General features: G+C 52.1%; 62 protein-coding genes and 3 tRNA genes. 17 read left to right on the top strand and 48 right to left on the bottom strand.

The window, feature by feature from the left end; all coding sequences use genetic code 11:
* Window positions 1-145: 145 nt before the first annotated feature.
* The 7 genes from HY774_17785 to HY774_17755 form a co-directional block, all read right to left on the bottom strand.
* Window positions 146-679 (bottom strand): DUF3299 domain-containing protein, encoded by a 534-nt coding sequence (locus HY774_17785; GenBank protein ID MBI4750335.1) that lies wholly within the window; start codon window positions 677-679, stop codon window positions 146-148.
* Window positions 680-697: 18 nt separating this feature from the next.
* Window positions 698-1,198 carry a DUF3299 domain-containing protein gene (locus tag HY774_17780; GenBank protein ID MBI4750334.1) on the bottom strand — a complete coding sequence of 167 codons (501 nt, stop codon included), beginning with the start codon at window positions 1,196-1,198 and terminating at the stop codon, window positions 698-700.
* Between the two features lie 179 nt (window positions 1,199-1,377).
* Window positions 1,378-2,787: an ABC transporter permease gene (locus tag HY774_17775; GenBank protein ID MBI4750333.1), complete on the bottom strand. Its 1,410-nt coding sequence runs from the start codon at window positions 2,785-2,787 to the stop codon at window positions 1,378-1,380.
* On the bottom strand, window positions 2,787-3,191 hold the full coding sequence (locus HY774_17770; GenBank protein ID MBI4750332.1) for a MerC domain-containing protein: 405 nt from the start codon (window positions 3,189-3,191) through the stop codon (window positions 2,787-2,789). Before HY774_17770 ends, HY774_17775 begins: the two co-directional genes overlap by 1 nt.
* Window positions 3,192-3,258: 67 nt before the next feature.
* Entirely contained in the window at window positions 3,259-3,948 is a 690-nt protein-coding gene (locus HY774_17765; protein ID MBI4750331.1) for an ABC transporter ATP-binding protein, read from the bottom strand.
* Window positions 3,949-4,101: 153 nt separating this feature from the next.
* On the bottom strand, window positions 4,102-6,576 hold the full coding sequence (locus HY774_17760; protein ID MBI4750330.1) for a TonB-dependent receptor: 2,475 nt from the start codon (window positions 6,574-6,576) through the stop codon (window positions 4,102-4,104).
* A gap of 215 nt (window positions 6,577-6,791) precedes the next feature.
* Entirely contained in the window at window positions 6,792-7,268 is a 477-nt protein-coding gene (locus HY774_17755) for a hypothetical protein (GenBank protein MBI4750329.1), read from the bottom strand.
* Between the two features lie 188 nt (window positions 7,269-7,456).
* Here HY774_17755 and purL point away from each other — a divergent pair, with 188 nt between their 5' ends.
* From purL to bioF, 3 genes are read left to right on the top strand one after another with little or no spacing between them, the layout of a single operon-like run.
* On the top strand, window positions 7,457-9,700 hold the full coding sequence (gene purL, locus HY774_17750; GenBank protein MBI4750328.1) for a phosphoribosylformylglycinamidine synthase subunit PurL: 2,244 nt from the start codon (window positions 7,457-7,459) through the stop codon (window positions 9,698-9,700).
* Window positions 9,701-9,752: 52 nt separating this feature from the next.
* The gene (locus tag HY774_17745; GenBank protein ID MBI4750327.1) at window positions 9,753-9,935 is read left to right on the top strand and encodes a type II toxin-antitoxin system HicB family antitoxin; all 183 of its coding nucleotides are present in this window, start codon (window positions 9,753-9,755) and stop codon (window positions 9,933-9,935) included.
* 31 nt (window positions 9,936-9,966) lie between these two features.
* On the top strand, window positions 9,967-11,145 hold the full coding sequence (gene bioF, locus HY774_17740) for an 8-amino-7-oxononanoate synthase (GenBank protein MBI4750326.1): 1,179 nt from the start codon (window positions 9,967-9,969) through the stop codon (window positions 11,143-11,145).
* Window positions 11,146-11,223: 78 nt separating this feature from the next.
* Here the strand turns inward: bioF and HY774_17735 are convergent, their stop codons facing one another.
* The 4 genes from HY774_17735 to HY774_17720 form a co-directional block, all read right to left on the bottom strand.
* A complete protein-coding gene (locus HY774_17735; GenBank protein ID MBI4750325.1) occupies window positions 11,224-12,171 on the bottom strand; it encodes a sterol desaturase family protein in 948 nt (315 codons plus the stop codon).
* A gap of 169 nt (window positions 12,172-12,340) precedes the next feature.
* Window positions 12,341-12,817: a hypothetical protein gene (locus tag HY774_17730; protein MBI4750324.1), complete on the bottom strand. Its 477-nt coding sequence runs from the start codon at window positions 12,815-12,817 to the stop codon at window positions 12,341-12,343.
* 14 nt (window positions 12,818-12,831) lie between these two features.
* Window positions 12,832-16,971, bottom strand: a complete 4,140-nt coding sequence (locus HY774_17725) for a tetratricopeptide repeat protein (GenBank protein MBI4750323.1) — start codon at window positions 16,969-16,971, stop codon at window positions 12,832-12,834.
* A gap of 43 nt (window positions 16,972-17,014) precedes the next feature.
* Entirely contained in the window at window positions 17,015-17,461 is a 447-nt protein-coding gene (locus tag HY774_17720) for a PaaI family thioesterase (GenBank protein MBI4750322.1), read from the bottom strand.
* Between the two features lie 100 nt (window positions 17,462-17,561).
* Between HY774_17720 and HY774_17715 the strand changes: the two genes are divergently transcribed.
* The gene (locus tag HY774_17715; GenBank protein ID MBI4750321.1) at window positions 17,562-18,068 is read left to right on the top strand and encodes a GNAT family N-acetyltransferase; all 507 of its coding nucleotides are present in this window, start codon (window positions 17,562-17,564) and stop codon (window positions 18,066-18,068) included.
* Between the two features lie 90 nt (window positions 18,069-18,158).
* On the top strand, window positions 18,159-18,305 hold the full coding sequence (locus tag HY774_17710) for a hypothetical protein (GenBank protein MBI4750320.1): 147 nt from the start codon (window positions 18,159-18,161) through the stop codon (window positions 18,303-18,305).
* Between the two features lie 134 nt (window positions 18,306-18,439).
* Here HY774_17710 and HY774_17705 read toward each other — a convergent pair whose 3' ends face one another.
* From HY774_17705 to HY774_17605, 21 genes are all read right to left on the bottom strand, one after another.
* Window positions 18,440-19,810, bottom strand: a complete 1,371-nt coding sequence (locus HY774_17705; protein ID MBI4750319.1) for a VWA domain-containing protein — start codon at window positions 19,808-19,810, stop codon at window positions 18,440-18,442.
* A 169-nt stretch (window positions 19,811-19,979) separates the two neighbouring features.
* Window positions 19,980-20,774 (bottom strand): glycosyltransferase family 2 protein, encoded by a 795-nt coding sequence (locus HY774_17700; GenBank protein ID MBI4750318.1) that lies wholly within the window; start codon window positions 20,772-20,774, stop codon window positions 19,980-19,982.
* A gap of 99 nt (window positions 20,775-20,873) precedes the next feature.
* A complete protein-coding gene (locus tag HY774_17695; protein ID MBI4750317.1) occupies window positions 20,874-23,687 on the bottom strand; it encodes a pyruvate, phosphate dikinase in 2,814 nt (937 codons plus the stop codon).
* Window positions 23,688-23,896: 209 nt separating this feature from the next.
* Window positions 23,897-24,655 (bottom strand): DNA repair protein RecO, encoded by a 759-nt coding sequence (gene recO, locus HY774_17690; protein MBI4750316.1) that lies wholly within the window; start codon window positions 24,653-24,655, stop codon window positions 23,897-23,899.
* Window positions 24,656-24,672: 17 nt separating this feature from the next.
* The gene (locus HY774_17685) at window positions 24,673-26,658 is read right to left on the bottom strand and encodes a tetratricopeptide repeat protein (GenBank protein MBI4750315.1); all 1,986 of its coding nucleotides are present in this window, start codon (window positions 26,656-26,658) and stop codon (window positions 24,673-24,675) included.
* Between the two features lie 277 nt (window positions 26,659-26,935).
* A complete protein-coding gene (locus HY774_17680; GenBank protein ID MBI4750314.1) occupies window positions 26,936-28,921 on the bottom strand; it encodes a tetratricopeptide repeat protein in 1,986 nt (661 codons plus the stop codon).
* 47 nt (window positions 28,922-28,968) lie between these two features.
* Complete coding sequence (gene waaF, locus HY774_17675; protein ID MBI4750313.1) at window positions 28,969-30,057, bottom strand: lipopolysaccharide heptosyltransferase II; 1,089 nt, start codon at window positions 30,055-30,057, stop codon at window positions 28,969-28,971.
* Window positions 30,058-30,336: 279 nt separating this feature from the next.
* Window positions 30,337-30,810, bottom strand: a complete 474-nt coding sequence (locus tag HY774_17670) for a DinB family protein (protein MBI4750312.1) — start codon at window positions 30,808-30,810, stop codon at window positions 30,337-30,339.
* Between the two features lie 56 nt (window positions 30,811-30,866).
* Window positions 30,867-32,093 (bottom strand): flavodoxin-dependent (E)-4-hydroxy-3-methylbut-2-enyl-diphosphate synthase, encoded by a 1,227-nt coding sequence (gene ispG / locus HY774_17665; protein MBI4750311.1) that lies wholly within the window; start codon window positions 32,091-32,093, stop codon window positions 30,867-30,869.
* A 367-nt stretch (window positions 32,094-32,460) separates the two neighbouring features.
* Window positions 32,461-33,729 (bottom strand): tetratricopeptide repeat protein, encoded by a 1,269-nt coding sequence (locus HY774_17660; protein MBI4750310.1) that lies wholly within the window; start codon window positions 33,727-33,729, stop codon window positions 32,461-32,463.
* Window positions 33,730-34,195: 466 nt separating this feature from the next.
* Window positions 34,196-35,674 carry an AarF/ABC1/UbiB kinase family protein gene (locus HY774_17655; GenBank protein MBI4750309.1) on the bottom strand — a complete coding sequence of 493 codons (1,479 nt, stop codon included), beginning with the start codon at window positions 35,672-35,674 and terminating at the stop codon, window positions 34,196-34,198.
* 547 nt (window positions 35,675-36,221) lie between these two features.
* On the bottom strand, window positions 36,222-37,058 hold the full coding sequence (locus HY774_17650) for a methyltransferase domain-containing protein (protein ID MBI4750308.1): 837 nt from the start codon (window positions 37,056-37,058) through the stop codon (window positions 36,222-36,224).
* Window positions 37,059-37,221: 163 nt separating this feature from the next.
* Window positions 37,222-37,962 carry a response regulator transcription factor gene (locus tag HY774_17645; protein MBI4750307.1) on the bottom strand — a complete coding sequence of 247 codons (741 nt, stop codon included), beginning with the start codon at window positions 37,960-37,962 and terminating at the stop codon, window positions 37,222-37,224.
* The gene (locus HY774_17640) at window positions 37,904-39,157 is read right to left on the bottom strand and encodes a DUF4118 domain-containing protein (GenBank protein MBI4750306.1); all 1,254 of its coding nucleotides are present in this window, start codon (window positions 39,155-39,157) and stop codon (window positions 37,904-37,906) included. Before HY774_17640 ends, HY774_17645 begins: the two co-directional genes overlap by 59 nt.
* Before the next feature lie 60 nt (window positions 39,158-39,217).
* The gene (locus HY774_17635) at window positions 39,218-40,360 is read right to left on the bottom strand and encodes a universal stress protein (GenBank protein ID MBI4750305.1); all 1,143 of its coding nucleotides are present in this window, start codon (window positions 40,358-40,360) and stop codon (window positions 39,218-39,220) included.
* Between the two features lie 119 nt (window positions 40,361-40,479).
* Entirely contained in the window at window positions 40,480-41,052 is a 573-nt protein-coding gene (gene kdpC, locus HY774_17630) for a potassium-transporting ATPase subunit KdpC (protein ID MBI4750304.1), read from the bottom strand.
* A 98-nt stretch (window positions 41,053-41,150) separates the two neighbouring features.
* Window positions 41,151-43,184: a potassium-transporting ATPase subunit KdpB gene (gene kdpB / locus HY774_17625; GenBank protein ID MBI4750303.1), complete on the bottom strand. Its 2,034-nt coding sequence runs from the start codon at window positions 43,182-43,184 to the stop codon at window positions 41,151-41,153.
* 156 nt (window positions 43,185-43,340) lie between these two features.
* Complete coding sequence (kdpA, locus tag HY774_17620; protein MBI4750302.1) at window positions 43,341-45,113, bottom strand: potassium-transporting ATPase subunit KdpA; 1,773 nt, start codon at window positions 45,111-45,113, stop codon at window positions 43,341-43,343.
* A gap of 3 nt (window positions 45,114-45,116) precedes the next feature.
* Window positions 45,117-45,206 (bottom strand): K(+)-transporting ATPase subunit F, encoded by a 90-nt coding sequence (kdpF, locus tag HY774_17615; protein MBI4750301.1) that lies wholly within the window; start codon window positions 45,204-45,206, stop codon window positions 45,117-45,119.
* Between the two features lie 110 nt (window positions 45,207-45,316).
* Entirely contained in the window at window positions 45,317-45,499 is a 183-nt protein-coding gene (locus tag HY774_17610; protein ID MBI4750300.1) for a hypothetical protein, read from the bottom strand.
* A 197-nt stretch (window positions 45,500-45,696) separates the two neighbouring features.
* Entirely contained in the window at window positions 45,697-47,202 is a 1,506-nt protein-coding gene (locus tag HY774_17605) for a porin (GenBank protein ID MBI4750299.1), read from the bottom strand.
* A 407-nt stretch (window positions 47,203-47,609) separates the two neighbouring features.
* Between HY774_17605 and HY774_17600 the strand changes: the two genes are divergently transcribed.
* Complete coding sequence (locus tag HY774_17600) at window positions 47,610-49,676, top strand: SurA N-terminal domain-containing protein (GenBank protein MBI4750298.1); 2,067 nt, start codon at window positions 47,610-47,612, stop codon at window positions 49,674-49,676.
* A gap of 353 nt (window positions 49,677-50,029) precedes the next feature.
* Window positions 50,030-51,451, top strand: a complete 1,422-nt coding sequence (locus tag HY774_17595; GenBank protein ID MBI4750297.1) for an aldehyde dehydrogenase family protein — start codon at window positions 50,030-50,032, stop codon at window positions 51,449-51,451.
* Between the two features lie 156 nt (window positions 51,452-51,607).
* Here the strand turns inward: HY774_17595 and HY774_17590 are convergent, their stop codons facing one another.
* The 4 genes from HY774_17590 to HY774_17575 form a co-directional block, all read right to left on the bottom strand.
* Window positions 51,608-52,123: an LOG family protein gene (locus tag HY774_17590; GenBank protein ID MBI4750296.1), complete on the bottom strand. Its 516-nt coding sequence runs from the start codon at window positions 52,121-52,123 to the stop codon at window positions 51,608-51,610.
* Window positions 52,124-52,130: 7 nt separating this feature from the next.
* Window positions 52,131-54,086, bottom strand: coding sequence for a hypothetical protein (locus tag HY774_17585; protein MBI4750295.1), 1,956 nt, complete (start codon window positions 54,084-54,086; stop codon window positions 52,131-52,133).
* Between the two features lie 184 nt (window positions 54,087-54,270).
* The gene (locus tag HY774_17580; GenBank protein MBI4750294.1) at window positions 54,271-54,948 is read right to left on the bottom strand and encodes a Holliday junction resolvase RecU; all 678 of its coding nucleotides are present in this window, start codon (window positions 54,946-54,948) and stop codon (window positions 54,271-54,273) included.
* 251 nt (window positions 54,949-55,199) lie between these two features.
* A complete protein-coding gene (locus tag HY774_17575) occupies window positions 55,200-56,558 on the bottom strand; it encodes a serine/threonine protein kinase (GenBank protein ID MBI4750293.1) in 1,359 nt (452 codons plus the stop codon).
* A 423-nt stretch (window positions 56,559-56,981) separates the two neighbouring features.
* Between HY774_17575 and HY774_17570 the strand changes: the two genes are divergently transcribed.
* The 3 genes from HY774_17570 to HY774_17560 all read left to right on the top strand — a co-directional run bounded on the left by HY774_17570 (window position 56,982) and on the right by HY774_17560 (window position 62,907).
* On the top strand, window positions 56,982-60,431 hold the full coding sequence (locus tag HY774_17570; GenBank protein ID MBI4750292.1) for a TonB-dependent receptor: 3,450 nt from the start codon (window positions 56,982-56,984) through the stop codon (window positions 60,429-60,431).
* A gap of 335 nt (window positions 60,432-60,766) precedes the next feature.
* Window positions 60,767-62,152 (top strand): AAA family ATPase, encoded by a 1,386-nt coding sequence (locus HY774_17565; protein MBI4750291.1) that lies wholly within the window; start codon window positions 60,767-60,769, stop codon window positions 62,150-62,152.
* Window positions 62,153-62,187: 35 nt separating this feature from the next.
* On the top strand, window positions 62,188-62,907 hold the full coding sequence (locus HY774_17560; GenBank protein MBI4750290.1) for a TIGR02646 family protein: 720 nt from the start codon (window positions 62,188-62,190) through the stop codon (window positions 62,905-62,907).
* Window positions 62,908-63,004: 97 nt separating this feature from the next.
* On the opposite strand, the gene HY774_17555 is transcribed toward HY774_17560, so the two are convergent.
* From HY774_17555 to carA, 4 genes are all read right to left on the bottom strand, one after another.
* The gene (locus HY774_17555; GenBank protein ID MBI4750289.1) at window positions 63,005-63,433 is read right to left on the bottom strand and encodes a hypothetical protein; all 429 of its coding nucleotides are present in this window, start codon (window positions 63,431-63,433) and stop codon (window positions 63,005-63,007) included.
* Between the two features lie 276 nt (window positions 63,434-63,709).
* On the bottom strand, window positions 63,710-66,934 hold the full coding sequence (locus tag HY774_17550; GenBank protein ID MBI4750288.1) for an AAA-like domain-containing protein: 3,225 nt from the start codon (window positions 66,932-66,934) through the stop codon (window positions 63,710-63,712).
* Between the two features lie 139 nt (window positions 66,935-67,073).
* The gene (locus tag HY774_17545; GenBank protein MBI4750287.1) at window positions 67,074-68,540 is read right to left on the bottom strand and encodes an AAA-like domain-containing protein; all 1,467 of its coding nucleotides are present in this window, start codon (window positions 68,538-68,540) and stop codon (window positions 67,074-67,076) included.
* Window positions 68,541-68,819: 279 nt separating this feature from the next.
* Window positions 68,820-69,971, bottom strand: coding sequence for a glutamine-hydrolyzing carbamoyl-phosphate synthase small subunit (carA, locus tag HY774_17540; protein ID MBI4750286.1), 1,152 nt, complete (start codon window positions 69,969-69,971; stop codon window positions 68,820-68,822).
* Between the two features lie 201 nt (window positions 69,972-70,172).
* On the opposite strand from carA, the gene HY774_17535 reads away from it, so the two are divergent.
* The 3 genes from HY774_17535 to HY774_17525 all read left to right on the top strand — a co-directional run bounded on the left by HY774_17535 (window position 70,173) and on the right by HY774_17525 (window position 74,470).
* Window positions 70,173-70,246 (top strand) — tRNA-Met (locus HY774_17535).
* A gap of 66 nt (window positions 70,247-70,312) precedes the next feature.
* Window positions 70,313-73,309, top strand: a complete 2,997-nt coding sequence (locus HY774_17530) for a diguanylate cyclase (protein MBI4750285.1) — start codon at window positions 70,313-70,315, stop codon at window positions 73,307-73,309.
* A 30-nt stretch (window positions 73,310-73,339) separates the two neighbouring features.
* On the top strand, window positions 73,340-74,470 hold the full coding sequence (locus HY774_17525) for a plasmid pRiA4b ORF-3 family protein (GenBank protein ID MBI4750284.1): 1,131 nt from the start codon (window positions 73,340-73,342) through the stop codon (window positions 74,468-74,470).
* Between the two features lie 541 nt (window positions 74,471-75,011).
* Here HY774_17525 and moaC read toward each other — a convergent pair.
* From moaC to HY774_17500, 5 genes are all read right to left on the bottom strand, one after another.
* A complete protein-coding gene (moaC, locus tag HY774_17520) occupies window positions 75,012-75,518 on the bottom strand; it encodes a cyclic pyranopterin monophosphate synthase MoaC (protein ID MBI4750283.1) in 507 nt (168 codons plus the stop codon).
* The gene (locus HY774_17515; GenBank protein MBI4750282.1) at window positions 75,505-76,179 is read right to left on the bottom strand and encodes a phosphoribosylanthranilate isomerase; all 675 of its coding nucleotides are present in this window, start codon (window positions 76,177-76,179) and stop codon (window positions 75,505-75,507) included. The genes moaC and HY774_17515 overlap by 14 nt, the downstream gene beginning before the upstream one ends.
* 199 nt (window positions 76,180-76,378) lie before the next feature.
* Complete coding sequence (locus tag HY774_17510; GenBank protein MBI4750281.1) at window positions 76,379-76,924, bottom strand: manganese efflux pump; 546 nt, start codon at window positions 76,922-76,924, stop codon at window positions 76,379-76,381.
* Between the two features lie 127 nt (window positions 76,925-77,051).
* A tRNA-Asp gene (locus HY774_17505) sits at window positions 77,052-77,128 on the bottom strand.
* Between the two features lie 37 nt (window positions 77,129-77,165).
* A tRNA-Val gene (locus HY774_17500) sits at window positions 77,166-77,240 on the bottom strand.
* Between the two features lie 358 nt (window positions 77,241-77,598).
* On the opposite strand from HY774_17500, the gene HY774_17495 reads away from it, so the two are divergent.
* Window positions 77,599-80,298 carry a glucosidase gene (locus HY774_17495; protein ID MBI4750280.1) on the top strand — a complete coding sequence of 900 codons (2,700 nt, stop codon included), beginning with the start codon at window positions 77,599-77,601 and terminating at the stop codon, window positions 80,296-80,298.
* Between the two features lie 498 nt (window positions 80,299-80,796).
* Window positions 80,797-83,574 carry a cation-transporting P-type ATPase gene (locus tag HY774_17490; protein MBI4750279.1) on the top strand — a complete coding sequence of 926 codons (2,778 nt, stop codon included), beginning with the start codon at window positions 80,797-80,799 and terminating at the stop codon, window positions 83,572-83,574.
* 221 nt (window positions 83,575-83,795) lie between these two features.
* On the opposite strand, the gene HY774_17485 is transcribed toward HY774_17490, so the two are convergent.
* The 3 genes from HY774_17485 to HY774_17475 form a co-directional block, all read right to left on the bottom strand.
* Window positions 83,796-85,775, bottom strand: coding sequence for a tetratricopeptide repeat protein (locus HY774_17485; GenBank protein ID MBI4750278.1), 1,980 nt, complete (start codon window positions 85,773-85,775; stop codon window positions 83,796-83,798).
* A gap of 190 nt (window positions 85,776-85,965) precedes the next feature.
* Window positions 85,966-86,493 carry a shikimate kinase gene (locus tag HY774_17480; GenBank protein MBI4750277.1) on the bottom strand — a complete coding sequence of 176 codons (528 nt, stop codon included), beginning with the start codon at window positions 86,491-86,493 and terminating at the stop codon, window positions 85,966-85,968.
* 137 nt (window positions 86,494-86,630) lie between these two features.
* The gene (locus tag HY774_17475) at window positions 86,631-87,617 is read right to left on the bottom strand and encodes a 1-acyl-sn-glycerol-3-phosphate acyltransferase (GenBank protein MBI4750276.1); all 987 of its coding nucleotides are present in this window, start codon (window positions 87,615-87,617) and stop codon (window positions 86,631-86,633) included.
* Between the two features lie 240 nt (window positions 87,618-87,857).
* On the opposite strand from HY774_17475, the gene HY774_17470 reads away from it, so the two are divergent.
* Window positions 87,858-88,235, top strand: coding sequence for a (2Fe-2S) ferredoxin domain-containing protein (locus tag HY774_17470; GenBank protein ID MBI4750275.1), 378 nt, complete (start codon window positions 87,858-87,860; stop codon window positions 88,233-88,235).
* Window positions 88,236-88,282: 47 nt separating this feature from the next.
* Window positions 88,283-89,431 carry a M20/M25/M40 family metallo-hydrolase gene (locus HY774_17465; protein MBI4750274.1) on the top strand — a complete coding sequence of 383 codons (1,149 nt, stop codon included), beginning with the start codon at window positions 88,283-88,285 and terminating at the stop codon, window positions 89,429-89,431.
* Window positions 89,432-89,605 lie beyond the last annotated feature (174 nt).

The following is an 89,605-nucleotide window of genomic DNA, read 5'->3' as shown; positions in this document are numbered from 1 at the left end:
GTTTGAGAGATCTTGTCAAGTGTATTTGGTTCTTTTTGAGTTATTTGTAAAGAGTTCTTCTCAAGGTTTTTGCAGACTGAAATACCTGGGTTTGGTCTACTGACTACTGACTACTGACTTATCAACTACTGACTACTGACTGGTATTATTCCCGACTCCCTTCAATTGAATCCGCGGTAATTCGGATCAAACTGGTCACGTAGCCGTAGGAATCCTTCTCTTCGCCAACTGAAAAAGTTCCCCGGACCTTCACCGGATGGGAAATATCCTCCAGCTTCAGTTTTGGGTCAGCCGCCCGGACCAGCACCATATGCTGCAATTGTGGGGGCGCTCCGAAACAACAACCATTCGCGGCTTGTGTCAGGAAAAATTCGGCTTTCCCATCCGGGTTGTAGAGCGGCATGGCATAACCAGTGATTTCGACCTGCTTCCCTTCCAAATTCTTCAACACGACAGGCACAGGTGGTGCGGGTTTTTTGGGATCAAAGTCATAATTGGCATCTTTAATATAGGCAAACCCGATCCGGGTGACATTGCCAAGCACTTGAATATCACCAGCGGCTGAAGCTCTGGGCGTCGTCGGGGATCGGTACATCACACTTGCCACGACAATGGTGGTAAAGATAAGGACAAACCCCAGTGCCAGCCACTTCTTCGAAACGTGTTTCAGTGCACTCATCTGACGTCACAACTCCTTTTACTGAACTAACTTCCGGGCACTGGCGCCAGTAATTCGATACACGCTTTCAACCTGACCATACTGGTTGCGGACCACACCCGCTTCAAATTTCCCAACCACCGAAATCGGAAAGTCGCTGGCGGTATCGAGTTCTTTCCCTGGCGCCAGCGTGACATAGAGCATCCCATCAATTCCCGGACCATCGGCAAAACAACACGAGAGCGGAACTTCAATCAGCACAAATCGCTTGAGCTTGTTGCCGCCCAGCCCAAGCGGCACCATAAAGCCATTGACTTCAACAAGTTTGCCATTGAGTTCATTGGCTTTGGCTGGAAACTGCACCGCCTGTTGCACGACTTTTACCCCAGCCAGATCACGAATGCGCAACGGTGTCGCGCCAGCCACCACAGGTGCCGCGTTCACCATGGCTGGTGAAATTGTCGTCATCGGTGCGAGATTGAACCCAAGCGCCATTCCGAGCGCCATTCCGAAAATCATCCATCGCGAGCGAGTTGCCATAGTCACCTGCTTTGTAGTCAGTAGTCAGTAGTCAGTAGTTCGCTAAGTTTATTTGGTTGAATCGCTTGACTGTTTTCTCATTTGGCATTTATGAAGTATGAAACCGATAACCTGTTGTCGTCTAACAAGATACCATTCCCAGCCCAACTTCTTCAGCCCCAAGCCCTGAGCCCTGGTTTTCACGCCCCCAAGTTGGTTGAGACGTTCGTTCGATACGCCAGGATGGCCGGAAGCAATCCCATTACAGCACCCAGCACCGTCGCAACCAGAATGACCACAACTTCGCCGGGTAATTGCTGCACGATGGCAGACTCAATAAATTCAATGCGAATGACTTTCCAGGGCTCAATTGGGAATCCACTCACGCCGTAAGCATACCCTTTTAATCCCATCAAAACCAGATGTCCAATCACCGCACCAGTTACGGCACCAAGAGCGGAAATCGTGGCAGCTTCAAGCAAAAGCCAGCCGAAAATCGTCCGCCGATGCGCCCCAAGCGCTCGCATAATTGCAATGTCACGCCGCCGTTCGTTGAGTGAGTTGTAAATCGCCACCAGGATTGACACAGCAGCCACCACCACCACCAGCCCTGAAATCAGCAACAGCACCCGGTCAATTGTCCCGACGATATTGAACAGCTTTTGGACTTCAATCGCTGGAAATGCCGCCTGTGCCACCTGTCCGCGATTGATTTCACGATGGAGCTGAAACATGAAGGCTGGCGATTTGAGCTTGATAATGATTGAGGTGACTTCGTTGATTGGGGAAGTATCGGGTTCCGGGTTTTGGGTTCCGGGTTCAACCTGGGATTTGGGGCTGGGGGCTGAAGGCTGAGGGCTGGATTCAGCGTGATGATCGTGACCAGTTTCTTTGGTCGTGGCAGGTTGATCGGTTGGCAGTTTTTGAAGGGCTTCGAGTAAATCCTGCCCGGTGAGCGGTTTATCAGGATCAGGGACGTGCAATTCGTGGACACTGCCAATCGTGATAAAGATCACGCGGTCCTGTGGGGTACCGGTTTCATTCAAAATGCCCGTCACCGTACAGGGGTGTTCGGTGTGTTCTTCAGTGATGGTGGTGTCTTCGATTCCGTGACGAGCAACAAATTTGTCACCAAGTTTCAGACCCGTCTGGCGGGCTGTTTGACTCCCCAAAACAGCTTCATAATCAGCCGCAAACGACTTTCCGGCGGCAAAAGTGAGCTTCTTTCCCCCCTGCAACTCCATGTGGGTGAAGTATTCTGGCTCCGTGCCAACCAGTCGGAAGCCGTGATAGTTGTCTCCCAATGCCAATGGAATCGCCGATTGAACGCGCCAGTCATTTTTCAATGTCTGGTAATAGCCATAAGGGATATTCCCAACCGGCACATCCAGATGATAGACCGTATTTAAAACAAGCTGGAGCGGAGACCCTTTGGCACCGATGACCAGTTCATAGGATCCCGCGACGGAATTAAAGTTTTCCTGGGCTTGTTGGCGCAATGAAGTAATCGCCACGACGAGCGCGACACCAAGCGCAATTGAGCAGGCAGTCAGAATTGTGGAAAGAGCACGTTGACGGAGATTCTTATAAATGATTGTGGGCGTTCGCATTAGTGATTCTCGCAGGTGTGGCAGGTCTTGCAGAAGTACTGATTCAGTACATGCGACCCTGCCACAATAAACCCTCCTGACGCCATCACCCAGGGATGAACCGACTCAAAATCCTCAAGCAAAACTTCTCCAATCACCAACGCTGAAAATCCGACCACTGACAACACAATCGGCCACCACTGGTTATGGATGCCAAGCCCTCGCCGCAATGCCAGCCAGGCCATAAAGGCTGAAAACGCCACCATGCCATATCCAAAATAGTGCGACCCAATCCAGGCCAGTCCCAGGGATGGCAGAATGGAAAGCAACAATGGAAGCGCCGCACAGTGAATGGCGCACAGAAACGAAGCGGAAAAGCCAACCAAATCTAAACGAATGACTTCGGGGCGAGCCGGGCGATGCATGAACAAATGACCTCTTGGTGGTTTCGAATGAGCAAAGATGGAAAATGCCTTGAGTGTACCAGAGTTGTCAATTCTGAACCGCACCTCTTCCGGGGAGTTCAAGTTGATTTAACTCGGCCAGTTGCCAAATCCGTGAAAATCGAGCGGCAACCTGCTGGTCATGGGTCACGACCAGCAAGGCTGTGTTTTGTTCACGACACAGATTCTGCATTAAATCCAGGGCAGTCTCGCGGTTGTTGGCATCGAGCGCACTGGTCGGTTCATCCGCCAGAACCAGCACCGGCTGATTGGCTAGTGCGCGCGCAATGCCTACCCGCTGCTGTTGTCCGGCGGACAGTTCACCTGGGTAAAAATTCAGACGTTCGGCCAGTCCAACCTTCGTCAGTAACTCTTTTGCTCGCGCGGCTGAATGTTTGCGATGGGCAAAGAGCATTCCGAGTTCAAGGTTTTCCTGAGCAGTAAAAGCTGGCAGAAGGTGAATGTTTTGAAAGATATAGCCGATTTTCTCAGCCCGGAACCGATCTCGCGCGGCTTCGGAAAGCCGGGTTAGATCGGTTCCGCCAAGCACAACCTGGCCTTCCGTCGGGGTTAAAATACCGGCCAGCAAGTGCAGCAAGGTCGTTTTCCCCTGCCCGCTTTCGCCAAGCAAAGCAACCTGCTCGCCAGCGGCCAGTGAAAAAGAAGGAATCCAGAGCACTTCGACGGGCTCGCCGTTGCGTCCAGGATAGGTCATGCGGAGGTTAGTGACGTGGAGCATAGAGTTTGGGGTTCAGGGTTCAGGGTTCAGGGTTCAGGGAAAAAACCAAAATGACCAAAAGGACATAAAGGACATAAAGGACCAAAAGGACATAAATGTAAGGGTGCTGTTGCTTTGAACCGCACCCATTTTGAAAACCCTGAACCCTGAACCCTAAAAGTTGAGTTTCACCCGCACGGCATAGGTGCGCGGGGGAATGACGTGGGTGCCGCCAAAGACGGACAGGAAATTATACAAACCGCGTTCGTTGGTCAGGTTGAGCAGATGGGCCTGAAGTTCAACTTTATAGGTTTCTTTGCGGAAAAGCTCGTAGCCAGCCGAAATATTCCAGACTGAGCGGCCTTTGATCCGCAGTGGCTCGCCATCAAAATTGACAAAATCCAGGCCGAAAGCCAGGTCAGGATCAGCCGCAAGTTCTTCAACACTTTCAATTTCGGTAACCAGGCCGCTGTCATAACGCTGCATCAAACCAAGCCACCAGCCTTGTTTCGGGTGTGTGTACTGCACAGCAAACTGGGAAGAAACTTTCTGATCGTGGTCAATCCGAAAAGGACCGGAGTTCACCAGTTCGGCAACTTCGGGATCCAAAAACAGCCCGCCTGTAAATGGCGGCGTGTAGACGGCTCGGGCCGTACCAATGCTCCAATAGGCGTTAAACCCTCGATAATTTGGCATATCAACCCGGAAGTCAGCGCCACGAAGTTTACTGGAGGCAAAGGCAACCGGAAAAACAACGCCAGTGTTTAAAAACTGGAGATTGTCCGACGCCTGTTTCCCATCCTTGGTCCAGTAGGAAAAATCAAACCGCAGCAGGTTTTTGATACGCTGCTGAATGCCAACTTCATACGAGTGTTGTCGTTCCGAGCGAACGACTGACCGGGCAGTGCCCTGGGCTTCGACCACAAACGGCGGCGCCAGCGCCGCGGCCTGATCGGAACTCGCCAGCAACAGGTTTTCATTAAACGGCGTCATAAAAATCCGGTTGTACGCCGCCCGCAACACCGTTCCAGTCTGGTTGATGTGATAGGCAATTCCCACACGCGGCTGCCAGCTATCTTCAATCGCTTTAAAGCGGTAATTGTCATACCGAACACCGCCGTTGACCGTTAATCCTTTATACGTCACTGAATCCTGAACAAAAAACGAGTATTGTTTCCCTTTGTCACGGTCGGTAAATTGAAACCGGGTGCCGCCACGAGTCAGGTCAAATGGCAGCAAATTGGGATTAAATTCCTCTTCCTCTTCTTCTTCAGGCGGCGCATTGAAGTTTGGATCCGTAATCGCAAAGTTGAAATTTTCACTCACGGGGAAGGCAAAGAAATTGAGCCCGGCTTTGAAGTGATTGTGAAACTCACCTGTCGCTTCATCATAACTCACACTGGCATTGAGACCATAGTTGCTCAAATGACGGTCCTGTTGGGCACTCAATGGAGTACTCAATGGTGTTAATTCAAGGAGTTGGGCCGAACTGGTGCGAAAATAGGGGGTGATGTCGGCTGAGACTTTATTATTAAACGTGTGCTGCCAGGTGAAATTGATCGAGAAATCTTTGTTCAGCGTGTTCTGGTTTTGCCCGGCGGCGTGTTGTGACAACAAATTCGGAATGGCTCGTTCGGTCCGACCGGCACCCAGTGACAACCGCAAGAAATCGTTTGGAGTGGCCGCGTAGTCAAACCTGACCGATGAACGCTGGGTGTTGCCGGTGTTGTTGAGGTTCTCAAAGTTCACCGGATCAGAAAACCGGTTGCTGCGCGTGGCGCCCAGACTCACAAAATAGCCGAATCTGTCGCTGATTGAACCTCCAAACTGGGCGTTGATTTCGCCAGTACTAAATCGGGCACCGCCAAGCGTCAGATTCCCAAAGAATTTTCGCGCTGACCCAAGTGCTGATCGGCTGGTGACGTTGATCACGGCGGCATTTCGCCCGCCAAACTCAGGCAGCATGTTGCCGGTGATCACTTCCATTGATTCGACGTTGTTTGGATCCAGGCTGTTTGAAAACGTCAGGTTGAGTTGATCGCTGACCGGCACGCCATCCACGACATAGGTCACCTGACCGTGCGAACCCCGAAAGTGAAAGCGCCCGTTTTCATCCGCCATAAACCCTGGCGTAGACAAAATGATGCTTTCCATGCCACGGGTGGCGGTTGAAGCCGGAAACCGCTGAATCAGCGACTTATCAATGTCAACATGCGTGGTTGCGGATTCAGTTTCCAGAATTGATTGCGTGTCGGCGCTCACCGTTACCACATCGGAGGTGGCACCAACAGCCAACGACAGATTAAATTCCATCGCCATTGGTGACCGAACTTCAATGCTTTCCGCCGTGGGGGAAAAACTCGCCGCTTCAACCTTGATCGTGTAAGGGTTAAACGGCACGTTGAAAAACGTGTAACTGCCATTGCTATCGGTTTGGGTTTGTTTGGTATACCCGCTTACCGGGTTGCTGAGCGTGACGGTGGCGCCGGCAATCGGGGCGCCGGTGGCATCCAGGATTTTTCCACGAATGACACCCGATGTTGATGATCCAGAATTGGCGCTTATGACACCCGAACCGAGCGTCAGAATCATAAGCATACTCAGCGCACAACCAGCCAGTGATCGAAAAAATGATTCCATCGAAACCATGGGTATGACTCCTCAAGCTACAGAAAAAAGGAAAGTTCTTGTTTGTATCAATAAAAGTAACTGGCGAGGAGGAAAGAAGGGTCACCAATTGAAGCCCTGAAAATTCATCATTCTTCAGAACAGGTTGGCCCAACCGTCAGATAGACAGCACGCGAAGGCTCGAATCCTGTACTTTCAAGCAGGTCAATTTTTCAGGTTGAATCAAAAGAGAGCCCTTATCCCAGGGGAAACACTGGCGGGGCACGAGAGCTTTGGAGTGAACTGAGAAGGTAGGAATAAACTGAGAGGGGAACCAGCCTGGGCAAAACATCCGGCAGAATCTCCGCCGAAAAGGTTGAACTTGCTGGTGGGCCAAGGTTGTGCAATTCCAGAGCCAGCATGCACAGCGGACACTGACTCGTCAGCGATGAAGCTGGTTGATCTGATTCTGGTTCTGCCACCCACGATTCAGAGCCAATCTGGGGTGGCAAGGCGTCATACTGCCCGTGCGGTGAGGCATTGGCCTCCGATGAAAACTCAACCACCGAGCATGATGCAGGGCTCCCCGTAGGGTGCGGCCCGGTTGAGTGGGTAAAGATATGCAGTTGCAGCCCGCCCCACTGAATCACAAACAAAAGCAACAGACAGGCCACCGGCTTGCTCCTCAGGGAGGAAACCAGGTCAAACCAGTTGTTTGGACGTGATGTGTGCATTGATTCGAAACGAGAACAGCAAAAATGAGGGTTGATCTCACAGACACGATGCAGTCATCGGAAGAGACCTGACAATCTAAATTTCAATCGAAAAAATGTCAATGCGCCTGAGTGCATTGTCAACCAGACGATCTTCCCCTACACTGGCAGGTTTTTCGGACCCTCACTTTGCGGAGCACTCAAAACCTATGTCAGTCTCGCCTCCCCTTACCGCCGAAGTCATCGCGGCTCACGGTATCACCCCATCTGAATTTGATCACATCGTTGCCCTGCTTGGCCGCACCCCGAATCTGGTTGAGCTGGGCATTTTTTCGGTTATGTGGTCAGAGCATTGTTCTTACAAGTCATCACGCATTTACTTGAAGAACCTGCCGACCACCGGTGAACGTGTCGTCCAGGGGCCAGGCGAAAATGCTGGGGTCATTAATATTGGCGAAGGCTGGTGTATTGCGTTCAAAATTGAATCCCACAATCACCCTTCGTTTATCGAGCCGTTTCAAGGCGCGGCCACCGGCGTGGGAGGCATCCTGCGTGATATCTTCACCATGGGTGCTCGCCCGGTGGCACTCTTGAACTCCCTCCGGTTTGGTCGGCTGGATGACCCGCAATACGGCCCACGGAATCGAGCCATTTTAAATGGCGTCGTGCACGGCATCGGCCACTATGGCAATGCCTTTGGCTGCCCGACGATTGGCGGCGAAGTGTATTTCGCCGACTGTTATTCGCCCAATCCACTTGTCAATGCCTTTGCCCTGGGTCTGGTTCGCGAAGATCAAATCTTTTTCGGTCGCGCCAAAGGCATCAGTAATTCGGTGCTCTATGTCGGTGCGAAAACTGGTCGGGATGGCATCCACGGCGCCACCATGGCTTCGGCTGAATTTGATGACGAAGCCCTTTCCAAACGCCCGACCGTTCAGGTAGGCGATCCATTTTGTGAAAAATTGTTGCTCGAAGCCTGTCTTGAAGCCATGCGGGCGGGCTGTGTGGTGGGCATCCAGGATATGGGTGCGGCTGGGCTCACTTCGTCAAGCTGCGAAATGGGCGCCCGCGCCGGCAATGGGATTGATATTGACGTGGCGTTGGTGCCGCAACGTGAAACCGGCATGACGCCGTATGAAATCCTGCTCTCGGAATCACAAGAACGCATGTTGCTGGTGGCGGCGCCAGGTCGGGAACGGGAAGTCCAGGAAATTTTTGCCCGCTGGGAACTCTCCGCCGTCATCATCGGCCACGTGATTCAGGAACCAGTCATGCGCGTTCGCCACTTTGGCGAAATTGTGGCTGACATTCCAAATACCTACCTCACAGACGAAGCCCCGCGCTATCAACGCCCCTGCACGGCGCCAGCCGGAATGGAACTCCCGTTGGCCGAACGACTGCACAATGAACAGAAGATGCTCGATGAAGTGTTGCCGCCAGCAACCCGCAACCTGTCACCCGATGCCGTGGCCAGCACTCTGCAGACGCTGCTCGGTTCGTTGAATCTGTCATCGCGTGAATGGGTTTATCAGCAGTATGACCATATGGTCCGTACCAACACGGTGGTGCTCCCTGGCGCAGATGCGTCGGTGGTGCGAGTCAAAGAAACCCGGAAAGCTATTGCGATTTCGCTTGACGGCAATGGCCGGTATTGTGCGATTGATCCGCACCGTGGGGCTGAACTCCTGGTGGCGGAAAGCTGCCGGAACCTCGTCACGGCTGGGGCCAAACCAATTGGACTCACCAACTGTCTGAATTTTGCCTCCCCCGAACGCCCCGAAGTCATGTGGGCCTTTCGTGAAGCCGTCGCCGGGATGGGCGTTGCAGCCCGTGCGTTTGACACTCCCGTGGTCAGCGGCAATGTGAGCCTTTATAACGAAACTGAAGGCCGTGGAATCTACCCAACTCCTGTGATTGGAAGTGTTGGCTTGATTGAAGATATTCGCTATCTCATCTCAAACACAGCGGTGCAGTTTGGAGACGTCGTTGTGCTGCTCGGAGCTTCATTTGAAGAACTGGGCGCCACCGAATTTCTGGAACGCCAAACCGGTCAGGTGATTGGGCCATTGCCTCAACTTGAGTATGAACGTGAACAAAAACTGCATTCCGTGGTACTCGAATCTGCAGTCAAAGGTCTGCACTCCGGTGCCCATGACCTGTCCGACGGCGGATTGCTGCTGGCACTGGCCGAACTGAGTTTTTCACTGCATGGCCGTTCAGCCCTTGGGATGGCAATTGATATGAAACGTGAAGGTGCGCTGGCCGATCTTTCGATTGCCGGGCTGTTGTTTGGCGAAACGCCATCGCGCATGCTGGTCACGGTTTCGGCGGCACATCTGGACAAATTCCTGACCCTGGCTGCTGAGCATTCTTCGGGGTTCGGGGTTCGGGGTTCGGGGTTCGGGGTTCGGGGTTCGGGGTTCGGGGTTCGGGGTTCGGGGTTTTCGAATTGATTGGGTTACATTCAGATCACTGACAACTGATAGTAAGAGCATGACCATGTTGATCAATTATACAATTGAAACTGAACTAGAAACTGATGGACGCTGGATTGCGGAAGTGATTGAATTACCAGGAGTCCTTGCCTATGGTGAAACACAAGACCAGGCACGGATCAAAGTTCAGGCACTTGCATTTCGGGTCATTGCCGAACAACTTGAGAATGGAGAAAGCACACCTGATTTGTAAGCGTGTATTTTAAGGAACCCTGAACCCCTAAATGCGCAATATCCAGTCCCTCCACGACGAACTCTCCAGTATCCGCCAGCAAGGGCGGTATCGGTCATTGCGCACGGTCAGCAGTCCCCCCGAAGCCGAAGTCATCATTGACGGCGAACGCCTGCTGAATTTTTCAAGCAATAATTACCTCGGACTCGCCACTCATCCCCGCCTGAAAATTGCTGCTGAAGCCGCCACCCGGCTTTGGGGTACGGGCAGCACCGCCAGCCGATCAATTTGCGGCAATCTTGAACTCCATCAACAACTTGAAGCCGTCCTGGCCAGCTTTAAAGGAAGTCAATCATCACTGGTTCGCGCCCTGCTCTTTAACAGCGGATACCACGCCAACACCGGGATCATTCCAGCCTTGATGCAGGACGGCGATGTTATCTTTTCCGATGCGCTCAACCACGCCAGCATTATTGATGGCAGCCGGTTAAGCCGTGCTCGAACAATCGTGTATGCGCATCGAGATATGGTTGATCTGGCAGCTAAACTAGAGGCTTATCCCTCAGCTCGACGAAAATTGATTGTGACGGATTCAGTTTTCTCAATGGATGGTGATACAGCCCCGCTCACTGAAATTGTGGAACTGGCTTCGCTCCATAACGCCTGGGTGATGGTTGATGAAGCGCACGGAACTGGGGTTTTGGGCGAACAAGGACGAGGGTTGGTCAACCAGCTTGGGTTAACGGATCGGGTTGAACTTCAGATGGGGACACTTGGAAAGGCGCTGGGGGGGTTTGGTGCCTATGTGGTTGCGCCAGAACCATTTATCGAACTGCTGATCAACCGGGCGCGGTCGTTTATTTTCACCACTGGCCTGCCGCCCGCACCAGTAGCCGCCGCCATCGAAGCCCTCCGTTTGATTCAAACCGAACCTGATCACCTGCACCGGCTGCACCAGGCAATGCACGACTTTGGAACCGGTCTGTGTGAATTGGGACTGCTGCACACCGTACCGGAAGCCCCGATTTATCCAATTGTGCTTGGGGACGAGACCCGAACAATGCAGGCCATGGAATTTCTCAAAACCCGAGGAATTTTTGCCCAGGGCATCCGCCCACCAACTGTCCCAGCCGGCACCTGTCGGCTGCGAATGACCGTGATGGCCACCCACACCAAAGAACATCTGGATCAAGCCCTCGAAGCACTCACACTGATGAGGCAAAAATTCTAAAGAGTCCTCTCTGCCCTTGAAAGAATTGTCTGTTCCTGAATCCTGGCCTGAAACGATATGAACCCGCAGAATCTGGCCTTACGGCTCTGTCGGTGTCGGTTCAATTCCATTATTGTTTTCAGAATCACTTGCGGGGAACCCATCCAATGGTATGCCTTCAACCGGTTCCGGTTTTTGTTTCCACCAGAATGGCCAAAACGGATAAGCCAGGTGCTTCAAATAGTTCAATGGTACATCATCGGAAATTCCATACTGGGCTGGAAATGGATTTTCGCCTGTTTTCGGAAGGTAGAAGGTGCCAAACACCAGATCCAGGATCGGAAATCGAACCGAGAAATTTTTATTGTGTTGTTTAGGATCAGATGAGTGGTGCCAGTGGTGAAATTCAGGCGTGGCAATGAAAAAAGAAAGCAGTCGTGAATGGAATCTCACATTTGAGTGCAACACCCAGTCAAGATAATTCACCGCGACATACCAGTACCCTAAATAAGCGTTTACACCACTTAATCGAGTCGCTACGGTTGCAACCGTCATGATAATGACGGTCTCGATTGGGTGAAACCGGCCATGCGCCAGCCAATCCATCTCCTCAATACTGTGATGGACAGCATGGAATTTCCATAAAAATGGCACCCGGTGGAAAAGCCGATGAATCCAGTAAAAAGCAAAATCACCGACAAAAACCATAACAAATAACTGCCCCAAAAACGGTAAGCTCTGAACCGTTTTCTGAATATGAAAGAGGGCTTTTCCAAAATGATTCACCCCAATGCTGGCAAGCCAAAGCAATGTCTCCTGGATCACCAATTGACATCCTGAAATGCCCATGGCCAGTAAAAATCCGACCATAAACCGATCAAGCAGAAAGTGAGCCAGATCAGTCCCCCAACCGGTACGAATAATCCGCTGTTTGGGCCATAGTGGGAACAGCCGTTCAAGTGGGACAAAAATTAGAATCCCAACCAGCGTTGCCACCAGATACTGAACTTTGATGAACTCGACAATTTCTTCGACAAATGAAGCCATATTGAAAACCTGAATGTGTTGAGAGAATTGCTTTCGAAATTGGTTTTCCGAGCTTCCTCGAAAAGCTCCAGCATTGAGCCTCATCTAAAAAAGAGGGGGAAAATGATATGAATCAATCAAAGGGGCAATCCTTGTCAGTGCGGTGGTGGGTTGAACGCGACGGAACCAATCAAGAAATATAGCTTGAATCTGAATCATCCACAGAATCAGTCTCCAGGGCGAGTAATTCCTGGGCAAAAGCCAGAACTTCCTGGGCCACAGGACCATCCATCACGGATTGAAACTGGTCTTCGCTGACAGTTCGGCGGCACGCCTGACAAAAGATCACGGTTTTTAAATCAAGTTGTTTGACACCACAATTTGAACAGTGTTCGACCAGAAATTCAAACGTTGTGTTGGCGGCGGCCTCCCATCCGGGATGGGCTTCAAAGTCATTTGGGTGAAAGGCTTCCTGCTCCCAAATCGCAATCGCCAGCAGGCCGATTTTGTGCCACCCCTGGCTATAGGTTTCCAATTCGCGAAAGGCCGCTTCATCCGGCACGGTTTTGCCGGTAATGGATTCGAGCGTTCGGCTCAGCGCGAGATGATATTTTCGCAACTGGGCCTTTTGCTTGAGTGGATCCGGTTTGGGTTCTTCATTCTTCATTCTTGATTCTCAACTCAGATATCTTCGCCAAGCTCAACGGCGAGTTCAGCCAAATCATTGTATACCCGATGCAAATCCTTCAGGAACCGGTTGCGGTCGGTATAAGAAGTCAACCCGGCGGCCAATGCCTCAATTGAGGAGACTGCTTCGCGTAGCAATCGCAAAGCGGTGGGCGCATTTCCCAGATTTCGTTCACAATGGGCCAACCCATAGAGCGCCTTCCACTGATGCCGTTTCGCCCCGGTGGCCTCGCAGTTTTGAAGTGCGGTCTCATAGGCTTGCCGGGCCTGCGCATAATTTCGAATCGCCAGATGACTATCACCAATACAAATGTAGGCTTCGTATTCGAGTGACCACAGCCCAACATAAGTAATTTCCCGCAGGCTCTGGTCAAACATTTCCAGCGCCTGCCGGTGCTGGCCGCGTCCCTGTTGGACGAGCCCAATATTGAGTGTCACCAGAGCCTGCAGCCCCCGGTCATTGGTTTCGCGCGCCAGTTCCAGGCTTTGTTGATAATAAACCAGCGCCTCGGTAAACCGCCGCTGGCGGCGCATTGCTTCGCCAATGTTGTTGAGCATGGCGCCTTCACTGACGCGATACCCAACACCACGCACGACCCGCAGGGCGGATTCAAAATATTTGAGCGCCTCGTCATAATTGCCCAGGTCTAAATGCACCCCGCCAATCAGGCTCAGACTGCGTCGTTCCCCAAGTCGGTCCCCGATGTCACGGGTAATCACCAGCGATTGCTCGCCATATTTCAGGGCTGATTCATAATGGCCTTGTTGATACAGGCTCTGTCCAATCCCCCAGAGGGCCCCAGCTTCACTCAATTGATCTTTCGCGGCTTTGGCTAACTCAAGCACCTTTTCGTAGACGTTGCGGGACTGGACATACTGACCTTGATAGTTGTGCGAAGCGGCAATCGCAATCAGCGATTTGATTTCACCGGCACTGTCCCCAGCCTGGCGCAGCAAATCCAGGGCGTCCGCCGCATGTTCCATTCCGGTGGCATAGTCCCCAAGCACGTGACACAGTTCAGCCATGGCGGTCAGCGCCCGTCCCATCAGCGAATTCGAGTCAAGTTGCTTGCCAAACCCAAACGCCTGATCCAGTTCCAGGCGGGCTTTTTCAACTTTTCCCTGCTGGATACACATACAACCGAAATTGAGGTGATATTCAGCCAGTTTCATGCCTTCGACTTGCAGGCCCAGGGCAGCCATTTGCAACACCGGGGTATCCCCTTCAAGCGGAGCACTGCCCAGCCGCTCGATAATTTCCTCGGCTTGCTGGTAATACCGACCAGCGTCGCGAATCGCCAGGCTCGACCACGACTGGTTGCCGGCTTCGATGGTGTACCACAGGGCATGTTCCAGATCGTCAGCCGCCAGGTAATGTCGGGCCAGCTCAGCGGCGATAAAGGAGGATCGTTCGGCATACACCTCAGCCATGACGTTACCGATATGGAGGTGCAGCCGTTTGCGGCGGCGCTTGCTCAGACGTTCATAAAGCACTTTTCGAAACGTCGCATGGGCAAACACATAGCGGTCTTCGCGGCGGCTGGGATGTTCTTGTAAGATGGCATTTTTTAAGGCTTTTTCCAGAATCGGCAACAGCGCCGACTCTTTCATTTCGGTGACCGCTTCAAGGACTTCGTAGGTAAATTCATCCCCAATCGCCGCTGCCTGGGTTAACACTTCGAGCGTTTGTCCATCCAGCCCACTCAAATAGGCATCAACCAGATCCACAATCGTTTCCGGCAAACGGATTTCCGGAATATTGTCGCAGACCCAGTGATCGCGCTCTAATTTGATCGCCCCGTCACTGACCAGGAGTCGCAGCATCTCCCGGAGGTAAAAAGGATTTCCTTTGGCTTCGTGCAAAAGGGTTGAAACCACCTTGGGGGGAATCCCATCTTTGCCAAAGGTCTGGTCAATCACAAATTGCATTGAGGCATCATCAAGTGGCCGCAAGGTCAGCAACACATAATTTCCGCCTCGACTCATCTGGCGCAGCCATCCGGTAATTGGAAAATCCAATGACGTGGCTTCGCGTTCGCGCATGGTGGCAACCAGAAAGAGCCGGTGACCGACACTGTTGCGCATCAGGTAGGCAAGAAATTCCAGGCTCAACCCATCAGCCCAATGGATATCGTCAATGATCAGCACCACCGGGCGCAGTCGCGTTACCCCCAGGTACAGCCGGGTTAAGTAATCAAAAATTCGATATTTTTCCTGATCGGCACTCAGTTGGACCGAGGAGTTGGAAAACGTAAGCCATTCACCTTCGGAAAAATCCTGAATCACCTGAGGCGTCATCGGACCAAACAATGCTGGCAACCGATTTTCAGCCACTTCGAGAAAATATCCGATCACACCGCGAAGCGATTCATAAAAGGCTCGATATGGCAGAGATCCACCGGCTTCATAAAACCGGGCGTTTAAAAAAAGCACGTCCTGCCCGGCCAGGCTCCATTCAAATTCCTGAACCAATCGGGTTTTCCCAATCCCCGCCGCCCCACTGACAAACACCGGATGTCCGCGTCCAACTTTGACCAGATTAAATTCATGCACCAGTTGTTCTGACTCAAGCGCCCGCCCGACAAACTGCTCAAACCGAAGGTGGCGGGAAGCCGGATCTTCGGGCCGATGACTGGCCACCTGCACGGCTTTTCGGCCTTTCGCCAGTAATCCAAAAGCGTGATTGCTGTCGGTGGGAAAAAGCGTGATGCTGGTTTTTAAGGAGATCTCCGTTTCCGATTCTTCAACCGCAAAGACCTGGGCGATACAGACACCAGAAAACTGGGCGGCGGCTTGAGCCGCGCTTTTTGAGGTGCTCGCTAGAAACAAAACGCCAAATTCACTGCCTCCAATCCGTCCGATGACCGTGGCTGGGCGCAGGAGTGATCGCATCCATTCGGCAACTTTCCGAAGCATCCGGTCTCCGGCAACAAACCCAAACAGTTCATTGACCTGTTGCAGTCGTTGCAGTCTGACAGCCACCAGTGCCACTTCTCCACCGGTTTGGGCGGCATGCGCCAGTGTTTCCTCCACGTGATACTGAAAAAATCCAGCGGTGTACACACCGGTTAAATCGTCGGAATTGATTGGTTTGGAGGTATTGGATTCGGGTGGCGTGGGAAAAGTCGAAAAGAAATGAATGGCCTCTTCAAACTCCTGCTCGTCATCGAGTTCAGGCAGGAGAATCCGTCCGGAGATGGACTGGGCCAGTTCTTCGGCCAGTTCATTGGCGGTTTGCTGGCGGTTTTCACACTCTTTGGCCAGCGCTTTGAGAACCACGCGTTCCAGCGCCGGGGAAATTTCAGGCCGATGATCACGCAAGGGACGCGGAGGCTCAGTCACCTGCTGAATGATCACGGCTGAAAGTGTTCGGGAGGCAAACGGCACCGTCCCGGTCAGCATTTCATACAAAATAATGCCCAACGAATAGATATCCGAACGGGCATCCAGGTATTGTGAACGGCATTGTTCAGGGGACATGTAATAGGGCGTTCCCACCATCATCCCAGCTTCGGTGAGTTTGGTCAGTGCCGTTCCCACCGCCTGTTCACGGAGTTCAGCCACCCCAAAATCCACGACTTTAAAAGTTTCGGTTCCATCTGAATTGAGCTGGGCCATGATATTTTCCGGCTTCAGATCACGATGGATAATTCCAGCTTCGTGGGCTGACTGCATGGCCGCACAGACCTGCTCCATCACTGCTAGAACCCGCTCCGGGGCGATTCGGCCACAGGTGGTGAGTTCATCCCGGAGCGACTGCCCTTTGAGAAACTCCATCACCATAAAGGTGCGGCCATCGGGTAGCGTGCTAAAGTCATAGACCGAAACCACGCCGGGGTGCTTGATACGCGCCGCCGCCTGCGATTCGCGTCTGAACCGAAGCACCGCCATTGGATTGCGAAGGGCGTCCGGAGTCAAAATCTTTACCGCCACCGTGTCGCCAATTTCCAACCGAGTTGCGGCGTAAATACTGGCCATGCCACCCGAGGCAATGTGGCGTTCCAAACGGTATTTGCCATTGAGTACCAGCCCAACCAGACTCTCAGCCGAACTGTCATCCAACCGAATACCGTCCTTCGGGCAGATGAGAAATTCCTGGGGATATGATTCCTGGCAAACCTGGCAATACTTCATGAGCAACCTTGTTGTCAGTACCACCTGCGTCAGCGGGTGGGCCTTAATTCCTGGTGAGCGATGCAAGCTTGACAACCGCCAGTGTGACTGTTGCTTTAGCGGTCAGTTTTTCCTGATGTTCGGTTCCGGCATACACTTCTGATTCAACAATAATCAGCGTTTTTCCCGGCTTGAGCACCGTGGCTTTGCATCGCAGGTGGGTGCCCCTGGCAGGTCGCAGCAAGTGAATCAAAAAATCAACCGTCAGCACGGTTTCGTCTGGCCCCACCAGTGTTCCAGCCGCACCACCAGCCGTATGATCAGCCATTGTGGCCTGAACACCCGCATGAACAAACGCATCCTGTTGATAGTGTTTGGGATGAACCTGCAAATTGGTTTCGCACCAACCGGCACCACAATCCTTGAGGTGAATGCCGATTTCGGAAATAAAGGCCGCGCTTCCGAAAATGTAGTCAAGCTTGTCTCGAAAATCGGGGTTCCTGGTGTGCATCATTGTTCAGGGAAGTGGGTCAAGGTCAGAAACGATAGATGTCGCAGTTTCCCTTAAAAAGGCGGAAGGCCGCAAGATATTTCCTTCCTGATGAGGTTCAATGTTGAAAGCACTACTGCCAATCACCATTTCCCGGCAAGACCCGGAAAGTAAGATCGCGCGGGAACTACTGGAAGAACTCTCCGCGCAACTGGCCGCCATCACCGGCGCCAGTGGTAAATCATCTTTTGATGTAACCGATGTTCGGTCACCAAACGCCTGTTTTGTTGTGGCGTGGGATGCGGCTGGCCAGCCGCTTGGGTGCGGTGGGTTTCGACCAGTTGAAGCCGGGATTGCGGAAATTAAACGGATGTATGCCCGTGCCGGCTCACAGGGTGTGGGGGCAGCTATTCTGGCATTTCTTGAAGTAGAAGCGGTTCGCCTGGGCTACCACACAATCTGGCTCGAAACCCGGCGTGTGAATGAACGGGCCGTTCGCTTCTATGAAAAGCACGGATACCACCAGCGTCCAAATTATGGGAAATATGTGGGAAACCAGGAGGCCGTTTGCTTTGAAAAGCGACTTAAACCAGTTTGTAGTCAGTCGTCAGGCGTCAGGCGTCAGTAGTTCGCTAAACTATGTTGACTGAATGACTTGATAACAAGGTGACAGGATGATTTTTTTCATCCTCATCCTTATCGTTCGCTCAAATTTGGGATGCTTCCGAAACCTTTAACCTGGCCGCGCATCCCGGCACGGGATATCTCCAAAAGCCGTGGGTCAGCGTCAGCGCCACCCACGGGAACATCCCATACGCGCCAGGATAAGAAAACCCATGTCCTTTCCGTTGGCATTGAACGATGATCTTGTAGGGGTTGGATCTCGTCCTGGCCGTGACCGTGGGCTTCGCACCACGGCTATTACACGACGACCCTCCGGGCCTGAAACCCTTATCCTGGCGCTTATGCCCCGAACCCCGAACCCCGAACCCCGAACCCCTACCTCAACAACCCTTTCGCCCGTGCTTCGCGAAGCCAGTTGGGATATTCGGTCATCAGGAGTTTGTACAAATCGTCGTCGGTGATTTTCTCCGGGTCTGAGACACAAAAGAAATCCGCATTGTCAATATGGCGCCCGCTCAGGTTGTCGAGGTTTTCCAGGAATTCAAACATCGAATCGCCCGTTCCACCACGGCTGAACATTTCCTTCATATCTTCATCAATCGCCATAAACTGCCAGAAGATCGGTTCATAGGAAGCCGCTCGAATCTGGTCTTCCGTGTCCCGTTCATCTTCGGTGTCGCCGTCGGTCAAAAACATCACATACACCGGCAGATCAGCCGACACCGGCTTGTTTCGGGGTCGCGTGAGGGCGTCGGGAAAGTAAAAAGTGCGCAAGACGCGGATGACTTTGCCGTAGGACGTTCCGCCTTCAAGCGGATAGGTTTGCCGAAAACGTGGGACAAAACCTTCATAATTGGCGAGTGTCATGTTTCCCGCTTGATGGGCCTTTTCACCAAACAGAAAAATATCAATGGCGCCGTCATCATCAAAATGGCAGCCTAGCGCCAGAATTCGCTCGGCAAATTTCTGGACTTTGCCAGATGAATATTGCTTATACATCGAGCCTGAAATATCGAGACAGAGCGCCACGCGTGCCTGATGGTCCTGTAACCCTGCTTTTTCAAGCGATACGGCTGCCTTTTTGACCAGCGAGACCAGCTTGGGGGCTTCTTTTTCAACCCGTTTTTCGAGATTGACCTTGCGGAGGTTGACGGCTGGTGGGGCTGACACTGGTGGGGCTGCAGGCGCAGTCACGGCAGTCGGCGTGGCAGCCACGTCAGAGGCTTCTTCGCCACCAAAATGTTTCAGCAACGCACTGAGGCCGCCATTAAATCCTTGTCCCACGGCACCAAATCGCCAGATATCTTTCAAATACAATTCACCCAAAATCACCGCCTTTTCCTGGGCAAAATCGGCCCCGGAAAAGCTAAAACGTGCCACTTCAGCCCCACTGGCTGAGATGCGCAGGTAGCCACTCGTCAGGTGCGACATCACACCGGCGCTATCAATCGTTGCGGTAAACACCAGCTTTTGAACCGATTGCGGAAGCCGGCTCAGGTCAACCGCGAAGCGTTCGGCATCACTTCCCTGAGCGCCAAGCAGGTGAAGCCCACCACAGGGTGAGGTTTTCTGATTATAGAAAATCATGTAGCGCTCATCTGACAGCTTATCCTGACCATCAACACCAAAACACGTGACATCTATCACTTGCGGTGTTCCAAATGTGAGCGCCACTCCGACTTCGATTGATTGAAGCGGAGTCAAATCTGACAGCTTGAGTTTTTGACCTCTGGAAATGGATTTCATAAAAATACCCAAATACGTCGCCCAACAAAAATTCCAAGATATCTTTAACCACGAAATACACGAAAAACACGAAAAAAATCAAACACTTACCAAAATCAATTCTGGTAATCAAATGGTTAAAAATATGAGTTTGATAAAAGCAGGCTCCAAACCTACGGCGAAACGAGTTCTATTTTTTCGAAAGTGATATTGAGGAAGAGGTACTGGATGTCGCAGACGTCCGCTCCTCCAGATTTGATTGGGGGGCATGGTATGGCTCAAGCGGCACCGTCAGACCATATTTTAATAAACACCAGAGCGCCTGAAACCCGTCCTTCCATCCAATCTTCTTTCCTTCTTCATACGTTCGACCATGATAGCTAATGCCCACTTCATACACTCGCAGGCGGCGGCGGGCGACTTTGATGGTAATTTCCGGTTCAAAGCCAAATCGTTTTTGCTCAAGCTGAAACGACTGGATGACTTCGCGGCGAAAGGCTTTATAGCAGGTTTCCATATCTGTCAAATTCAGATCGGAAATCATGTTTGAGAGTAAAGTCAGAAATTTGTTTCCGACTGAATGCCAGAAGAACAACACCCGGCGCACATCACCACCTAAGAAGCGAGAGCCGTAGACAACATCAGCTTCGCCTTCGATAAGCGGCGCCAGCACTTTATGGTAATCCTCAGGGTTATATTCCAGGTCCGCATCCTGAACAATCACAAAGTCGCCGGTTGCCTGTCGAAATCCTTCATGAAGCGCCGCGCCCTTTCCGCAATTTTTTGGTTGAAGAAATACCCGGACATTGGGGTACTCGCGCGTCAATTGCGCCAGCAGATCGCGTGTGCCATCCGTTGAACCATCATCCACACACACCAGCTCTTTTTCGAGTGGAATGTCTACAGCCTGCACCCGCTCGATAATCAACCGCAACGTTTTGATTTCGTTGTAGATAGGAATGACGACAGAGAGGCGTTTTTGCATAAGGAAAACCAAAGGGGGAAAAAGGAAGGGGGTGGAGTCCGGCTCACTTGACGGCGCTGGGTTAAAACGGCGTCAAGTGAGCCGCACTCCAAAGTTTTATCAGGCGGTGCGTGAAATCGCCTGCTGCGATTCACCGGATTTTTCCGCTAATGCAGCCTGAGCGGCTGCCAGACGGGCAATCGGCACCCGGTAGGGTGAACAACTGACGTAATTCATCCCAACCCGGTGGCAGAAATTGACGCTTGACGGTTCGCCGCCATGTTCGCCGCAAATCCCAATCTTGATTCCAGGACGGGCACTGCGGCCTTTCTTGACACCAATTTCAACCAGTTGGCCAACCCCTTCCTGGTCAAGAACCTGGAACGGATCGTCTTTGAGAATCTTGTTTTCGACATAGAACGGCAGAAACGTTCCGGAATCGTCGCGCGATAATCCAAAGGTCGTCTGCGTCAGGTCGTTAGTTCCAAAGCTAAAGAATTCGGCAGCCACGGCAATCTTGTCAGCCGTGAGTGCCGCCCGTGGCAGTTCGATCATGGTGCCGACCAGATACTCAAATTTTTCACCGGTGGCATCCATCACTTCGTTGGCCACCCGCCGGACAATATGTTCCTGACGGACAAATTCTTGCACGTCGCCAACCAGTGGAATCATGACTTCCGGCAAGACCTTGACGTCGTGTTGTTGCACGTGCGCTGCCGCTTCAAAAATGGCCCGGGCCTGCATTTCGGTGATTTCCGGATAGACCAGTCCGAGTCGGCATCCACGGTGACCAAGCATTGGGTTGGCTTCGCGCAGGGCTTCGATCTTGGCTTCAACTACTTTCGGAGTGAGGCCGACTTTTTTGGCCAGCAGTTTCATGTCTTCAACCGAATGAGGCAGAAATTCATGCAACGGCGGATCCAGCAAGCGGATGGTGACCGGTAACCCGTTCATGGCGGTGAAAATACCAATAAAATCTTCACGCTGCATCGGCAGTAACGCGGCCAGTGCGCCCATAAAAAGCTGTTTGGGTTTGACAATTTTCTTGTCGAGTTTGGCTTGTTGTTTCTTGAGTTCAGCCAGTTTGTCTTTGCCACCGCCCGCTTTGGCTGTCTCCTTGGCAATTTCCTGATGGACCAGTGACCGTTCAGAGTCAAGCCGCTTGTACTCCGAAGCCACCATAATCATCTGCCGGACCATATCAATGCGGTTGCCTTCAAAGAACATATGTTCGGTGCGGCACAGTCCGATTCCTTCAGCCCCGAATCCACGCGCCACGTGTGAATCGTGCGGCGTGTCGGCATTGGTTCGGACATTGAGCGTTCGGAATTCATCGGCCCAGCTCATAAACTCGCGGAAATCACCGGTGATTTCAGGTTCAATCAATGGGACCTGGCCTTCGATCACGCGCCCGGTTGAACCATCGAGCGTGATGTAATCGCCTTCTTTGATGATGCGGTCACCAACTTTGAAATGTTTGGCATCATAATCTATCTGCAAGCTTCCACAGCCAGCAACACAGCATTTACCCATACCACGGGCAACTACGGCGGCGTGACTTGTGAGCCCCCCACGAGCTGTCAAAATCGCCTGGGCGGCCACCATTCCATGATAATCTTCCGGTGACGTTTCAACCCGGACCAAAATGACTTTTTCACCGGCATTGCCACGGGTTTCAGCCGTGTCGGGGTCAAACACCACCGTTCCGCCGGCAGCACCAGGACTGGCCGGCAACCCGGTCGCCAGCAAGTTCACTTCGGCTTCCGGATCAACGCGCGGATGTAAGAGCTGGTCAAGCTGAGCGGGTTCAACCCGCAAGACGGCATCGGCTTTGGATAAAATTCCTTCGTGAACCATATCCACGGCGATTTTCACGGCTGCGGGGCCCGTGCGCTTGGCATTGCGGGTTTGGAGCATCCACAATTTGCCGCGCTCGATGGTGAATTCCAGATCCTGAACATCCTTATAATGCCGCTCCAGAGTTTCGGCCACCCGGGCAAATTCGTTGTACACTTCCGGCATTTCATCATGCAGGTGGGAAATCTTGGCTGGGGTCCGGATACCCGCGACCACATCTTCACCCTGGGCATTGGTCAGATATTCGCCAAACAGCAACCGCTCACCAGTCGAAGGATTGCGGGTAAAGGCCACCCCCGTTCCTGAATCCTGCCCCATGTTGCCAAAGACCATCGCCACAATATTGACGGCGGTGCCCAGGTCGTCCGGAATTTTGTTGACGCGGCGATAGTCCACCGCCCGTTTGCCAAACCAGGACGAGAAAACGGCCTGGATCGAGAGTTCAAGTTGTTTATAGGGATCGCTGGGGAAAGATTGACCGGTTTCTTTAAACACCACCGACTGGAATTTGACGACAATTTCCTTCAAGTCATCGGCGGTCAGATCCGTGTCAAGATGAACGCCTTTATGGTGCTTGGCATGCTCGAAAATGTGATCGAATTTTTCACCCGGAATCCCAAGCACGATGCGCCCAAACATCTGGATAAAACGACGATAGGCATCCTGGGCAAACCGTTCGTTGGAGGTTAACTTCGCCAATCCCTGAACCGTCACGTCGTTGAGACCCAGGTTCAACACGGTATCCATCATTCCCGGCATCGAAAACTTTGCGCCCGACCGAACTGAAACCAGCAACGGATTTTCAGGATTGCCAAAACCCTTTCCGGTCGCTTGCTCAACTGTTTTCATGGCGGCCAGGACTTCGTCCCACAACCCGGCGGGAAATACTTTTCCTGCTGAATAATATTCATTACAGGAATGAGTGGTGATGGTAAATCCTGGCGGAACGGGCAAGCCGGCCAGCATCATTTCAGCCAGACCTGCGCCTTTCCCACCCAACAGATCTTTCATTTGGCCGTTGCCGTCGGCAGTGCCATTCGCAAAGAGATAAACTCGCTTTGTTGATTTTTCAGCCATTGGTATCTCCAAACTTGAATATAGTGAATAGTCAGTAGTCAGTCGTTTGTGGAATCGAGCACAGAATGCAAAGCGAAGGGATGAAGGGGCGATGTACGAAACTATGAGGTATGAACTATGAGGCGGAAATAGAGCTATTTCACTGGTTAAAAATCATGTATCTGTCATAATTCATCATTCATAATTCATCCTTTCCTTAAGAAGACCGACTAAAGTGAAAACTCTCGCAATTGCTTGAGCACGGTGTAGGCTTTCAATTCGCGCTCTAAAGATGTTCGAATCAGATGCTGGTTTAATTCTTCCAGGACACGTCCCGTCTGCGGCTCGATGAGAACCGTGGCAAATTCTGCGGGAGGACATCGCAAAATGCGCCCAATAAGATGACGTGAGGCCGGTGAAAGAGCCAACCCGCGCCGCTCGCTACAACTGGCACACTCCGGTGTACCGTCTCGTGCCAGATACAATGATTCCTGGTTGGGAAAGTCAGTTCCGCAGGTAACACACAGAGATAAATCGGGATAAAAGCCGGAGAGCTTGAGCAGCCAGGTTTCAAAGTATCGGAGCAAAGCGTCAGTGGCGTCAAGTTCAGACTCAACACAGGGCAGCAAGGCGGCCAGGAGCCGATACACGTGATCGTTGGGCTGGTGCGCAGGCAAAAATTCGGAAATCAGTTCGCTCCAGTAGCTAAAAATCGCCGCAATTTCCGGGTTGGCCGCCGCCTCAAAATGAGATTTCACCAGTTCGCAATCAGCCAGTTCCACCAGATCACGGCCCTCGCGTTCGCGAAATTTGAGATGGACCTGTGAAAAGAGTTCCAGCCCGGCGCCATATTTGCTCTTCATTCTTCGTGAACCATGAGCGACAGCACGAACGACGCCAACCTGACGGGTAAAAAAGACACAGACTTTATGATGTTCTGAGAAAGGGTAGGTCCGCAGGGCAAAAGCTTCGGTTTCAATGGTTGGCATAACACGTGACCTGAGCATTACTTGGGAACAGATTGGAGTCTGGATTGTACCAGCCCCAGGTTACGAGCGGCGACTGTCGAATCCGGGTTGAGTCGGAGTGCCTGTTGAAACTGGGCTTCGGCCTCCGTGAGTTTCCCCAACCGCAGCAAAACCACACCATAATTGTTAAACCCTCGATCAAAATCCGGATACTGGTGTGTTAACGCCTGATACAACTTCAAGGCGGCATCCATTTGATTGGCCTGCACCCGAATATCAGCGGCAAGTAATTGCGCATCAGGAATAATTGGACTGAGTACCGCCGCCCGGTCAGCTTCGGTGACGGCTTGTTCCCAGTTCTTCTCCAGCGTCCAGAGCCGGGCATTGAGCATGTGAACGTGTGCCCAGTCATCCGCCGGAGGGACTAATTGAGGCGGCTCAAATCCGAGCAAATACTCAATTCGATTGCGGCAGTCGAGCGTTTTCCCTTCCTGAAAATCAATCTGGCATAAGCCCCAATGCCCGGCAAAAGATGCAGGGGAAAGGGTGAGGCAGTTGTCAAACAAGCGTCGGGCCTGGGGAAGCTCTCCGCGCTTCAAGAAGATATCACCCAGAATGGTATACCCCAATGAGCTTTTTGGATCCGTTTCGATAAAGCGGGTAAACAGGGCTTCATTATTGGCCCAATCCAGATTGCGCCGCGTCGTTATCCCAATATATCCCACACAACAGACCAGCAGAACCACAGCCGGGAGGAACTGGCCGATGGCCGGTTTGTCAGAACGAAACGTTGAAAGCACATACCGCTCCGCCAGCCAGGCAATCACAATGGCATACCCGACTGACGGCAGGTAGAGAAACCGCTCGGCCACCAGCGATCCAACCAGAAAGACAACATTGCTAAACAGACCAAGGGTGACGAAAACAAATCCGATGGCAAAAGTGACGATTGGGGCCCGGCGATAGGCAAGAATGGCCCCCAGAGCCAGCCCAGTCACCCCAAACACACCCAGCCATGACCGCCAGTTTGGGCTCGACAAAACTCCAAATGAAAGTGGGTCATAATAGGGCCGGAGCGGGTACCCGATGACCAGCAACCGGAAATACTCCAGGCTCATGGATGCCATGGTGGACAGGCGTCCCCAGGAGGAGAGTTTCGCCATTTCTGGAAGGCTAATCTCAGAACTTTGGCTCAGGATTTGGCCAGCCATCGAACGCAGCCCAAAATAGATCGCCAATCCCCCAACAAAACCCACATACGGCACCGCCAGCTTGAGGAATCGCACACCGAATTGACGCAACTCAGCCGCACGTTCAACCCGGAACAAATCTAACCCAAACAACAATACCGGCAAGACGATGATGGATTCCTTGGTCAGCAACCCGATCAAATAGGCGACAATCGCCGCCAGAAACAAACCGGATTTGCGGGCAGGCCGCGTGGCATCCTGATATTCCTTCCAGCACAACCAGGACACCCCGCAACAAAAAGCCGCCAAAACTTCGCCACGTCCAATCACATTTGAAACCGCTTCGGTGTGAACTGGATGAATCGCGAAGATGATTCCCGCGACAGCCGCCAGCGATAAACTGATCTGATATCGGACGAGTAAAAAGTAAAGGAGACAACTATTGGCCGCATGCAGCAGCACATTCACCAGATGGTAGCTCCAGGGATCGGCTCCGCTCACCAGATAGTTGAGAACAAACGTCATCATCAGGAATGGCCGATAGGCAGCAGCGCCCGCATACCAGGTGTCCCAATACCCAATCAGAAAAAGTCTGGGGATATTGGAAACACTGCGAATGAGCGGGTTTTTCTCAATAATCAGCACATCATCATAAGCAAATCCGTTTCCGATTGAATTCAAATAGACCAAAACTGATAGAACCGCCAGCCCAATGATGGTTTTAGCGGGTGAGGCCAGGACCGATTCCACCATTGAAAACAGAACCGGAGGCCCATTCTGGAGGACTTCAGATGACTGTGGAGGGGACGAATCAGAGGGTTCTAAATCCGACATGGCAAGTTCTCAACCGAAAAAGCAAACAGGCTTCCATCAGTTTTAGTCAGTAGCTCACTAATTTCACTGAAATGAGTTACTTAACCATTTTCTAGCACAAACGTTTTATCAGTATGCGAGGGGAAAAGAAAGAAGCCGCAACTCTAGCGTGGAACCAAATCCAAGGTCAAAGTGATTTCAATCACACACCGCCGCTTTGCACCAGGAAACAGTCAAATAGTTCTATCAAATAAATTTAGCGATCTACTGACTACTGACTACTGACTACAAACTGGTATTACTTTGGCGACGATTGCATATCTTGTCGTACCTGTTCGAGGTTATGAGCCGCTTCGGTTGATTTTGGGTTGAGTTGCAGGGCACGTTGAAACTGGCGTTCGGCTTCCACCAGTTTGCCAAAGCGCGCCAGAGCCACTCCATAATTGTTAAATGCCTGTTCAAACTCTGGAAAACGAAGGGTCAAGGTTCGCAACTGTTCCAGCGCCGCCTCATTTTGATTGGTCTCCAGCAAAATATTGGCCAGCAAGACCTGGGAATCATACGCTTTAGGATTTAACTCAATCGCTTTCTTCACTTCGATCAGCGCTGCATCCCATTCCTTATTTTTGGCTAAAAGCTGGGCATAGAGCTCATGCACCAGCGCCCAATCCGAAGCTGGCGGCTTCAGGTTAGGGGGCTGAGCAGCCACGAGTTGGCGTGCCAGATACTTGCCTTCTTCAATTTGCCCGGTTTGAACTGCTACCCGACACAGACCAAATTTTCCAGCAAAGGCAGTCGGGGTGCATTCCAGACTTTTGCGAAACAACTGACCTGCCAGCGCATACTCTTTTCGTTCAAGGGCATAGTTTCCCAAGACCGAATATCCAAGCGGGCTCCGGGGGTCAGTTTCGATAAACCTTGAAAATAAGGTCTCGCTATCACGCCAATCCAAATTTCGACGCGAAGTGATAAAGACATAGCCAACACACAGCATCACCAACGTAACACTGGCAATGGCTTGAACCGGGAGCCGGGCTGTCGCCCATTTTTCAGAAAACAAAAACTGTTCGGCTGCCCAGGCAATCAAAATCACGACTCCGACCGAAGGCAAATAGAGTTGCCGTTCCGCGATAATTGACCCGATCAGCACCAGGATGTTGCTCACGACACTGATGGTTACAAACCAAAAGAAAATCGCAAAAGTAACAACCGGATACCGACGATAGGCTTTGACCGCGATTGCAATTAAACCGAGTACTCCCACCAGCCCTGCCCAGGAACGGAGCGTAAAGTGGGACACAACGGTAAAGTGATTGGGATCATAAAAGGGTCGCAACGGATACCCAATGATCAGCAAGCGTGCCCACTCCAGGCTCATTGACGCCATGGTGGCGCATCGCCCAAAAAAAGTCAGGCTGGCCATCTCCTGGATTTTGGCAGCCGGGTGCTGGTCAAGGACCTGGCCGGCCATAAACCGCATCCCAAAGTACACCCCCAGCACAACCACAAACCCGAGGTAGGGCAAAACCAACCGTGGGAGACGCGGCAGCAATCGTCGAACTGACAGTTCCGGGGTTTCCCGGACCACATCCAGGCTGAATAACAAGACTGGCAAGATAATGATGGGTTCTTTACTCAGCATGCCAGCGAGATAGGACGTCAGCGCACAGAGATAGAACCCGATCCGATGGATTGGGTTTTCTGATGTTTCGCGCTTCTGCCAGCACAACCACGCCAATCCAAAACCAAAGGCTGCCAGCACTTCACCGCGTCCAACAATGTTTGCCACTGCTTCGGTATGAACTGGGTGAATGGCAAACAAAATTGCAGCCATCACCGCCAGCCGTTGACTCACCTGATACCGACACAACAAGGTAAACAGCAGCCAGACGTTTGCGGTATGCAGCAGGATATTCACCAGATGAAAGCCCCAGGGTGATGGGCCCGTGATGAAGAAATTAAGCGCAAACGTCGTCGTCAAAACCGGGCGATAACTGGCTGACCCGGTCACCCAGTGATCCCAATAGCCAACCTGAAACAATTTTGGAATGTTGGCAATATTGCGGAGCAGAGGGTTTTTCTCGACGATCATCACATCGTCATAAGCAAATCCATTCCCCAATGTGTTGAGATACACCAGAATTGATACCCCAGCCAGGAGCAGCAAAATTCTGCCGGGTGATTCCAGCAGGGTGTTGAGTGCCTGCCAGGCAGCCGGTGATTCAGATCCGACTGATTCAGACGAACCTTCCTGAGTCAGTTCGGAACTTTGGAAATCTGACATAGCTAATCCTCGGAGAGAAAATAAGATGCTCTATCCACACGAGATCTTCAGATCACACGCTGCAAGGTCTTTTCGACCTGGGTATAAACTTCGGTTACATCCATTGTGGTCAAACAATTGTGATGAGGGCAAGCTTGAACGGTAAACGGGCCCTCCATCCGAAAGCAGGGGCTACAGGGAAGGTCTTTGCGGACAACAGTATGGATTGCATCCAGCGGGGCCGTCCGGCGGTAATCGGTTGGACCATAAATGGCCACAACGGGTGTTTCAACGGCAATCGCCATGTGCATCAGGCCACTATCATTGCAAATCAACATGGCACACTGCTTGACCAGTGCGGCCACCTGTTTCACTGTGGTTTCCCCAACAGCCAGGATCACCCGCTCGGTGAGCCCGCGCATGGCATCCTGGATCATCAAGGCTTCATTTGGCGAACCAAGCAGGAGCAATACGGCTTCTGGATGCTCACCCAGAAGCCGCTCACACAGAAGTCTGAATTTTTCAGGCGACCACTGTTTCCAGCGCATATTGGCCGATGTCCCCATTTGAACTCCAACCACAGGTGTTCCCTGTCGGACCCCAACCTGAGTCAAAAAACGACTCGCCCACAGGTAATCCTCTTTGCGCAAATGAATGAAAGTTTTCGGAATAAGTCGGTCTTCAGGAATTGAAAGCGCCCGGGCCAGAGCAAAATAGCGATCAATCTCGTGCTGGTCTTCGCGCATGGTGACGCGCAGGTTGTAAATGAACCCGTATCGGTCAGGCCATCCTGGGCTGCGGACATGCCCAAGGCGATAGGGCGCGCCCGAAAGGCTGACCATCGTCGCCAGATGCTGGGAATTGCTGTGAAATTCGTTGATGATCAAGTCATAGCGGTTTTGGCGAACTTCCTGAATGTGCCGTCGCCACCGCTTCCAACTGGCTTTGGCACAGACGTCATATACCCGATGGAAATAGTCGGTCCCCTCCAAAACGGCTTCACACCCGGTGTTATTGCCGACCTGCAAATCAATCTGGGCATCGGCAAAATGCTCCCGCAAGGCGCGAAGCGTCGGTGTGTACATCAAAAAATTGCCCAGTCCAAGGTAGGCGCAAATGAGAATTCGCTTGATGTCACGCGGAACAGGTTGATTCACGGTGGGTTGCAACCCCAGATTCCACATTTCCCTGACAAAAGCTCAGACCCCATTGAAGTCTTTGGATTTCTTTTTCGTGTTTTTCGTGTATTTCGTGGTTGCCTGTTCTGAAATTGGATCTCTCCGGGTGACTTTCGATAAAAACGGGAAGTTGTATTTTTACAGTCCCTTAGTGGTTAGTGGTTCGTGGTTCGTGGTTAGAAATCAATATTTTCGAAGAAGAACCAGGAACCAAGAACTAACCACTAATCACTAACCACTAACCACTTTCTTCATTCTTTATTCAAAAGGGCTTCCCACGATGCGCTCAAAGCCGATGAAATCAGTGTAGGGTGGGGGTACGCCGTCACCACGCAACACCATGGCAATCTGGCCGCGATGATAGGCGCCATGAAAAGCAACGTGGACCAGAACATCCCGAACCGCTGTCTGATATTCAGTTCCCTGGCTGTTGCGATAAACCGCCTTCCGGCCAAGGTCCTCTGCGGTCAGGCTGCCTAAAAACGTGGTATAGGCTTGGCGCATCCGGTCAGCCAGGTGTTCACATTCGGCAACGCTCACATCCGGCCAGAAATTCATGCCAAAGGTGTCTTCCCCCTGCATTCGCCGTAACCAGCCCTCTTCAGCTTTGAGAATATGAGCAAATAACCGCAATGCTTTTTGATTTGGCGGAGTCCCCTGCTTGAGTCCCACCAGAATTTCCTGGTTTGCCCAGTGGGTGTATTGAAAGAGTCCACGTTCAGCCGTCAACATACAGTCTTACCCTTTTTCGGAATGCGGCAGCTTGATACCGCTTTATTTCAAGGTGTTCAGCCTCTGTTTTTGGCAAACTTCTCATCAACATACCGATTCAGAAGCGATAAGAATTCCGGCACGATAGCGGCGCCCTCCAACGTGACGACCTTTACACCGTCAACATACACCGGCGCTCGGGGGTCTTCGCCTGTTCCAGGAAGCGAAATGCCAATACTGGCGTGTTTTGATTCACCGGGTCCATTCACAATGCAGCCCATCACGGCCACCTTCATTTCCTCGACACCGGGATGGGTGATTTTCCAAATCGGTATCTGGTTGCGCAGATATGACTGAATATCTTCCGCCATTTCCTGGAAGAGCGTGCTGGTGGTGCGGCCACATCCGGGGCAGGCGGTGACGAGCGGTGTAAAGCTGCGCAATCCCATTGTCTGCAAAATTTGTTGAGCCACAATCACTTCTTCAGTGCGATCCCCACCCGGCGGTGGAGTCAGCGAGACCCGAATCGTGTCACCGATGCCTTCCAGCAAGAGCACCGACATGGCAGCCGTACTGGCGACAATGCCTTTGCTGCCCATCCCGGCTTCGGTCAACCCAAGATGAAGCGGGAAATCACACTGGGTTGCCAGTTCACGATAGACATCAATCAAGTCCTGGACTTCCGAAACTTTGGTACTGATGAGAATGCGATTATGTGGCAGGCCGTATTCTTCAGCCATCGCGGCTGATTCCAGTGCGCTGGCAATCAAGGCTTTGATCATCACGCCCCGGGCATCAAGCGGCACCGGCAAACTGGCATTTTCGTCCATCATTCGAGCCAGCATCTGTTGATCAAGCGACCCCCAGTTGACCCCAATTCGCACCGGCTTGTCATATTCAATCGCTAAATCAATGATGGTTTTGAAGTTCGCATCGTGTTTTCGGCCAAAACCGACATTGCCGGGGTTGATTCGGTATTTCGCCAGGGCCCGGGCACAGTCTGGATATTCACGCAGCAGAATATGTCCGTTGTAGTGAAAATCACCGACCAGCGGAACAAAAACCCCTTGTGTTTTCAACTGTTTATCAATTTCACCCACGGCGGCGGCGGCTTCGCGAGTGTTGACGGTAATGCGGACCAGTTCTGAACCGGCCCGAGCCAGAGCGGCAACTTGCTCGACGGTGCCAGCAATGTCCGCCGTGTCGGTATTGGTCATTGATTGAACCACAATTGGGTGAGTGCCCCCTACCCACACGCCTCCGACATTGACCGGCACTGATTTTCTGCGATGAATCGTAGCCACGATATTTCCTGACTTCCTTTCTGTGTAGTTCCACCCGATCTGTAGTGATACCAGTTTGTAGTCAGTAGTTAGTAGTCAGTAATTCACTAAGTTCATCTGATTGAATCACTTGACTATTTTCTAACACGAGTCTTTCCATCCAAAATGGTATGAGGATAAATTCCAGGGGTGGAACTTTGAATTTTTCCTAAAATGAAAATGGGCATGGTGAAAATTTGATCTGAGAGACCAGCCTTTCACAAATGCCCATGATTTCGCAAACTGATTTGAATTGTCGAGCCAGATGTCCGAAGACATCGGGCTCAGGGTATTGAACCCGACTTCTTCAGCCCTGAGCTTGCGAGTCTTCAGCCCGACTTCTTCAGCCCTAATTTCCTTTCCCTTTCTTGCCGCCACCAGTTTTTTTGTTTTTCTTGGCTTCTTCAGCGGCTGCCGCAAAGGCTTCTAAAACCGAACTGGCGGTTTGCTTGGTTTCGGCACTTGCCTTTGGACTGTCTTTGACGTCCTGCATCAGAAGCAACCCTTCTTCAAAATCCTTCTTATTACCTTCGTCGGCAATCAACTGCAACCCTAATTCATACTTCACCTCCGGGTTGTCAGGATCATTGGCCAGATAGGAGCGGAAGGTTTCCACCGCCTTATCCTTGTTGCTGATTTGGACATAAGTCTTGCCGATGTCGAGGATAATTTTCTGCTTTTCCTTTGGATCAACTTTGTAAGGAAGGACTTCCTTCATCAATTCAATTGATTTTTCAATCAAGGAGTTATCACGGGTCAAAGCACCAAAATTCCGCAAGGAACGGGCGGTCAATTCTTTATAGCTAGGCTCTTCGGGTTTCATGGCAATCGCCTTGAGGCCATAATCACTCGATTCTTTATAGAGTGCGGCGGCGGCGGCTGTGTCTTTGGCGGTGTACTTTTCGTTGCCGGCTTGTTGGAGCGCCACGGCGGCGTTGTAAGGAATACCGGCGTCAATATTGTTGTATTTCGCGGCTTCCTTAAACTCAACGGAAGCTTCCAGATAGCTCTTGTTTTTAAAGAGTTCCAGACCAGCCTTGAAGTGTTTTTCAGCCGCCGCGTTGTCATTGGTGATCTTGGCGTTTTCGGCTTCGATCTTGGCGCGTTCCTCTTTGGCTTTTTCAATCGCCACTTTTTGCTCATCGGTCAACTGGGTGGTTGGGGCGGCACTGCGGGCGACAAAGTCAGCAATCTGCTGATCAGTTGGTTTATTGCCAGTACCAGGCACGAGTTCAAAATCAACTTTGCGTTCCTCTGACACCTGAAATGGCCCAAACAATTGAGCCTGAACGTTTTCCCCAGTTGCCACCATCACATATGAGCCGCGAAATTGGAGCGTCATGACAAATTCGCCTTTTTTGTTCGTCTTTACGGTCAAGGGCTTCTGGCCTTTGATGTCTTGACGATAGGCGGAAACTTCAACGTCTTTGCGAGGTTCCGGTTTGGCGTCCTCTTTATCCTTGAACGTGACAGTTCCCCGAATCTGTATCACCGACTGGGCCACCGTGGTTGTGGTGACCGCAACGGTCAAAACCATTGCACTCAGCGTCATCAGCACAGCAGTGCGCAACTGCCAGCCGAGCCGAGTGATGCTTGCTTCATACCCTTTTTTACCCATGAGAAACCTCCCAGAAATGTTGAAAAAGTAAAAGTCCACTGTTGAAAGTTAATAGTCAGTAGTCAGTAATGCCAGTGAAGAGTTAAAGCCGTTTTGGTTCTCAGCCCAGGAACTGGGCGCCGGCTCGTAGCCCAGGGCGAGTCTTCGAGCCCTGGGAATTCGGGTCATTCCCCACCTTTTCCCCGCCCGGCCAGCCGCCGTAGGCGGCTGGCCGGGCGGGGGTGAGGAGGCAACGTTTTCCCAGGGTTGCACCCTGGGCTACGAGCCTTCCACCCGCTTCGCGGGTTCAAATCCGCTCATTTTTTTCAACTCTTAACTGGCATCAGTAGTCGAGTGTTGGGGATTTGAATTTCTTGTCAAGTGGATTGGGTTCTTATTGAGTCAGTTGCAAAGAGTTCTTTTCAAGGTCTTTGCAAACTGGAATACCTGGGTTTGGTCTACTGACTACCGACTACTGACTCACTACCTACTCACGAAAAAATGAATTCCACAAACGTTTGGCCCAGGAGCGAACCGTGTCCAGCCAGGAAACAGATGTGTGTTGAACCAGGAGGTGTCCGACGACGCGGCGAATGGCTGGGCTGCCATCGGCCATCATATTCCAACCGGGTTTCACTCGGGTGCCGAGACCTTCGAGCATGGAGGTGACACGAAACACATACACCAGTTCTTGAGGCAGATGCAACGGCAGATAGCCAAATGCGTTGCGAATGAAGCGGCGTGTGGTTTCAATCCGATCTGCCGTGCCAACTCCTTGAAAATGGAGATCCGCAATTTTGCGGGCGACAATCAATGCGGTTTCGCGGTTGGCTGCTGGATCCAGAATTCCCAGCCGGTAAAGTTCATCCACCACACCCTCAACTTCACCAAGGACACCAGCTAAGACCATTGCCATCAAACCATCGCGCATCGCCTGGGAAAGTTCCCGCACAATGCCAAAATCAAAAAGAATGATCTCGCCCCGCGAACTGACAAAAATGTTCCCCGGATGTGGATCACCGTGATAGACGCCGTTGACTAAAATCATTTCGACATAGAGTTCAACCACCTGCTCAACCAGCTTCAGCGGTTCAAATCCTTGATGTCGAAGCGTTTCCAGATCTGAGATTTTTGTTCCGGCAAGATATTCCAGAACCAGGACCGTTGGATGGCAGAGTTCCGGTACGGTTTTAGGTACCTTGACTCCAGGTCGCGTTGCCAACTGCTTGAAGAGACGCTCGGCGTTGAGCCGTTCGCGGTGAAAATCAATCTCTTCCAGCATTCCGCGATGAACTTCGGTCACGACCTGTCGAAACAGCCGGAGGAAAACCTGAATGTCCGAGGTACTGGCCGTCAAGCGGGAAAATTGCGATTCCAGAAAATTCAAAATCGCCTGAATCAAGAAATAGTCAATCCAAACCAGCGGCTCAATACCAGGTCGCACCAGCTTGACCACCACTTCCCGACCGGCATATGTCGCCTGATGAACCTGTCCCATTGAGGCCGACGCCAGCGGCTTTTCCGAAAAAGTGTCAAAGATCACGGCCAATGACTGCCCGTAAACATCTTCCAACTCAGTGCGAACCAGTTCAAACGGCAACGGATTGACACTGTCTTGAAGCGTACTCAAGGTGTCGATATAGACTTTGGGAAACAAATCTCCGCGAGTGCTGAGGACCTGTCCAACTTTGATGAAGCTCACGCCAAGGGATTCGATTTTCCGGCGGATGGTGATAGCGCGGCGTGCATGATGCGACTCACTCCGTTTAAGTGGCTTTCCAAAGAACCAGTACCGATGCAGGTCACGCCAACACGAAAGAATCACCGGTGACAGGGCCCAAACAACCTGGACTGCCCGCCGGGTAAAGACCAAACGTGAAAAGTGCCGGTGATCAGTTTCGAGAGCCGATATCGAATGAGGTTCGAGAGAGTGAATTGGATTTTGTTTTTGTAGAGGGGCAACCAAAGTGCGTTTTCCAGGCAGTTGCAGAACGTCTTTTATTCGGCTTGATTCTAATGATTTAGGCGGAATGTGACAAGTGAGTGGAAGAACGAGAAGCAAGTAGCGAGCTAGTGAGGAGCGAGTAGCGAGTAGCGAGTAGTCAACCCATAAGCGCCAGGATAAGGATTTCAGGCCCGGAGGGTCGTCGTGTAATAGCCGTGGTGCGAAGCCCACGGTCACGGTCAGGACGAGACCCAAACCCAACAAAAACGTCATTCAATACCAACGGAAAGGGCACGGGCTTTCTTATCCTGGCGCATATGAGTAGTCAACCCAGGGTCTAACGTTACGAGCCTATCCCCAAACTCCCTCCCGCGTCGTCAAATCCAGATGATACCGAATCAATGCCACCCGCGTGAGCAGGTGGCACTGACCAAATCTGAGTTTTGGGATAGGCCCTAAAGATAAATTCTTATCCTGAACTGGGGTTCACGTTCTCTCATTAAACAATTGGTTTTTGTTTGACTACTCGCTCCTCACGACTCACTCCCTCGCTCGCTATGCTCGCGATTCACTCAGCTTTCAAAAAAAATCCAGAGGGAAGCGCCCGGGCTGGTTTGAGACGCGAAGAAACAACCAGAGAGGCTTCGGTTGGGCTGACCATAAAATAGCCATGCGGTGACAATGCCTGATGCACCCGTCCCAGCGTTTGCTGAACCCCGGTGTGGTGCATATCACACAGCACATTGGAACAGACGATCAAATCAAATTGTCCCGGCAGAAACTGCCAGAGTTGGGCATCATAGAGGTTGGCATGTCGGAATTTGACATTGCGCCGGACTTTCCGGTCTAACTCCAGCAGATTGGTATTTCCTGTCTGAGGAATCGAAAAAAAGCGTTCGCGGAAATCTGCCTCCACATTGATCAACTGTGAGGCGGGATAACGGCCTACGTTCGCTTCCATCAATGACTTGCTCGACAGTTCAACCGCCAGGATTTCCACTCGCCAGTTTTCCCGGTCAGTGATTAGACATTCAACCAGCATCGCCAGCGAAAAGGGTTCTTCACCGGTCGAACATCCGACGCTCCAGAGGCGCAATTTGCGGTCGTTTTGTCGTCGTTCGATCAACGCTGGCAACACCAGCATTTGGAGTGCCCGATACTGCTCTTGATCTCGAAAAAAAAGGGTTTCACGGCTGATCACTCCTTCAGCCACAGACTGGAGTTCACCACCTGATTTGACTGCCATCCGACAGTATGTGATTTCATCGAGTCCTAGCCGCTGAGCTTTACTGGTGATGACTTCCTGCAAGGTGGCACGCATCGTCGTGGTCAACGCCCAGCCATAGACGCTCGACAAAGTACTTTCCAGAGTGCGCAGATGAGGATTGGCCAGCTTTTTTGCCATTGAATAGAAAAGTGACGTAGCGAAGTAGCAAAGTAGCGAAGTAGCGAAGTAGCGAAGTAGCGAAGTGTCATTTCTATATCCGCCACTGTCAACAATGAATCACTAGAATCACTGGATTCTATTCTATTTCACTATTTCACTATTTCACGACTTCACTATTTCGCTACTTCGCCATTTCACTATTTCGCTCTGTCTGAAAGCGATAGCCAACCCAGGGTTCGGTCAGGATGTAGCGTGGTTTGGAGGGATCCGGCTCGATTTTCTTGCGCAACTGGCCAATAAAAACCCGCAGGTATTCGGTTTGCTCAACATAATTCCCGCCCCAGACTGCCGCCAGCAACGTCCGATGCGTAAGCACTTTCCCGGCATGGCGGATCAAGTAGGCCAGTAAGTCATATTCTTTTGGTGTGAGATGAACTTCCAGGTCGTTGAGAAGTACCCGGCGGGCTTCGAGGTCAATGACAAAATCACCTGAAGTCAAAGTTGTTTTGGGCTCCGCGACCGGCACCGCCAACCGCCGCAGGGCAGCTCGGATTCGAGCCAGTAACTCATCAATGCCAAAGGGTTTGGTAACATAATCATCTGCTCCGGCATCCAACGCCTCGACCTTGGTCCGCTCGTCGCCTTTGACGGAGAGAACAATAATGGGAACGACTGAGATTGCCCGAAGCCGTTCACAGAGTTCCAGACCGCCCATATTGGGCATTGACAGATCGGTGACGACCAGATCCGGTGTCCAGGTTTTGAACACATCAAGCGCCTCAACCCCTTCAGCCGCAGTTCGGACCTCGTAGCCACGCGCCATCAACGCCCGGCGGAGAACGCGGGTAATTTGGGGTTCATCATCAACCAGCAGAATCCGTTTCGGTTCCGGCATTTCGCTCAGGTCCTTCCGGTTCATCATCGCCAATCGGAATGGTGAAACTCACGCATGTGCCCTTCCCGCCATACCCGGCTGTCATCCAAATTTTCCCGCCGTGGGCTTCCACAATTCCCTGGGCAATTGACAACCCAAGCCCCAGGCTGGTCGGATGCCCTGGATCGTTCCCCTGGGTTGGCGCCACCCGATAAAATTTTTCAAACACTTTTTCGTGTTCTTCAGCCGGGACGCCAATGCCCTGGTCTTCAACTGAAATCTGGATCAGTTCTCCAGGCAGGGTTTTGGCCGAAATGGCAATCGCGGTTTCAGGTGGCGAATACTTTGCCGCATTTTCAACCAGCGTGTAAATCACCTCAGCAATAGCGTGGGCATCAACTCGTACGGACGGCAATTCCTCTGCCAGTTCCAGGATGATGCGATGGTGGCGGGTCTGGGATTCAGCCCGCTGGAGCGCCGCTGAAATAACTTCATCAACCGCGTTCCAGGTTCGGCGAAGCGAAAATTTCCCGGCTTCAATCCGAGCCAGACCCACCAGCCCCTCAATAAACCGGTTGAGTCGGTCGGTTTCTTCATCAATGATTTGCAGAAGTTCGTGCTGGACTTCGCGGTCCAGCGCAAATTCGGCGCCCGGTTCCGTTTCGTCCAGGAGCGTCGTCACGGAAACCTTAATTGACGTCAGCGGTGTGCGCAGGTCGTGGGTGACCGCGTCGAGCAGAGCCGATTTGAGTTGTTCGCTTTGCCGAATAGCTTCAAGGTGGCTTTCGCGCTCAAAGGCTGCCTGGAGTTCGCGATACAGGCGCTCAATCTCAAGCCGTCCGGTTTCGGCTTCCTCAGCGCGTTGGCGCACGCTGGCTGACAGGTGACCTGCCGTGACTGCCGTCACCAGAAAGGCCCCGAGCGCGACCCAGTTATCCGGATCGGCAATCGTGAAGGTTCGCACTGGCGGTAAAAAGAAAAAGTTAAAACAGAGCATTCCAACGACTGATGCCAGCACCGCCTGCCGCATCCCCCACACGGTGGCCACAAACAACACGACCAGCAACAGGGCCAGCGCCACCGTGGTGCTGTTGATGTGCTGACGAATCGGCTCCAGCACAACTGTAACCAGAGCAATACCGGCGATGGCAGCGACGTAGCCAGCGCCACCTGTTTTTTGTGAAATTAAGAACGGGTTGGAGGCAAATGGCGGGTCAGGGGGTTGAATTGGAATTGTAGACATAGTGGCCTTTCAGTAAGCCAAAATGCGAAAGTGGCGTCAAGCCGCCGCACTCCATAAGGGTCAGGGTACCTCGGAATCATCCCCGGTGGGCACCACCTGGACCGTGGCATCCCGGACTTCAGTAATCAGACGGGTAATGACCGAACCTCGCACCAGTAAATCCCACCGCGAACGGGCAGTCTGACCTAAAATGATGTGGGTGATTCCTTCGCGCCGGATGAACTCAATCAGGGCATCAACCACATTGCGACCTTTGAGCTTGACGATCTGGGCGCCTAACTCTTTGGCAAATCGGATGTTTTCCAGTAGTGCCGCATTATCTTCCGGTTTGATTCGACCCGGTTCTTCAGAAGGCGTTTCGACATACACCGCATACCAGTCCGAAGCCAATCGCCCGGCAATGCGCGACCCATCCCGCAACAGTCGCTTGGCGTTGCCGTGTGAGGCCATGCACACCATCACTTTTTCAGGAATGACCGACTGGTTCAAGCCTTCACGTTCGCGATACACCTGTGCTTTCGCTGCCTGATCCTGGGCCGCCTGCCGGAGCGCCAGTTCGCGCAGTGCCAGTAAGTTCCCTTTCCGGAAGAAGTTATTGAGGGCCTGCTCGATTTTTTCGACACCGTAAATTTTCCCTTGCCGCAAGCGCGTTCGCAGGGTCTCAATCGCGACGTCCACGTTGACGACTTCATCTGCCCGTTGCAAGAAGCTATCCGGCACGGTTTCCCGGACCCGCACGCCAGTGGTTTTGACCACCACATCATTCAGGGATTCAAGGTGCTGCACATTAACCGCCGTCATGACCGAAATCCCGGCATCGAGCAATTCCAAAACGTCTTCATACCGTTTGGAATTTTTCGAGCCGGGAACGTTGGTGTGCGCCAGTTCATCCACCACCACCACGGTCGGATGGCGGTCAAGAATCGCCTGAACATTGAGTTCCAGAAACCGACTTCCACGATACTCAATGATCTGGAGCGGCACCTGTTCCAAATCACCAATCATGGCTTCGGTCTCAGAGCGTGCGTGGGTTTCAATCGCCCCGATCACAATATCCACGCCCTGTTTTTTCAGTTCGTGGGCATCTTCAAGCATTTGATAGGTCTTTCCCACACCGGCAGCCGCGCCGATATAGACCCGCAACCGGGCGCGTTCGGCTTCTTTCAATTTGGCCAGTAAGGTATCAGGTGAGGGTCGAGACATACTTTGAGGGTTCAGGGTTCAGGGTTCAGGGTTTTTAGTGCCTGGTTCTTGGTTCTTGGAAGGTATTGTTTCCAAAGTACTAAGCACCAAGTACCAGGCACTTTCTTCATTCTTCATTCTCAATTCTTCATTCCTGCGGCGTCCAGGTCGAGGTTGAGTTGGAGCACATTCACCCGAGGCTCGCCCAAAATACCAAGGTCGCGACCTTCGGTGTGGCGAGCCACCGCCTTTCGCACCTGATCTTCGGTGAGGTTGCGGGCTTTGGCAACCCGTGGGACTTGAAATTCGGCTGCCGCTGGTGAAATGTGCGGATCAAGCCCGGAACCTGAAGTTGTCACCAGGTCAATCGGAACCGGTTTCCCTGGCTGGTCAGCCTGGAATTTGGCGACGTCTGTTTTTACTCGATCAACCAGTTTGGCGTTGGTCGGACCGTAATTTGATCCGGTCGAGGCACCGGCGTCATACCCAGCCGCTCCGGCGGCTGAAGGTCGCGACCAGAAATAGTGTGGCGCTGAAAATGGCTGGCCGATGAGTTTTGAACCAATGACTTTGCCGTTTTTTTGAATCAATTGCCCGTTTGCTTTGTCGGAAAAGAAAATTTGGGCAATTCCGGTGACCGCCAGCGGATACACAATCCCAAGCAAAATCGTGGTCACCACCACCATCAGGACTGCAGTTCGAAGTATTTTCATACATTTTCTCAAGATAACAAAAAGGCCGATTGGTCGTCAGGCATTGCGTGTGAATCTGGGTTCAGAATCACCAGTCAAACCTGACGACCATCGCCGACTCAGGACAATCCAAGAACCGTTACAATCACATCAATCACTTTGATTCCAATGAAGGGAACGATCAGACCTCCCAGACCATAGATCAGAAGGTTGCGCCGGAGGAGTGCCGCAGCACTCATCGGGCGGTAGGCAATTCCTTTCAAAGCCAATGGAATCAGTGCAATGATAATCAAGGCATTAAAAATCACGGCTGACAAAATAGCCGATTGCGGCGTGCTCAACCGCATAATATTGAGCGCATTAAGCACCGGAAATGTGGCGGAAAACATCGCCGGAATAATCGCAAAATATTTGGCCACGTCGTTGGCAATTGAAAAGGTCGTCAAGGCTCCACGGGTCATCAGCAATTGTTTGCCGATTTCGACGATTTCAATCAACTTGGTTGGATTTGAATCAAGATCCACCATGTTGCCGGCTTCTTTGGCCGCCTGGGTGCCGGTATTCATGGCCACTCCGACATCCGCCTGAGCCAGTGCCGGAGCGTCGTTCGTTCCATCCCCAGTCATCGCCACCAGTTTTCCTTCGGCCTGTTCCCGACGAATAAGCGCCAATTTGTCTTCCGGCTTGGCTTCGGCCAGATAATCATCCACCCCGGCTTCACGAGCGATAGCGGCGGCGGTGAGCGGGTTGTCGCCGGTGATCATCACGGTTTTGATCCCCATCATTCGAAGCTGGGTAAACCGTTCATTCAAACCACCTTTGACGACATCCTTGAGATAGACCACACCCAACGGCTGGCGGTCGCGAGCCACGACCAGCGGCGTGCCTCCGGCTTTTGAAACCCGCTCTACCGCCGCCTGGAGTTCAGCCGACACCTTTCCAGGCTGACCATTTGCAATATACTTTTGAATGGCATCGGCTGAACCTTTTCGAATTTCGTGCCCGTCCATGTCCACGCCGGACATCCGGGTTTGGGCGGTAAATGGAATAAAATGAGCTTGATGTGAGGCCAGTTCCCGTCCCCGCAAATTGAACTGGGTCTTGGCCAGCACCACAATCGAACGACCTTCGGGAGTCTCATCCGCCAACGAGGAGAGTTGTGCCGCTTCAGCCAGTTCAGAGTCTTTAATTCCCTGAAGTGGAATGAATTCGGCAGCTTGCCGGTTCCCAAGCGTGATGGTTCCAGTTTTGTCCAGCAGCAGCGTGTTGACGTCACCTGCGGCTTCAACCGCCCGACCTGACATCGCCAGGACATTGTGTTGAATCAGTCGGTCCATTCCGGCAATGCCAATGGCGGAGAGCAACCCGCCAATCGTGGTTGGAATGAGGCACACCAGCAGCGAAACCAGCACAAAGATTGTTTGTTTGGCGCCCGAGTAAATCGCAAACGGTTGCAGCGTTACCACTGCCAGCAAAAACACAATCGTCAACCCGGCCAGCAGAATATTCAGCGCAATCTCATTGGGCGTTTTCTGGCGTTCGGCGCCTTCGACCAGGGCCACCATTCGATCCAGGAAGGTTTCGCCCGGATTGGAACTGATGCGCACGACAATCTGGTCTGACAGCACTTTGGTGCCACCCGTCACGGCTGAACGGTCGCCGCCGGCTTCACGAATGACCGGCGCGGATTCACCCGTGATGGCTGATTCATCAACCGAGGCGACGCCTTCGATGACATCGCCATCACCGGGGATAAATTCCCCGGCAATCACCACCACCACATCGCCTTTGCGCAAATCAGGTGCTGGAATCATCAATGTGGTTCCGTCAGTCAGTCGTTTCCGGGCCGAAGTTTCCGTCCGGGATTTTTTGAGTGAAGCCGCCTGGGCTTTGCCACGACCTTCGGCCATGGCCTCGGCAAAATTGGCAAACAATACGGTAAACCACAGCCACAACGTGATTTGCAGTTCAAAGCCGATTCCTGGTGCTCCAGCCATCAGATCACGCACCAGGTACAGTGTCGTCAAAACACTCCCAACTTCGACCACAAACATGACCGGATTTTTCATCATCAGGCGCGGATGGAGCTTTTTCAAAGCATCTACCGTTGCCTGACGAACAATTTTTTGATCCCACAAATTTTGGTGTTTCATATATTTAAGAGAGTCAGTAGTCAGTAGTCAGTAGATAAAACCCAGATCGTTGAATCCGTGGAATCCCTGAAAAGAATCGTTCCTAAACGATCTAAATCAAATGAAATACACGTGACAGACATCTTAAAATCCCAACACTCGACTACTGACTACTGACTAAAAAGTCTTCCCCGCCTGCATCAGCAAATCTTCGACAATTGGCCCCAGGCTCAACATTGGAAAGAAGGTCAATGCCCCAACGATCACAATCACACTGACCAGCAGCGTGGTGAACAGCGGTGTTGTAACCGGGAAAGTGCCAAGTGATGGAGGAATTGATTTTTTCCGACCCAGATTTCCAGCCAGAGCCAGCATCGGAATGATGATAAGAAACCGTCCGATCAACATCGAGAACCCAAGCGTGGTGTTGTACCAGAAGGTATTGACGCTGATTCCGCCGAATGCTGACCCATTGTTGCCGGTCGCCGATGTGTAGGCATATACAATTTCACTCAGCCCGTGTGGTCCCGGATTGGCAATCGAAGCCAGCGGTCCCGAACTGACACTGGAAATAGCCGAAAAAGCCAGAATGATCAGCGGAACAATCAATATCGCCAGCATGGCCATTTTCACATCAAAGGCTTCGATCTTTTTGCCCAGGTATTCCGGTGTTCGCCCGACCATCAGTCCGGCGATAAACACCGTGAGCACGACAAAAATCAGGATGCCGTACATTCCGGCGCCGACACCGCCAAAGACCACTTCACCAAGCATAATATTGGCCAGCGGCACCAGGCCGCCGATGGGCGTAAAGCTGTCGTGCATGGAGTTCACGGCGCCACAACTGGCATCGGTGGTCACGGTGGCAAAAAGTGCTGAGTTGGCAATGCCAAACCGCACTTCCTTGCCTTCCATATTGCCGCCGGATTGCACGGCGGAAACAGTCTGGTTTGTTCCTGACAGGAGTGGATTTCCACGCGCTTCCGCCCAGTACGCCACCGTTACCCCGACCAAAAACAATACGGCCATCGCGGCAAAGACAGCCCAACCATGGCGCGGTGAGCCCGTCATATGTCCCAGCGTATAGGTCAATCCGGCTGAAATCACGAAAATGGCCAGCATTTCAATGAAATTGGACAGCGGCGTCGGGTTTTCAAAGGGATGAGCACTGTTGGCATTGAAAAATCCACCGCCATTGGTGCCAATCATTTTTATGGCGACCTGCGAAGCCACCGGTCCCTGGGCAATGACCTGTTCGGTGATTTGTTTGGTGGTCACGCTGCCATCAGGATTGGTCGCCTGAATCGTTTGGGGTTCAACCAGCGTGACGGTTGTGTAGGGATTCAGATTTTGAACCATCCCTTGAGAAACCAGAAACAAGGCCATGACCAGGCTGAGCGGCAGCAAAATCCATAAGCTGCCTCGCACCAGATCAACCCAAAAGTTGCCGAGCGAATCGCTTTCGCAGCGGGCAAGCCCCCGGATAAATGCCACCGCCAGCGCAATTCCGACGGCTGCCGAAACAAAGTTTTGATAGGCCAATCCAGCCATCTGGGTAAAATAACTCATCGTGGTCTCACCACCATAAGCCTGCCAGTTGGTGTTGGTTGTAAATGAAGCCGCCGTATTAAAGGCCAGATCTGGAGCCACACCCGCAAGGTGTTGAGGGTTGAGTGGGAGCACTCCCTGGAGACGCTGCAGGGCATACAGCACCAGCATTGACACCACGCTAAAGGCCAGCATGGCCAGCGCATAGGTTGTCCAGGGCATTTCTTCCTTTTCATCAACTCCAGTCAACCGGTAAATGAGCCGTTCCACCGGCCTCAATACGAGATCTGGAAAGGTTGCCTCACCAGCAAAAACACGGGCCATGTACAGACCAGTGGGTTTGGTCAACACCACGATCACGAGAAAAAACAACCCGATTTGGAACCATCCGTTGAACGTCATATCTCAAAACCTTTCAGGACGTAACAAAGCAGCGACCAGATAGGCCAGCAGCACAATTGTTACGACCAGACAAAGGATCACTTCGAAAGTCATATCATCCTGCCTTACAATCGTTTACAGCCGTGTACATAGGCAACGGCCACCGCAAAAAAGACCACGGTTGCCAAACACATCATCAGGTCCGCCATTGTAAGTCACCTCTCTTAGCCAATATAACGGGTAGACGCCCGCGATACGACCATAAAATCATTTTTTTCAAGTGCTTCCGCACGGAGCTGACGAGCCACGATCAGCCGAGCCAGCGTTACGGCGGCCAACAGTTGCAGATCCTGCCAAACCACGCCCAACCGTGTTTTCAAACCAGTTAATGTTACAAACTGCCTCATAAATAATTCCTTTTCTTCAGCCCGATGTCTTCATCCCTGGATTTTGTAACCGTGGGCTTCGCACCACGGCTATTAAACGACGCCCCTCCGGGCCTGAAATCCATATATATCAGTAGTTTACCTTCCTCTTCAGCCCGTCTTCTTCAGCCCTGAGCCTGCGAATCTTCAGCCCATTTTCTTCAGCCCGATGTTTTTTTTCACCAGCTTCCCTGCTTGCGTCCAAACCACCACACCAAACCCAGCGTGGCGGTGTTCTGTTCTTTTTTCAGAACTCCTGGAACGGCAGTCAGGAAAAACGGTTGATTTGAAAAATCCCGTCGCCATTCGGCCCGTGCCAGAAATCCATCGGCAAATTTGTATTCACCGGTCAGTGTGGTTTCTTTGAGTGCCTGTGTCACACCTGAAAACAGACCACCCCGGTCTGAGAGATATTCTGCTCGCCCAGCCAGCGCCAGTGCTGGAGTGAACTGGTAGCGGGCATAGAGCGCCCCACCTGTCACACGTGATGGAGCCGAAAAGGTCTGCGTGCGCGAAATGACATAGTCAAATTCACCCGCCAGGGTGAGCTTGTCGGTGGCGTTCCAGGTCGCGTAGGTATCCAGGATGTGGAGTCGGCCACGTGGCACCGGACTGATAACATCCGTTGAAAGTCCAGGCTGGGTCGGCAACGGAGGCGCCCCAGGATTGAGCACCGGCGTGGTGTCGCGTGATTCAAGCCCGGTGTAGTAGTTCACATTCCACGAAACCCGGCTCGTCGGCTTAAAGTTGAGCAGCAGCGCCTGGGATTTAAAGCCATTGAAATCTTCACTTTGATTGGCACCATTCACCAGCCAGTGGGTGACATTGAATTTGTCATTGACGGCATAGTTGGTGCGAAAGCCAAAGTGGTAAAACGGCAGGAAGTTAAAGTAAAACGCCCGTGAGTAATTCATCTGATCTTTGGTGAAATTACTTTCGATCCCCAGGGCACTGACCCACTTTCCAAAGTCAACCGTGACGCCTTTACCGACTGGAAACACATAGGTTCCATAGGCTTGCAGAACAGGTCGGTAAACCTGGGGCCGGTTTTCATTGATCGCACTTCCTTGCAGCGTTTCGGTCGCCTGGCCATATTGTAAATCAAGGCGCACGCCAAACCGGCGACCGGCTTCAACATTCGGCGCCCGTTCAACGACCAGCGTCGCCTGGTTCAGGTTGAAACTGTTGCTGGTGACATCATTGGCGCGAAGCAGGTTGATTCGGCCCGCTGGACGGTTGAAGTTATACCCGTAATACCCATCCACCGTGAGGTTGACCGTGGTTTCGTTCCAGAAATCCAGCACGCTTCGGTCGGCTGCCGAGAGATCTTTGACGGCTTCGCCCTGAGTGGATGGTTGAGGGGCATCCACGGTTGAAAGAGTCGGTTGAGTGGTGGCACCTGGGAGAGATGCCGGTTCTGTTTTTTCAGATTCAAGCGTTTTGATCCGGCCTTCGAGACGATCCACGGTTTCCCGCAGCCGTTTGAGTTCCGCTAAAAGTTCAGCGCTTGTCGCCGAGGCGGCTGATTCGCTGCTTTTGGCCGTCGTGTTTTTTTCTTCGGTTGCAGAAATCGGGATTTCCACGCTCGCGCTTTGAGCCGCAATTGGTGTTGTCCCAAACCAACCGCACAGCCAGACGAATCCGGCTATCTGAATCAGTGTGTGAAATTTGGAGTAATGGTTCATAGATTTTTAAGCTCCTGACAGAAATGAAACTCTTTCAATTGTACTTCAGTGTGTCAGGGTAGCCTTTCTGAATGAACCTGAGCTTACCCGCTGCCACATAAAAATGGTGTAAGGGGTTTATAAGGAAACCATAAAGATGAGGGCTTGGGGCTGAGGGCTGAAAACCAGGGCTGGGGGCTGAGGGCTGAGGGCTGAAGATTATCGGGCTGAAGAAATTGGCTTTATTTCATCCCTCATCCTTCATCCCTCATCCCTCATCCCTTCGATTGCCCCAAGCCCCGAACTCAGTCTTTCTATTGCGCGCAAATCGGGTTTACGGTAATGTTCCCGTTTTCCTCAAAAGCTCTATTTTGACTGTATCTGCCACTCTCTCCCGGCAGATGGTTTCCGGAGGTTTTCACCAAGTTATGTTACGTCTCATGTCACGCTACAAGCGTTCCCAGAACCTCATTCTGGTGGGCATTATTGTGGTTCTCGCCGTCGGTATGTTTATTGCTTATGGCACTCCCAGCGGCTGGAGCAGCGGCGGCAGCGGCCCCAAAGTGGTTGAACCCGTGGCGGATAGCACTGTGATTGCCGAAGTTGATGGCCGTGATATCACGGCCAAGGACTATGCTGATGGCATTCGCCGGTACCTGGCGATGTATCAGATGTACCGCTCCCAATCGCCATCCGCGGCACTTCCCACCGACGTCAAAGGTCTGCGTGACCGTGGCACCGACAAAGAACTTTTGCGCTCTCTGGTTCGCGATAAAATCATCGAAGCCGAAGCCGAACGGCTTGGACTGACGGCAACCGAAGATGAATTGAAGGATCGGATTCGAGAAATGTATAGCCCTGACGGCAAATGGGTTGGCTATGAAAAGTTCAAACGCGCCATCGAACGCCAGGGAAGTACGGTCTATGAATTTGAACAAAGCCTGCGCCGCCAGATCACCGAAGATAAGCTGCGCAAGTTTGTGACCGATGGTATTCAGATCAATTCGAAGGAAATTGAAGAAAACTACAAGCAAAGCAACACCAAACTTCAGCTTTCGTTCGCCGTGCTTGAAGAAAAAACCTATCTTGACAAAGTTGAAGCCCCGACTGATCAAGAAATCCGGGCATATTTTGACAGTCACAAAGATGCATTCCGCGCCACCAAAGATCAGCGCAAAGTCCAGTACCTGTTCATTAGCCAGGAAAAAGCTGGTGAAACAGTGCCGGTCACGGATGAAGAACTCAAAAAAGAATATGACCCTGAAAAACAGGTCAAATCCATCAAGGTCAAACAGATTGTGCTCAATGTGCTGACGCCGAAGGATGAAGACACCGTGCGCACCAAGGCCAATGAACTGGTCAAGCGGGCACGCGGGGTTGACAATGTTCCGGCTGAAGATTTTGACTCGCTTGCTCGTGGAAACTCCCAGGACACAGCCAGCGCTCCAAATGGCGGAGATCTGGGCGTGGTCGAACGCAGCAACGTCAAACCAGGCGATGTGCTGGAACAGGCATTTTCACTTGAGATCAACAAAGTCAGCGAACCGATCTTTAAGAACAACAAGTTCTATATCTTCAAAGTGAGTGAAAAAACACCCAAGACCTTTGAAGAAGCTCGCGAAGCCCTCATGGCTTCAGTTCGCAACCGACTTTCCTATAAACAGGCTTCCAAGTTTGCCGATTCGGCTCTGACCGCGTTAACCCAAACCCGCGACATTCAGAAATCCGCCGCTCAGGTTGCCAAGGAAATGAGCACCAAGGATAAAGCGGTCAATCCCCAGGACCTCATTCGGACGACGCCGTTCTTTTCAGCCGGTGACGATATCCCTGAAATCGGAAGCAATCCGTCATTTGAAGAAGCCACCACCGCGTTGACCATCAAGGGTGACATCGGAGACAAGGTTGGGGTTCGGGGTGGATTTGCCATTCCGCAATTGATGGAACTCCGCAAACCGAGCGACCCGGCGTTTGAAGATGTCAAAGACAAAGTGACCGAAAAAGTGAAAAAAGAAAAAGCGCTTCAAATGGCTTATGAAGAAGCCAAAAAACTGATTGCCGAGGCCAAAGACGCCGCTGGATTGAAAGCCGCTGCCGAAGCCAAGGGGCTCAAGCTTGAAGAAGCGAAAGATTATGTGGCGACGTCATCACTGGGTGGCCGCGTGTACCCAGCCGTGTATGGTGTGGCTGAAAAAGCCAAAACTGGCGAACTGCTGACCACGCCGTTCTATAACTCATTTGATTCGTTGACGATGATGGTGGCCGTGGTTGGTGTCACCGGTCGGACGGATGCGGATATGTCCAAACTGGCTGAACAGTCCAAAGGAATTGAAGAAAATCTCCGCAGTGCCCGCGCTGGTGCTATATTCGAAGCCTATTTGGACGGAGCCAAACGCCGACTGAAAGAAACCGGACGGCTGATCGTCAACCAGGAACTGATTGAACGAATCTTGATTACGCTGTCTCAGTCTGAAGCCCAGGCACCACCTCAGCCGTAGTTACAGACTCAACCTGCTCTCGCATTCAAAAAGGCTGGTCGGATGTTCATCCGGCCAGCCTTTTTTGGTGAAGAATGAAGAATGCGGTTAGTGGTTAGTGGTTAGTGGTTAGTGGTTAGAAATCAATATTTTCCAAGAAAAACAAGACCAGTGATGGAAACACCCCGTTACCCAAATTGACTTGCGACCTGTCCCTTTTGTCCCTTATGTCTTTTATGTCCTTTTTTCCAGCAGGATCAACGACCTGGAAAGGTTGAATCAACTGCTGTTTTTTTATATTGACGGTTACAGGTTAAGGAACCACACTTTTTCTTCATTCTTCATTCTTCATTCTTCATTCTTCATTCTTTTTTATGTCACACGAACACAAATTCCTGATTGGCACCTCCTGGCGAACGTCGCCGGAAGTTACTGAAATTCGTGCACCTTTTGACCAGAGCGTGGTGGGAATCACCTATCAGGCGATGGAAACCGATGTGCAAGATGCCATTGTGGCTTCAGTTGAAGGATTTGACGCCTTGAAGCGCCTGGGCAGTTATGAGCGTTCTGGATTGCTCAATCGCATTGCCGCCGGAATCACCGCCCAGGCTGAAGAATTCGCCCAAACATTGGCCGCTGAAGCGGGAAAACCGATCAAGGCCGCGCGGGTTGAAGTCGAACGTTCGGCGTTTACCTTCTCAATCGCCGCCGAAGAGGCCCGCCGGATCAACGGCGAGTACATTCCACTTGATTGGGCGGCAACTTCGGCGGGCCGGTTCGGGATTGTCCGGCGGTTTCCGATTGGACCAATTACCGGGATTAGCCCGTTTAATTTCCCAATTAACCTGGTGGCTCACAAAGTGGCCCCGGCCCTGGCTGCCGGGAACTCAATCATCATCAAACCATCACCTCAAACACCGCTCACAGCACTCAAACTGGCTGAAATCGTCGAATCGGCTGGCGCCCCAGCGGGCTCACTGACGGTGCTTCCCTGCCCGATTGAGTATGCAACGCCCTTGATTACCGATGACCGCATTAAAATGCTGACCTTTACCGGCAGTGCCCAGGTTGGCTGGAAACTCAAAAGCCTGGCTGGCAAGAAGAAAGTGACGCTGGAGCTTGGTGGAAATGCCGGAGTGATCGTCCACTCGGATGCAGATTTAGAACACGCGGCGAGTCGGGCTGTCATTGGCGGGTTTGGCTACGCCGGGCAGGTGTGTATTTCGGTCCAGCGAATTCTGGTTCACCGCCCTGTGTTCAATCGTTTTCTCGACCTGTTCGTCCCCAAAGTCGAAGCGCTCACCATCGGCAATCCACTTGATGAAACCACGGATGTCGGACCGCTGATCAATGAAACAGCCGCTGTTCGAGTCGAACACTGGATTCAGGAAGCCGTGGCCGGAGGCGCAACCTGCCTGACGGGTGGTAAGCGTGACGGAAGTTGTGTGACTCCAACGGTTTTGACAAATACGGATCCGGAAATGCGGGTCAATTGCCAGGAGATTTTTGGCCCGGTCGTCACAATTGAAGGCTATGACGAATTTGAGCAGGCGGTGGAATCCATCAACGCCTCCCCGTTTGGCCTGCAGGCCGGAATTTTCAGCAATGACATGCAGGCAGTGCTCAAAGCCTATGAAACCCTCGAAGTCGGCGGCCTGATCGTGGGTGATATTCCGACCTACCGCATTGACCACATGCCCTATGGCGGGGTGAAAGATTCCGGCTTTGGCCGCGAAGGTCTGAAATACGCGATTGAAGAAATGACCGAACCCCGCTTGCTGGTCGTCTGCCGGTGAAGCTGAGGACCAAGGGGAATACAGTATTTTCAATATTTTAGCATTTCCATAACGCGAAGATTTCATTATAACTGGGAAGAAAGAACTGGCTGGAATGAATGGTTTTCCTCTGTGGCCCTCCGCGTCCTCTGTGGTGAACACAATTTGGATGATTGGCTAGGTGTGTAGTTGAGATTGTACAAACTTCACCTGCTCAATCACAGCTTCGGGAGCCCGGCAAATCGTCAATAAATCACGGCCTAATTCTTTTAGAAATGCTTCATACAATTGAGCTTCATCGCTCGCAGCCAGACAGAGGACAACCGGTTTTCGGGCTTTGAGTGCCAGTGCAATTTCTGAAACGGTTCCAGCTTCGCCTTTGCCGCAGACCACCACGACCTGACTGGAGAGCACGTTGACGTTGTTTCGGGCATTGCCCAAATCGGTCACAATGGCCACATCCACAAACTCTGAAGCGACGCTATCACGCGACGGCAAGATCCCAATCGTCAGGCTTCCAGGCACGGATTTGGCACCCCGGTTGACGGCGTCCATCACACCCGCCGTCCGCCCACCCGAAAGAACGACCCAGCCTTCGCGGGCAAGGAGTTCCCCAAGCCGGTGAGCATTTGCGACATCTTCAGGACGGGCATTCTCTCCGGCGCCCATCACACCGACGACAAATCTTGACATGTTTTTTTCACCGTGCCTGTGTAATCACAACCATCACATCCAGCTTTGCCATTCGCACCTTTCCAAACAAATCACGAGCTTCAAATTCAAGCGGATGGCTTCCAAGCGAAGCCCTTTTCTTGGGTTTGATGCGAAATACAACTTCATCGCCCATGGTTGAAACTTTTTTCGGAACAACCTTGAGTTTGAGCGCTTTCGCGTTGAGTGCTTTTATTTCGACGGCGCCGACAAACCCACCGACTCGCTGAATGTGCATCGTCACTGAGACAACATCACCACGCTCCACCGTGACGGATGACACATCAAACCCGATTGAAAAATCTTCGACCACACCAATTTGTAATGCGGCGGCGGCCTGATGGTGAATCCCCGCCGCTATCCCAGTAACCACCAGCACATAGTTCCCTTCCGGTGTTGCGGGAGTGGTGGATAAAGTCAATGTCGCCGATTCGCCGGGCTGAACAGGATTTGGGGAAAATGTCGCGGAAATACCTGATTCCAACGGTCGAATACTGGCACTAAGCGCAATTGGCGTGGCAAAGTTATTGATGATCTGGGTGGTGATTGTGACCTGGGTTGAGTTGCCAGGTTCAATCGTGATGAGCATCTGGTTGAGTGCCAGCGAAAAATCACTGGTCGGTTCAATCAGACTTCGGAAATCTACCACAAAGGCATCCACACTTGACGCCTGCGAAATATCCTGGCGCCAGTTGCTTCCAAACAGCACCCGATCTCCCCGGCGGCTGATCGTGGCGTGAGGTTCGGCAAAGTACACACTGGTGTCGCTATCGGGCGTTTGAGGTGAAAACCGGCGACTGTGATGATGGGCTAACCGGCGAACTTCCCCACTGCCATCGAGTTTCACCAGCAGGAGTTCATCTTCAAACGGTAGCCACGAACTGGCTGAGTCTTCCAGCCGACCTTCGCCGTCATAGGTACTGACCAGACACCAGTCAAAGCGGGCTTCATTCCGACAGGAAATGTGGTTGTAAAACGACCACTCCATATCCAGCAGGACTGTTTCCTGACCACCAGACAACCGGTACTTTTTGATGTAATTCCGATTTGGCTCGGGGTCATACACACCAATCACCAGTACTTCCTCACCAGCCGCATCCAACCCAAGGTCGCTATGCCCTGAACTGAGAGGCTTTTGCCAGAGTCGCTGAAACTCCAGGTCATAGACTTCGACGCCGCGAAACGGTCCGGTTTCTTCGCTGGCATAATCCACGACGATGAAATTTCCGCCAGGAGAAATTGAAACCCAGTCAAAATCCGGCAGGTTTTCTGGCAACGCCAGTGTTTTGACCACCTGACTCAAAATCAGATCAAAAAGAATCAAGTCCTGAAAGCGGACTTCCCCAGTTTGCTGATTATATTTTTGCCCAACCAGTGCGTAATATCGCCCGTCGTTTGAGAGGTTGCCTTCGCCACGAGTATTGGCAAAGTCATAATCTGCAAAGGTATGCAAAAGGACATCTTCACCTGTGAAAACGTGATATGAGTGCAACGCATTGTCGGGGTTGTAATAAAGCAGCAATGGATTTGTCGGATGCCAGAAAACGTCTTCGCCACCAACGTCGAGCCGCTTGAGAAACTGATAGGTCCGGCCTTCATAGAGGAGCGTTTCCCCATCTCCAGTGCGCAGTAGAAGTAGTGTTTCGTCAGCATTCCACGCCTGCCGCCGCGAATATTCGGGGAATATCCCATCAACTCCAGCCGCACGGGCATCAGTCAAACGTTGGATAGTTGTTCCAAACACTGGATCAGTAAGTTGAACTCCAACTAGAGGTTTTGAAATCTCGGGTTGTGGTAATGCGTCGTGGCTGGTAACAAACTGGCCCCAGGCAATTTGACCGGGAAAAACCACCCAAAAGCCAACCAGTATAATTTGGAGCAATCTTCTCGCAGGAATTTGCCGCAGTATTGCCAGCATCATCTCAAGACATCTGTTTGACGCCATATTGAGACCTCCTGAAGTTGGAAAAATACGCCATTTGGCCTGGTTTCAATGGCTTCAGAGTTAAGGGGCAATTGGTGTACCAGAAGTGGGGCGGAAGACTCGCAAGCTCGGAGCAAAGGAAGGGATGAGGGATGAAACCAAGGGATGAGGGATGAAGGATGAGGGATGAAAGAAAACCAGTTCTTCAGCCCGATGCCTTCAGCCCCGAAAAGTCCTTCCCATACTTTGCTTCCTGGTCGGCAATGGTTTGCAGATAGTCATAAATCAACAACCCTTTTCCAGGCTTGACCGGAATCAGGTTTTCTTCAAAGAAGCGATAGGGAACGCTTTTGCGTGTGGTTGACGCTTTAAATTTCAGCAATACCTGGATTGGGATAAAAAACACTTTCTGATGGGCGGAAAATTCGACCAGAAACCCAGCTACGGCGCCGACGGCGGCGGTTCGTTCGAGATAACTCACCTGATGCGGGTGAAGGTTATCAAAATCAAGCTGTTCACGACTGGTGCTTTTGGCGTCGTAATAAATCGCTCTCCCCGTTGGTGCAATACATCCGCCGTAATCGGGTTCGGCACGCGATTCGGGGACAAACTGGCGTGGGTCGCGAGCACCTTCCGATTTGAGAATATTCTGCAAATCACCCGCGCTCAGCCTGGCCCCAGATTGGAGCACATTGAGCCCTTCAACCGACGGGAGTGAGAGCCCCCGCCGCTTGTTTTCACGGGAAACCGTGTATTTTCCAGGGATTGCCTTGCGGGTAATGCAGGCCAGACCTGCTTTTTCATAGGCTTCGTTGGTGCGGTTCAGGGCTTCCTGAAATCCGCTGCCAACATCGGCGCCTCGCCGTCGCATGGGGTGAGACATAGAATTAGGGTTCAGGGTTCAGGGTTCAGGGTTCAGGGTTTTTGAACCAGGGTTCAGGGTTCAGCGCCAGGATAAGGGTTTTAGGCCCGAAGGGTCGTTGTGTCATAGCCGTGGTGTGAAGCCCACGGAAACAGAACCAAAGGAAATAAAAAGAAATTGATTCGAAAACCCTGAACCCTGAACCCTGAACCCTGAACCCTGAACCCTGAACCCTGAACCCTGAACCCTGAACCCTGAACCCTGAACCCTCATTAAACCGTCTTCAAATACGCTTCATACAGCCGCCGATCAGCACGGGGCATTTCCTTGATATAAATGTACACAATCCAGTTGATTCCATCCGGAGCCCGGTTGTATCGGACAGCAAAGCCATCCATGTGAACCGTCCCGGTGGGAATGTCCACCTCGATGTCGAGCCGGTTTTTAAACGCCACGGTGTGATCTTTGACAATGTTGAGATGGCCGGTTGCCACTGTACCGGTCTGGATGCGCATTCCCTGTGGCGAGGCATCATGGACCACACCTGGGATGGTTCGTGATTTGTTGCCTTCATCATCAGTATCAATGATTGTTAACCGAAGCGGCAAATTGAGCGAAGCTGGATCAGGCTCGACTTTCGGCTGGGGTGATTCAGCCTGTGGGTTGACAGCGTCTTTGTACATTACTGATTCCTTTTTACTGGGCTGTACCTGTTCAATCGCGGCAATGACCGCCGCCATTGATTGCGGACGATAGGCCGGATCTTTGGCCAGCATCTTCATTACCAGGGCTTCAACTGGGGGTGGAACATCAGAATTGAGGTCACGCAACGGCTGAGCAGCTTTGGTGGCGTGCGCCAGAATGACTTTCATGGGCTGCTTTTCAGAAAATGGCACGCGCCCGGCCAGCATTTCATAGAGAATAATCCCCAGGCTGTAAATATCTGACCGCTGGTCAGTTGCCTGCCCGGTGCATTCTTCCGGCGAGGTGTAGTGGGGCATCCGGAAAATGACTGATCCTGTGTCGGTTACCACCGCTCCACCAAGTGAATCCTTCAAACAGGCCAGCCCAAAATCCACCACTTTGACCTGTAATTCACGGGTGACTTCATCAGCCATCAGCAACAAATTGCCGGGTTTGAGATCGAGGTGCAGGACTTTGGCATCGTGCGCCACCCCAAGCCCAATCGCTGACTGTCGGATAACTTCAAGCGCCCGTGATGTTTGAAGAATTTTTTCTTCCTCAAGCTCATCTTTCAACGTTCGACCTTCGATATACTCGGTCACCAGATAACTGGCGGCATTGGGCAGTAAGCCGTAGCCAAATGTTGAGGCCACATAAGGCGAGGAAATGTTGATCAACCGTTGAACTTCCTGTTGAAAGGTCGTCTCGGCCTCACGAGTGGTAAATAAATTAGGTGGGATGATTTTGACTGAAACCTGGTGCTGGTTGGTCAAATCGGTGGCCTGGTACACATCCCCAAGGCGGCCACGGCCAATCATCCGAATCAATTGATACCGATTGTGAAAGGTTCGACTTCCGGGGAGCGATTCAGCCAGGGAAGAACCATCCTGGATACAGAACCGGGCCGAGTCGTCATAGCAGGAATTGCAGGCTGGGCATTCTTTCATTCGAACAAAAACCTTTATGGAAAATTCAAACTACCAGGTACACCGGTTTCACCGCGGGTGAGTTGAACTTTTTTCTTTTGTGCTTTTTCTGCTGGATACCTACCACGTTCGTGCAAAGCGTCGCAACTGCTTTAGGTTGCCGGAGCCGAAAATTCACTTGACGCTCTCAATTGCCTCGCGTAGCGTCCACATCAGGGCTCAGGGCTGAAGACATCGGGCTGAAGAAGTCGGGCTGAAGAAAACGGGCTCAGGGCTGGGGGCTGAAGACATCGGGCTGAAGAACTGGTTTTATTTCATCCCTCATCCCTCATCCCTCATCCCTCATCGCTTCAGTTACACCACAAGCCCTCAGCCCTGGTTTCTTCAGCCCTACGGTTCTACCCCACCACAGCACCACCCATCTTTTCAGGTCGCGGAGGCCGCATGATCGGTTTTCTCAAACCCACTTTGTCTTCTTTTGGAATCTGGATCACGCTAAGCCTGCTCATTTTGACGGGCTCGCTCTCGTTTTCACCATCACTTTATGCCCAAACAACCTCTGGAACATTGATCGGAGATGTGATTGATCCAGATGGCAAGCCGCTGGCAAACGCGATTGTGACCGTGGTCAACATTGATAACGGCACCACACGTGCGACACGAACGCTCCCAGACGGGTCATATCGGATGCCTTTCTTGGAGCCAGGACGCTATGTGGTCAAAGCCCAGCGCGAAGGATATCAGGATAATCAGAGCGATACAGTTCGGATTCCACTCAACATTGTGACCCCGCTCAACGTGCCGCCAATTCGATTATATCCAGTAGGCACCGCACTGCCGACCACCACACCACAAACCGAAGCCGCGAAAATCAATCCAACGGATGCCACCCTGCGCGGCAATATTGATTCGCAAACCCTGCTGGCACTTCCAATTGGAGGAATTCGCAGTTTTGACGTGATGGCGTTTCTCTTCCCTGGCGTTCTGCCGCCGCCGGCCACGTATGGCGCCAACGGCCCTGGCCTTGGCCCCGGCGTCGGAACTTCCGGTCAATTTTCAGTCAATGGCCAGCGGGGGAGGGCCAATAATTTCACGGTGGATGGTTCAGACAACAATGACCAGGATGTCGGCGTTCGGCGGCAAGGCTTTTTTGCCCCGGTCTCGCAATCCATTGAAAGCGTCAACGAATTTCAAATCAGTCTGCTGCTGGGCGATGCCGAATCAGGGCGTAACTTTGGCGGGCAGGTCAACGTGGTTTCCAGATCAGGTGGAAACGCTGTCCACGGAACAATTTATGATTTTTTCACCACGGACGGCCTGCAAGCACGTGATTTCTTTGACCTGACTGGCGGTCCCTCCGGCGAAGAAAACAAGAATCGCCGCAACCAGTTTGGCTTTGCACTCGGGGCACCAATTGTGAAAGACCGGACCCACGTCTTTTTCTCGTTTGAGCGTCAGAACGCCACCCGTCAACTGGAGCACAACTTCGCGGTTCCAACCCCAGCGGAACGCAATTCCAGCCTGATTCAAACCACACTGGCCCAGGATATCTTCGATCTGTTTCCGTTGCCTAACAACGCCGGTGGACCCTATGGCACCAGCACCTTTACCCAAATTCTTCCAGCGGATGCTGATGGAACACTCTTCTCTGCCCGGCTCACGCATCAACTCAAGCTGTTTGGAAAAGACCATAACTTCACCGGACGCTATAATTTGACGGATGATGAAACATTGATTCCTTCAGTTGGCGGTGCCTTGCGTGGGTCGCTTGGGTCACGAACCCGAACGCACAACATTTCGCTCTTTCTGGACACGACGCTCACGGCCACCACTTACAATCAGGTGCGCGTTTCATTTGGCCGAACGACGCTTGGCTTTGACGAGCAGGCCGGCAGTCCATTCATTTTTCAAACCCGTCCCCGGATTGATCTCAATGGGGACCGTCAACCTGATGGATTAACCGGACCGCTTGGGCAACTGGCCATTTCGGGCCTCAGTCCCATCGGTGTGGATGTGTTTACTTTCCCGCAAGGACGCACCAACAACACATTTCAGTATGCCGACACACTGGTGAGTACCCTCGGCAAACACACGCTCAAAGTTGGGGCAGACATCCGCCGGGTGCAGTTCAATAGCTTCCTGGATCGCAACTACCGCGCACAAGCCACGTTTGCGCCAGGGTTTGTGGTGGCCGGGGCGTCGGCCAGAGTTGGCACCGGCACCGAATTTGTCAACTTTGGGCTGCCCTCCAATCTGGTGCAATCGCTGGCCCAAACGCCTGACTCAACGCTGGGCTTACGCCAGACGGAAATGAACTTTTTTGTATCAGACACGTGGCGAATCCATCCCCGAGTCACACTCACGATGGGTCTGCGGTACGAATACAACACCGTTCCAACCGACGCGAGCCAGCGTATTGAGCGCACCTTCCAGCTCCGCCCGGAAGACCTTCCGGCGGGCGATCCGAATTTGAGCGGATTTTCCAAAGTGTTTTTTGACTCGCTGGCGTCGTACCAGCAGTTTTTGGATGGACGGGAAAAAATTTTTGAAGCGGACGGCAATAATTTCGCGCCTCGCGTCGGCATTGCGTGGTCACCGTTCAAAAGCCAGCGACTTTCGATTCGCGGCGGGTACGGCGTTTATTACGACCCGCTGGTGGGGAGCCTGACCAGTCAATCGCGCAATGTCTTCCCAAATTTCATTCCAGCCAGCTTCGGCGCGTCATTGATTGGGTTTAACCGATTTAACGGCGCATTTCTCAACCCGGCATTTTTCGGCGCGGGAACACCACCGACACCATTGATTCAGCCTGGAACGACCAACACGGTCGGCTTTCAATCCAGCCTGTTTGTGCCTGGAATCGGTGCCTTATTTTCACTTCAAGCTGCCAATCCAGGACTGGCTTTTACACTGCCGGCAAAGGAGTTGCGGACACCTTACACCCATCAGTTTGGTGGACAGGTTGAAGCCGTGGTCGCCAAAAATTATGTGCTTGGCGTCGGGTATGTTGGTTCACGAAGCCGCCAGTTGATCCGCTTCCGAACGCCCAATCTAGGACCAAATTCGGTCTATCAGGCGCTGTTTTTGTTGCCCAATCAGCCGCCGACGCTCATCACACCGCGACTCAATCGGGATGTGCGCCAGCTTGGGGCGTTTACGGTGTTTGATAATTCGGCGGAAAGCCAGTTTGATTCGCTTCAGGTGCGACTTGATCGGCAGGCCAGCGATGGGCTGCAATTTGGAATGGCGTATACCTACTCACACGCCATTGATGATGTCTCAGACCTGTTTGATCTGACCGGCACGTTTGCCTTTGCCCAAAATGACCGGAAACTGCAGCTTGATCGAGGGAGCGCCAATTTTGATATTCGCCATCGGGTTGTCACGCATTTTGTGTATGACCTTCCGCTGGCTCGAACGCACCGCATCCTGGGCGGCTGGCAGGTAGCTGGAATCGTCACGCTGCAAACCGGGCAGCCCTACACCGTCAACACCCAACTGGATGTCAACCTGGACGGCAACCTGACTGACCGGCTCAACACCTTGCGGGGGTTGATTGTATCGGATGAAGGCCGGACGCGGATTTCCCTCGCCCCAGGAACCACGATTGATTCGCTGCGAGCGCCGTTTGACGTGGATTTGTTGCTCGATGGCAGCCTTGGCCGCAATACCTTCCGGGCCGCCGGTGTGGCGACGGTTGATCTGGCGTTGACCAAACGGTTTGCCATTTCCGAACGCCAGAACCTGCAATTTCGCGCCGAAGCCTTTAACCTGTTGAACCGCACCCATTTCGGCATCCCAGTGCGCATTCTGGAAGCTCCTGGATTTGGCCAATCCATCAACACCTCTGTTCCCGCCCGGACAATCCAACTCGCGGTGAAGTATGTGTTTTAGGGTTTGCATCTCGAAGAGCTGCCGTTCGGATAGCCGGTCGGTTGGCCGCTTTGGGCCTACCACCGGACATAGCAACCTCCACTTTTCTCCCCACTTCGCCTCCGCCCCTATGGGGCGGAGGCGAAGTGGGGAAGGTTGGGAATTGACCTTTCCCGGTGGTAGCTCCCAAAACCTCGCACCACCGGCTATCCGAACGGGCAGCCTTTCAGGATGCTCAATCCAAATACCTGATTCCCAAACGAAAATGGGAAGTTGTTTTCTAACGATCCCTTACCGCCGATAATGTCTATTGAAAAATAACCACTTCCCTTAGCCATCTAAAAGAACTTCAGTCTATGAATAACCAATCTGTTTCTCAACCAGCCTACTTTCTTTCATTGGAAGTCGAGAATGTGCGGTGCTTCGGACCTAGACAAAAACTTGATGTATCAGACGGGAATGGTCGTCCAGCTCAATGGACCGTGATTTTAGGCGACAATGGTGTGGGGAAAACAACCTTGTTGCAGTGCCTAGCAAAAATGGAACCGACTGTTGAAAAAACATGGTTTGGAGAAATATATGGACCAGCGCGGTTGCCAAAGCTGTATTTTGAAGCCCAGAGCATGGTCAAGTATGTGGTACCAGTGTGCCGCCACAACGAAAATAAAATGATGCTTTCGGTGGAAAATTCCTTTGGCGCAAAACTCAAAGACGATTCATCTGGAAATATAGCCCGAGGCGATCTCAACATAGAGTATGAAGAAGATGAGGTTATAAATTTTATATTTGACCCAACTCCTTTGTTAGGGTTTGGTGCTTTGGAGAATCTGATTTGTTATGGCTATGGCGCCTCGCGTCGGATGCGGGAATCCACCCCTGTCACTGAAAAAGAGGAGGATATTGGAAATTGGGACACGCTTTTTAATGAAGACACGGCGCTCGGCAATGCAGAAGAATGGCTTTTAAAAACCCAACTCAATGCTAAATCCTCAACTCCTGAAGTCGCCAGTAAGTTTGAACAACAGTTTGATGAAGTTATCAAGATATTAAAAAGCATTCTTCCAGATATTCAAGATATTCGGATTCCTCAACTTACGTCAGTCAAAGAGCATGCTCGTGTGGAATTCCAAACGCCGTATGGCTGGGTTTCGGTACGAAGTCTGGGGATTGGCCACCGAACCATGATTGCCTGGGTGGTTGATCTGGCTCGGCGCTTGTTTGAACGCTATCCCGACAGCCCTGATCCGCTGGCTGAACCGGCGGTGGTGCTGGTTGATGAAATAGACCTCCACCTGCATCCCAAATGGCAGCGCCAAATCATCACCTATTTGAGCGAACGCTTTCCAAACACTCAGTTTATCGTCACAGCCCATAGTCCGTTGATTGTGCAGGCGGCGGTCAGCGTGAAAGCAAACATTGTGGTGCTCAAACGGAAAGATGATCATGTAGTGATTGAGCAGGACATCGAAGCTGTCCGAGGATGGCGAGTTGATCAAATCCTGACCAGTGACTTGTTTGAACTTGAATCAGCCCGGCCTCCCGATTGGGATCAACTCTTTGCCCGTCGAGAAGTTTTGCTGTCACAACCGTCCCTTTCAGAATCGGAAGTAGCGGAACTGAAAACCATTCGACAAAAAATCAGCGAACTTCCGACAGGTGAAACACTCCAGGAACTGGAAGCCATGGATTTGATCCGTCGCGCCGCCCAGGAATTAAAGCAACGGGGGGTTCAACCAAAGTGATTCGCATTCACAAACCCACTGAAACTCCAAGGATTTTGACCACGAAAGGAAAAAAGAAAAAAGCTGTCTTTTGCAGGCTGTTTAGTCGCTTTTCACACGACTACCTCACTGGTTTAAGAAAATTCCGTTTCAATAGCAGCATCTATGGTGATTCGACGGTAAAAAATGAACTCATCAAGGCACAATTCGACAAGTGTTGTTACTGCGAAACCAAAATTGGTGAGGATGGAGAAATTGAGCACTTCAGGCCAAAAAGTGAGTGCCGTCAGGATCTACAAACCGCTATAGAAAAATCTGGCTATTATTGGCTGGTGTATGAATGGACCAATCTGGTTTACGCCTGTCACACATGTAACCAGAAAAAAAGCATCTATTTTCCGCTTCGCGATCTAAAGACCCGCGCCAAATCACATAAAGACAACCTGGACCAGGAACAACCATTATTGATCAATCCGGCTGAAACGGACCCAGCCGAACACATTACATTTACCATCGAGGGTAAAGCTAAAGCAGTGGATGGAAGTCTTGTAGGGCAAACGACGATTGAGGTTTTGGGCTTAAATCGCAGAGCACTTCGAGATAGACGGGAAAAACAATCAACCTTGTTGAAGTTTCTTTTCAAAAACGTCAATCACCCTGATCTTGCAATAAGTGCAGAAGTACAAACTTTTCTTAACCAATCCACAGAAGATCAAAGCGAACATGCGGCTTTTGCACGAGTTGCATTGGCCCAACTTGCTGCAAATGACGAGTGATCCCTTTCAAAGATAACCGTTGAATTCTCGCATCCTAAACAGTAGCCGTTCAGGATGCGAAAACCTCTGATTGAAAAGCACCATTTCGACTATTGATTTATGCGGCCTCTTCCCGATAGACCCAGGCGCCGACGAGTGTGGCGAGCGGGGCTTCAACCAGGGCCCAGGCCAGTCCGATGAGAGTCAGGTTTAACGGGAAAATTCCCATCGCGTTGTTTAAAACGCTGCCATACACAAACACCAGAAACCAGACCATAAACCCGGCGAGAATTGCTGTTTTCGGACCCGCTCCGAAGCGCGGACGAATCGCCGCATAGAGCAGCACCGCCACAATGCCGACCAGAAATACCAGGATGACAGCTTTGGCGATAAAATCTCCGCTGGGCGGTGGAAGGTTGAGTTTGCGGTTGGATTCTTCAATGTCTTTGGCAAAGATCACCGCATTGAGGACAAATTCTCCGCAGTTCATGACAAACCCGGCGGCCAGTCCACCAAGGAGCACCCGAATCCAGTTGATTGAAGCCATGTTCGTTTTCCTCCAAATGAAATGATTGATCATTGCATTGACGAACCGGCTTTTCGAAAATCGACAGCAGCCAAAATTTTTGTGGAGAATTTTTTCCTTCACCAAAACATGAAGGGCCCTACAGGCGGCGTTACCTTATCATCTTATCCACACCGTGGGCTTCGCACCACGGCTATTACACAACGACCCTCCGGGCCTGAAATCCTTATCCTGTCGCTTATGCCTTATCCTCCTGTCCCCTTGTCCCCTTGTCCCCTTGTCCCCCCTGTCCCCTTGTCATTCCGTTTGCCACAACTTCACCGTGCTGTCCTGGCTGCCGGTAGCCAGAATTTTTCCATCCGGGGAAAACACAACCGCATTGACCCAGCTTGAATGCCCTTTCAAAGTCGCCAGTTGTTGACCCGTTTGAAGATCCCATAATTTGGTGGTTCCATCCTGGCTTCCGGTCACAATCCGGTTTCCATCGGGCGAAAAAAGCACGGAGCTGATGTTGGTTCGATGACCACGTAACGTCAGTGTTTCCCGACGGGTGGCCAGATCCCATACTCGAACGGTTCGATCCCGGCTGCCGGAAACCAGTAACTGGTTGTCACGTGAAAAGGCAACTGACACAACCGGGCCGGTATGCCCGTCAAGCAACGCGAGTTCACTGCCCCGGAGCATATCCCAAAGTCGAATGGTCCGATCATCGCTCCCAGTCGCTAACCGTTTCCCATCTGGTGAAAAGGCAATGGAGTTGATGTCGTTGGTGTGGCCTTTGAGTTCAAAGAGTCGCTGACCAGTGTCCACGTCATACACAATCACCACATTCCCACCACCGCCAACCGCCAGCATCTGCCCATCCGGAGAGAAAGCCACGGCCCAGACTGGGATCCGATGGTCTTTAAAGAGTGGAACTTCCTGCTGGGTTGCCAAATCCCAAACCTTGAGCGTGTTGATATCAGATGCGCGTTGAGGTTTGCTCTGGGTAATAAAACGGTGACCATCGCCCGTCGCCGTGGCCAAAAAACGATTATCCGGTGAAATGGCCACGGCCCAGACCGGATGGGTGAACCCGTGCAAGGCGGTAATCTCCCTCCGCGAAAGAACATCCCACAGGAAAACCGTGCCGGGTTCTTCCGTGACAATCTGACGTCCAGTTGGAAATTGATAGCCAGTGCCCGCCGCCAATATTTTTCCATCGCCGGAGAATGCCAGTGACGTAACCCGTCCGGGCTCTTTTTTGAGCGTAGTCCAATCCTGTTCGGTTTCAACATCCCACAGTTTCACGGTGTGATCTTCGCTGCCCGTGGCCAACCGCTTGCCGTCGGGTGAAAAGGCGACCGCCCAGACCCGATCCAGATGCTCTTTTAAAGTGCTGATGGCTTGCTGGGTTTCGACATTCCAAATTTTGGCGGTGTTATCCCAGCTTCCCGTGGCAATTCGGGTGCCATCCGGAGAAAAAACCACGGAATGCACCAGGCTGGTGTGGCCTTTCAAGGTGGCGAATTCTTCGCGTTTTTCGATGTTCCAGAGCTTGACGGTACTATCCATGCTCGCTGTAGCCAGTAACTTTCCATCTGGTGAAAAGGCCAGTGACCGCACCCAGTCGGTATGTCCACGCAAGCTGGCCAGCTCTTGATGGGTTTGCACATCCCACAACTTCACGGTTGTATCTTTACTTCCAGTGGCCAGCGTTTTTCCGTCCGGTGAAAAAGCCACCGGATTGATTCCCTCAAGATGACCCGTCAGTGTGGCTATTTCCTGCCAGGTGTCGGTATTCCATAGCTTGATTGTCTGGTCATCGCTGCCGGTGGCGAGTAATTTTCCATCGGGCGAAAACACGGCTGAATTGACGTCATCGGTATGCCGGGTTAACGAGTGAACCAGTTTCTGGCTGCGCAGATCCCACAACCTGACGATTCCATCTTCTCCGGCTGTGGCTAAAGTCTGGTTATCCGGAGAGAAAGAAACTGAATACACCCAGCCAACGTGTCCGGTGAGTGTGGCGACTTCCTGACCATTGGTCGCATTCCAAAGCTTGACGGTGCTATCGGCGTTCCCGGTGGCAATCCATTGACCATCCGGGGAAAAAGCCACGGCATAGACCAGTGACTTGTGGGGTAATGTCATCAGATTGGTGTGGCAGAGCCGCCACAGGTAATACCACTCAAACCCACGAAAATCTTCCTGCCCCGGCTTTGGATGGTAGGCTTCAAGAAGTTCGAGCACCTGGGCCACGTTGGCATCTTCCCACGCCTGTTGCGCCAGATTCATTTGGGCGGCATAGAGAAGTCGCCGTTTGCCGAGTTCCTGTTGTTCGGCCCGGTCGCGCTGTTTGATTGCAATCACCAGCAAGGCCGCCATCACCGCCAAAATCACCACGGCAATCAGTGTCGTGCGGATCATCCCTCGCCGATAAGCTACCCGTTGCCGGCGGATTTCAGCATCCGGCATATGTGAGGTAACCCATTCCTGATCAAACACATGAGCATAGATCCGATTGCGAACGACAATCAGTCCATCCCGGACATGCACAATGCCGGCCAGCCGTAAAATATTGATCAGCGGGTTGGTGTCGTCGTCACGAACTGCCTGCCGTGAACAAATGCGGGCATAAAAATCGAGCAACCCGCCGAGATCAGTTTCACTCCGCAAAATCCGTTCGCGGACAAACAGCAGGTTGTCATCGTGTTCGCGAGCCCGTGAACTTAAAAACAATTCTTCGCAAAACCGATCAATCGCGGGCGCATCTTGAATCTGCTGGTTTTCAGCCACGGCCTGACAAAACCGCTGAGTCAGGTAGGGATGCCCGTTGGTCCAGTGCAAAATCCGGTTGAGCAGGGTCAGGCCCAGTTGTTCGTCACGCCCCAGCCCGCGTGCCAGTGCCGCCGCTTCGGTTTCGGTAAAGTCAGTCAGTTCGATTCGCCGGCCAATATTGAAGGGTGTCGTGCGAGTATCGCGAATGAGGTCGGAAGGCGTGGCAACGCCAAGCAGGCAAAAGGTCAGGCGGGTCAGTTCAGGGTCTTCGGTTCGGCGGTTAAAAAACTCACGCAGGGCAGCAAAGAATTCATCCGTCGAAAACGGAAGACTCCGAACGGCATCAATTTCATCAATGAAAATCACCACCTGGCGGCGGATTTTCTCAAGCACGACTTCCCGAATGGCCCGCATCCAGCGTTGGAGCGGCCCCAATCGTTCGTGATCAAGCCAGAATTCTTCCAGCTCGTCTTCCAGATCAAGCTGCTGCCCGACACGGGTGAGTAATCCGTCATACCATTGCTCAGTGGTCAGGTTTTGCCCCATAGCCGTCAAATCGAGGACGGCGACGGCCACACCTTCTTCGCGAAGCCGCACGGCAGTCCGCACCATCAGCGAGGATTTCCCCATCTGCCGCGACGTCAAGACATAACAGAACTTCCCTTCGCTCAATCCAGCGAGCAGGTCGGTATCCGCCTGACGTGGCACGTAGCACGGAGCGTCCCGCCGGAGCGTTCCACCTGTGACGTAAAAACTGCTCATAGAAAAATAGGGGTCAGGGGTCAGGATTTGGGGGTTGGGGGTTAGGGAAAAGACATAAAGGACCAAAATTCGAAAACCCGGAACCCGGAACCCGGAACCCGGAACCCGGAACCCGGAACCCGGAACCCGGAACCCTGATTTAAAGCAGATGACGTTTGAGATACACCGAGTACAACTGGCAGCGTGGCAGGACTTCCCGGCCAGAATCGCCCAAGATCACACCAGCGCTCCGGAGCCGATAAAAACTCTCGGTATGCGGACAGCCCTTTTCTTGTAAAACCGATTTCATGCCCTGGGTCAAGGCATCGTCTTGCAGAATAGACATCAACAACCGCCGCAGGTGATCTCCAAACAATCCTTCATCGCGATCAGCCTGGGCTTCAAACACTGACAAATTCAGGGATTGAACCACCATTTCGTACAACCCGCGCCTGACCAGATACGGATGCCCGCCAACCATCCGAAAGTACCGGGCAACTTCGGCGTCATCCTTGAGAGGGTGGCCATACCGCTGGTTGAGTTCTTTCACCTGATCAAAGGTAAAATCTTCAAGGGTTAACCGGGTGCCGACATTAAACGGAGACTGATTCAGATCAGTGATAAACAGGTGTGCTTCGGTGGCATAAGCAATCGCGAGCGTGAGCTGTTGCCAGGGGCCGGTCGGGTCAAGCGACCGCTCGTTGTGCCATGACCGAAACAGCCCAAAGACTTCGCTCCCAAAATCACAGCTAAAGAGTCGGTCCACTTCATCGAGCCCCCACACCAGATGGGTTTGGAGTTGCCCGAGCACTTCGCGCCGTAAAAACCGCTCGAAATTCATGTTCGGTCCACGGCGGGTATGCCACACCTTTTCCGGCTCGACATCCAGGTTGAGTTGATCAACAATCATTTCAGCCAGCATCAGAAAAAAGGTATTGATTGAGTCAAAGTAGGCATCATTGAGCTTCTGAAAATCAGTCAGAATCACCCTGGCGCCAGCTTCACGGGCCTGCTGCAGCCCACGTGCCAGAAGTGAGGTTTTGCCCATCTGGCGCGCTCCCTTCACAAGTACAATGCTATCCCCGCGTGAAATGGCCGTGCTGAATTCTTCGTCCACCCGGCGGAGAATGTAGTATTTTGAGTTTAACGGCACCGCCCCGCCAACGGGTTCAAGCGGTTGCGGTGTCATATCCGGTGGGATCACCGCCGGACCAGCCGGGTTCAAGATCGAAAGCACCGCCTGGGTCAGTGAAAGGTTGTCTTGCGGGCTCATCCAGGAAAAAACGATGGGCTCGGGTAAAATGCCGGTCAGTGGTCGGGGTAACGGGTCAAGAAAATTGAGCCGAATGGGCAATACTTTGGGTTTTCCTTGTTGTTGGGCGGTTTCAAAAGCAATTCGGATCTCATAGGCCAGGGTTTCACCGCTGACTGAGGTGCCCGACAACAACACAATCACCACATCAGCCATGCGGACTTGATTTTTGATTTCACGCACCCACTCGACACCATCGGTCTGGGATCGGTCAATAAACACCTGGCAGCCCTGGGCCGTCAGCGCCGATTCCAAAACCTGGGCCACATAGTCATCAGGCTGGGATTGTCGTTCGTGAAGAATGGCAATGTGCATAGGTTAGGGCTTAGGGTTCAGGGTTCAGGGTTCAGGGTTCAGGGTTCGGGGTTCAGGAAAAAACAAATAAAGATGAAAGAGACAAAATTGTGGCAAACCTGTTATCTATAGATTGTCAGAATAAGAACCCACGGAATACACAAAAATACACAGAAAATAAAATCAAATTCTTCAATAATTTCTGAGATTTCAATGGAGCACAGGCCGAGGAAATATTTATCTGAAAGGCTATATTTTTCAAACCCTGAACCCCGAACCCTGAACCCCGAACCCTGTCTTCTAGGCTTCGCATCCGACGTTTGACGTCCGCAATGCCCGGTGCTGGTGCATCAATCGGGTAAAGTCATCAAATAAATATGAGGCATCATGCGGGCCGGGGGAAGCTTCGGGGTGATATTGGACGCTATAGACCGGAAGGTGGCGGTGACGCATGCCTTCCAGCGTCTGGTCGTTGAGGTTGATGTGGGTGGTTTCAAAATCGGCGGGCATTGATTCGGGTTCAACCGCAAACCCGTGATTTTGGGCTGTGATTTCAACCCGTCCGGTGATCAAATTTTTCACTGGATGGTTTCCGCCACGATGGCCATATTTCAATTTGTAGGTTTTGGCGCCAAACGCCAGTGCCAGCAACTGATGCCCCAAACAAATGCCAAAAGTTGGATAGGTTTCAGCCAGCTTTCGGACTTCAGCCGCAATTTGCTGGAGCGGCTCCGGGTCGCCAGGTCCATTTGATAAAAACACACCATCCGGGTTCAGTTTTTGGACTTCTTCAAAGGTGGTGGTCGCCGGAACCACCGTCACCCGACATCCAATCTTCGTTAAGTGCCTCAAAATATTAAATTTGATGCCAAAGTCAAACGCCACGACCTGAAAGGGTTCACCGTCTGGGGCTGGAAAAAGGGGCTCTTCACCAAAGAGGTGAGTGCTTTTCCACTCATAGGATGTGGTGCAGGAAACTTCACGCGCCAGGGCACGACCGACCATCCCTGGCGAATTGACCGCCCGTTGGATCAGGGTTTCGGCATTGGTTTCGGTGGTGGAAAGCACCCCGCGCATGGCGCCGCGTTCGCGCAGATGTCGGACCAGCGCCCGGGTATCAATTCCTTCAATTCCGAGGATCCCCGTCCGGCGCAGGTATTCGTCCAGGGTTTCAGTTGCCCGCCAGTTGCTCACAACTGGGGAAAGTTCCTTCACAATCAGTGCCTGGAGAAACGGGCGACGCGATTCCATATCTTCCCGGTTAATGCCGTAATTGCCGATGTGTGGATAGGTCATCACAACCAACTGACCTGCATATGAAGGATCTGTCAGCAGTTCCTGATAGCCTGTCATTGATGTGTTAAACACCACTTCCCCGGCGGTTTCGCCAACGGCGCCAAAACCGCGCCCACGAAATACACGACCATCTTCAAGAGCCAGTACCGCTTCCACAACACACTCCTTTGGGTTGAAAACTGATTTGATTCAATGAAAAGCTGACCGCCGACCTCTGGTTTCGAGCGACTCAGCTTTTGAAAACTGGGCGAACGCCAGTTTGAGCGCCGATACCATAGCACAACTATCGTCGGTCTTCAGCAGATGCTTGACAGATTCGGCTCAGGTCCGTATGCTCTTTTACTTTGAAAATCCCATGGCGGCGTAGCTCAGGTGGTCAGAGCGACGGATTCATAACCCGTAGGTCGTTGGTTCAAGTCCAACCGCCGCTATTTTCCAGCCTTCAGTCCGGTTCTTCATCCCACACACGTTCACCTCACGCTTTTAAAGAAACTGTCATGACCTGCCGCGTTTCGTGGTTCTGGTTCGCACGCTTGTTTCTTTCCTTTTTGCTGCCGTGCGTCGTTTCGGCGTTCAGCCCGGTAACGGCGCTCGACCCGGCCAAACGTGTCACCCAATACGGTCATGACGTGTGGCAAACCGAACAGGGACTTCCCCAAAACTCAGTCACCGCCATTTTGCAAACCCGCGACAACTATTTGTGGCTTGGCACCCAGGAGGGACTCGTCCGCTTTGACGGGGTCAAGTTCACGGTCTTCGATAAATCCAACACCGAAGCCTTTACCAACCATTTTATTCTTTCGCTGTGCGAAGACCGACTTGGTCGGCTCTGGATTGGCACCTACGGCGGCGGGTTGGTGTGCCTCGACAATGGGAAATTTTCGACCTATACCCGTCACGATGGACTCTCAAACGAAGTCATCCGTGTGCTGTGCGAGGATCAAAAAGGGGATCTCTGGATCGGCACCGACCGGGGACTCAATCGTCTGACCAATGGCCGGTTTAAGGTATTTCTCTCCCCAACCGGCAATTTTGATGAGCGTATCAGTGCAGTTTCAGAAGATCGGGACGGGAACCTGTGGGTTGGCTTTACCAGTGGCGTGCTGACGTTTTTGCACAATGACCAGTTGCGGTTTTTTGCGTCAACCGAAACCTTTACCGATGCCGCAATTCGGAGCATTTACAGCGATCAGGCCCGCCGGTTGTGGGTTGGGACGGATGGGAAAGGGTTGTTCTGTTTTTCTGGAGATGAAGTCACCACCTACACCACCAAAAACGGACTCTCGGATGATTCCGTGATTGTGATGTATGAAGACCGTCAGGGCAATCTTTGGATTGGTACGGGGAATGGACTCAACCGGTTGAGTTTTGGACAGTTAACCACCTATAGCAGCGATGAAGGACTGACGGATGAACGGGTCCTGGCACTCCGCGAGGATTCCGAAGGCAGTCTCTGGATTGGCACTGACGGCGGCGGACTCAACCGCTTTTGTGATACCAAGTTCACCATGTTTTCCACGGCGGAAGGTCTTTCCAACAGCGATATTATTTCACTGTGCGAAGACAACCAGGACACACTCTGGATTGCCACCAGCGGCGGCGGCGTTAATTGCCTCAAAGATGGGAAAATCACCACTTTTACCACCCAAAATGGACTCTCAAGTAACGATGTTTCTTCAATTTGCGCCACGGCAGACGGGGGCGTATGGGTTGGCACGAGCGGACACGGTCTCAACTACTTTAAAGACGGAAAGGTCCAAAAGCATCTGGGTACAGCCGATGGACTCACCAGTAATTTTATCTGGGCGATTTTCCAGGCGCGTGACACAACCCTGTGGGTCGGGACCAATACGGGGTTAAATCGGATCCAAAATGGTCAGATTACCCGCTTCACCCAGCGGGAAGGGCTTTCCCACAACGTGGTCTGGGCCATTTGTGAAGACACTGACACCAGCGTGTGGATTGGAACTGACGGAGGCGGACTCAATCATTTGAAAGATGGGAAGATCCGGGTCTACACCACTCAGGATGGGCTTTCAAATAATTTTGTGGTTTCCCTCTATCGAGATTTGGAAGACAACCTGTGGATTGGGACGGCGGGAGGTGGGTTAAATCGGTATCAAGATGGACAGTTCACCACCTTTACCGCCAAAGAAGGATTATTTGACGACACGGTGTATCAAATTCTGGAAGACAATCAAAACTGCTTCTGGATGAGCAGCAACAAAGGGATTTTCCGAATTCAGAAAAGCATGCTGGACCGTTTTGCCCAGCAGGAACTCAAAGCCCTTGAATGCACCGTGTTTAGTAAGGCCGACGGATTGCGCAGCAGTGAATGTAATGGCGGGGTTACGCCAGCCGGATGGAAGACGCGTGACGGTAAATTGTGGTTTCCGACCATCAAGGGCGTGGCCATGATTGACCCGGGCCAAATTCAATTGAATGGGCAGATCATTCCGGTTCGCATCGAGCAGGTTCTGGTTGACTCGCAACCAGTGGCAAACCTGGAGCACATTACGTTTCAGGCTGGCAACCAAAAAGTCGAATTTCATTTCACCGGACTGAGTTATCGAGTCCCCAGCCGGGTCAAATTCCGGTTTAAACTTGAAGGATATGACACTGATTGGACCAATCAGACCAGTCCCCGAGTAGCCTATTACACGCGCATTCCGCCCGGCGAATATACCTTCCATGTGGTGGCCTGTAATGATGACGGCGTGTGGAATACCACTGGAAGCACCATCAAACTCACGATCAAGCCCCATTTTTACCAGACATACTGGTTTTATGGACTTTGTATTCTTGGTGTGGTGGCCACCGGAGGGTTGCTCTATAGCCTGCGCGTCGCCCAACTCAAACGACAGCAACTCATCCTGGAGGAACTGGTTGAAAAACGCACCTGGCAGCTTGAAGAGGCCAACCGGGAACTCCAACGCCTGTCCTATGTTGACGCCCTGACTGGTGTTGCGAACCGGAGGCATTTCGATGAAGTGTTTGATCTGGAGTGGCGGCGGGCAATTCGGGCCAAGACACCGATTTCCGTCATTCTCATTGATGTTGATAGCTTTAAACTCTTTAACGATACCTATGGTCATCAGGCTGGTGACGCCTGTCTGCGCAAAATTGGTCAGGTACTCAAAGAGACGGTCATCCGGGCCGGAGATATCGTGGCCCGGTACGGCGGCGAGGAGTTTGTAGCGGTTTTACCTGGCAGTTCCACTGAGAGTGCCCGGAATCTGGCTGAAATTTTACGAACTCGGACCGAATCACTCCAAATTCCACATGAAAAATCACTTGCAGCGAGTAAAATGGTGACGCTCAGCCAGGGCATTGCCACCGTGGTGCCACGGCTGGACCTTTCGCCCGAATCGTTGATTGAGGCTGTCGATCAGGCACTCTATCAAGCCAAACACGAAGGCCGCAACTGTGTCCAGGTTGCCCAAACCGTACCAGATCACTCCACCAACGAGTCATCCAGGATTCAAGCCGAGTGATCCACTGTTGATTGGAAGGCAAGCACCTCTATGAGTAGATTCAATTCCCCAGGTAAATCGCTGTTTCGACTGGCACTCATGCACCCACATGATGAGAAGCCGAAGAAACCGTCGGATGACCAGTGCCACAAAGCATTTACCAGGCTTTTCAACGATCTTTCGAAGATACCAGCTTCCCAAAAAATGAAGTACACGAGCTACAACCTGCCTCCGTTGTACAACTATTCGCTTTCCCCAAGGGAAGTCGAGTTTATCCCAGAGTTGTACCGGAAAGTACTTCAACGCGGGGGCAATGGCGCCAACCGGGTATTGGAAAACCTCCTGGAACTCCTGGTAAGAGTACCTGGCATCAGTCATTTTCCATTCTTGCTTGAAGCTTTGAACCTGGCGCGCCCGCGAGACAAAGGTCTGCCCCAACGCCAGGAACTGATCCTTTCCTGCCTGTCAATCGCTGCCGTCCAACGCAAAGACCAGTTAGCCTTTCAACACCTTATGGATCTCACCAGGCATGAATCGGCTGATATTCGGGCTCAGGCGCTCGAACATTTGTCCGTCACACACACAATTTTGGACCAGCCAGTTCCCAAATCGGTGATTGACCGGGCCCAGGTCATGGCCGTGGAAGATTCAGCGTTTTACCCACGATTTCTTGCCCGTCAGATCATGCAGGAAGCCGACCTGCCCATCCCGCTTGAAAATCAAGGGGGCACATATAGCTTCAAAATCCATCATCGGTATCTCGGCAAGGGCGTCTATCGGGTGATTGAGGTCAAATCCGAGCAAACGCTGGAGGATCTTCACCTGGAAATTCAATCGGCCTTTGAGTGGGACAACGACCATTTGTATGCCTTTCACCTGGATGGCGATTCAAAAAACGAGTCGTTTGAATTTCAAGGATCACCAGTTATGTTTGACAGCCCCTTTGGACCCGATGCCCCCCCGGCTGAGGAAGCAATCCTGGGCAAACTTGGGCTGTCGCTTCATCACAAATTTCTCTATGTCTTTGACTTCGGTGATAACCACGAGTTTGAGGTCGAGGTCGTGGCCATCACCCCCAAAGCCAAACGCGCTAAATATCCCCGCATCGTTGAAAGTAAAGGCGAGAGCTTTCCTCAATACCCGGATGAAGATGAGTGGGAAGATGAGGAAGACTGGGAATGAAGAATGAAGAAAGTGGTTAGTGGTTAGTGGTTAGTGGTTAGGGAGCGTTAAAAAATAAATCCCTTGGGTGCGGGCGTTTTGTCACGTCCAGGTTTTGGTTTTGCACCGCGAAGCGTTGCCGTTCGGATAGCCGGTCAGTTGGCCGCTTTGGGCCTACCACCGGATCCAAAGGCTACCCCCTTGTTGCTCCCCGCAGGGGCGCGGGCAAAGCGGGGAGCACTAGAGAGAACGAACCTGTTCCCGGTGGTAGCTCCCAAAACCTCGCAACCGACCGGCTATCCGAACGGCAGCCTTTCAGGATGCTCAATCCAAATGCCTGATTCCCAAACGAAAACGGGAAGTTGATTTTTTACAGTCCCTAACCACTAAGGGACCCAGAAGAAAATAAAGTCCCAATGATCCAGGGAGGCGATGAAGCAACGGGTTCCGCTCAAGATGAGTACCAGGAAACCGGCGGTTACGGCTCAAGTTGGATTAGCCTACCCTGAACCCTGAACCCTGAACCCTGAACCCTGGTGGTATGATATTTCCATCCGACTCCCTAAAAGGTTTCTTCATTCTTTATTCTGTCCAGATCCGAGCGTCCTCCAGTTTTTTTCTCCAACACGATGTCGGTAATCCGCATGGTTTTATCAACGGCCTTGCACATGTCATAGATGGTCAGGGCGGCAATCGAAACAGCGGTGAGGGCTTCCATTTCAACGCCAGTCCGGGCCTGGGTACGGGCTGTGGCGCGGAGTTCGACCGTATCTTCGTGGAGTGTAATCTGCACATCCACATGTGTGAGCGGCAGACCGTGACAGAGTGGAATCAGGCGGTCAGTCTGTTTGGCAGCGAGGATTCCGGCCAATCGCGCGGTTTCGAGCGGATCGCCTTTCGGCGTTCGATGCTCACGAATGGCAGCAATTGTTGCGGCCTGCATGTGGACTTTCCCGCTGGCAACCGCCGTTCGGTCAGTGACCTTTTTTTCGCTGACATCCACCATCCGAATTTGCCCCTGGTCATCAAGGTGGCTGAATTCAAGCGGTGCGGAGTTATCCTTCGACATAGGAATTCACTTTCTTAAAAAAGAGAGCCAGTTTGTGTTCATCAAGCTGGCCGTTGGTCCGGACGCTGCTACAGAGATCCAACCCGTAAGGCCGGACCTGCTCAATGGCATCGCACACATTGTCAGGATGAAGACCACCTGCCAGAAAAACTGGTTTTTCAGCCAGTTCACAAATTGTCCGGCTGAGTCGCCAGTCGTGGACTCGACCAGTTCCGCCAAGTTCTTTAACGGCAAGGTTTTGATTGCCTGAATCAAGCAGCAGGCCGTGAACGTGTGGGGCAATCGTGAGGGCTTCGTCAACAGATTCGGTGCCAGTGACGTGAATGACCTGGATAATCGAAATTCCAGGGAGTGCCTCGCGGAGTTCGTCATAAGTTCCGGTCTCAAGGCGGTCACAAATCTGGATGGTGTTGACCCGGCACCGGCGTTGTTGGGCAATGATGGCGGCAGTGTCCTGGCGGCTGGTCAGCAAAAAAGTACCAACCGCAGGTGGAGCCGCGGCGGCCACCTCAGCAATAACGGCCTCGCTAATAACGCCTGGACCGCTGGGCATTTCTGAAACGAGGCCAAGCGCTGAAGCCCCATAGCGAACTGCAAGATGCGCTTCGTGGACACTGTTGATACAACAAATTTTTACCCGAGGTTTAGGAAGGAGATTCATAGAACCATCATTCTTCAAACTATGAACTATGGGGAATTGATTTGACTGAATCACCAGGAGTTATACCATTTTATAATGAAACACTTGTATCGTGGAACAGTTAAATAATTCGATCAAATAAGCTTAGTGAACTACTGACTACTAACTACTGACTACTGACTACTGACTGGTATTCGTTGATTCATAATTCATAATTCCCCTAGAAAAGCAGGATCTTGAAGCCAATTCCAATTAACACCAGTCCACCAACCATCTCGGCTTTGCTTTCAAAGTGTTCGCCAAAAACTTTGCCAATGTACACCCCGACGAATGAGATCACAAAGGTCACCACACCAATCAGGAGCGATGGCCAGAGAATTGGAAATTTGATAAAGGCAAAGCTGACGCCGACCGCCAGGGCATCCAGACTGGTGGCCACTGCCAGGGCCAGCAGAACCAGAAAGGTCAAGGGGCGTCCATCTGCTTCAGGGTCACTTTCCTGAAATGATTCATAGATCATTTTTGATCCGATGACCGCCAGCAACAGGAAGGCAATCCAGTGAGCGAAGCTTTCAACAAAAGCTCGCACGGTCAGCCCCAATGACCAGCCAAGCACCGGCATCAATGCCTGAAAACCGCCAAAAAAGAGTGCAATTTCAACGGCTTGCCAGAACTTGAGATACTTTCGGGTCACGCCATTGGAGATCGACACGGCAAAAGCGTCCATCGCCAGCCCAACGGCAATCAACACAACTGTGAGTAGCATGAAATTATCGGTGAAAGATCAAAATGAGGCGGCATCGGCAAACCGAAAAGCGACGTCAAGTGGGCCGCACTCCAAAACCAAAAAGGGTCACTTTCAATGGTGAAAGTGACCCTTTTTGGTTTTTAGTTGGCGGAGCCGACGGGACTCGAACCCGCGACCTCCGACGTGACAGGCCGGCGTTCTAACCAACTGAACTACGACTCCATAAACCTTTTGAGAAACGAACAACTCGCTTTGGAACTGGTGGGCGGTACTGGTTTCGAACCAGTGACCCCCGGTTTGTAAGACCGGTGCTCTACCGCTGAGCTAACCGCCCTTACAAGCAACCGTTTTGCCGGGTTTTCAAAGCGAGCGAGCACTATAGCCACGAGGGTGCAGGCTGTCAACAGTTTTTTTCGGAAGGTCAGAAGAATTTTGGAAAAACCTGGGGATTCGTCAGTAAAGTCTGGTGAGGGCAGAATTTCTTGAAATGAAATTGGCGCGGGCCTGGATTTTGTGTTAAGGAATGCACATCATTTCACTACCTTTTCAGTGCATTTCGACTTCCCGTACCATCGAACATCACCGCTTCACACGCCCGTTTGCCCACGGCCTGAGACTCCAACGTGTGTCCTGACCGAAAAGGGGTGTGACGCGTTCGACAACATTCTCACTCAACCTACGGTAGGCTCATCATGACCCAAGAACACAAAAACCCCTCTCCGCTCCAACAGACCGCCGAGGCCAAACGCCTGGAGGAATCACGCAACCGCACGGCACACTGGAAACGCTGGGGCCCCTATGTCAGTGAACGGGCCTGGGGCACCGTCCGTGAAGACTATAGCCCATACGGTTCGGCCTGGGACTACTTCCCCCATGACCACGCCCGCTCCAAAGCATATCGCTGGGGCGAAGACGGGCTGGCGGGAATTTCCGACCGCCGCCAGTTTATTTGCTTTGCGCTCAGTTTGTGGAATGAAAACGATCCCATCTTGAAAGAACGCCTCTTTGGTTTGACCGGACCGGAAGGCAATCACGGTGAAGACGTCAAGGAATACTATTTTTATCTCGACTCGACGCCGACGCATTCATACATGAAATGGCTGTATAAATATCCGCAGGCGGCGTTTCCTTACTGGCAATTGATCCAGGAAAACCGCAACCGAAGCCGGGCTGAACCTGAATTTGAACTGCTTGATACCGGCATTTTCAATGAAAATCGCTATTTTGATGTCACGGTCGAATATGCCAAGGCGGCAGCGGATGATCTGCACGTGCGGATTTCAGTGGTCAATCGCGGTCCGGATCCAGCGCCAATTCATGTCCTGCCAGTGCTGTGGTTTCGCAATACCTGGACCTGGAAGCCAAACGTGGAAAAACCACAACTCTACCGAATTGACCCGGTTGGGACGACAAGTGTGGTGGAGGTCAATCACCCCTACTATGGAAAGCGGTGGTTGTACTGCGAGGACAGCCCGGAACTACTCTTTACCGAAAACGATACTAACGTCCAGCGGCTCTATAACGCCCAGAATCCGACCCCCTATGTCAAAGACGGCATCAATGAGTATGTGGTCAATCACAACACCGGGGCGGTGAATCCGGCTCAATTTGGCACCAAGGTTTCACCACATTACAAGATGGTCATCCAGCCGGGTGAAACCAAAACCATCAGCCTGCGCCTGACCGATCACCAGGTCAACCGCTATCCACTTGGGGCCGAACACGATCACGTCCTGGCCGCCCGCAAACAGGAAGCCGATGATTTTTACAGCCACCTGATTTCGCCGCATCTTTCGGTTGACGCCCAAAACGTGCAGCGTCAGGCATTTGCCGGCATGCTCTGGAGTAAACAATTTTTCTACTATGTGATTGAAGAATGGCTCAATGGCGACCAGACCCAGCCCAAACCGCCAGCCGAACGCCGCAAAGGACGCAACAAGAACTGGGCGCATCTCTATAACGAAGACATCATTTCGATGCCTGACAAGTGGGAATATCCGTGGTATGCCGCCTGGGACCTGGCTTTCCACTGCGTACCGCTGGCCCAAATTGACCCGGATTTTGCCAAAGAACAGCTCATCCTGATGCTGCGCGAATGGTATATGCACCCCAATGGGCAATTACCGGCTTATGAATGGGCCTTTGACGATGTCAACCCGCCCGTCCACGCCTGGGCTGCCTGGCGCGTGTACAAGATCGAAAAGCGGATTCGCGGCGTTGGCGACCGGCGCTTTCTGGAGCGGGTGTTCCAGAAACTTTTGTTGAACTTCACGTGGTGGATCAACCGCAAAGACGCCGAAGGCAACAACGTCTTTCAAGGCGGCTTCCTGGGGCTGGACAACATTGGGGTCTTTGACCGGAGCGCCGTTTTGCCGACCGGTGGCCACCTCGAACAATCAGACGCGACAAGCTGGATGGGTATGTACTGCCTCAACATGCTGGCGATTGCCCTCGAACTGGCGCACGACAACATGGCCTATGAAGACGTAGCGAGCAAGTTTTATGAGCACTTCCTCTACATTGCCAATGCCATGAATCACATCAGCAATGAAGACATTGAGTTGTGGAGCGAAAAGGATGGGTTCTTTTATGACGTCCTCCAGCTTCCCGATGGCCGGCATTTCAAACTTCGGGTTCGGTCCATGGTTGGCCTGATTCCGCTCTTTGCAGCGCAATCCATGGAAGCTGACTGGCTCAAACAACTTCCCGGCTTCCACAAACGCATGGACTGGTTTGTCAAAAATCGTCCAGAACTGCAACGCAATATTTCTTCAGTTGATGAAGAAGGCAATATCGTCCAGCAATTGCTGTCCATTGTGAACGCCAGTCAACTGCGGCGCGTGCTCAAAGTGATGCTCAACGAAGCGGAATTCCTCTCCGAACACGGCATCCGCTCGGTTTCGCGGTTTCATTTAACGGACCCCTATGTGCTTCAGGTCGGCGGTCAGGAATACCGGGTTGACTATGATCCAGCTGAATCAAGCACCGGTCTGTTTGGTGGCAATTCCAACTGGCGTGGGCCAATCTGGTTCCCGGTCAACTATCTCATCATTGAATCAATCCAGAAGTTTCACCACTTTTTCGGAGACGATTTCAAAGTCGAATTTCCAACCGGTTCGGGCAATCAGCTCAACCTGTGGGAAGTTTCCGTGGAGCTTTCCCGCCGTCTGACACGCATCTTCCTCAAAGATGAAAAAGGCCGGCGACCAGTATACGACATGCCGGAGATGGAGAAATTCCAGACCGACCCTCACTGGCAAAACCTGATTTTATTCTATGAATATTTTCACGGCGACAGCGGTCGCGGAATTGGTGCCAGCCACCAGACCGGATGGACGGGGTTGGTCGCCAAACTGCTGACCCAGAGTGGTGAAGGTGACCAAAACAAGTAAGCTAAATTTCGGGGTTCGGGGTTCGGGGTTCGGGGTTCGGGGTTCGGGGTTCGGGGTTCGGGGTTTTCGAAATTTTTGATTGGTTCATTTGGCGTTGCTCATCATTCTTTTACTTAAAGTGATGGGTAACGCCTTTTTTCATGGGTGTATCATTTCACCAGAAAAAGCAGTATTGTTTCATTGATCCGCCAGATTCACCGTTAGTCAAATTACTCAACTCAATAGACTTAGCGAGCTACTCCCTCTTGACGAAAGGCTATAAAAAGTTGGTACTTCCTGAACCATGAACCCTGAACCCCATAAGCGCCAGGATAAGGAAAATTTGAATGGTCCGCTTGTCTTTATATGTCGCCCTTGCAGGGCTTAGATCTTGACCTGACCGGGACCGGGGGCTGACGCACCCCGGCTATTGAATGCCGTCCCTGCGGGACTCCGATCCTTATCCTGGCGTTTATGCCCCTGAACCCTGAACCCTGAACCCTGAACCCCTAATGGTTTATGCATGTTGCTCATCTCCCCCCTGCTGCCAAAGTCGGTTCCGCATACTGGGCGCAATGTGCTCCAGAGGAGGCATTGTCAAAACTGGGGGCTACACCAGATGGACTGAGCACCGATGAAGCGACCCGGCGACTTCAACTCCACGGTTTTAATTCCCTGCCCCACGTTGCCAAATCTCCGTGGTATGTCGAACTCTCCAAAAATTTTATTCACCTGTTTGCACTCCTGCTCTGGGCGGGTGCTGCCTTGAGCTGGGTGGCCGGAATGCCCCAACTGGCCTGGGCCATTGTTATTGTCATCATCGTCAATGGACTGTTCAGTTTCTGGCAGGAATTCCAGGCTGAACGGGCGGCTGAAGCCCTGGCCGCGCTCCTGCCGCATCAGGTGACTGTCCGGCGAGATGGAACAGAACAACGCATCAGCACGACTGAAATTGTTCCCGGAGACATCCTCATTCTGACCGAAGGCGAAGCAATTCCGGCTGATGCCCGGCTGCTCAAGGCAGAACGGCTGCGGATTGACGCTTCCTCATTGACTGGTGAATCACGTCCCGTCCCACGCAGTATTGAAAGTGCTGAAACCAGTGGAAAAACAGGTATCCTTTTGCCGAACCTGGTATTTGCCGGAACATCGGTTGTCAGCGGGTACGGCGAAGCCGTGGTCTTTGCCACGGCGGCGGCGACGGAATTTGGACACATTGCCCAGCTTACCCAGGCTCAAGATGAACGCCTGAGCCCATTGCAACAGGAACTCCAGAAAGTCACGACCGTGGTGACCATTCTCGCAGTTGGGTTTGGAGTGCTCTTTTTCCTGGTCGGTACGCTGGTCGGGGGATTGCGCCCGATTGAAGGCTTTCTCTTTGCGGTGGGCATTATTGTCGCCAACGTCCCGGAAGGACTCCTTCCGACGCTAACGCTGGCACTGGCCCTTGGCGTACGGCGGATGGCCCAGCGCAATGCTCTGGTCAAACGTCTCTCAGCGGTTGAAACCCTTGGTGCCACCACGGTGATTCTGACGGATAAAACCGGCACGCTGACCGAAAATGAAATGACGATCCGTGAAGTGTGGACCGGCGGCACTCACTTTACAATCAGCGGTGTTGGGTACGGAATCGAAGGTGTGGTTGAACCTTCCGGCCACGAATCAACCGTGCTTGAACTCCTCAGAACGGCGGCGCTCTGCTGTGATGCCCGGCTGGTACCCCCCAGCGCGGAACGACCTCACTGGAGCATCATTGGCGACCCGATGGAAGCCGCGATCCTGGTGGCAGCGGCCAAAGTTGGAATGACGGAAGAAAAACTGGCCACCTGGCCCCGGCTGGTTGAACTTCCGTTTGATTCGACTCGCAAACGCATGACGATCATCCACCAGGTTGATGGACAGCCGGTTGCCTGCGTTAAAGGGGCGCCCAGCGAGTTGATGGTCCGTAGTTCAAAAATTCGCTGGAATGGTGCAACACGCCCATTTGATGAGGCACAGCGACAAACCATTCAGGCAATTCACGACACAATGGCCCGCCGTGGCCTGCGCCTGCTTGGGGTTGCCATTCGCGAACTTACCTCCGTAAACCAGTCGGCGGAAGAATGGCAAGTTGAAGAAGTCGAATCAGATCTGACATTTTTGGGGCTGCTGGCGATGGAGGATCCTCCACGTCCGGAAGTCCCCGCAGCATTAGCCGCCTGTCGAGAGGCACAGATTCAGGTCGTCATGGTCACAGGTGACAATGGTCTGACTGCCGCCGCCATCGCCCAGGAAATTGGGATGTATCAAGGCGAAGTTCAAGTCATCACTGGCGACCAGCTTGACCACACGTCGAAACCAGAACTGCTTCACCTGCTTGATAACCCCAATGTGTTGATTGCTCGTGCCACACCGGAACATAAACTCCGGCTGGTCGAAGCCTTTCAGCAGCGCGGAGAAGTCGTTGCCGTCACAGGTGATGGGGTCAATGATGCCCCGGCGCTCAAACGGGCCGACATTGGGGTGGCCATGGGAATGAATGGCACCGATGTGGCTCGCGAAGCGGCAGATATCGTTCTGGCCGATGACAACTTTGCCAGTATCATCGAAGCCATCCGCGAAGGACGGGCCGTGTATGAAAACGTTCGGAAATTTGTGACCTATATCTTTGCCAGCAACAGCGCCGAAATGATGCCCTTTGTTGCCTTTATTCTCTTTCGAATTCCGCTTCCGTTGACGATTATGCAGGTTCTGGCAATTGATATTGGCACAGATTTAGTGCCAGCAATTGCACTCGGTGCCGAGCCACCAGAATCCGACACGATGCACCGGCCTCCGCGCTCACGGCAGGAACGACTACTCAATATTTCAACACTCATTCGGGCCTACCTGTGGTTCGGCATGATCGAAGCGGCGTTTGGTTTTGTTGGATTCTTTTGGGTGTACTCTCTGGCTGGCTGGCGTCCTGGAATGCCAATGGAAAACAGCGGACTGGTTTACACGCTGGCCACCACCATGACACTGGCTGGAATTGTGGCCGGACAGGTTGGAAATGTCTTTGCCTGCCGGAGTTCAAGTCAATCGGTTTTGAAACTGGGATTGTTGAGGAACCGCTTTTTGCTCGGAGGGGTTGCGGTCGAGCTGGGACTCTTGCTGGCGATGATTTACCTGCCGCCGCTGGCTCACGTCTTTGGCACAGCACCGCTCAGTGGTTCACACTGGCTCTTTTTGGCGGCATTGCCAGTCGTGTTGCTAGTGTTGGAAGAGATCCGAAAATTCCTGGTTCGGACTATTTCGCCCAGTCAAGGAAGGAATTAAGAATGCACTCCGTTGCGGAAAGATCACCTGGGTTGGATATTCCCCGTCCGGAGGACGATGGATAGTAGCTGGTGGTCGCTCGGCTACGGCGAGCTACCACCGGATCACCGCCTCGCGGTCCGCATCCGGTGCGTGCGCCCCAAAGCAGGCTGCCCACCGGCTACTTTCCGTCGCCCATCCGGGCGAAAACCGGCTTTTCCGCAACGGAGTAATTTTGATTGTCACTTATTTGGACTTTTCTGGCTGGCTTGTGACGCATTCAATTTGGTTTTGATCCGCTCGATTTCAGCCGGGTCTGTCGCCATATCAACTGCTTTTTTCCACATTTCACGTGCCAGATCCAGCTTTCCAAGCTTCTCATAGACATCGCCCAGATGATCGTGCTGGGTGGCGCTTCGGCCATCGTACCCAATCGCCTGTTCGATGTACTGACGGGCCTGATCATACTGGTTGCGTTTGAAATAGAGCCAGCCAAGGCTATCCAGGAAAGAACTGTTGGTTGGGTCAATATTGACCGCGCGCTGGATCAAGAGGAGTGCTTCGTCGAGTTTTTCGCCGCGTTCAGTGAGAAAATACCCCAAATTGTTCAAAGCCGTTGGGTTATCGGGGTCAATCGCCAGAACCTGCCGCAATGTCTCTTCTGATTCCTTGTACATCTTGCGCCGGTCCTGGATTGAACTCAGCAAGACCAGGGATTCGGTGTTTTTCTGGTCAAATTGCAGGGCACGACGGGCTGATTTTTCAGCTTCCTCCAACCGCCCAACCTCCATCAGAAGCGAACCAAGTGTCTGGTACACATCAGCATCTTCGGCATTGCTGCCAAGCAACTTCTCTAAAAGTTCAACCGCCTTGTCTACTTCACCTAACTTGGACAATGAAAAGGCTTCCAGGTACTTAAACTGACGATCAGTTGGGAATCGTTTTTGGGCATCACGGGCAATTTTCAAGGCTTCCGCGTGGTTGCCTTCAGAACGCAACAGATCAATTTCCATCGCATCCGGCAGCGTGTCTTTGTCGCCCAGAACTTTGCGCATATAGGCAAAGGTTTCGACCGCCTTGGCCCGTTGATCAGCATCACGATAGGCCATGGCAATGCGTCGTAAAATAACGCCAGCATTGCGTTTATCGCGTTCGCCTACGGTTCCGTCCGGATTCAATAATGCATTGAGCGCTCGTTGATAGGCTTTGACGCCATCCTCGACCCGACCCAGTTCAATCAGTGTTTCGGCCAGTTCAAACTGCAACTGCAGGCTTTCGGTCACATCCTGACCTTTGAGTGCCTGTTCCAGTACTTTGACGGCTTCTTCGCGTCGTCCGCTCCGGCGCTGGGTTTGGGCCAGAATGCTCAACGCCTGAACGTTGGTCGGATCCATTTCCAGGATTTTCTGGGCACCTTGCAGCGCTTCCGGGTATTTTCCGGCCAGCATCAGGGTTTCGGCATAATCAAGCAGCAATTCAGGCTGGTTGGGGTTATCGGTTAAAATCTGCTGATAGACTTCAAGCGCTTCGGTGGTTTGCCCAGAACGAAGCAACGATTGAGCCAGCAACGCGCCCAGTCGCAGATTTTGATCGCTTAAAATATATGCCTGACGCGCCACCTGAGCGGCATCGCGATATCGGCCTTTTTCATAATAGAGCCGGGCCATCAGTTCAAAATCCGGGCCTTTGGCAACCCCGCTTCCCATCAATTTCTGGAAATGTTCAATCGCTTTGTCAGCGTCTCCGGTCGCCTGATAGAGCCGTCCCATAATTCGATAGACTTCTGGATCAGCTTTATCCAATCGGGCAACTTCCTGAAACTGGAGAATCGCTTCATTGACTTTTTCTTTGTTCAGCACACCTGACAACGACTGAACCGCCAGAATATTGCCTAGTAACCGCCGACCAGCCGGATTTTCAGGTTCCAGCGACACTGCCTGACGGGCTTCGGTTTCAGCATCCTTTAAATTGCGGTTTTGAAAATAAATCTCACTGAGCGAAATATGGGGAGCGGCTGCCTGTGGGTCAAGTTGAATGATTTCCTTGTAGGCGTTGATGGCTTTGGGGTAATCGCCCTGGGCTTCATAATCACGTGCCTGCAGATAGAGCAGATACGAACGCATCCGCTGTTCACGTGGCGTCGGGGCTTCCGGCGTTGGGCGCTGGATTGGCGATGCGGTTTTGGTTGGCTTTTGAGTCGCTGCTGTGACAGAGGGTGCCATCACCACTGAAAAGAGGACTGCGGAGGTCAAAGGCGTGGATAACTTCATGTAAGGTGAGCCCTATTCCTTTACTTCAATGTAGGTTGAGGGGAAAATTTTAGTACAACGATCACCCATTGTGCTATCGGTCAAACCAGTGATGAGGAGAATGAAGGGTGAATTCTGAATTCTTTGAGCCAAAATTATGGAGCTATTGTAATTGGAGCGCCTGCTCAATCTGACCGCAAATGGCGGAAATGAGTTGTCCACTGGTTTCAATATGAATGTCTGCCAGCGCATAAACCGGCAATCTGGAATCAAATAAACGGCGAGCCGTCGTCGGTGATTGAAAAAGGGGTCGGTCAGTGGCTTCCCGCAATCGCGCCGCACAGGTTTCAAAATCAGCTTTCAGCCAGATGGAAATACCAGTGCGGGCAATCTGCTGGCGAATGGCCTCCTGGATAAACGCCCCGCCGCCGAGTGAAATAATGCACTCCGGCTGACGACGAAGTGACGGGTTACGGGTCATTCTGGTTGAACAAACCGCCTGGAGCGCGTCCCGTTCACGGTGACGAAATCCCAATTCGCCTTCGCGTTCAAATATTTCCGGGATTGAGCACCCGGCAGTCCGAATAATTTCAGCATCCAGATCAATGAGTGGAACCTGCCACTTTTCAGCCAAAGCGCTCCCAATCGTAGATTTGCCGCTTCCCATAAACCCAACCAGATACAGGATCATAATGAAGAATGTGATGAGTGGTTAGTGGTTAATGGTTAGTGGTTAGTGGTTGGTGACTGGTGCTTCTTCGAAAATATTGATTTCTAACCACTGACCACTAACCACTAACCACTTGATGGTTTCTTCATTCTTCATTCCTACTCGTGCCGGTCAAACGGGAGTTTTTGGCCAGGGGTCAAGTTCCGAATTGCTTCGACCACTCGATTGGCAACCCCACGGTAATAATCAAGTTGTTCCTTTGGATCTTCGGGGAGCGGATCCGGCATTAACTCATCGAGATTGAGTGGTTTTCCAATCACTATTCGCACGGTTCGAAACACGTTGGGCACCAGGGTTCCGACGCCCAGAACTTCATCGGTCCCAATCAACCGAATCGGCACCACAGTTGGGCGGGCATCACAAATCATTTTGCCAACCCCAGCTTTTCCGCGTCCGATTTCTCCGGTGCGCGAGCGTGTTCCTTCCGGAAACACAATCACGATATTGGACTTGAGCATTTCCACCCACTGTTCAACCTGCTCCAGGCCACCTTTGCCCCGGTCAACTGGAAAGGTGCGCAAATTCTTGAAGAAATATTCACCGAGGATGCGCAAGACCCGATCTTTGAACCGACGTGAGGCAGGATCACCAAAGAAGTTTTTGCGGTCCGCCAGATTGATCGGAATGTACTCCGGGTTGAAAAACATGCGTGGGATGTAGAGCCCAACCCCCAGCGCAAAGTTATCGAGCAACGAAGAATGATTTGGGCAATAGAGCACGTTTTCGTGCGACTCAGGAATGTTTTCCAATCCCTCGACCTTCATGCGGTTGAGCATTCGAAAGAGTAAAAACCCACCGACGGTGGCAGCCCCTAATGCCAGCCCAATTCCAACACCCCATTTGACTTTGGATGTTTTCTTCGCAAGATCTTGACGGTTTTCAAGCGGATCTGCTAAAGCAGTTTCTTCCGGCTTTGTGCGAACCTCCAAGGCTCCTTCCGTTTTTTCCTCAACTGGAACTGACTTTGGTTTGACTTTCAAACTAGGTGGTCGGGCTGGTAAATCCAGAGGATCAATCCGCAAGGGTGAATCAGGCAATCTGCGTTTCGCTCGAAAAATGGGTGGTTGGTCTTTTTGATTCGCCATAGAATGTCATCGAACATCAATTCAGGGTTTAAGAAACACTTTTTGAAGTACTGGCTGAAAAAACAGGGTATGCTTTTAAAATCTTCCAGGTTCTCGCCCGGAACTTCTCAGGAAGCCTTGCTAATCTATACAAATTTCGGTACTGAAACAAACTCTTCTTGGTGCGCCAATCACGGGTTTTTTCCAAAGGTGCATCCCGATTCAACCAGTTTACTTTGACCGACGGTGTTTTCACAGATTATGAGTCTTTTTGAAAAACATGTCTTTGTCTGTGTTTTCGGAAAAGTCTGCCCAACACACGGCAGCGAAGCCATCTGGCAGGAATTGCGAACCGGCATGAAAAAGGCCGGGCTACACGAAAAAATCCGTGTCAACAAATCTGGCTGCCTGGCCCAATGTGAACACGGCCCAACGATTGTCACCTATCCGGAAGGAACATGGTATGCTGGCGTCACACTTGAAGACGCCCCACAAATCATCGAGGACCACCTGATTGGCGGTTGCCCGGTTGAACGGTTGCTGCATCCTCGACCAGGCCGTGAACGACCTGCCTCAATTCAGCCACCGCGAGGCGGCGAAAACCCAAACAAAACCAAATCCGAAACCCCTGAACCCTGAACCCGGCATAATTCACCTTTCACCTCTTTAAAGGAATTCCTCCGCTTATGATCAATCGCGAACGCATGCTCAATCACGTTTTGGAACTCATCCAAATTGATAGCCACTCACGCGAAGAACACGATGTGGCAATGAAACTCAAGGCTGACTGTGAAGCTTTGGGAGGAACGGTCTACATTGACCATGCCGGTGAAAAAGTGGGTGGAAATACTGGCAATGTCATTGTCCATTTCAAGGGCACCAACCCAAATGCTCCGCCTTTCTTCCTTTCCTCGCATATGGATACAGTTGTCCCAGGAAAAGGGGTGAAGCCGATTCGAGAAGGCAACATCATTCGCACGGATGGAACAACGGTACTTGGTGGCGACGACAAAACCGGATGCTCAATTATTGTGGAATGTATCCGCACGCTTCAGGAACAGAATATTCCGTACAGCGATCTTCAAATCGTCTTTACCATTTGCGAAGAGGTCGGGTTACTCGGTGCAAAAAACTGCGAAATTGATCGGGTGAGCGCCAAATTCGGACTGGTGCTTGATAGCGACGACCCTGGTCATTTAATCACGAAAGCACCGTCTTCAAACCGAATGCGGTTTACCATTTACGGCCTTGAAGCCCACGCCGGCGTCTGCCCGGAAAAAGGCATCTCCGCTATCAAGATTGCCTCCGAAGCCATTGCCGAAATGAAGGTTGGACGCATTGACCACGAGACAACCTCCAACATCGGCACCATCAATGGCGGGGTCGCGGTCAACGTCGTCCCCAACCGGGTGGACCTGTACTGTGAAGCGCGGAGCCACAATGACGACAAACTCGAAACCCAGACGGCACACATGGTTGAATGCCTGGAACGAGCGGTGTCCCACCACGAAGTGACCAGTGATGGACACACAGTCAAAGCCCGGCTTGAGAAACACATTGAGCGCGACTATCACCGCATGGACCTGGCCGATGATTCGATGATTGTCAAACTGGTCAAACAGGCAGCACACAATCTCGGGCACGATTGCGAACCGTTACCCACTGGTGGTGGATGTGACGCAAACATCTTTAATCGCAAAGGGATCGAATGCGCCAATCTTGGCACCGGAATGCATAACATCCACACGGTCAAAGAATACATGTCGATTGATGATTTCTATCAATCAGCCGACATCGTGTTTGAAGTCCTGAAACTGCACGGGCAGAACAATTAAAATAAGTCAGTAGTCAGTAGTTGATAAGTCAGTAGTCAGTAGTCAGTAGTTGATAAGTCAGTAGTCAGTAGTCAGTAGACCAAACCCAGGTATTTCAGTCTGCAAAAACCTTGAGAAGAACTCTTTACAAATAACTCAAAAAGAACCAAATACACTTGACAAGATCTCTCAAAC

The sequence above is a fragment of the Acidobacteriota bacterium genome (genome assembly GCA_016208495.1).
In the GTDB taxonomy this organism is placed as follows: domain Bacteria; phylum Acidobacteriota; class Blastocatellia; order Chloracidobacteriales; family Chloracidobacteriaceae; genus JACQXX01.
The sequence above is the reverse complement of the archived record's forward strand: the minus strand, read 5'-3'. Positions and strand labels throughout refer to the sequence as shown.

Coding starts and splice junctions, on each gene's coding strand:
- HY774_17645 (MBI4750307.1), bottom strand. CDS start 37,962: ATGATGAACCGGAAGGACCTGAGCGAAATGCCGGAACCGAAACGGATT.
- HY774_17720 (MBI4750322.1), bottom strand. CDS start 17,461: ATGCACACCAGGAACCCCGATTTTCGAGACAAGCTTGACTACATTTTC.
- HY774_17575 (MBI4750293.1), bottom strand. CDS start 56,558: ATGAAAGAATGCCCAGCCTGCAATTCCTGCTATGACGACTCGGCCCGG.
- HY774_17595 (MBI4750297.1), top strand. CDS start 50,030: ATGTCACACGAACACAAATTCCTGATTGGCACCTCCTGGCGAACGTCG.
- HY774_17555 (MBI4750289.1), bottom strand. CDS start 63,433: ATGGCTTCAATCAACTGGATTCGGGTGCTCCTTGGTGGACTGGCCGCC.
- kdpA (MBI4750302.1), bottom strand. CDS start 45,113: ATGACGTTCAACGGATGGTTCCAAATCGGGTTGTTTTTTCTCGTGATC.
- HY774_17580 (MBI4750294.1), bottom strand. CDS start 54,948: ATGTCTCACCCCATGCGACGGCGAGGCGCCGATGTTGGCAGCGGATTT.
- HY774_17600 (MBI4750298.1), top strand. CDS start 47,610: ATGTTACGTCTCATGTCACGCTACAAGCGTTCCCAGAACCTCATTCTG.
- HY774_17715 (MBI4750321.1), top strand. CDS start 17,562: ATGTTGAAAGCACTACTGCCAATCACCATTTCCCGGCAAGACCCGGAA.
- HY774_17660 (MBI4750310.1), bottom strand. CDS start 33,729: ATGGGTAAAAAAGGGTATGAAGCAAGCATCACTCGGCTCGGCTGGCAG.
- kdpC (MBI4750304.1), bottom strand. CDS start 41,052: ATGAAAATACTTCGAACTGCAGTCCTGATGGTGGTGGTGACCACGATT.
- HY774_17785 (MBI4750335.1), bottom strand. CDS start 679: ATGAGTGCACTGAAACACGTTTCGAAGAAGTGGCTGGCACTGGGGTTT.
- HY774_17475 (MBI4750276.1), bottom strand. CDS start 87,617: ATGGCGAATCAAAAAGACCAACCACCCATTTTTCGAGCGAAACGCAGA.
- HY774_17530 (MBI4750285.1), top strand. CDS start 70,313: ATGACCTGCCGCGTTTCGTGGTTCTGGTTCGCACGCTTGTTTCTTTCC.
- HY774_17565 (MBI4750291.1), top strand. CDS start 60,767: ATGAATAACCAATCTGTTTCTCAACCAGCCTACTTTCTTTCATTGGAA.
- HY774_17480 (MBI4750277.1), bottom strand. CDS start 86,493: ATGATCCTGTATCTGGTTGGGTTTATGGGAAGCGGCAAATCTACGATT.
- kdpF (MBI4750301.1), bottom strand. CDS start 45,206: ATGACTTTCGAAGTGATCCTTTGTCTGGTCGTAACAATTGTGCTGCTG.
- HY774_17755 (MBI4750329.1), bottom strand. CDS start 7,268: ATGCACACATCACGTCCAAACAACTGGTTTGACCTGGTTTCCTCCCTG.
- HY774_17605 (MBI4750299.1), bottom strand. CDS start 47,202: ATGAACCATTACTCCAAATTTCACACACTGATTCAGATAGCCGGATTC.
- moaC (MBI4750283.1), bottom strand. CDS start 75,518: ATGTCGAAGGATAACTCCGCACCGCTTGAATTCAGCCACCTTGATGAC.
- HY774_17710 (MBI4750320.1), top strand. CDS start 18,159: ATGCTTCCGAAACCTTTAACCTGGCCGCGCATCCCGGCACGGGATATC.
- HY774_17570 (MBI4750292.1), top strand. CDS start 56,982: ATGATCGGTTTTCTCAAACCCACTTTGTCTTCTTTTGGAATCTGGATC.
- HY774_17550 (MBI4750288.1), bottom strand. CDS start 66,934: ATGAGCAGTTTTTACGTCACAGGTGGAACGCTCCGGCGGGACGCTCCG.
- HY774_17490 (MBI4750279.1), top strand. CDS start 80,797: ATGCATGTTGCTCATCTCCCCCCTGCTGCCAAAGTCGGTTCCGCATAC.
- HY774_17760 (MBI4750330.1), bottom strand. CDS start 6,576: ATGGTTTCGATGGAATCATTTTTTCGATCACTGGCTGGTTGTGCGCTG.
- recO (MBI4750316.1), bottom strand. CDS start 24,655: ATGCCAACCATTGAAACCGAAGCTTTTGCCCTGCGGACCTACCCTTTC.
- HY774_17735 (MBI4750325.1), bottom strand. CDS start 12,171: ATGGCTTCATTTGTCGAAGAAATTGTCGAGTTCATCAAAGTTCAGTAT.
- HY774_17695 (MBI4750317.1), bottom strand. CDS start 23,687: ATGGCTGAAAAATCAACAAAGCGAGTTTATCTCTTTGCGAATGGCACT.
- HY774_17465 (MBI4750274.1), top strand. CDS start 88,283: ATGATCAATCGCGAACGCATGCTCAATCACGTTTTGGAACTCATCCAA.
- HY774_17590 (MBI4750296.1), bottom strand. CDS start 52,123: ATGTCAAGATTTGTCGTCGGTGTGATGGGCGCCGGAGAGAATGCCCGT.
- HY774_17485 (MBI4750278.1), bottom strand. CDS start 85,775: ATGGCACCCTCTGTCACAGCAGCGACTCAAAAGCCAACCAAAACCGCA.
- HY774_17515 (MBI4750282.1), bottom strand. CDS start 76,179: ATGAATCTCCTTCCTAAACCTCGGGTAAAAATTTGTTGTATCAACAGT.
- HY774_17610 (MBI4750300.1), bottom strand. CDS start 45,499: ATGAGGCAGTTTGTAACATTAACTGGTTTGAAAACACGGTTGGGCGTG.
- HY774_17680 (MBI4750314.1), bottom strand. CDS start 28,921: ATGTCAGATTTCCAAAGTTCCGAACTGACTCAGGAAGGTTCGTCTGAA.
- HY774_17470 (MBI4750275.1), top strand. CDS start 87,858: ATGAGTCTTTTTGAAAAACATGTCTTTGTCTGTGTTTTCGGAAAAGTC.
- HY774_17525 (MBI4750284.1), top strand. CDS start 73,340: ATGAGTAGATTCAATTCCCCAGGTAAATCGCTGTTTCGACTGGCACTC.
- HY774_17775 (MBI4750333.1), bottom strand. CDS start 2,787: ATGCGAACGCCCACAATCATTTATAAGAATCTCCGTCAACGTGCTCTT.
- HY774_17635 (MBI4750305.1), bottom strand. CDS start 40,360: ATGTCTCGACCCTCACCTGATACCTTACTGGCCAAATTGAAAGAAGCC.
- HY774_17725 (MBI4750323.1), bottom strand. CDS start 16,971: ATGAAGTATTGCCAGGTTTGCCAGGAATCATATCCCCAGGAATTTCTC.
- HY774_17685 (MBI4750315.1), bottom strand. CDS start 26,658: ATGTCGGATTTAGAACCCTCTGATTCGTCCCCTCCACAGTCATCTGAA.
- HY774_17640 (MBI4750306.1), bottom strand. CDS start 39,157: ATGTCTACAATTCCAATTCAACCCCCTGACCCGCCATTTGCCTCCAAC.
- HY774_17730 (MBI4750324.1), bottom strand. CDS start 12,817: ATGAAGAATGAAGAACCCAAACCGGATCCACTCAAGCAAAAGGCCCAG.
- bioF (MBI4750326.1), top strand. CDS start 9,967: ATGCGCAATATCCAGTCCCTCCACGACGAACTCTCCAGTATCCGCCAG.
- HY774_17545 (MBI4750287.1), bottom strand. CDS start 68,540: ATGCACATTGCCATTCTTCACGAACGACAATCCCAGCCTGATGACTAT.
- HY774_17670 (MBI4750312.1), bottom strand. CDS start 30,810: ATGTTGACGGCTGAACGTGGACTCTTTCAATACACCCACTGGGCAAAC.
- HY774_17650 (MBI4750308.1), bottom strand. CDS start 37,058: ATGGCAAAAAAGCTGGCCAATCCTCATCTGCGCACTCTGGAAAGTACT.
- HY774_17765 (MBI4750331.1), bottom strand. CDS start 3,948: ATGCTCCACGTCACTAACCTCCGCATGACCTATCCTGGACGCAACGGC.
- purL (MBI4750328.1), top strand. CDS start 7,457: ATGTCAGTCTCGCCTCCCCTTACCGCCGAAGTCATCGCGGCTCACGGT.
- HY774_17780 (MBI4750334.1), bottom strand. CDS start 1,198: ATGGCAACTCGCTCGCGATGGATGATTTTCGGAATGGCGCTCGGAATG.
- HY774_17510 (MBI4750281.1), bottom strand. CDS start 76,924: ATGCTACTCACAGTTGTGTTGATTGCCGTTGGGCTGGCGATGGACGCT.
- HY774_17770 (MBI4750332.1), bottom strand. CDS start 3,191: ATGCATCGCCCGGCTCGCCCCGAAGTCATTCGTTTAGATTTGGTTGGC.
- HY774_17495 (MBI4750280.1), top strand. CDS start 77,599: ATGACCCAAGAACACAAAAACCCCTCTCCGCTCCAACAGACCGCCGAG.
- HY774_17585 (MBI4750295.1), bottom strand. CDS start 54,086: ATGGCGTCAAACAGATGTCTTGAGATGATGCTGGCAATACTGCGGCAA.
- HY774_17705 (MBI4750319.1), bottom strand. CDS start 19,810: ATGAAATCCATTTCCAGAGGTCAAAAACTCAAGCTGTCAGATTTGACT.
- kdpB (MBI4750303.1), bottom strand. CDS start 43,184: ATGAAACACCAAAATTTGTGGGATCAAAAAATTGTTCGTCAGGCAACG.
- HY774_17700 (MBI4750318.1), bottom strand. CDS start 20,774: ATGCAAAAACGCCTCTCTGTCGTCATTCCTATCTACAACGAAATCAAA.